This window comes from Pseudomonas sp. PDNC002, from assembly GCF_016919445.1.
Lineage (GTDB): Bacteria > Pseudomonadota > Gammaproteobacteria > Pseudomonadales > Pseudomonadaceae > Pseudomonas.
The window spans coordinates 4612607-4724979 of sequence record NZ_CP070356.1 but is presented as its reverse complement, the minus strand read 5'-3'; the positions used below and the strand labels follow the sequence as shown (position 1 = coordinate 4724979).

The following is a 112373-nucleotide window of genomic DNA, read 5'->3' as shown; positions in this document are numbered from 1 at the left end:
AGCGCATGGCCGGCGTCTACCGTCGTTTCCGCCGGGCCCTGGATCGCTTCGCCGGCTGCTGCTACCTGCTGTTCGGCGCACGGATGCTGGCGACGCGCTGATACCGCCGTTCTGCTACACCCTAGGAAGCGAACCGGGACGCGAGGCGGGCAATCATGCGCAAAGTCGTCGCGACACTACTGCTGGGGATTGCGCTGCTGATCGTGGCGCTCTACCTGATGAGCGTGTTTCACCTTGCCCTGGCCGACGCCCTGGGCGTCATCGGCCTGCTCGGCGTTGCCGCCGCCATTGCGGCCTTCTGGCCCGAGCGCAAGGTCAAGCCGCGTTGCGAGGTACGCGAAGCCTGGCTGACCTCGACGTCACCATCGTTCGGCGACGACAACCAGTTGTGGGAGTACCGGCTCGGCGCGCACCTGGCCAACCTGAGCGACCAGACCGACAGCCTTGTGAGCGTTGGTGTGGAGGTCAGCAAGGGCGGGGAGTCGCTGGGCAGTGGCGTGCTGGTCAGTGGCGCGCGCGCGATCGATCGCGCCAGCGGCCATGTCCTGCCATTCCCGCTGGCGCCGCATTCAGTCGTGGTGGCGGAGGGCGTCGGCAACCTCAGCATGGGTGTGTCGCGCATGCTGGCCTTGGCTCGGGACGCTTCCACGCCCTGGGAATGCCGCTTCACCTTCACGTTCGCCAAGGCCACCCCGGCGCAGCTCACGCTGACCACGGAGCGGCCACACTGGTCCAAGCCCTAGAGCGCCGCCAGAAAATTCGAACTGCTGGCGCTGCTGGCACGTCCTATTTCCTGAGCGCCACAGTCATTCGGCACGCACCGCCCGCCCGGCTGTGGCACCGCCAAGCGGCGAGGGTGCGCTCGCCGGACAGGGAGAATCTGCGATGGTCACTCACTACAAGGTCAAGGGCCACCTGGCGTGCGGTCACCCAGGCAAGAACCTGGCGACCACCACCGAGCTCAATCGGGTGAAATGCCGCAACTGCCGCAACACCGAGGTCTACAAGGAAGCCCGCCGTACCGCCCGCAATGCCGCCCGCCGGGCCCAGCGCAAGGCGCGCGCGGAAGTCGTGCACAACGATTGGCGCAGCCATTGGGAGAAACGTCTGGCCGCCATGCCGGGCACCCAGCGCCTGCCGCGGGGTTTCCACGATCAGGCGTTCGTCGGCGCGGCCTGAACAGGGGATGACGCGGGGCGCAGCGGCTGCGAGCCGGCCGCGGGCGTCCGCGTCATCGGCAACCGTTCATATCCCGAGTAATCCGCTCGGGAAAGTCGTGCTAGGATTTGCCCCCGGCCCCGAATCCTCCGGTGGCGTTGGCATCGGGCTGACGCCGCCACCCCACACAGAAGGACCCAAGCAATGGCTCAAGTCACCCTCAAGGGCAATCCGGTTTCCGTCGATGGCAAGCTGCCGCAGAAAGGCGAGCAGGCTCCGGCCCTGTCGCTGGTCGCCGGCAACCTGTCCGACGTCACCCTGGAAACCTACGCCGGCAAGCGCAAGGTGCTGAACATCTTCCCCAGCGTCGACACCCCGACCTGCGCCACCTCCGTGCGCAAGTTCAACGCCGAGGCGAGCAAGCTGGCCAACACCGTGGTGCTGTGCATCTCCGCTGACCTGCCGTTCGCCCAGGCGCGCTTCTGCGGCGCCGAAGGCCTGGAGAACGTCGTGAACCTGTCCACCCTGCGTGGCCGCGAGTTCCTCGGCAACTATGGCGTGGCCATCGCCGACGGCCCGCTGGCCGGCCTGGCCGCCCGCGCTGTGGTGGTCCTGGACGAGCAGAACAAGGTGCTGCACAGCGAGCTGGTTGGCGAGATCGCCGACGAGCCGAACTACGCTGCCGCCATCGCCGCCCTGGCCTGATGACGCTGCTGCTTTCATGAGAAAGCCGGGCCGACCCGCCAGGGTCGGTCCGTCAGGTCGGGAACCCTTCCGGCCAATCCGGGTCGCAATGCCCCGGTAATTCGTAACTCCCGGTAAATCAAAGGTAAATAGCGGGTAAAGAGACTTTGCCTGCGGCCTTGCTGTGCTTATCGTTCAGCGTCGCTATTCTCACTTCTTTTCGCCATGACGAAGACCATGACCCCAAGCAACGGAAAGCCCTCGAAACTCCGCACCCTGCGCCCCTGGTTGTTCACCGCGCTCATTTTCGCCGCCGTGGTGGGCCTGATCATGTGGCTGCATTCGACGTCGTCCGGTGCGCCGGCGGCCCAGGGTGGCGGGCGTGGCGGGCGACCCAGTCCAGGGCAGATGGCGCAGGGGCAGGGCACCGCGATCACGGTCAGCGTGGCCCCGGCGGTTCGCGGCGATCTGCCGGTGCACTACCACGCGCTCGGCACGGTGACGGCCTACAACACGGTCAACGTCCGCGCACGGGTCAGCGGCCAGTTGATCAAGGTGCCGTTCCAGGAAGGCCAGGAAGTGAAGGCCGGCGACGTGCTCGCGGTGATCGATCCGCGTCCGTTCCAGGCGGCGCTGGACCAGGCCCAGGGCACCCTGCAGCAGAACCAGGCGCAACTGAAGAACGCGCAGATCGATCTCGCCCGCTACAAGGGCCTGTACGCCGAGGACTCCATCGCCAAGCAGACCCTGGATACCCAGGAAGCCCAGGTGCGCCAGTACGAGGGCACCCTGAAGACCAACCAGGGCCAGGTCAGCGACGCCAAGCTCAACCTCGAATTCACTCAGGTGCGCGCACCCATCTCGGGTCGCGTCGGCCTGCGCCAGGTGGACGTGGGCAATCTGGTGACTTCCGGCGACACCACGCCGCTGGTGGTGATTACCCAGGTCAAGCCGATCTCCGTGGTGTTCAGTCTGCCGCAGCAGCAGCTCGGCACCATCGCCCGCGAGCTGTACAGCGGCAAACCGGTGCCGGTGGAGGCGCTGGACCGCAATCAGAACCGGACCCTGGCCACCGGCGTGCTGAAGACCCTGGACAACCAGATCGACACCACCACCGGCACGGTCAAACTCAAGGCTGGCTTCGAGAACGACGATCACGCGCTGTTCCCCAACCAGTTCGTCAACGTGCGCCTGCTCGCCGAAACCCTGCAGGGCGTGCTGACCATCCCGGCCAACGCCGTGCAGCGCGGCAACGATGGCACCTATGTCTATCTGGTCGGCGAGGAGAACAAGGCCAAGCGCCAGTTGGTCACCCTGGGCACCAGCGAGAGCGAGCGGGTGGTGGTCAGCGAGGGCCTGAAAGAGGGCGATCGCGTCGTCGTCCAGGGCACCGATCGACTGCGCGACGGTACGCGCATGAACATCGTTGCTTCCGACGAGAAGGCCCAGGAGGCCGCGGACGCGCAAGGTGAAAAGAGTACCGCCAAGCCGTTCGGCTCGGCCGATGCCGTTCAGAGCGGCCCGGTCCAGGACAGCGGTAAGAGCGAATGAACCCGTCCCGCCTGTTCATCCTGCGGCCGGTCGCCACCACGCTCCTGATGGTGGCGATCCTGCTGTCGGGGATCATCGCCTACCGCTTCCTGCCGATCTCGGCGCTGCCGGAAGTGGACTACCCGACCATCCAGGTGGTGACGCTGTATCCCGGTGCCAGCCCGGACATCATGACCTCCTCGGTCACCGCGCCGCTGGAGAACCAGCTGGGGCAGATTCCCGGCCTGAACGAGATGTCCTCGACCAGCTCCGGTGGCGCCTCGGTGATCACCCTGCAGTTCAGCCTGGACATCAACCTCGATGTGGCCGAGCAGGAAGTCCAGGCAGCGATCAACACTGCACAGAGCCTGTTGCCCAAGGACCTGCCGAACCAGCCGGTGTACAGCAAGGTGAACCCGGCGGACGCGCCGATCCTGACGCTGGCGGTGATGTCGCCGGACATGCCGCTGCCGCAGATCCAGGACCTCGTCGATACCCGTCTTGCGCAGAAGATCTCGCAGATTTCCGGCGTCGGCCTGGTCAGCATCAGCGGCGGCCAGCGCCCCGCGGTGCGCATCCGCGCCAACCCGGCCGCGCTCGCCGCGGCCGGCCTGAGCCTGCAGGACCTGCAGACCACCGTCACCAACAACAACCTCAATGGTCCCAAGGGCAGCTTCGACGGCCCCACGCGCTCCTCGACGCTGGACGCCAACGACCAGCTCAAGTCCGCTGATGCGTACCGCGACCTGATCATCGCCTACAAGAACGGCTCGCCGCTGCGCGTGCGTGACGTGGCCAGCGTGGACGACGACGCCGAGAACGTGCGCCTCGCCGCCTGGGCCAACGCCTCGCCGGCGGTGGTGCTGAACATCCAGCGCCAACCGGGCGCCAACGTCATCGAGGTGGTGGACAGCATCAAGAAGATGCTCCCGCAACTGCAGGCGACCCTGCCCGGCAGCCTCGAAGTGACGGTGCTCACCGACCGCACCACGACCATCCGCGCCTCGGTGGCGGACGTGCAGTTCGAGCTGTTCCTCGCCGTCTGCCTGGTGGTGATGGTCACCTTCCTGTTCCTGCGCAACATCTCCGCGACGCTGATTCCCAGCTTCGCCGTGCCACTGTCGCTGATCGGCACCTTCGGCGTGATGTATCTCGCCGGCTTCTCGATCAACAACCTGACGCTGATGGCGCTGACCATCGCCACTGGCTTCGTGGTGGACGACGCCATCGTCATGGTGGAGAACATCGCGCGCTACCTGGAAAAGGGCGATTCGCCGCTGGAAGCCGCACTGAAGGGCTCGAAACAGATCGGTTTCACCATCATCTCGCTGACCTTTTCGCTGATCGCCGTGCTGATTCCGCTGCTGTTCATGGGCGACGTGGCCGGCCGGCTGTTCCGCGAATTCGCCATCACCCTGGCGGTGGCGATCCTGATTTCCGGCTTCGTCTCCCTGACCCTCACGCCGATGCTCAGCGCCAAGCTGCTGCGCCATGTCAATCCGGAGGACGAAGGGCGCTTCGCTCGCGCCGCGGGGCGCTTCATCGACCGCATGATCGAGCGCTATGCCGCTGCCCTGCGCGTGGTCCTGCGGCACCAGCCGCTGACCCTGCTGGTGGCCATCGGTACCCTGGTGCTCACCGCGCTGCTCTACATGTTCATGCCCAAGGGCTTCTTCCCGATCCAGGACACCGGGGTGATCCAGGGCATCGCCGAAGCGCCGCAGTCGATCTCCTTCCAGGCCATGGCCGGCCGCCAGCAGGAACTCGCCAAGGTGGTGCTGAAGGACCCGGCGGTGGAAAGCCTGTCCTCCTTCATCGGTGTCGACGGTACCAACGCCACGCTCAACACCGGGCGCCTGCTGATCAACCTCAAGCCCCACGCGGACCGCGATGTCACGGCGACGGAGGTGATCCATCGCCTGCAGCCGGAACTGGACAAGATCGCCGGCATCCGGCTGTACATGCAGCCGGTGCAGGACCTGACCATCGAAGACCGCGTGGCCCGTACCCAGTACCAGTTCACCCTGCAGGACGCCGATCCCGAGGTGCTCGCCGACTGGGTGCCACGCCTGGTCGACCGTCTGCAGGAGCTGCCGGAACTCGCCGACGTGGCCACCGACTGGCAGGACAAGGGACTGCAGGCCTACCTCTCCATCGACCGCGACACCGCCTCGCGCCTGGGCGTGAGCCTGTCGAACATCGACAGCGTGCTCTACAACGCCTTCGGCCAGCGGCTGATCTCCACCATCTTCACCCAGGCCACGCAGTACCGCGTGGTGCTGGAAGTGGCGCCGGAATTCCAGATCGGCCCGCAGTCGCTGGAGAACCTTTACGTGCCGGCCAGCGATGGCACCCAGGTGCGCCTGTCGAGCCTGGCGAAAGTGGAGGAGCGCCACACCCTGCTGGCGGTCAACCATATCTCCCAGTTCCCGGCGGCGACCATCTCCTTCAACCTCGCCAAGGGTGTCGCCCTGGGCGAGGCGGTGCAGGCGATCCGTGATGTCGAGACGCAGATGGACATGCCGGTGAGCCTGCAAGGCAGCTTCCGCGGCGCCGCCCAGGCGTTCGAAGCCTCGCTGTCGAACACCCTGCTGCTGGTGCTGGCGTCCATCGTCACCATGTACATCGTGCTGGGCATCCTCTACGAAAGCTTCATCCACCCGGTGACCATCCTTTCCACGCTGCCTTCGGCGGGCGTGGGTGCGCTGCTGGCGCTGATGCTCTCCGGGCAGGAGATCGGCATCGTGGCGATCATTGGCATCATCCTGCTGATCGGCATCGTGAAGAAGAACGCGATCATGATGATCGACTTCGCCCTCGACGCCGAACGCAACGAGGGCAAGCCGCCCCATGAGGCGATCTACCAGGCGTGCCTGCTGCGCTTCCGGCCGATCCTGATGACCACCATGGCGGCGCTGCTTGGCGCGCTGCCGCTGATGCTCGCCGGTGGCGCCGGCGCCGAGCTGCGCCAGCCGCTGGGTATCACCATGGTCGGCGGCCTGTTGGTCAGCCAGTTGCTGACGCTGTTCACCACGCCGGTGATCTACCTGTACTTCGATCGTCTCGCCGCGCGCTGGGCCGCCTGGCGTGGTCGTCATGGCCTCGACGTGAACAGCATCGACCCGGCGGAGCGTGGCTGATGGGCGGCCTGTCGCGGCTGTTCATCCTGCGCCCGGTCGCCACCTGCCTGCTGACCCTGGCGTTGATGCTGGCCGGTGCGCTGTCGTTCGGCCTGTTGCCGGTGGCGCCGCTGCCCAACGTCGACTTCCCGACCATCATGGTGCAGGCCTCGCTGCCTGGTGCCAGCCCGGAAACCATGGCGTCCACCGTGGCAACGCCACTGGAACGCTCGCTCGGGCGCATCGCCGGGGTCACCGACATGACCTCCAGCAGCTCCCTGGGCAACACCACCATCATCGTGCAGTTCGATCTCTCCAAGGACATCGACGGAGCCGCGCGCGAGGTGCAGTCGGCGATCAACTCGGCGATGAGCCTGCTGCCCACCGGCATGCCGAACAACCCGACGTACCGCAAGGCGAACCCGTCGGACATGCCGATCATGATCCTCACCCTGACCTCGGACACCTACACCCGCGGGCAGATGTACGACCTGGCCTCGACCATCGTCTCGCCGAAGCTGGCACAGGTGAAAGGAGTGGGGCAGGTGAGCATCGGTGGTTCGTCGCTGCCGGCGGTGCGGGTCGACGTCAATCCGGACCAGCTCAGCCATTACGGTATCTCCCTGGACAACGTGCGCACCACCATTGCCAACACCAACGCCGACGGGCCCAAGGGCGCGCTGGAGTTCGGTGAGCGGCACTGGCAGGTGGATGCCAATGACCAGTTGCGCAAGGCCAGCGAGTACGCGCCGCTGATCGTTCATTACAACGCCGACACCGGCGCTGCCGTGCGGCTGAAGGACGTCGCCACGGTCACCGATTCGGTGGAAGACGTGCGCAACGCCGGTTTCTCCGATGACCTGCCGGCGGTGCTGCTGATCATCACCCGCCAGCCCGGCGCCAACATCATCGAAGCCACCGATGCGATCCACGAGCAGTTGCCGATCATCCAGGACGTGCTCGGTCCCCAGGTGAAGTTGTCGGTGATGGATGACCGCAGTCCGTCGATCCGCTCTTCGCTCGAGGAGGCGGAGCTGACGCTGGTCATCTCCGTGGTGCTGGTGATCCTGGTGGTCTACCTGTTCCTGCGCAATGGCCGCGCCACGCTGATCCCCAGCCTGGCGGTACCGGTATCGCTGGTGGGTACTTTCGCGGTCATGTACCTGTGCGGGTTCTCGCTGAACAACCTGTCGCTGATGGCGCTGATCATCGCCACCGGCTTCGTCGTGGACGATGCCATCGTGGTCGTGGAGAACATCGCCCGGCGCATCGAAGAGGGCGATCCGCCGATCCAGGCCGCCATTCGCGGCGCGCGCGAGGTGAGCTTCACCGTGTTGTCGATGACCCTGTCGCTGGTGGCGGTGTTCATCCCGTTGCTGCTGATGGGCGGCATCACCGGGCGGCTGTTCCGTGAGTTCTCGGTGACCCTGGCAGCGGCCATCCTGGTCTCGCTGGTGGTCTCCCTGACCCTCACGCCGATGCTCTGCGCGCGCCTGCTCAAGCCGGTCGAGCGTGGCCCGAAGAAGGCTTCGGTGGAGCGCCAGAGCAACCGCTATTTCGTCGCCTTCATGCAGCGCTACCGCGCCAGCCTGAGCTGGGCGCTGGAGCACTCGCGGCTGATGGTGATGATCATGCTCGGCTGCATCGCGCTGAACCTCTACCTGTTCGTCGTGGTGCCCAAGGGCTTCCTGCCGCAGCAGGACTCCGGGCGCCTGCGCGGCTTCGCGGTGGCCGACCAGAGCATCTCGTTCCAGGCGCTGGACCGGAAGATGGCGGAGTTCCGCCGGATACTTTCGGAAGATCCGGGCGTGGAAAACGTGGTGGGCTTCGTTGGTGGCGGCAAATGGCAGTCGAGCAACACGGGCTCTTTCTTCGTCACCCTCAAGGACATCACCGAGCGTGATTCCGCCGAGGCCATCGTCAATCGCCTGCGCAAGAAGCTCGCGCAGATCCCCGGCGCCAACCTCTACCTGGTGGCGGGGCAGGACGTGCGCATCGGCGGCCGCGAAAGCAACGCGGCCTACCAGTTCACCCTGCGCAGCGACGACCTGACCCTGCTGCGCGAGTGGGCGCCGAAAGTGGAAGCGGTGCTGAACAAGCTGCCGCAACTGGTGGACGTCAACAGCGACGCCCAGGACAAGGGCGTGCAGAGCCAGTTGGTGATCGACCGTGACCGCGCGGCCAGCCTGGGGGTGAACGTCGCTGAAGTGGACGCGGTGCTGAACAACTCCTACGGCCAGCGCCAGGTCTCGACCATCTTCAACCCGCTGAACCAGTACCACGTGGTGATGGAAGTGGCGCAACCCTTCCAGGAGTCGCCGGAAGAGCTGCGCCAGGTCTACGTGATCAACAGCGAGGGGCAGCGGATTCCGCTGTCCGCCTTCACCCATATCGAACCGAGCCGTGCGCCACTGACGGTCAATCACCAGGGTCAGTTCGCCGCCACCACCTTCTCCTTCAACCTGGCGCCCGGCGCGCTGATCGGTCCGGCCCGCGATGCGGTGATGGCGGCGCTGGAGCCGCTGCACCTGCCCATGGAAATCCAGGCGACGTTCGAGGGCAGCGCCGGCGCGGTGCAGGACACGCAGAACGACATGCCCTGGCTGATCCTGCTGGCGCTGGTCTCGGTGTACATCGTGCTGGGCATCCTCTACGAGAGCTACGTGCACCCGCTGACGATTCTCTCCACGCTGCCCTCCGCCGGCGTTGGCGCGCTGCTGACGTTGATGCTCTTCCGTACCGAACTGTCGCTGATCGCGCTGATCGGGGTGATCCTGCTGATCGGTATCGTGAAGAAGAACGCCATCATGATGATCGACTTCGCCCTCGACGCCGAGCGCACGCTGGGCCTGTCGCCGCGCGAGGCGATTCTCGAAGCCTGCATGAAGCGCTTCCGGCCGATCATGATGACCACCCTGGCCGCCATCCTCGGCGCGCTGCCGCTTATCTTCGGCATCGGCGGTGACGCCGCGCTGCGTCGCCCGCTGGGCATGACCATCGTCGGCGGCCTGATCGGCAGCCAGTTGCTGACCCTGTACACCACCCCCGTCGTCTACCTCTACCTCGACCGCCTGCGCCATTGGGTCAACAAGAAGCGCGGCGTGCGCACCGACGGCGCCCTGGAGACACCCGTATGATCCGCTCCCGTTCCTTCCTTCCCCTGGTGCTGGCCCTGGCCGTGGCCGGCTGCGCCATCGGGCCGGACTACCAGCGCCCCGAGCTGACGGTGCCCGCCAGCTTCAAGGAGGGCGAAGGCTGGCAACTGGCCAAGCCCCAGGACGGTTTCAGCCATGGCGCCTGGTGGACGCTGTACGGTGACGCGACCCTGAACGACCTGCAGACCCGCCTGGTCGCGGCCAACCAGACCCTGGCGCAGTCCCTCGCGTCCTACCGCCAGGCCCAGGCACTGACCAAGGGCTCACGCTCGTCGTTCTTCCCGACCATCAGCGCCGATGTCGGCAAGACCCGCTCCGGCCAGGGCACGGGTAGTGGCGGCAGTGTACGCCTGCCCGATGGCTCCACCGTCAGCAGCGGTGGCGGCAGCAGTTCGATCAGCAACAGCTATTCGGCCAGCCTTGGCGTGAGCTGGGAGCTGGACCTGTGGGGCAAGCTGCGTCGCCAGCTGGAAGCCGACACGGCAAGCATGGACGCCAGCGCCGCGGACCTTGCCGCCTCGCGCCTGTCGCTGCAATCGGAGCTGACCCAGAACTACCTGCAGCTGCGGGTCATGGACCAGCAGATCAAGCTGCTCAACGACACCGTCGTCGCTTACCAGCGCTCGCTCAAGCTCACCGAGAACCAGTACAACGCCGGTATCGTCACCAAGGCCGACGTCGCCCAGGCGCGTACCCAGCTGAAAAGCACCGAGGCCCAGGCCATCGATCTGAAGTACCAGCGCGCCCAGCTGGAACACGCCATCGCGGTGCTGGTTGGCGTGCCGCCGGCGCAGTTCTCGCTGGCCGCAGTGGAGGCTGTGCCGAGCCTGCCGGACGTGCCGGCACTGCTGCCGTCGGAATTGCTCCAGCGTCGACCTGACGTGGCCTCCGCCGAGCGCAAGGTGATCGCCGCCAACGCGCAGATCGGCGTCGCCAAGGCCGCCTGGTTCCCTGACCTGACGCTGACGGCGGCCGGCGGTTATCGCAGCGGCAGTTTCCAGAACTGGATCGAGACACCCAATCGCTACTGGTCCATCGGCCCGCAATTCGCCATGACCCTGTTCGATGGCGGCCTGATCGCGTCGCAGGTGGAGCAGGCCGAGGCCAGCTATGACCAGACCGTGGCCAGCTACCGGCAGACCGTGCTGGACAGCTTCCGCGAGGTCGAGGACTACATGGTCCAGCTCAAGGTCCTGCAGGAAGAGAGCGGTGTGCAGCAGGAAGCGCTGGACTCCGCGCGCGAGGCGCTGCGCCTGACCACCAACCAGTACAAGGCCGGCACCATCGACTACAGCGACGTGGTCACCAGCCAGACCACCGCGCTGTCCAACGAGCGCACGCTGCTGACCCTGATGGGCAGCCGCTTGACCGCCAGTGTGCAGTTGATCGCCGCCCTGGGTGGCGGCTGGGATGCGGCGAAGATCGCCGAGGAAGGCCAGGCGAAGCGCGACTGACCTGGCGTCAGTCGTCGATCAGCGCGCTCAGTGGAACCCTGAAGCGGCTTTCGCCATCGACCGAGAGAAGGCCGCGAGGCTTTCGGGTGGAAATCACCGCCACGCTGCCGATGCGCTCCAGCACCTCGCAGGCGATCCGTCCCAGCGCGGGCAACTGGGCGCTGTCCGCGCCCGGCTCGAGCAGCGAGCGGCGCTTGAGGAAGCGCCAATCGCGGCCGCCGGCATCGATCAGGCGGCACTCCGCCCAGCCGGCGAAGCATTCTTCGGTATAGCGGATGATCTCGACCTGGATGCTTGGCATTCCATTCTCGCGTGCAGATGAAAAAGAGGGTCAACCTTCGAAGCGGCGGGCGGTGATATAGCTGCGCTGCCAGTACTCATCGTCCAGCGAATCCTTGCGGATGCGTTCGCCGGTGCGGGGGGCATGGATGAACTGGCCATGGCCGATGTACAGGCCCACATGGCTGGTGCGGCCGCGGCCATTGCGGTTGAAGAACACGGCATCGCCGGGCTTGAGCTGGTCGCGGCGGATTCGCGTGGCCTCGTCGCTCTGGATCATTTCGCCGGTGGTGCGCGGCAGCTCCATGTCCGCCTGGGTGCGGAACAGGTAGACCAGCAGGCCGCTGCAATCGAAGCCGCCAGCGACCGAGGAACCGCCCCGGCGGTAGGGAATGCCGATCAGCTCGAGGGCGCGGGCGATCACGCGAGAAAACCGGTTGCCGTGGCTGTTCTCGACTTTGTGCGTCCGGGGGCTCGTGTCGGGCTGGGGCACCTGAAGATTGCTGTAGCGAATGACCCGGAAGCCACCTTCCTTGTGCAGGCTGGCGGCTGTCTGCTGGTAGGCCGGCGAGGATTTGATTTCGTTGGCCTGGCACACCGGGATGGCGAGCGCGAGCAGCAAGGGCAATGTGTAGGGAGGGAACGGACGCATCTTCTTCCAGTATTGCTGATATAGGTGCGGAAAAAGGGCGCCATGATAGTGAGCAGGCTGGCGTGCCGAACCCGGGGCGTGACTACTTGTTGTGTGGGAAATTTCCTCTTCTACAAGTTTGTGTGGGTTTGATGTGACTTCGGCGACGCCTCAGCCGCTAAAGCGCCGTGCGGTGGTGTAGCTACGCTGCCAGTAGCTGTTGTCCAGCGAGTCGATACGGATGGTCTTGCCGGTACTGGGCGCATGGATGAAACGGTTGTCGCCGATGTACAGCCCTACGTGGCTGGTGCCGCCTTCGCCGTTGTGATTGAAGAACACCGCGTCGCCCGGCCGCAGCTCGTCGCGGCTCACTTCGTTGTGGCGTTGGGCGATCATCGAGGCGGTGGTGCGCGGCAGTTTTCGGTTGGCGATGCTGCGGTACAGGTAGACGAGCAGGCCGCTGCAATCGAATCCGGTTTCTTCCGTCTCACCGCCCCAGCGATAGGGCGTGCCGATCAGTTCCTGTGCGCGGTTGACGATGCGCGAGGTATCCACCGGGCTGAAGTTCCTGTGGTCGCCGCGCCGCAATGAAGCGAGCCGCGACATGTTCGGGTATTCCGCTTGCGCCAGTGGCCGCAGGGCACGAGACATGGCCGGCGCACGCCTGGGTTCGAGGCTCTGCGCACCCCGCAGGGGCGGGTGGTCGGCGGGCAGGAAGCTACGGTCGATGGATGCCGTCTCGAGTCGGCGCCAGTCTGGGGCATCGAAATCGTCGGCCAGGACGAAAGGCGCAACCAGGGTGCAGAACATGGATAGGCAGAACCAGCGGAAGAAGCGCACGTCGAGTCACCTCGGGGTGAACGTTTGGGACGGGCGCTATCCTAGGAATTGAGCTGTAGGCGATATGTAGGAAGATTCCACTCGGTGTGAAGGCTAATTCCACTGTTGACAGCCGGTCAGTGGGCGAAGAGTTGGCTGATGTCCTTGAAGGCCTTGAACTCCAGGGCGTTGCCGCAAGGATCGAAAAGGAACAGCGTGGCCTGCTCGCCGACCTGGCCCTGGAACCGCACATGGGGTTCGATGACGAACCGGGTGCCTTGCTCACTCAATCGTTGCGCCAGCCGCTCCCAGTCCTCCCACGGCAGGACGACGCCGAAGTGCGGCACCGGTACGTCATGGCCATCCACCGCATTGGTATGCGCCGCTTCCTGGCTGGCGGTGCGCGGGTGTTCGTGGATCACCAACTGGTGACCGAAGAAGTCGAAGTCCACCCATTGCGCGCTGCTGCGGCCTTCGCTGAGGCCGAGGACTTCGCCGTAGAAGCGCCGGGCAAGCGGCAGGTCGTAGACCGGAATGGCAAGGTGGAAGGGCGAAATAGCCATGTGTTTCTCCTCGGGGCTCAGGCGGGTGCGGCGAGCAGGCGGGTGATGGTGGCCTTCGCCTCATGCATCTGGCCTTCGCGCGCAAGGCGGGTGAACGCGAGTAGCGCGCGCTCGTGCTCGGCGAAATCGTCGAGGATGTCGCGGTCATCGTCATCACCTTGCTCGGCGAGGCTGTCGTAGCGCTCGACGTACGGCTCTACCAGGTCTTCCAGCTTCCGCAGGGTCTGTGTCCAGTCGAGTCCCCGCCAGTCATTGGCGCGCTGGCGACCCTGGGCGGCGGCGTGGGCCGTGTCGCCCAGCGGCAGGCCATGGCGCTGCAGCAGCCGTGCCATGCGCAGGCTGGTCTGACGCTCCAGCCGCGCCAGCAGGAGCATCGAGGACGCCCCCTCGGGCAACTGCTCGGCCAGGCCGAGAAAGAAGTTTTCGCCGCGGACTTCGCCCAGGTAGGCGGCTTGCAGTTCACTGGCTTGTCGATGCATGCGTCGGTCCCCCTTGCTGACTGCGAGCAGCCTAGACGATGTCGCCGGGGCATCGAACCCGCCATGTCGTGTCTGGAGCAGAACGGGTCGCTCAGCGTTCGAAGCCGTACTCACGTTCGACGCGGCTGATGCGCACGCGAAACGCGCTGTACCAGTCGCTGCGGCCCGCCTGTTGGGCGATGCGGTGCTCGGCCTGCAGTTTCCAGCGCAGGATGGCGGCCTCGTCGCGCCAGTAGGACACGGTGATGCCCAGGCCGTCGTCGCCGCGGGCGGACTCGACGCCCAGGTAGCCGTCCTGTTGCGCCGCGAGCTCCAGCATGCGAGTGGCGGTCTGGCCGTAACCCTCGTCTAGTTCGGTGCGGTAGGACGTGAAGGTGACGGCGTAGTAGGGCGGCTTCGGTGTGCTGGCGATCATGCTGGACTCCCGACCGAGGCGGTGGCGTGCTGGAACGCGGCGCAGAGGAAGGCCTCGGCCAGTGGCACGGCGATCCCTGCCAGCGCCTTGCGTTCGGGTTGGAACAGGGTGGCGACGAAGAATGGATGATCAGTGGCTTCCAGCGCGCGAATGCTGCCGTCTTCGCCATGGGCGCAGGCACGCAGAGAGTCGCCGAACAGTTGCTGCTGGAACTCCGGGTTCACCCCGTAGCTGCAGCGGTAGCCCTCGCGAATCGTCGCACCACCGTAGATGCTTTCCAGCCGGGAGCCGGACGCCAGGCGGATGGTCTCGCTGACTTCCACCAGCGAACAGGGCAGGGCGTGGATGACCTGGCGCGTGGAGTCCATGTCCAGTTCGCCGTGGGCCGCGTCGCGCCAGCCGTGTACGTTGCGGGCACGCTCCAGCAGCGCGTGCTGGAAGCCGGCACAGGTTCCCAGGTAGGGCACCTCGTTTTCCCGGGCATGGGTGATGGCGCGCAAGGCGCCTTCGGTGTCGAGGTAGGGGCTGCCGGGAATGCACCAGAAGCCTGCGTACTGCTCCAGCGGCAGACCGGCGGCCAGGCGCTGTGTGTCGAGCCAGTCGACCCTCAATGTGCCGGAATGCGGCAGCAGCGATTGCTGCAGGGCCAGGGGAATCGCCCAGTGGGCGGTGACGCGGCTGTCGCGGTCGCCGATCAAGCCGATACGCAGCGCTTTCCGTCGTTTTGCCATGTTCCGTTCCCCTTCGACGTTGCCCAGTGGCGGGCCGATGGAAGGGAATTTATAGTTGCGCAGGTGCAATCGAAATGGGCGGTTGTGCAACCTTGGAGTGCGTCGATGCAATACCGTCTTGAGTACACGGATCTTGCCCTGGTGCTGGCGCTGGTGCGCGGAGGCAGTCTCGCCCGCGCCGCGGAATTGCTGGAGGTAGACGTCTCCACGGTGTTCCGCGCGGTACGCCGGCTGGAGAAGGCTCTGGGCACCGCCCTGTTCGAGAAGGGCCGTCATGGCTACCTTGCCACCGCTACCGCGCAACAGCTGGCGACCCAGGCCGAGCTGGCGGAGCAGGCGCTGGAGGCGGCGCGGCTGGGACTGGAACAGGGTCACGACGTGCTCAGCGGCACCGTGCGCCTGACCTGCTCGGATACCGTGCTGCAAGGTCTGCTGCTGCCGGCGCTGGCGCGCTTCATGAAGCGCTATCCGGCGCTGAACCTCGAGCTGACGACCTCCAACGCCTTCGCCAACCTCAGCCGCCGCGATGCCGACATCGCCCTGCGCCTGACCAGCACGCCACCGGAGCATCTGGTCGGGCGCAACCTGGGCGAAGTGCATTATGTCCTGTGTGCCCACCACGACTATCTGGCCGAGCAGGGCGAGCGGCCCTGGCAGGAGCTGAGCTGGATCGCCCCGGATGATTTCCTGCCCGATCACTCCAGCGTCGCCTGGCGCCGCCAGGCATTTCCGGCGGTGCAGCCGGCCTATCGCTGCAACAGCATGCTGTCGGTACTGGATCTGTGCCGCGCCGGACTCGGTCTTGCGGCGTTGCCGGCGTTCCTGCTGCGGCCTGGCGATGGATTGCAGGTGCTGGAACCGGAGCTGCCCGGTTGCAGCACCCACCTCTGGCTGCTGACCCGTCCGGACTGCCGTGCGTTGCGCGCGGTGGTCACGCTGTTCGAGGAGCTGGCCGGGGCAATCCGGCGTTCGGCCTGATCGGCCCGAAACGAAAGACCCCGCACGCAGGCGGGGTCTCTTGTCTTACCAGTGGCGGTAATGGCCGGGCGGACCGTAATACGCCGGGCCGTAATAACGCGGCGGACCGTAGTAGCGCGGTCCCGGCACCACCACGACCGGGCGGTACACCGGTTGATACACCGGTTGATACACCGGCTGGTAGACCGGCACCGGCTGGTAGTAGACCGGCGGTGCCGGTGGGTAATAGGCCACCGGGGGCGGCGGAGCGTAGTAAGGGGCCGGCGCGGGTTGCGACCCGGCGACCACTGCACCCCCGACCACGGCGCCAACCACTGCGCCGATCGCGGCAGCATCGGTATTGCTATTGGCGGCCGCTTGTCCGGCAAGGACCAGGCAGCCGCAAAGCAGGGCGAACTGGGGGATACGGCGAAGCATGATGCACCTCCTGAGGAACCCGGAGAGGATCCCGGTATCTATGAGACATCCGCCTTTCGCGAATCGTAACGCTGCCGGTGTAAAGGTTGTGTAAATGGCGCTGTACGGCTCTGCGACGGACATTGCACGCATCAGGTTGCAATACATCCGCGCCCCGCAATGGCTTCCGGGCTGTTAAGGTGGCGCCTTCGCGCTTTTCGTAAACCAGGGAGACTTCCATGCCCTTCAATCCCCGATCCTTGAACCGCACCTTGCTGTCGATTCTCGCTGTCGCCGCGCTGGCCGGTTGCAGTTCGAAGGATTCGTCGTCCGATGCCGCTCCGCCGGCTGCGAACAACCCGCCGGCGCTGTCCGGTACCTGCAACGCCAAGGCGGTGCAGTCCATCGTCGGCAAGGTCGTCAATCCGACCCTCACCGAAGAGGCCCGCCGCGACGCCGGCGCCAGCGTGGCGCGGGTGCTTACCCCACACCAGCCGGTGACCATGGAGTACAACTCGCAGCGCCTGAACATCGACGTCGACGACAGCCAGGTGATCCGCCAGGTCTCCTGCGGCTGATCGCAGCGCCCATGAAAAAGCCCCGCAATCGCGGGGCTTTTTTCGTTGGCTCCAGGCTCAGTCCGCCTTGGATGGCTTTTCGTTTTCTTCCAGGGCTTTGCTCGACTGCTCGACGCATTCTTCGTAGTTCCCCGCGTCGCGTGCCTTCTGGGCCTTGTCGAGGTAACGCTGGATTTCGTTGACCTTGTCGCCCGTGGCGTCCTTGCTGGCGTCGGACAGCTGGCCGCGCAGCTCGTTGAGGTTGGCATCGCACAGCTTGCTGTCGGCGAAGGCGGGAATGGCGACTACTGCGGCGAGCAGGAGGATGTACTTGTTCATCCTTGGAACTCCGATGTGGGTGGAGTCGTGAACTTATGAGCAGCGCGGCCTCGATCTCAACGAGGCAATGCGGGTGCTGTCGGTCGCGTGCAAAGCCTGTGACTTCGTTCAGGCTCCGGCTGGCCCATGAAAAAGCCCCGCGCAGGCGGGGCTCTTTCGCTCGATGGCGCAATCAGCGATTGGCTGGCTTGTGGATCACCCGCAATGCCTGGGTGGTCTGGTTGACGCACTCCTCATAATTGCCGGCTTTCCTGGCCGCCTCGGCCTTGGCGATGTACTCGTGGACCACGTTGACCTTCACGCCGGTGGCGTTCTGGCTGGCGGTCTTCATGAAGTCGTTGAGTTGCTGCAGGTTGCCGTCGCACAGCGAACTGTCGGCGAAGGCCGGCACGGAAAACGCAACGGCCAGCAGCAGGGCGTACTTTTTCATTGGGGTTCTCCTCGATTTCGAAGCAGGTCGACATTACGTTAGCTTGCTAAGTAACGACCAGGATTTCCCCCGCAAATTCATTTCATTTCTGACCTCGATCAGGAACCCGGCCATCTACCGCCTCGTTCGTCAGCAGGCGCTGAAGCGTCGGTCCAGCTGGTGGTTGCGGAAGTGCTCGATCACGAAGTCGACGAATGCCCGCGTCTTGCCCGGCAGCAGCTTCTGCGCGGCGTAATAGAGAGCGGTGTCGCCCGCATCCACGTACCAGTCCGGCAACACGCGCACCAGGCGCCCATCGTCGAGGTAGGGCACGGCGTGCTGCATGCTGACCAGGGTGACGCCCAGGCCCATCAACGCCGCCACGCATGCCGCTTCCGGGTCGCTGAAGGTCATGCGTTCCTTCAGCGCGATGGGGGCCTGTGTCTGTTGGCGATTGGTCAGCGGCCAGGGGCGCACGCGGCCGGTCTGCGGCGAGCGGATGCGGATGCCGTCGTGGCTGGGCAGATCGGTGGGGTAGCGGATCGGCGGGCGGCCGGCGAGGTAGCTCGGTGCCGCCAGCAACACCAGGTGCGCCGGGCACAGCTTGCGCGCCACCACGCCCGGTGGCAGCTCGAAGCCGCCGCCGATGGCGGCGTCGAAGCCCTCGGCGATGAGGTCGACCTGGCGGTTGTCGAAGTGCCAGTCCGGGCGGATCGCCGGGTAGCGGCCAAGGAAATCGCCCAGCAGCGGGAGTATGTAATCGCGACCGAACACCAGCCCCATGCTGACCTTCAGCGCGCCGCTGGGCTGGCCATCGGTGCTCGCCAGATTGGCGATGGCGCTCTGCAGGCTGGCCAGGCCGCCGCTGGCTTCATCGAGAAATCGCTCGCCGGATTCGGTCAGGGTGAGACTGCGGGTACTACGCTGGAACAGCCGCACACCGAGGTTGTTTTCCAGGCGCGCGACATTCTTGCTGACGGCGGCAGGCGTCAATGCCAGGCGCCGTGCGGCGGCAGCAAAGCTGCCAGCCTCGGCGCTGCGTACGAAGCATTCGATACTGATCAGGCTTTCCATGACGGGATTCCGGACATTCTGTATCGACTGAATATAGCGATTACTGGCTACCGAGTAATGAGTCGGAGGGGGAAACTGGCCCCGTCGAACTGATTTCCCACTAATTCCCGGAGACATGAAATGACCACCACGCAAGCCACCACCCAACCTCTCGCCGGCAAAGTCGCTTTCGTACAAGGCGGTGCCCGCGGTATCGGCGCCGCCATTGTGCAGCGCCTGGCCCGCGAAGGCGCCGCTGTAGCCTTCACCTACGTCAGCTCGGCGCAGAAGGCCGAAGACCTCGCCGCCAGCATCGAAGCCGCCGGCGGCCGTGCCCTGGCGCTGAAGGCCGATAGCGGCGACGCCGCCTCGGTGCAGCAGGCCATCGATATCGCCGCCGAGCGCCTGGGTGGGATCGACATCCTGGTGAACAACGCCGGTGTGCTGGCCATCGCCCCGGTGGAGGAATTCAGCCTGGAAGACCTCGACCGTACCCTGGCCGTCAACGTGCGCAGCGTCTTCGTCGCCAGCCAGGCCGCCGCGCGGCACATGGGGCAGGGTGGGCGCATCATCACCATCGGCAGCACCAACGCCGACCGCATGCCCTTTGGTGGCGGCGCGGTGTACGCCATGAGCAAGTCGGCCATCGTCGGCCTGACCAAGGGCCTCGCCCGTGACCTCGGCCCGCGCGGTATTACCGTGAACAACGTGCAGCCCGGCCCGGTGGACACCGACATGAACCCTGCTGACAGCGACTTCGCTGCATCCCTGATGGAGCTGATGGCGGTAGGTCGCTATGGCCGTGCCGAGGAAATCGCCGCCTTCGTCGCCTATCTGGCGGGCCCGGAAGCCAGCTATATCACCGGCGCCAGCCTGACCATCGACGGCGGCTTCGGGGCCTGATGGCAGGCCGCGATCGGATTCAGGTCCGGTCGCGGCTCTGGATGTTCCAGTGCCCGGAGGTGCTGGCGAGCTTTTCCGAAAGCATCTCCACCTGTTCATAGAGACGCAGGGTCAGCCAGTAGAAGCCCTGCTTCTCGAACGAGTCCGTCAGGTTCTGCGGGCGCGGTGGCAGGTTGTCCAGGCCCTGGCAGGCCTGCACCAGCTTGCTGGTACGGCTGAACTTCAAGGCATGGGCCGATTGCAGCAGGAGCCGGCTGATCATCTGCCGGTGCTCGTCGAGGCTGGCCGGCACCGGCTCGATTTCCCCCGCCTGGGCGGCGAACTGGCGCGAGGCGATCAGCGATTCCAGGGTGCCCATGATCGCGCGGTGGATGCGCTGGATGATCTCCAGGTCGCGGAGCGGCAGCGCCGTCTCCTTCGATACCGGGCCGAGATGGGCGCGGGACGCCACCAGGCGGTGATCCAGCTCTTCCAGTTGGCGGGCGAAGTGATCGGCGCCGAAATCATGGTTCGACGACAACTGCCCATACATGCGCGCGCACGCCCGCAGGTTGTCCGAGAGCAGGTAGCGCCAGACATAGACCGCGCGCAGCGGGTAGATCTGCGAGAACAGCAGCGCCACGGCAACGCCGATCAGTACGTTGGCCGAACGCCACAAACCTTCGGTGAAGCCGGTCTCGCCGGGGCCGGCGACGATGCACATGGTGATCCCCGCCAGGAGTGCCACGTAGCCCGGACGGCGGATCGCATAGAAGGCCGACGCGGCGCCCAGTATCGACATCAGCAGGTAGGCGAGGGTCAGCGAGCGCGTGCGGTCGTACACCGCGATCACGCACAGCCCCAGCGCCGCGCCGGCCAGCGTACCCATCACCCGCTCGTAGGATTTACCGCGAATGGTGCCCTGGTGCACCAGCCCGCCCATCACCACCAGCACCGTCACCGAGGCCCAGAGGCCGTGGGGCAGCTTCAGCGCGCTGGTCAGCAGCATCGAGACGAGCAGGGCGAGGCCGACGCGGACACAGTGAATCCAGGCGGCGTAGCGATAGCGTGTGTAGGGATTGGCCAGGCGGCGGAAGGGCAGGGTGAAGATCGACGGTTGCTTCGCCAAGGGACGCGGCTCCTGTGCAGGCGGTGGCGATGCTGCAAGGTTAGCCTGTCGGGGCCTGCCGGTGCGACGGTGGTTCGATTTCCATCTCACTGGGGACCGATGAAGAAGTAATCGCGCTGACCGATCCGAAATTGCTGTAGGACGTTTAGCGGAGGTTGCGGCACTGTTTCGCTTTCCAGTACGGCGACCGGCTCTCCCGGTCCTTTCAGGAAGGCCGTCAACTGTTCACGGGTCTGCAGGGCCGGAAGACGGCTGCGACTATAGAACACCGAAGCGCCGGCCAGGCGCTCGCTGGGCTGGAACAGCGCCACCTGCCGCCCGGCCTGCTGATGCTGGCGAATCTGATCGGTCAGCGGCAGGAAGGATTCCTGCCGGTCGGCGCGCGGCTCGATCCACAGTGCGTAGCCCAGATAGCTGCAGGGCAACAGCAGCGCAACGCACAGCACCGCGCGCCATGCCCATCGTTCGCTGCCAGCGTGACGCGCCTGCCAGCTACGCCACAGCTCGTTCGCATACTCGGCGGCGATCACCGCCGCCGCCGGCGCGAGGGACATCAGATAGACCATGCGCTTGCTGGAGGCCAGGGTGAGCAGGGCGAACTGCGCCAGAAGCCAGAGGTAGAAGAACAGCAGGTAGCGGTCCTGCGCCAGGCGTTTGCGGAACCGCCAGAGGCCCAGGTAGAGCAGCAGGTTCCAGGGCAGGAAGGCTTGTGGCAGGCGGACCAGATAGTAGTAGAAGGGCTCGAAGTGCCCTGCCTCGCTGAATGACCCGTTGAAGCGCCCGACGCTGTTGGCCCAGAGGATTTCCTGCAACGCGGCCGTGCCGCCGTCGCGGTACAGGAACAGCAGCCAGACAAGCAGTGGAACCAGGCCCGGCAGGGTCCAGAGCAGGGGGCGGAACCAGGTGGAGAGTTGTAGGCGGCGTTGCGCCACGCTGTCCCACAGCAGGCAGGCGAAGATCACCACTCCCGGCAATGCCAGGCCGAGCACGCCCTTGCTCAGGGTGGCGATTGCGATGCCGGCAGCGAATGCCAACCAGTGCGACAGCGCGCCCGGCGGAGCCAGCCAGGCTCGCAGAAAGGACAGCAGTGCCAGCGTCACGCCGAAGGACAGCAGGGCGTCTTCGCCCACCTGCCGGGCGTTGCTCCAGAAGCTCGCCAGGGTCAGCAGCATGAACGCGGCCAACAGCGCCAGCGCAGCCGGCCGGCCAATGCGCCGCAACGTCATGTACAGCAGGAGGACGCAGCACAGGCCGGCGAGCGCCGAGGCCAGGCGTACAGCCAGCGTGGTCGGTCCGAAGAGGCGGATGGCGGCGACGTCCAACCACAGGCTCAGCGGTGGTTTTTCCAGAAACGCCATGCCGTTCAGGCGCGGGGTCACCCAATCATGGTCGAGGTGCATCTCCATGGCGATGCCCGCCACCCGGGGCTCGGTGGAGCCCTGCAACTGGTGGTTACCCAGTGCGCCGAAGAACAACAGGCTGCCGAGCAAGAGCAGCACGACGAAGTGACGTTGCAAGCGCATGGTGGGTCCGGTGTCGTCCTGCTTTGCCTGCATGTATAGACGACATTGCGTTAACGCGAAATTAACGTTCGGGGTGCTTCACTCCTGCGACTTCAGCCGGTCCCCCAGGAGCGTCGTCATGTCCATCAGCCAGCATCGACCCACCGCTTCATCGCCGCGAAAGCATCGGCTGCGTACCCTGCTCCTGATCCTCGCTCTCCTGATCGCGGTGGTCGCCTGCCTGGTGGGCTTCATGGTGCTGGTGCCGCCGTCGCAATACACGCCGCTGCCTGACCAGCCGACCTCTCAGGTCACGCTGATGGCGCTGGGCGACCAGGGCAGCGGGGACCTGCGGCAATGGCGGGTTTCCCAGGCCATGGAGCAGGTGGCGGAGAACGAGGGTGGCCTGAACATGGTGCTGCTGCTCGGCGACAACTTCTACGGCAAGGCGCTGCAGGGCATCAGGGATCCGGCCTGGCAGCTCAAGTTCGAGCGCGTCTATCACGGGCGCTGGTTGGGGCATGTGCCGTTCTATGCGGTACTCGGCAATCATGACTACCCGGATTCCGCCGCCGTCGAACTGGACTATGGCCGACGGGGCGCGGGTTCGGGTCGCTGGCAGATGCCGGCGCCCTACTATGTGCGCGATTTCGGTGACGTCGGCGGGCGTCCGTTGTTGCGCGCGGTCTTCCTCGACTCTTCCGAGGACTCCGCCGGCCGCTTGCGCCAGGCGGATTTCCTGCAGGCGGCCTTCGCCCGACCAGGCCCCGCGCCGGTATGGCGGATGGTAGTGGCGCATCATGCGATTCGTAGCGGCGGCGGCAGGCACGGCGATGACCTGAAACGGCTGGCGCAACTGCTGCCGGCCATGCAGCGCAGTGGCGTGGATATCTACCTGTCGGGCCATGAGCACAACCAGGAAGTGATCGTCCGCCCCGGCGAGCCGGCCTGGCTGGTTTCCGGCGGCGGTGGCCAGACGCTCGACGAGCTCAACGCCGGGGTGGCGGAGCAGGGGACGCTGTTCGCCGCGGAGCAGCACGGATTCGCCCGGCTGGCCTTTACGTCCGGCGGGCTGCAAGTGGCCTACTACGACGACAAGGGCGCGGTGGAGCAGCGATTTTCCTGGGCGCGCAGTTGCTCGGGAACGGCCCAGGCCTGTCTGCAACGGGATGGGATGCTGCAGGCAGCGACGAACATCGCCACTGGCCGGTAGTTGCGCCGCCGGGGTTTTCGCTAGAATCCGGAATTTTGCGTGCTCCGCCGCTGTGTGCCCACAGCCCGCGTGCGGCGCAGCCTTAGAGAGTTCCGATGCTTGTAGGTAGTTACGATCCCGCCCTGGTGCTGATTTCGCTCTGCGTTGCCATGTTGGCGTCCTATACGGCGCTGGACCTCGCCGGACGCATCGCTACCACCCGTGGCTGGCCGGTGCTGCTGTGGATCGCGGGTGGCGGGGTGGCGATGGGCATCGGCGTGTGGTCGATGCACTTCATTGGCATGCTTGCCTTCAGCCTGCCGATTCCGCTGGGCTATGACCTCACCCTGACGCTGCTGTCGCTGGCCATCGCCGTGCTCAGCTCGGGTTTCGCCCTGGCGTTGGTCAGCCAGGACCGCTTGCCCCTCTGGCAACTGGTCTGCGGTGCGCTGGCCATGGGCGCCGGGATCAGCTGCATGCACTACCTGGGCATGTACGCGATGCTCATGCAGCCGGGCATCGACTACGACCCGACACTGTTCGGGCTCTCCCTGCTGATTGCCGTGGCGGCTTCCGGCGCCGCACTGTGGATCGCCTTCCAGCTGCGGCAGAACGCCCCATACGTACGCCTGGCTCGCGCCGGTGCGGCACTGGTGATGGGGGTCGCCATCGTCGGCATGCACTACACGGGCATGGCCGCCGCGCGCTTCCCCGATGGCAGCTTCTGTGGTGCTTCCCCCAGTGGGCTGAACAGCGACTGGCTGGCGCTGCTGATCATCATCGTCACCCTGGCGATCATCGGCATCGCATTGCTCACTTCGGTACTCGATGCACGCCTGGAGTCGCGCACGGCGCAGCTCACCTCGTCGCTGGCCCAGGCCAACCAGGAACTGACCCAGCTCGCCCTGCACGACAACCTCACGCGCCTGCCCAACCGCATCCTGCTGGAAGATCGTATCGAGCAGCAGATCGGCAAGGTGCAGCGCAACGGCGGGCATTTCGCGTTGATGTTCCTTGACCTGGATGGCTTCAAACCGGTCAACGATGCCTTCGGCCACCATGTCGGCGACCTGCTGCTCAAGGAAGTCGCCCGCCGCCTGTGCGACAACCTGCGTAGCGAAGACACCGTGGCGCGCATTGGCGGCGATGAGTTCGTCGTGCTGGTCGAGCTGGCCGCCGCGGAAGACGCGGTCACTGTCGCCAGCCAGCAGATCAACCTGCTGGCCCAGCCGTTCCAGGTGGCCGGACAGGAACTGCGGATCGCCGCCAGCATAGGCATCGTCCTTTATCCGGGCGACGGCGCCACCCAGCAGGAATTGCTGCGCAACGCCGATGCGGCCATGTACCACGCCAAGGGCAACGGCAAGAACGGCTACAGCTTCTTCGAGCAGTCGATGAACACCAATGCGCGCAACCACCTGCAACTGCTGCACGACCTGCGCGCGGCGCTGGATCGGCGCGAATTCGTGCTGCACTACCAGCCCAAGTTCGCCGCCAGCGGCGAGGCCATCGGCGCCGAAGCGCTGTTGCGTTGGCAGCATCCGCAGCGCGGCCTGCTGATGCCGGACACCTTCATCGCCTTGGCCGAGCGCACCGGGCTGATCATCCCCATCGGCGACTGGGTGCTGGATGAAGCCTGCCGGCAGATGCGCCTGTGGTACCTGCAGGGGCATGAGAGCTGGCGGGTAGCGGTGAACCTGTCGGCGTTGCAGTTCTGCCATGCCGGCCTGGTGGGCTTGGTGGCCGAGACGCTGGAGCGCCACCAGTTGCCGGCACGCTGCCTGACCCTGGAGATCACCGAGACCACCGCCATGCGCGACGCCGACTCCAGCCTGGAAATCCTCGGCAAGCTGTCGGACATGGGCGTGGATTTGTCCATCGACGACTTCGGCACGGGCTATTCCAGCCTGCTGTACCTCAAGCGCCTGCCGGCCAATGAACTGAAGATCGACCGCGGTTTCGTCCGTGACCTGGAGCAGGACAGCGACGACGCCGCTATCGTTTCCGCCATCGTCGCCCTAGGCCAGGCACTCGATCTGCGCATCGTCGCCGAGGGCGTCGAAACAGCCGGCCAGCAGAACTTCCTGACCCGCCTGGGCTGCGACTCGCTGCAGGGCTTCCTGCTTGGCAAGCCGGCGCCGGCGGAACAGTTTCTCGAGCGCCTTTCTACTCCTGCGTGACGTCGGCCAGCTGGGCGCAGAGCGCGCGCAGCTGCTCGCACAGGCTGCGCCCGGCGCTGCCCAGTTCGGGACGGGCATAGAGCGCGAGCTCCAGCCCTTCGATGGGCGAGAACCCCTGATCCGCCGTCAACACGCGATGGCCTGCATGGCAACCGCGTAGCGGCAGCAGGCTGACGCCCATGCCCGCCGCCACGGCCGCCGACAGACTGGCCAGGCTGGCGCTGCTGTAGCTGATGCGCCAGCGCCGGCCGCTGGCTTCCAGGGCGTGGATCATCTCCTGGCGATACAGCGCTCCCAACGGGAACACCACCAGTGGCAGCGGGTCTCGAGCGGCCGCCGGGCTCAGCGCGCTGTCCAGCCAGGCCAGAGGTTCCGGCCAGTGCGCCAGGCAATCGCTGTCGGCGCCCCATTGCTTGACCAGCGCCAGGTCCAGCTCGCCGCTGCGGTACTGGCGCAGCAGCTCCTGGCTGAGCCCGCTGGAGACTTCCAGGCGCAGCCTTGGGCGCTCGGCGCTGAAGGCCGCCAGCAGGGGCATCATCCGTTCGCCAGCGAAGTCTTCCGGCATGCCCAGGCGCAGCACCCCCTCGCTGTGCTCGCTGCTCAGCGCCTCGCGCGCCTCCGAACCCAGTTCGAGGATGCGCCGTGCGTAGCCCAGCAGTTGTTCGCCCTGTTCGGTGGGCAGCACCTGGCGCTGGCTGCGATCCAGCAGGCGGCAGTCCAGGCTCTGCTCCAGACGGAGGATCTGCTGGCTGACGGTGGACTGGGTGAGGTGCAGCAATTCGGCGGCGCGGGTGAAGTTGCCCGCGTCCACCACCATTACGAAGCTGCGCAGCAGGTTGGGATCAAGCATTCAGGTTTCCACTGAAAGTCATGTTTCTATTTAATTTCAGCATAGAACATCCCTTCGTCATACTGCTGCTGCTCATTTGATTGAGCCTGAGTTGAGGCACGACAGCCATCACGGGGGAGCGCCAATGGACATGTCGACTATCCAGACCGAGGACGTGCACAGCCGTGCCGCCGCAGACGCACTGTTGGTTGCCGCCAGCGAAGGCCGCGAAGCCGAGGTCGCATCGCTGCTCAAGCGCGGCGTGCCCGTGGACGTGATCGATGGGCAGGGGAATACGCCGCTGCTGCTGGCCACTGCCCACAACCGCGTTGCCGTGGCGCGCCAACTGGTTGCCGCCGGTGCCAACGTCAACCGGCAGAACCGCATCCACGACAGCGCCTACCTGCTGGCGGGGGCGTCCGGACGCCTGGACATCCTCCAGCTGACCCTGGCCCACGGCGCCGACCTGCGCAGCACCAACCGCTATGGCGGCACGGCGCTGATCCCGGCCTGCGAGCGCGGCCATGTGGAGGTGGTACAGACGCTGCTCGACGCCGGGGTCGATCCCGATCATGTCAACAAGCTGGGCTGGACCGGGCTGCTCGAAGCCATCCTGCTCAGCGACGGCGGCCCGCGTCACCAGGCCATCGTGAAACAACTCATAGAAGCCGGGGCGAACCTGAACCTGGCCGACAACGACGGCATCACGCCGCTGCAACACGCCCGCCAGCGCAACCAGACCACCATTGCCAGGATGCTGGAAGCCGCCGGCGCGCATTGATCTACTGGAAACTGCCATGTCACACGAAGTCTTCATGCGCGAGGCCCTGCAACTGGCCCGCGACAATATCGAGGCCGGCGGCCGCCCATTCGGCGCCGTGCTGGTCAAGGATGGCCGGGTGATCGCCCGTGCCGCCAACTCCATCCACGTGGATTTCGATCCCACCGCCCACGCCGAGCTGCTGGCGATCCGCCGCGCCTCGGCGGTGCTGGGCCTGTCGCGCCTGGACGGCTGCGTGATCTACGCCAGCGGCCATCCGTGCCCGATGTGCCTGGCGGCCATGCACCTGTGCGGCGTGGAGGGCGCGTATTTCGCCTATTCCAATGACGACGGCGAGCCGTTCGGGCTGTCCACCGCCGCCGTCTACCAGCAGATGACCCAGCCGCCGCAGTGGCAGGCGTTGCCGCTGCGTGCGCTGCGCCCCAGTGGTGAGGACGGGCTGTACAACCATTGGCAGGAGCACCGCTCGTGAGCCGTGGCATGACCATGCCGGCAGAGCAGAGCAGTAGCCACGCCGGCTGGATCGGCTTGCTGGTGATCGTCGCATTGGGCATCAACCTGCGGCCCATTCTCACCTCCATCGGCCCGCTGCTGGCCGACATCCGCGACGCCACCGGCCTTGGATTCCAAGGCCTGTCGATGCTGACGGTGCTGCCCGTGCTGTGCATGGGCCTGTTCGCCCTGGCGTTGCCCTGGGTCGGCCCGCGCCTGGGCGAGAGCCGGGGCATGGTGTTCGGCCTGCTGGCCATTGGCACCGCGTGTTTCTGGCGGTTGCTGCTGGACAGCGGTTTCGCCCTGATCGCCAGCGCGGTCCTGGCCGGCATCGGCGTGGCGGTGATCCAGGCATTCGTGCCGGGGGTGATCAAACGCTGGTTCCCGCACAAGGTGCCGTCCGCCATGGGCCTGTACTCGGCGTCGCTGATGGCCGGGGGTGGCAGCGCGGCGGTGCTGGCGCCGGTGGTGTCGGAGCACTTCCATCGCTGGCAGGACGGCCTGGGTGCCTGGCTGCTGCTGGCCATCGTCGGCCTGCTGCTGTGGGCCCTGGCCCGCCCGCGCGAGACGCCGGTAACGGCACCGAAGCAGCAAAAGGCCCAGCACTACTTCGGCAGCCGCCGGGCCTGGCTGCTGGCGCTGTACTTCGGTCTTATCAATGGCGGTTACACCAGCATGGTCGCCTGGCTGCCGGTGTATTACCGCCAACTGGGCTGGACCGCCCAGGCCAGCGGCCAGTTGATCGGCCTGATGACCATCTTCCAGGTGATCGCCGCGCTGAGCATTCCACTGCTGATCCGCCGTTCGCTGGATCGCCGTGGCTGGCTATGCCTGTGCTTGTTGATCCAGCTTGCCGGCTTCGTCGGGCTGATCTCGGCGCCGCTGCACCTGCCGGGCATCTGGGTGGCGCTGATCGGCTACGGCCTGGGCGCCTGCTTCGCCCTGAGCCTGACGCTGACCCTCGACCACCTCGCCGACGCCGGTGCCGCCGGGCGCCTGGCGGCCTTCGTGCAGGGCATCGGCTTCATCGTCACCGGCATCGTGCCTTACGTCACCGGTTGGCTGCGCGATAGCACTGGCAGCTTCCAGGCGTCGTGGATTCTGCTGGCGGTATCGGTGGTGTTGATGCTGGGAGTGACGCTGCGCTTCGCGCCGAAGGGGTACGCGCGGGCGATGGCGCGCTAGCGGAAACCGGTGTTTGCAGACACCTATCGCGGACGAAATCCGGTCCGTGCTCCGGTCAGCCCTCACCCTAACCCTCTCCCAGGGGGAGAGGGGACCGTTCGGTGCAGGATGAATCTCTGATGTCAGCCCGGCACGGACTGCTCCCTCTCCCTTCGGGAGAGGGCTGGGGTGAGGGGAATTCAGTGGCACAGAGTGACCGAAGAAGACAGTTGCTCCCACGCCGGTCTGAAACATCGGTGGGAACGGACTCCGTCCGCGATCGTTTTCAGGCAGGGGAGAGAGCTAGACCGACGTCGCGATATAGATGCGGTAGGTGATGATCGACAGCATGCTCAGCACCCCGATCCACATCAGCACGACGCCTATACCGCGCTCGCGGATGGTGAAGCCGATCCCCAGCATGAACATGCCGAAAACGAGAATCCCGAGGGTGATGAAGAGGGACGTTGGGTCCAGGGGAATGAAATGGGCGGTGGCGTCCATGGCGAGTCCTTGTCTGAAGTATCCGATAGATAAATCTTAGGCCAGGGCAGGGCCAAACTTTTTTGATCCCTGGCAAGCTGGACCGGATCATAGCGACATGGGGCGTCCGGCCCAAGGTCGAACTCGCATCTGGCGTTGTCTTCTGCTGTTCAGGGCAGGTTAGGGACATAAAAAAGCCCTACGGTCCGGAGCTTGAAACCGTAGGGCTAGAAGGTCGAGAAATTCTCGACCGGGGGAGGATCGATCAGGCCGCCGGCGTCGGCTGCCAGCCGCCGCCAAGGGCCTTGTAGATCGCCACGATGCCGCGGTACACGTCGACTTCCGCCAGGGCCTGGGCGTCCTCGGCGGCCAACTGTTCGCGCTCGGCGTCCAGCAGGTTGAGGAAGTCCACGGTGCCTTCGCGGTATTGCAGGCCGGCCTGCTGTGCGGCATTGCGGCTGGCTTCGGACTGGCGCACCAGCGACACCAGGCGCTGCTGGCGCTTGCCGTAGTCGCTGAAGGCGTTGGACGACTCTTCCAGGGCCAGCAGGACCTGCTGCTCGTAGGTCGCCAGGGCGCCATCGGCGTCGGCCTTGGAGGCGCGCAGGCGGGCCCGCACGCTGCCCAGGTCGAAGGCCGCCCAGGTGATGCTCGGGGCTACGCCCCAGGCGCTGGCGGCGGACGAGCCGATCTGCGAACCACGGCCGGCGGTGTAGCCGAGGAAGCCGCCGAGGCTGACTTTCGGGAACAGATCGGCGGTGGCCACGCCCACATCCGCGGTGGCGGCAGCCAGGCGGCGTTCGGCGGAAGCCACGTCCGGACGGCGACGCAGCAGCTCACCCGGATCGCCGATGGGCAGGGCCTTGGCGATGGCGGGGAGTTTCTTCGGCGACAGGTCCACGGAGAGCGCATCCGGGCGCTGGCCGAGGAGGGTGGCGATGCGGTTGCGCTGGCGCACTTCCTCAGCCTGCAATTGCGGCACGCTGGCTTCGGTGGCGGCCAGGCGCGCTTCGGCGCGCTGTACGTCCAGTTCGTTGCCGACACCGGCGTCGCGCAGCTGGATGGTCAGGTCGCGGGATTCGCGCTGGTTCTCCAGGTTGCTCTTGGCGATGCTTTCGCGCAGTTGCGCTCCGCGTAGCTGCCCGTAGGCATCGGCCAGTTCGGCGATCAGGCTGACCTGCAGCTGCTGCAGGTCGGCCACGGTCGCTTCGCTCAGCGCGTCGCTGGATTCCAATTGGCGGCGCACACGGCCGAACAGGTCGACTTCCCAGATCATGTCCAGGCCCAGGTCGTAGCGCTCCTGGTTGACCCGGTCCTCGGTCTGGCCGGGCACCTGGCCCTTGCCGACCTGGCCTTCGGCGCGGCTGGTGACCGTGGGGAAACGGTCATTCGCCACGTCGTCGCGAATCGCCCGCGAAGCCAACACGCGGGCATAGGCCACGCGCAGCTCGCGGTTTTCCTTGAGGGACTGGTCGACCAACTGGGTCAGCACCGGATCGTCGAACTGCTTCCACCAGGCGTCTTCGTAACGGCCGCGGTCGTAGTTCTTCGCCTGGGCATTGCTGTCCAGCTGGGCCGGCGCGGTGTCCGGCTTCTGGTAGTCGGGGCCGACCATGCACGCGCTGAGGGCCAGCGCGAGCAGGGAGGGGACGAACAGTTTCACGGCACTCTTGCTCACAGCATTGATGGTCATGACGCTCATGCCTGATGGGCCTCGTTATGGTTCGTGTGGCTCAGGGCAGCACGCGCCTGCTTCTTCGCTTCACGGGCTTCCATGAAGCGGCGGATCAGCACATAGAAGACCGGGGTCAGCAGCAGGCCGAAGAAGGTCACGCCGAGCATCCCGGAGAACACCGCGACACCCATGGCATGGCGCATTTCGGCGCCGGCGCCGGACGACAGCACCAGGGGCACCACGCCCATGATGAAGGCGATGGAGGTCATCAGGATCGGCCGCAGACGCAGGCGGCAGGCTTCCAGTACCGCGCTCAGGCGGTCCATGCCTTCGTCCTGTTTGTCCTTGGCGAACTCGACGATCAGGATCGCGTTCTTGCACGCCAGGCCCACCAGTACGATCAGGCCGATCTGGGTGAAGATGTTGTTGTCGCCACCGGACAGGATCACGCCTGCGATGGCCGACAGCAGGGTCATCGGCACGATCAGGATCACCGCCAGCGGCAGGCCCCAGCTCTCGTACAGCGCGGCCAGCACCAGGAAGGCGAGCAGCACGCAGAGCGGGAACACGTAGATCGCGGAGTTGCCGGCGAGGATCTGCTGGTAGGTCAGCTCGGTCCATTCGTAGGTCATGCCATTGGGCAGCTCCTGCTTGAGCAGGCGCTCGATGGCGGCCTCGGCCTGGCCGGAGCTGTAGCCCGGTGCGGCGGCGCCGTTGATCTCGGCGGTGATGAAGCCGTTGTAGTGCATCACGCGGTCGGGACCGGAGGTATCGCTGATCTTGATGAAGGTGGCCAGCGGGACCATCTCACCCTGGTTGTTGCGCACCTTCAGCTGGCCGATCTGCTCGGGTTCGAGACGGAACTGCTGCTCGCCCTGGACGTTCACCTGGTAGGTGCGGCCGAAGCGGTTGAAGTCGTTCGCGTACAGCGAGCCCAGGTAGACCTGCAGGGTGTCGAAGATGTCGCTGATCGCCACGCCGTGGGTCTTGGCCTTCTCGCGGTCGATGGCAGCGTCTACCTGCGGCACGTTCACCTGGTAGCTGGTGAACACCGACATGGGGTTCAGCTCCGGCAGCGCGCGGGCCTTATTGAGGATGTTCTGGGTCTGTGCGTAGAGCTCCTCGTAACCGGCGTTGCCACGGTCCTCGATCTGCAGGCGGAAGCCACCGATGGTGCCCAGCCCCTGTACCGGCGGCGGCGGGAAGATCGCGATGTAGGCGTCCTGGATATCCGCGAACTGCTTGTTCAGCTCGGCGGCGATCTCGTTGGCCGACATGCCCGGGCCCTTACGCTCGCTGAAATCCTTCAGCGGGGTGAAGACGATGCCGCTGTTGGGGCTGTTGGTGAAGCCGTTGATCGACAGGCCGGGGAACGACACGGTGTGCTCGATGCCCGGGTGCTTGCCGGCAATTTCCGACATGCGCTTGATCACCGCTTCGGTGCGGTCCAGCGTGGCGGCGTCGGGCAGTTGCGCGAAGGCCACCAGGTACTGCTTGTCCTGTTGCGGCACGAAGCCGGTCGGGGTGCTGGAGAAGCCCAGGTAGGTCAGGCCGATCAGGCCCGCATACAGCAGCAGCGCGATGGAGCTGCCGCGCAGTACGCGGGTGACGGTGCCGACGTAGCCATGGCTGGCGCGGTCGAAGAAGCGGTTGAACGGACGGAACAGCCAGCCGCCCAGCAGCTTGTCGAGCAGCACCGAGAAGCGGTCCTTCGGCTCGTGGTGCCCCTTGAGCAGCACGGCGGATAGCGCCGGCGACAGGGTCAGCGAGTTGAACGCGGAGATCACCGTGGAAATCGCGATGGTCAAGGCGAACTGCCGGTAGAACTGCCCGGTGAGGCCGGAGATGAACGCGGTCGGGATGAACACGGCGCACAGCACCAGCGCGGTGGCGATGATCGGTCCGGTCACTTCCTTCATGGCGCGCTTGGTCGCCTCTACGGGAGTGAGCCCCAGCCCGATGTTCCGCTCGACGTTCTCCACCACCACGATGGCGTCGTCCACCACGATGCCGATGGCTAGTACCAAGCCGAACAGCGATAGCGCGTTGAGCGAGAAACCGAAGAAGTGCATCACCGCGAAGGTGCCGATCAGCGATACCGGCACGGCGGCCAGCGGGATGATCGAGGCGCGCCAGGTCTGCAGGAACAGCACGACTACCAGCACCACCAGGATCAGCGCTTCGAACAGGGTGTGCACCACCGCTTCGATGGAGCCGCGAACGAAGATGGTCGGGTCATAGACGATGGAGTAATCCACGCCCTGCGGGAAATCCTTCTTCAGCTCGGCCATCTTCTCGCGTACCAGGTTGGAGATGGCGATGGCGTTGGAGCCGGGACGCTGGAAGATCGGGATGGCGACCGCCGGCTGGTTGTCCAGCAGCGAACGCAGGGCGTACTGGCTGGAGCCGAGTTCGACGCGGGCGATGTCCTTCAGGCGGGTGATCTCGCCGTCCGGGCCGCTGCGGATGATGATGTTCTCGAACTCTTCCTCGGTGACCAGACGGCCCTGGGTGTTGATCGACAGCTGGAAGCTGGTGTCGCTCGGCGCGGGCGGGGCGCCCAGCGCCCCGGCGGCAACCTGGCGGTTCTGCTCGCGGATCGCGGCGACCACGTCGGTGGCGGTCAGGTTGCGCGAGGCGACCTTATTCGGGTCGAGCCACACGCGCAGCGAGTAGTCGCCCATGCCGAACAGCTGCACGTCGCCCACACCGTCCAGGCGCGCCAGCTCGTCCTTGATGTTGAGGATGGCGTAGTTGGACAGGTAGAGCATGTCGTAGCGGTTATCCGGCGAGGTCAGGTGCACGACCATGGTCAGGTCGGGCGAGGCCTTGTCGACGGTGATGCCGATGCGGGTGACTTCCTCGGGCAGCTTGGGCTGCGTGCGGGTCACACGGTTCTGCACCTGCACCTGCGCGTTGTCCAGGTCGGTGCCCAGGGCGAAGGTGATGGTCAGGGTCATCTTGCCGTCGGCGGTGGACTGCGAGGACATGTAGAGCATGTTCTCGACGCCGGTGATGGCTTGTTCCAGCGGCGCGGCGACGGTCTCGCCGATCACCTTGGGGTTGGCGCCGGGGAAGTTGGCGCGCACGACCACGGTGGGCGGAACGACCTCGGGGTATTCGCTGATCGGTAGCTGGAACAGCGAGATGGCCCCGCCGATCAGGATGATCAGCGAAAGCACGGCGGCGAAGATCGGCCGCTGGATGAAGAATTGCGAAAAGTTCATGGCTGGTTCCTGTCGCGAACGCTGCGGTTCGCCAAACCCGGGACAAAGGTCACCCAAGGCCCTGGTGGGACAGGGCCTGGTACATCAATCGTTTAAGACAGGGGGGCGATCAAATCAGAGAGCGGTCAGCCGCGCGGTTCGCCCGGCTTGGCCGATTTCTCGGCGACCTTCGGTGCCTCGATGCTTTCCAGTGCGCGGCGCTGGCTGTCGAGTTTGGCGAGGGTCGACTGGCTGGCCATCTCGACACCCTGGGCATCGACCTGGGCGCCCGGGCGAACCCGCTGCAGGCCGTTGACCACGATGCGGTCGCCCTTCACCAGGCCGGTGCGGACGATGCGCAGGCCTTCCAGTTTCGGGCCCAGCTCGATGCCGCGGTACTGCGCCTTGCTGTCCTTGTCGACCACCAGCACGAACTTCTTGCCGAGGTCGGTGCCGACCGCTTCATCCTTGATCAGCGCGGCGGGGTAGGTGCCGCTGCCGACCAGCTTGATGCGGGCGTACAGGCCGGGGGTGAACTGGTTGGCGTCGTTGTCGAACACCGCGCGACCGCGGATGGTGCCGGTCTTCGGGTTGACCTGGTTGTCGAGGAAGTCCAGGCGGCCCTGGTGGGGGAAGCCGTCCTCGCCGGTCAGTCCCAGGTACACCGGGCTGGTGCCACGGGCATCCGGGCCGCCCTTGCGGGCGAGGTCGACGTACTTGAGGTAGACGCGCTCGTCGGCGTCGAAGTAGGCGTAGACCTTGTCGGTGGAGACCAGGGTGGTGAGCACGCTCTGGCCGCTGTTCACCAGGTTGCCGGCGGTCACTTCGGCGCGGGAAACGCGGCCGTCGATGGGGGCGGTGATCTGGGTGAACGACAGGTTCAGGCGGGCGTTGTCCAGTTCCGCCTGGGTCGCGGCGACCACGGCTTTCGCCTCGGTGGCGGCGGCGGTGCGGGCGTCGGCGAGTTCCGCGGAAATGGCGTTGGTGGCGCGCAGGCGGTCGCCGCGGGAGGCTTCGTTGACGGTACGGGTCTGGTTGGCGCGAGCCTGTTGCAGCTGGGCTTCCAGGCGGTGGACCTCGGCCTGGAACGGCCGCGGGTCGATCTGGAACAGCAGGTCGCCTTTCTTCACCAGGGCGCCTTCGCGGAAGGCGACGCGGTCGATGTAGCCGGAGACGCGCGGACGCAGTTCGACGGATTCCGGAGCCTCCAGGCGGCCGGTGAATTCGTCCCATTCATTGATCGGCTGTTCGATGACATCCGCGACGCTGACCTTGGGCGCGGCCATGTTCTGTGCTGCGTCCTGGCCCTTGCCGCAGGCGCTGAGGACCAGCACGGCGGCTAACGCCAACGGAATACGCAAGGTGTTCAGATTTCGCTCCATGGAAAGACTCCGGCGTTCTAATTGGTTTATGGATTTCTAATGGAGCGGAGTCTGCGTGCGCGGGGGCTCTGGAACTAATCGAACGAGAGAATTTTGATTATCACGTGGAGTGATAAAAGCCTTTGCACTATGCGTATGAATAGATACAAGAGCGCGCAGGAATAGATGGAAGGAGGGGCGCGGGGATTGCCCGAACAGTGCAGGTTCCCCCTGTTGGACGGGCGGGGCGCCTGGGGCCATGCCTGCGCGCGGCCCGAGAAGAACCCCTCTCCCTAACCCTCTCCCGCAAGCGGGAGAGGGGACCGTTCGGCACAGGATGAAACTGCGGCGTCAGTCGGCATAGACGGCTCCCTCTCCCTTCGGAGCGGGGCGCGCAGCCAGGGCTGGGGAGGGGGAGTCGCCCCGGCGCCGATGCATGGTCGCGGGGAGATATCGACGTAGGGCTTGCCCGGCAGTGCGTAGGGCGCATAACGCCCTCGGCGTTATCCGCCATGGCGGATAACCCGTTCCCGGTTATGCGCCCTACAGGTGGGGAATGGGAGGGGGTTGCGTCAGAGACTGTCCGGATCACCCACGAACATGGTGATCCGCGAACGCAGCCAGCGCTCGGCCGGGTCCTGGTCCTGGGCGCCGCGCCAGACCATCGACAGCTCGGCCAGGCGCGTGGGGAAGGGCGGCTCCTCGGCGCGCAGGCCGCCGGCGGCGGTCAGCGCCAGGGCCACGTACTCGGGCACGGTAGCGATGATGTCGGTACCGGCCAGCAACTGGGCCAGGCCAACGAACTGCGGCACGGCCAGCACCACCTGGCGCTTGCGGTCCATCTCGGCGAGGGTCTGGTCGACGAAACCGTCCAGGTCGCCCGCATAGGACACCAGCGCGTGCGGGCGCGCGCAGTAATCATCGAGGGTCAGCGCGCCGGGAATCGAATCGGCCCGCAGGATCTTCCAGGTACTGCGGCGCAGGGTCTTGCGCTTGGCGTTGGCCGGCAGCTCGTCGGTGTAGCTCACGCCCACGGAGATTTCCCCGGACGACAGCAATTGCGGCATCAGCAGATAGTTGGCCCGGCGCACTACCAGGGTGATGCCCGGTGCTTCCGAGCGCAGGCGGCGCAGCAGCGGCGGCAGCAGGCCGAATTCCACGTCATCGGACAGGCCGATGCGGAACACCGCCTTGCTGGTGGCCGGGTCGAAGTCGGCGGCGCGGCTCAGGGCGGTGGAGATGGAGTCCAGTGCCGGCGAGAGGTGGCCGAAGATTTCCTGGGCCCGCGCGGTAGGCTCCATGCTGCGCCCGGTGCGTACGAACAGCGGATCGTCGAACAGGCCGCGCAGACGCGCCAGGGCCGCACTGATCGCTGGCTGGCCAAGGAACAGCTTCTCGGCGGCGCGGGTCACGCTGCGTTCATGCATCAGCGTTTCGAAAACGATCAACAGGTTGAGATCAACCTTGCGAAGGTCGTTGCGGTTCATGGGGACTCCCTGGCGATGGGGGAAAAGTGAGGCCGACCGTGCCTTGAGTCAAGTCTGTCAGATAAGTCCTTGATCAATTTCTACTTTTTTAAAGAGAATCACGCCCCGGATGTGTGGTCTGACTCTGTAAGGGGCGGACGTCCACGCTCGGTCGCGCAGACCCGCCGCAGAGCCTCCGGGCCGCGCCGGACAAGCATTTCACCGCGTGCCGAATCATCGCCGTTTATGTCCATTATCAATGGCGAACGGTGGCGTCACCCGGAAAGCCCGGATAGAGTCCGTGGCTATGAAGCACTACAAAGGCGAGGTATGTGATGTCCCGCATGATCCGTTTCCACCAGTTCGGTGACGCCTCGGTCCTGAAGATCGAGGAAATGCCGACCCCGCAACCGGGGCCGGGTGAAGTACTGATCCGTACCCAGGCACTGGGCGTCAGTTGGCGCGACGTGCTCTGGCGGCAGAACCTCGCCCCGGATCAGGCCAAGTTGCCAGCGGGCATCGGCTATGAATTGTCCGGCATCGTCGAAGCCGTGGGCGAGGGTGTGGAAGACCTCGAGCCCGGTGTGGCGGTGGCCAGCTTCCCGGCGAACTCGCCGAACCAGTATCCGGCCTGGGGTGACCACGTCATCCTGCCGCGCACCTCGCTGACCCGTTATCCGGATGTCCTGACCCCGGTCGAGGCAGCGGTGCACTACACCGGCCTGATGTACTCCTATTTCGCCCTGGTGGAGCTTGCCCAGATCAAGCCCGGCCAGCGTGTGTTGATCACCGAGGCGGGCCATTGCCTGGCTCCGCAAGCGGTGCAGTTGGCCAAGGCGCTGGGCGCCCAGGTGATCGCTACCACCAGCCACGAGGAAACCCGCGAGTTTCTGAAGGGCCTGGGGGCGGACAAGGTTATCTACACCGAGGAACAGGACCTGGTACTGGAAGTCGAGCGCTTCACCAAGGGTGAAGGCGTCGAGATCGTCCTCGACCAGTGCGCCGGCCCGCAGATGAAACTGCTGGGTGACGTGGCCGCTCCGCGCGGCAAGCTGATCCTGTACGGCATCAACGGCGGCAACGACGCAGCCTTCCCGGCCTGCGCGGCGTTCAAGAAGCACCTGCAGTTCTTCCGTCACTGCGTGCTGGACTTCACCGGGCAACCGGAGATCGGCCTGACCCGCAACGACGAAGCCGTGCAACGGGCGCTGACTGCGATCAACCAGATGACCGCCGATCAGCTGCTCAAGCCGAGCATTGACCGGGTGTTCGATTTCGCCCAGTACCTGGACGCCAACACCTACATGGAAACCTGCCCGGGCGGCGGCCGTGTAGTGATCAAGATGCCGGAGTGATCCAGCATCCGTGAGGCGAGAAAGCCACTCTTCGGAGTGGCTTTTTTGTGCGCACGATATTTCCCTGTAGGAGCGAGCTTGCTCGCGAACCCTCGTTTCAGTGCGGTGCGGCCAGAAGCCGATCGCGGACGGAGTCCGCTCCTACGTTCCGTGCAGCTCTTGTAGGAGCGGACCCTGTCCGCGATCACTCGCCGCCAGCACCGCAAACATCCGGTCACACCCTGCGCAGTATCAGGCAAGCCTCAAGAGAACCAGGCAAACCGCTCGGCGCCTTCCTGGCGTATCGTCGCGGCGCAGGCCGGCGCTTGCGCCTAGGCTGAATCCATTGCGTGACGAAGCGGCAGTGCTTCGCCCCATTCCATCACCCGTAAAAGAGGTGAAACTCCTGATGATTACCGTGAACCTGAACGGCAAGGACCATGAACTCGACGCTCCGGGCGAAATGCCGCTGCTCTGGGCCATCCGTGACGTCGCCGGCCTGACCGGCACCAAATACGGCTGCGGCATGGCGTTGTGCGGCGCCTGCACCGTGCATATCGATGGCCAGCCGACGCGCTCCTGCGTCACCCCGCTGGCGGCGGTGGCCGGCAAGAAGATCACCACCATTGAGGCGGTGGCCGAACAGGCCGCCGGCAAGGCGGTGCAGGACGCCTGGCGCAAGCTCGACGTGGTGCAGTGCGGCTACTGCCAATCCGGGCAGATCATGTCGGCCACCGCGCTGCTGGCTTCGAACAAGGCGCCCAGCGATGCCGACATCGATGCAGCGATGAGCGGCAACATCTGCCGCTGCGCCACCTATGCGCGGATCCGCGCGGCGATCCATGACGCCGCCCAGACCCTGGCCTGATAGAGGCTGTTTACGATCTGCTGCGCGTCGGCCGTTGGGCGTTGGAAGTCGCCCTCAGATGCTCATTTACAGCTCGTAAACTCCGCTCTTCGGGCGCCTTCCGCCTACAACGGCTCTAGCTCGCGAGACCGTAAACAGTCTCTGAGGACCGACACCATGCTCGAACCCCGTATCGACCCGCAGCCGGCCGAGGCCGGCAGCATCCTCAACGTCAGTCGCCGCAGCTTCCTGCGGGGCGCCGGCGGCCTGGCGCTGGGCATCTACTTCGCGCCGCTGCTGGGCAAGCTGGGCGATGCCCAGGCGGCCAATGATTTCGAACCCAACGCCTTCGTGCGCATCGCTCCCGATGGCACTGTCACCGTGATCGCCAAGCATGTGGAAATGGGCCAGGGCAGTTACACCGGCCTCGCCACCCTGGTGGCCGAGGAGCTGGACGCCGACTGGAGCCACGTAGAGGTCGAGGGCGCACCGGCCGACGCCAAGCGCTACGCCAACCTGGCCTTCGGCAACCTGCAGGGCACTGGCGGCAGCAACGCCATGGCCAATTCCTTCGAGCAGATGCGCAAGGCCGGCGCCAGCGCCCGCGCCATGCTGGTGGGCGCGGCGGCGGAGCAGTGGAAGGTGCCGGCAGCCGAGATCGAAGTGCACGACGGCGTCGTTACCCATCCGGCTTCCGGACGCAAGGCCGGCTTCGGCGAACTGGCCGAGGCGGCGGCGAAACAGCCGGTGCCGGCGGACGTGAAGCTCAAGGACCCGAAGGACTTCAAACTGATCGGCCAGGTGCAGCTGCCGCGCAAGGACAGCCCGTCCAAGACCGACGGCACCGCGCAATTCACCCAGGACGTGCACCTGCCGGACATGCTGGTGGCCGTGGTCGCCCACCCGCCGCGCTTCGGCGGTGTTCCGGCCAAGGTCGACGCGAGCAAGGCCAAGGCGGTGCCCGGCGTGGTTGATGTCGTGCAGTTCCCCGGCAGCGATCGGCGTTTCGCCGGCGTCGCGGTGCTGGCGAAGAACACCTGGGCCGCGCGCCAGGGCCGCGATGCATTGCAGGTCGAGTGGGACGAGAGCAAGGCCTTCAAGATGGGCAGCAAGGAAATCTTCGCCCAGTACCGCGATATGGCCAGCAAGCCGGGCCTGGTGGCGCGCAACGACGGTGATGTCGCCAAGGCGCTGGAGAAACCGGCGCACCTGATCGAAGCCGAGTATCAATTTCCCTATCTCGCACATGCCGCCATGGAGCCGCTGAACTGCGTGGTGTTCCTCAAGGAGGACGGCTGCCAGATCTGGAACGGCGAGCAATGGCAGACCGGCGACCAGATGTCCGTGGCGCAGTTGTTGGGCATGCAGCCCGAGCAGGTCACCATCACCCAGCTGTATGCCGGCGGCAGCTTCGGTCGCCGCGCCAACCCGCACTCGGACTACGTGCTGGAAGCGGCTGCGATCGCCAAGGCGGCGCGCGAGCAGGGCGTGAAGGTACCGATCAAGATGGTCTGGACCCGCGAGGATGACACCCGCGCCGGCTACTACCGCCCGGCCTTCCTGCACCGCGCACGGCTGGCGGTGGATGCCCAGGGCAACCTGGTGGGCTGGGAGCAGCGGCTGGTGGGGCAGTCCTTCATCGTTGGCACGCCGTTCGAGAAGTTCATGGTCAAGGATGGCGTCGACAAGATTGCCGTCGAAGGTGCCGCCGACCTGCCGTACGCCGTGCCCAACCTGCGCGTCGAGCAGGCGCTGGCGGACAACGTCACGGTGCCGACCCAGTGGTGGCGCTCGGTGGGCCATACCCACACGGCGTTCTCCACCGAAACGCTGATCGACGAAGCGGCCATCGCCGCCAAGCAGGACCCGTACGAGTTCCGCCGCAAGCTGCTGGAGAAGCACCCGCGTCATCGCGGCGCGCTGGAGCTGGTGGCGCAGCGGGCCAACTGGCTGGCGCCGCTGGAGAAGGGCAAGGAAGGCGAGCAGCGTGGCCGCGGCATCGCCGTGCATGAGTCGTTCGGCAGCTTCGTCGCCCAGGTCGTTGAAGTGACCTACAAGGCGGACAAGAGCTTCAAGGTGGACCGTGTGGTCTGCGCGGTGGATTGCGGCCTGGCGATCAATCCGGACGTGATCAAGGCACAGATGGAAGGCGGCATCGGCTTTGCGCTGTCCGCGGCGCTGCACAGCGCCATCACGCTCACCGACGGCAAGGTCGACCAGTCCAACTTCCACGACTTCCAGGTGTTGCGGATCAACGAGATGCCGGTGGTGGAGGTGCACATCGTGCCGTCCGCCGAGCCGCCGACCGGCGTAGGCGAGCCGGGTGTGCCGCCGTTGGCGCCGGCGCTGGCCAATGCGCTGTTCGCGGCGACTGGCAAGCGCATCCGCACCTTGCCGATCGGCAATCAGTTGCAGGCGTGAGTCAGGGGAGTGGAGATGAAGCGCTTGCCCCGCACTGGCGGGGCAAGCGTTTTCAGGCGTCGTGCAGCGTCTAAGCTACAAGAGCCTGGCGTTCGTTTTCCTGGCAGATCAGCTCGCGCAGCACCCGGCGCTCTTCCGGCGGGGTGGCGGCACGGAGCAGGGCGAGACTGCCTTCATCGTCGGTGACGGCGATTTCGGTCTCGAAGTGTAGTTGCACCTCGTCCAGGGTGATGTAGGTAATGCGATACGCCGCGTCTAGGCTGTGCATGGTCGCAGTCTCGATGTGGGAGGGGCGCAGGCCCGATGGATGCATCGTCGCGCCGCGCAGGCAAGGGCGGAAGTGAAACACCGTGATGATGATCATCACGATTGGCGATGGTGCCGGCGAGATTTTCCGGCATCTGTCACGCAGGACGGGTATCCTGCGCGGGAATGCCCAGACCGGGCACTTTGTTCATCGAATTGGAGCAGTGACATGAGCCGCGACAAGCAGCTTTTCCCGGAAGACGAAATCGGCGATGCCCTGTGGGCCCTGCAGGAAGACGGCGAGGACCTCTCCCTCGAGCATGAGGTGGAGTTCGCGGTGATCTTCCCGGACGAGCAGTCCGCCCTGGACTTCGCCATCATGCTGCTGCAGAACGGGCAGAAGGTGGCGTACTCCGAGTACGACGGCAACGACAAGCTGCCCTGGCAGGTCCTGGCCTACCCGGTGATGGAGCTCTCCCACGAGCACATCAGCGGCTACGCCGCGCTGCTGTCCGAGCACTCCGCCGACCTGGGCGGCCAGCTGGACGGCTGGTCGGCGCTCTGATCGGCTGATGCTTCATGAAAACGGCGCCTTCGGGCGCCGTTTTTCTTTGGGCGTTTGAGTGTTCGTAGCGATGGCTCCCTCTCCCTAACCCTCTCCCTGAAGGGAGAGGGGACTAGTTGGTGCAGGATGACGCTTCAATATCAGGCAGCATGGACGGCTCCCTCTCCCTTCAGGGAGAGGGCGGGGGAGAGGGTGAGTCTTGAGTTAAAGTCTCCCCTGGAAAAATGAGGCCCGCGTGAGGCGGGTCTTTTCAGAAGCGCGGGACGCTCACTCCGGCAACGGCGCATTGCGCGCCACCTGGCGCAGCGCCTGCTCGTAGTAGTCGGAGCTCTGCGCCCCGGAGATCAACTGGCGGCCGTTGAGGATCACCGCCGGCACCGCACGGATGCCGTGGCTGGTGTAGAAGTCTTCCTCGGCCACCACCTCGTCGCCATAGGCGTCGCTGTCTAGGATCTCACGGGCGCGCACGGCGTCCAGGCCGACGCTCACGGCTACTTCCAGCAGCACTTCCGGGTCGCTCGGGTCGCGGCCTTCGCCGAAGTAGGCATGCAGCAGCGCCTGTTTCAGCGCCACGTCGCGGTGTGATTCCGCCGCCCAGTGCAACAGGCGATGGGCATCGAAGGTGTTGTAGATGCGATCGCGCTTTTTCAGGTCGAAGTGCACGCCGACGTCCTCGCCCATGGAGCGCAGGTGCTCCTGGTTGCGGGCGATATCTTCGGCGCTGCTGCCGTACTTGCGTTGCAGGTGCTCCACCAGGTCCTCGCCTTCGGCCGGCATGTCGGCGTTGAGCTCGAAGGGCTTGATGCGCAGTTCCACGGTCAGTTCGCCATCCACCCGGCGGATGGCGGCCAGCAGGCCGTTCAGGCCGATGGCGCACCAGGGGCAGACCACGTCGGAGACGAAATCAATGGTGATGGCATCGCTCATGGGGGCGATCTCCGGCAAATGTGCGAGCCCCAAGCATGGACCCTGAACCGCATTTCGATCCAGTAATCCAGGGGCAGCAGGAGTCATGATCTAACTGTATTTCGAGATTGGTCACATAACCATTTGATTTATATCGAATTTGATCTATTGAGAAATCACTTCAAGCCAGCGGCTATCGTTGGAGCGAAGAGTACCTCCTCAGCCCGCGTAATCCGGGTGTTTCACGGCGCCACCCCCAGGCGAGGAATGAATTCTGATGTGAAGTCTTTTATCAAATTAGTTATGTAACCTATTGATAAGTAATAGGGTCGACGTCCGTGTCGCGAAGCGTGTCAGAAATCCACGGTCATCGAGACCTTCAGGGTGCGCGGGTCGCCCTGGGTCAGGTAGCCGCCGATGGTGGAGGCCCAGTAGGCCTTGTTGGCGACGTTCTCCAGGTTGGCGCGCAGGGTCACGTCGCGCTCGTCCACCTTGAAGGCGTAGCGGGCGCCGAGGTCGACGCGGGTCCAGGCCGGGATGCTCAGGTCGTTGGCGGCGTCCAGGTACTGGCCGCCGGTGCGCAGCATGCGCCCGTTGAGGGCGGCGCCCTGGATGCCGGGGATATCCCAGTCGGCGCCCAGGTTGTACTGGAAGGTCGGCACGCCCACGGCGCGGTTGCCGTCGGTCTTACCGCCGGCGGTGTTCTTCAGTTCGGTGTCGATCCAGGTGCCGCCTGCCAGCAGGCGCAGGCCGTCCACCGGCTCGCCGAAGACGTTCAGCTCGATGCCGCGGTTCTCCTGCTCGCCGTCGACGCTGAAGATCTTCGAGTCCGGGTCGGTGGTGCTGAAGGGCTGCTCGATGCGGTAGAAGGCCAGGTTGCCGCCGTAGCTGCCGAAGTCCAGCTTGGCGCCCACTTCCACCTGCTTGGAGCGGTTCGGCGCGAAGACTTCGCCGAAGTTCGCCGCGCTGCTGGGCGCGGTCGGGCCGGCGGCCAGGCCTTCGATGCGGTTGGCGTAGAGCGACAGGTACTCGGTGGGCTTCACCACCAGGCCATAGACCGGCGTGGTGATGGATTCGTCGTAGGTGGCGGTGCGCTTGCCGACGTAGTTCCAGCCGTCGGTGCCGATGCTTTGCCGGCGTACGCCCACGGTCAGCAGCACGCGGTCGTCGAGGAAGCCCAGGGTATCGGCGGCGGCCACGCTCTTGTTCAGCGTCTTGCCGACGATGCCGGGGTCGCTGTAGTCGCCGCCGGTGAGGGTTGGCGCGGGCTTGGGCGTTTGCACCGGGTTGTAGATGTCGGTGGGGTAGCGCTTGGTGGTCATGGTGTAGGCGCTGCGCTGCTCGGCCCAGATGCCGGCGACGCTGAGGTTCATCTGGTGGCTGACCGGGCCGGTGGCGAAGTGGCCGTTCAGGCCGGCCATGGCGCTCTTGTTGTCCTCGTCGTGGGTGGCATCCATCATGCCGCCGCCTGCGGCGCCGTTGTTGTCGCTGAGCGTCAGGGCGGAGTAGGCGCCGTTTTCGCGGGTGTGCTTGGCGCCACCGGAGAGGTAGGCGGTCCAGCTGTCATTGAGGTCGTACTCGGCGCGGAACATGCCGAAGGTGTCTTCCAGCTGGGAATAGCTCCAGGACTGTCCGTAGTTGTGGTCGGCGTCCGGGGCGTGGGGAATGCTGCTGACGCCGGTGCCGACGTAGACCACCGGGCGACCCTGGTTGATGCGCTGCTTCTGGTAGCCGAAGTCGGTCATCAGGCGCAGGCGTTCGCCACGGTAGTCGAGGTTGACGGTGGCCAGCTTGTAGCGCTGGTTCTCGTCGTCGACGCCGGTCTCGCCCTCGCGCTGGGCCAGGTTGACCCGCGCGCCGAAGCGATTGTCCTCGCCGAAGCGCTGGCCGAGGTCGAGGTGCTCGCCGATCTGGTTGTCGCTGCCATAGCCCAGGGTCACGCTGCGGGTCGGTACGTCTTCGGCGCGCTTGGTCTGCAGGTTGACCGCGCCACCGATGCCGGTGCCGTTGGGTGTCACGCCGTTGATGAAGGCGTTGGGGCCCTTGAACAACTCGACCCGTTCCAGCGACTCGGTGCCGATGATCTGCCGCGGGGTGACGCCGTACAGGCCGTTGAGCGAGACGTCGTCGGTGCTCAGCGGCAGGCCGCGGATGACGAAGATCTGCGAGAAGTTGCCGTAGCCGTTGCCCTGGCGTACCGAGGCATCGTTGAGCAGCACGTCGCCGACGGTCTGCGCCTGCTGATCCTGGATGGTCCTGGCGGTGTAGCTGGCGAAGCTGAAGGGCACGTCCTGGATGTCCTGGTTGCCCAGCATTCCCAGCTGAGCGCCACGGGCGACCTGGCCGCCGGCATAGGCGGGCGGCAGTTCGCCGCGCTGCTGCACGGCACCGCTGACGGTGGTGGCGTCCATTTCCAGGGCGCCGCTGTCATCCGGCGCCGCTTCCACGCCGTAACCGCTGCTCTTGCGCACCAGGCGGTAGCCGCTGCCTTCGAGCAGGTGCTCAAGTCCCTGCTCGGGCGCGTAGTTGCCTTTCAATCCAGCGCTTTGCTGGCGATTCAGCGCCTGTGCCTCGAATGCCAGCGGCACGCCGGCCTGTGCGGCGAACCGGGCCAGCACCTCGCCCAGCGGGCCGGGGGAGATGTCGTACTGGCGCTGTTCGCGGCTGGCTTCGGCCGCCAGGGTGGGCAGCACAACGCCGCCAGTCAGGGCCAGGCCGACGGCCAGGGCGAGGGAATGCGGGCGGAGGCGGGAGCGGAGGAGCATGGAGTGTTCCTGTCGGCGAATAGAGGGTGTCTTCCTCTTCACCGGGCGAGATCGGAAAAGGTGTCAGGGGTGGGCGAAAATTTTCAGAGGGTGTTTTTTTGTAGGAGCGAGGGGGCGCCTAGCTCTTGCTTGTGAACAGATTCTCCGGCCGCGCTGGCGTTGGGTGGTTCGCGAGCAATGACTGGGCGTCCCCCTCGCTCCTGCAGGTGGCCGGATGTTTTGGAGTGGTGGCATGCCCTCACCCCAGCCATCTCCCAGCGGGAGAGGGAGCGGATCGTGCCGGCTGGCACAGTGGCTTTCATCCTGCACCGAACGGCCCCCTCTCCCTGAGGGAGAGGGCTGGGGTGAGGGGGAAGCTGTGGGCGTAGGAATATCAGGAAGCACCCTTTGCTCCCGGCTCACGCCGGCTCCACGGTCACCCAATACCGCGTCAGCCGCCGTAGTTTGACCGGCAGCATGTCCGCCAGCAGCACAAGGCCGGCATCGCTGTCGCCCACGGGAATCGCGCCGGTCACGCGCAGGTTGGCCAGGCGCGGGTCGCAGCGCAGGAAGCCGCTGCGATAGCGGCCAAGTTCCTCCAGCAGAGTATCCAGGCGCATACCCTGGGCCAGCAGCATGCCGTTCTCCCAGGCGCTGGCGTTGGCGTCCGCGGTTTGCAGGGACTGGAAGCCCTGCACCCCGTACACCAGTTGCTGACCGGCAGTGACCACCTGGCTCGCGGCTCCCGGCAATTCGACGCTGACTTCCTTGTCCAGCACCGCGACCCGGCAGGCGTCGCCCAGATCACGCAGGCTGAAGCGCGCAGTTGGCGTGCGCAACAGGCCATGACGGCTGTCGACGAGGAAGGGACGCGGATCGGGGAGGGCGTCGACGAGGATTTCGCCTTCTACCAGGCTGAGGCGGCGTTCGCGGGCGTTGAAAGCCACGTTCACCGCGCTGCCGGTATTCAGCGTGATCTGGCTGCCGTCCGGTAGACGCAGGTGCTTGCGCTCGCCCACGGCGGTGCGCAGGTCGGCATTCCACTCCGCCCAGGGCATCTGCCGGGCCACCAGCCAGGCAGCGGGCGCCACGGCCATCAGCACGCCCAGGCGGTTGAGCATCTGCCGGCGGCTCAGGCCCGTGCGTTGCAGGCTTTGCCGGCCGAGCCCCGGTGGCAGCTGGCGCAGGCCGAGCAGGGCTTCGGCGCGGCGCCAGGCTTCGGCGTGCTGGGCGCTGCGCGCGCGCCATTGTTCGATGGCTTGCAGGTCGGCGCTGCTGGCCGGGTGTTCGTTGAGGCGCACCAGCCAGTCGGCGGCTTCGCCGAGAATGCCCGGGTCCAGCGGTTGTTCGCGCATCAGGCGACGCTCAGGCAGGCGACGAAACCGGCACGCATATAGCGCTTCACGCTGGCCAGGGAGATGCCCAGGCGCTCGGCGATCACCGGGTAGGTCAGGCCATCCAGTTGTGACAGCAGGAAGGCCTCGCGGGTTAGCGTCGGCAATTCGCTCAGGGCGGCGTCGATACGCTCCAGCGCCTCGATGATCAGCTCGCGGGTTTCCGGGCCGGGCACCAGCTCTTCGGGCAGCGCGGCGACGCTTTCCAGGTAGGCGCGCTCGATCTCCTGGCGCCGCCAGCGATCCACCAGCAGGCCCTTGGCAATGTGGGTCAGGAGGGCGCGGGGGCGCTCGCCGAGGTCTTCCAACGGGCGCCGCAGCAGGCGCAGGAAGGTGTCATGGGCGAGATCGGCGGCATCCCAGGCGTTGCCCAGCTTTCCGCGCAGCCACTGCTGGAGCCAGCCGTTGTGCTCGTTATAGAGAGTGTGCAGGTGCTGTGGGGAGGGGGTTTCGACGAGAGCCACGGTGCGTGCGTCAGATTTTCATTTGAGAATGCCTATCATTTTAGGGTTTTCCCGCCGTGCAGCGCAATGCCGGAGCGACGCAGCCGGTCGGACTGCGGCACCAGCGCTCTCGCCGTACTGGAATTGCCACGAAGACGCGCTACCTTGAGCCTGTTGCGCGCAGAATTTTCTGATGCCGCACTTCCTCCCGCCGTCCCGCGCAGGCAACGGACCCGCAGCAGCAAGCCCGGCAGTCAACCAGCAGAAACGGAGCACACCATGGCTCGCAATACGCCCATCGAGCTTTACCGCAATATCGGCATCGTCGCCCACGTGGACGCCGGCAAGACCACCACGACCGAGCGCATCCTTTTTTATACCGGTGTGAATCACAAGATGGGCGAGGTGCACGACGGCGCGGCGACCATGGACTGGATGGTGCAGGAACAGGAGCGCGGCATCACCATCACCTCGGCGGCCACCACGGCGTTCTGGCAGGGCTCGACCAAGCAGTACGACCACAAGTACCGCTTCAACATCATCGACACCCCCGGCCACGTCGACTTCACCATCGAGGTGGAGCGCTCCCTGCGCGTGCTCGATGGCGCGGTGGTGGTGTTCAGCGGCGCCGACGGCGTCGAGCCGCAGTCCGAGACGGTCTGGCGCCAGGCCAACAAGTACCACGTGCCACGCCTGGCCTACGTCAACAAGATGGACCGCCAGGGCGCCGACTTCCTCCGTGTGGTCGCGCAGATCAAGCAGCGCCTGGGCCACACGCCGGTACCGATCCAGCTCGCTATCGGCTCGGAGGAAAACTTCGCCGGGCAGATCGACCTGGTGAAGATGAAGGCCATCGTCTGGAACGACGCCGACCAGGGCACCAGCTACACCGAGGAGCCGATCCCCGCCGAACTGCAGGCGCTGGCGGACGAATGGCGCGCGCACATGATCGAGGCCGCTGCCGAAGCCAACGACGAGCTGATGAACAAGTACCTCGAAGGCGAGGAACTGAGCATCGCGGAAATCAAGGCCGGCCTGCGCCAGCGCACCCTGGCCAACGAGATCGTCCCGGCGGTGCTGGGTTCCTCGTTCAAGAACAAGGGCGTGCCGCTGGTGCTCGACGCCGTCATCGACTACTTGCCGGCGCCCTCGGAAATCCCCGCGATCAACGGCACCGACCCGGACGACGAAGAGAAGCACCTGGAGCGCCACGCCGACGACAGCGAGCCGTTCTCCGCGCTGGCCTTCAAAATCGCTACCGATCCCTTCGTCGGCACCCTGACCTTCGCCCGCGTCTATTCCGGCGTGCTCAGCAGCGGCGATGCCGTGCTCAACTCGGTGAAGACCAAGAAGGAGCGCGTCGGCCGGATGGTGCAGATGCACGCCAACCAGCGCGAGGAGATCAAGGAAGTGCGCGCCGGCGACATCGCCGCGCTGATCGGCATGAAGGACGTCACCACCGGCGACACTCTGTGTTCCATCGACAAGCCGATCATCCTCGAGCGCATGGACTTCCCCGACCCGGTGATCTCCGTGGCCGTGGAACCCAAGACCAAGGCCGACCAGGAGAAGATGGGCATCGCCCTGTCCAAGCTGGCCCAGGAAGACCCCTCGTTCCGCGTCAAGACCGACGAGGAGACCGGGCAGACCATCATCTCCGGCATGGGCGAGCTGCACCTGGACATCATCGTCGACCGCATGCGCCGCGAGTTCAACGTCGAGGCCAACATCGGCAAGCCGCAGGTGGCCTACCGCGAGGCGATCCGCAGGAAGTGCGAGATCGAAGGCAAGTTCGTCCGCCAGTCCGGCGGCCGTGGTCAGTTCGGCCATTGCTGGATTCGCTTCGAGCCGGGCGACGAGGGCAAAGACGGCCTGGAGTTCGTCAACGAGGTTGTCGGCGGGGTGATCCCGCGCGAATTCATCCCGGCGATCCAGAAGGGCATCGAGGAACAGATGCAGAACGGCGTACTTGCCGGCTACCCGCTGATCGGCCTGAAGGCATCCGTGTTTGACGGTTCCTACCACGACGTCGACTCCAGCGAGATGGCGTTCAAGATCGCCGCCTCCATGGCCACCAAGCAGCTCTCGCAGAAGGGCGGCGCGGTGCTGCTGGAACCGGTGATGAAGGTCGAGGTGGTGACGCCGGAGGACTACATGGGCGACGTGATGGGCGACCTGAACCGCCGGCGCGGGCTGATCCAGGGCATGGAGGATACGCCGGCGGGCAAGGTGATCCGCGCCGAGGTGCCGCTGGGCGAGATGTTCGGCTACGCCACCGACGTGCGCTCGATGTCCCAGGGGCGCGCGAGCTACTCGATGGAGTTCACCAAGTACGCCGAGGCGCCGGCGAATATTGCCGAGGCGATTATCAAGAAGTCCCACGGCTGACTTCCCCGCAACGAACAACGGCGCCTCCGGGCGCCGTTTTCTTTTGCTTTTTGTAGGAGCGAGGGGGACGCCCAGTCCTTGCTCGCGAACCGCTCAGCTCCGAAGCTCCCGGAAGCTTTCGTAGCGCGCATGACGCGCCAGCGTTATCCGCCGGAAATGGCGGATAACCTGTTCCAGGTTATGCGCCCTACGGTGCTGTCTTCTCCGGGAAAGTTGGTGCCGGCACATCCCCTCACCCCAGCCCTCTCCCGAGGGGAGAGGGAGCTGGCCGTGCCGGCGGATGCCAAGGTTTCAGCCTGCACAGAACGGTCCCCTCTCCCGCGTGCGGGAGAGGGTTAGGGTGAGGGGCTCTTGATCTCGTAGGAGCGGACCAAGCCCACGATCCGCCGGCAAGGCCGGCGGCCTATCACTCCGCCAACGGCAACCCGAAACAGAACATCGCCCCGCACGGCTCGACGTTCTCCGCCCAGATATCCCCGCGATGCCGCGAGACGATGCTCTGGCACAGCGCCAGGCCGATCCCGTTGCCGCTCACCTTGGACGTGAAGAACCCGTCGAACAGCTTTTCCTTGGCGCCTGCATCGATGCCACGGCCCTGGTCGAGCACGCACAGCCGCGCGCTGTCGCCCTCGCGAGAAGTGCGGATGCGCAGCAGGCGGCGGTCCTCGGGGAGGTTGAGCATTTCCTCGATGGCGTTGAAGGCGAGGTTGAGGATCACCTGGCCGACCAGCACCTTCTCGCAGCTCACCCACAGCGGCTCATCGCAGCGCTCCAGTTCCACGCGCACGTTGCTCGGCTGGGCCTTGAGGCTGATGAAGTAGAGCGTTTCGCCTAACAGTTCGTTGAGGTCGATGCGCTGCTCGGCCTGCTCCAGCTTCACCACGTACTCGCGCACGCTCTTGATGATCAGCGAGGCGTGCTCGATCTGCCGCACGGCGCTGTCCAGGCCCCAGGCGGCGGAGGCTTCAGCCTTCTGCTCGCGGTCCAGGCGGATCAGCGCGCCCTCGATGAAGTTGCGCGTGGCCGCCAGCGGCTGGCTGAGCTCGTGGGCGATGGCCAGGGCCATCTCGCCCATGGCGTTGTAGCGCGCCAGGTATTCCAGCTTCTGGTCGCTCTGGCGTTGCGCCTGGGCGGCACGGACCTGTTCGGTGACGTCGCGGAACAGCAGCAGGTGGCCGACCAGGTCGTCCTCAATCTCGATGTAGCGGCAGGTCGCGTGGTGCCAGCGCCATTCGCCGTCCAGGCGCTGCAACTGGTAGCTGACGGAGTAGGGCTCGCGGCTCGGCGGCTGCATCGCCAGGTGGTGTTCCAGGCGCGGGCGCGTGGCGCTGTCGCAGCGGCCGAGGAAGTTGTGCGCCATCCAGTCGTCCTGAGTGCCGCCCAGCAAGGGCAGGGCGGATTCGCTGAGGAAGCGCAGGTTGCCGTCCGCATCGAGCACCGCCACGCCTTCGGCGAGGTCCTGCATGAAGGCCTTCAGACGGCTCTCGAAACGCTGCAGGTCGCGCTCGACCTGCTTCTCCTTCGAGATGTCGCGGAACTGCACCATCAGCACGTCGCGCTCCTGCAGGCGCACGCGGGTGGCGACGGCCTCGGAGAGGATTTCCACACCCTGCTTGGAGCGGTAGCACCACTCGATGGTGCGCTGGCCGGTGCGCGCAGCGCCTTCCAGCCAGCGCAGGCCGACCGAGCGGCGGTACTGCGGGGCCTTGGCGGTCATGTCCGGCGCCTTGAGCGGCACCAGCTCTTCCAGGGTGAAACCGAGCACGGCCAGTGCGGCGTTGTTGGCCCAGAGGATTTCCTTGGTCTGCGCGTCGTGAAGGATCACGCACAGCGGCATGGCCTGGAGCAGGGCGAGGAAGTCGTCGGGCTTGGGCTGGAACATCGAAGCTCGCTCTCGATTGCAGGGACGGGTAAGCAGTGGCGCCTTTATACCGCGCAGCGTAGCGCGAAGGGACTGCGGAGTAACCCGGCGCCGACTAGGGGATTCCTTTAGGCATGGGGCTGCACGCCCCAATAGTTGGGCGCACATGGCGGTTCATACACTGGCCCCAACGACGACCGGCCCGCATCGAACGGGCCGATGGCCTACACGACCTGTTCCAGGTTTCGCCGAGCGCAGTTCAGGCAAGGCGGAGGCACGTGAGGAAGCGCATTTTGCATGTGCAAATGAGCATTCCGAGCGTGCCTCCAACGCAGCATGAACCAGCGCAGGCAGACCTGGGGCGGGTCGATAAGAACAATCGGAGACAATGCCATGCTGCGTGCCGCCCTCGCCGAACCGCTCGATGCGGACGGTCGTGCCCTCGAATTCCAGCGCGTGCTCGATGAAGTCCGCCAGCGCCGCGATGAATTCGACACCCGTTCCCACGTTCCCCGCGACATGATCGAACGCTTCCGCGATGTCGGCATCTACCGCGCCGCGACCCCGCGCTGCTTCGGCGGCGACGCACTGCCGCCGGCGCAGTTCCTGAAACTGGTCGAACGTATCGCCGAAGCCGACGGCTCCGCCGGCTGGGTGGCCAGCTTCGGCAGCGCCAGCACCTACCTCACCGCACTGCCGCGCCACACCCTCGCCGAACTCTATGCCGACGGCCCGGACCTGGTGTTCGCCGGCGGCCTGTTCCCGATCCAGCCGGCCACCCAGGTCGAAGGCGGCTGGCGCGTCAGTGGTACCTGGAAATTCGCCAGCGGCTGCAAAGGCGCCGACGTGCTCGGCGTCGGCATCGGCATCGGTGGCCCGGGCGGCAAGCCGCGCACCGCGCTGCTGCGCGCCAAGGACGTGGAGATCGTCGAGAACTGGAATGTGGTCGGCCTCAAGGGCACCGGCAGTCACGACCTGAAGCTGGACAACGCCTTCGTTGCGGATGACTGGACTTTCATTCGCGGCGGCGAATCGAACATCGACGAGCCGCTGTACCGCTACCCGACCATCGCCTACGCCGCCCAGGTGCTGGCGGTGGTCAACCTCGGCCTGGCCCGCGCGGCGCTGGACGAGATCACCCGCATGGCGTCTTCCAGCGGCGTGACCGGTGCGCCCAAGCTCGGCGACCGCGCCTATGTGCGCATCGAGATCGGCAAGGCCGAGGCTGAGCTGCAGGCCGCGCGCGGCTTCTTCTACGACGCCACCGAGACCGTCTGGGATTCCATCCTCGCCGGCAACGCCGTCAGCCCCGAGCAGGTCAGCCAGCTGCGCCTGGCCGCCGTGCACGTATCCCGCGCCGGCGCCGATGTGGTGCGCCGCGCCTACAGCCTGGCCGGCACCACGGCGATCTACCTGAACCACCCGCTGCAGCGCTACCTGCGCGACGCCATGGTGGTGACCCAGCACGCCTTCTTGAGCGATGGCATGTACGACGGCGCCGGTGCGGTGCTGCTCGATGTGCCGCCGTTCCCCGGATACATCTGATTCAAACCCATAAAAACAAGGACTCGAAGCATGACCCGTCCGACCACCGAACCCTTGCGCGTACTGTTCTGCATCGGCATCGCCCAGCCGTTCTTCGACCTGCCCACCGGTGAAGGCATCACCGTGTGGAAAGGCTTCTCGCAGATGATGGGCGACCTCGGCGCGCTGCCGGGCATGAACGTGCTCGGCGTGCTGGATGACGACCGCCTGATGGTCGGCCCGTCCACCACCTCGCCCTGGACCGTCTACATCATGGCCGACGTGGATTGCCACCAGACTGTGATCGACGCCTGCAACCTGTTCCGCACCACCCCGGTGGGCGAGTACAGCCTGTGGAAGTACGCCAAGGTCGAGGCACGCATCGGCCGCCCGCTGACCATCCCCGAAGCCGCGCGGACCTGAGCCATGAGCAGCCTGAGCATGGCCGAGCTGAACCGCCGCCTGGAGGTCCTCGAAGGGGAAAGCCAGGTGCGTCGGTTGATGGCCCGCTACATGGACCTCTGCGACGTGCCGCGCGCGCCGGTGGCGATCATCGAGCTGGCCGAGCTGTTCAGCGAGGACGCGGTATGGGAAGGCATCGGCACGACCACCGCACAGACCTTCGGCCATCACCAGGGCCGCGAGGCGATCGCCGCGTTCGTCTTCGGCTACCTGCCGCCGTCGCCGCACTTCTCGGTGAACCTGCATTTCCTCACCAGCGAGTCGATCCGCGTCGACGGCCGCACCGCGCGCGGGCAATGGATCATGCAGCAGCTCTCGACCTATGCCGAGGGCCACACTGAGCTGTTCGGCACCCGGCTGGACATCGATTTCCGCGAGATCGACGGACGCTGGCAGATCAGTCATTTCCGTACCCAGCGCCTCTCGCAACGCGCGCTGGGCGGTGCAGGGGAGGGCCGTCCATGAGCACCTTCGTCAGCGAATTCATTCTCGGCGGCGACGGCAAGCGCGTCGCGGTCAAGGACAGCATCGACATTGCCGGCTACCCGACCCGTTGCGGCACCCGCGCGCTGGCCGACGCCGCGCCGGCCACGCGCAATGCCTTCGTGGTTGACGCCGTGCTGAATGCCGGCTGGCAGATCGTCGGCAAGACCAATCTTCACGAACTGGCCTTCGGCGTCACCGGCATCAACGACTGGACCGGCACGCCGATCAACCCGATGGCGCCGGACCGCGTACCCGGCGGTTCCTCCAGCGGCTCCGCGTCCGCCGTGGCAGCCGGCTTGGCAGATATCGCGCTGGGCACCGATACCGGTGGTTCAGTGCGCGTGCCGGCGGCTTGCTGCGGTATCGCCGGGCTGAAGCCGACTTTCGGTCGCGTCAGCCGCGACGGCGTACACCCGGCGCAGAGCAGCCTGGATTGCGTCGGCCCGTTCGCCGCCAACATGGCCGACCTGATCGCCGCCATGCAGGTCATCTGCCCCGGCTTCGGCGAGGTGCAGCTGCCGGGCGAGGGCGCTCGCGTGGCCTTTCTCGAAGTGCCGTCCGCGCCGCACATCCAGGCCTGCCTGGGCGCCGCTGCCGACCGCGCCGGCTGGCGTCGTAGCCACCTGTTCCTCGGCGAGTTCGAGGCGGCCTTCCAGGCCGGATTGGTGGTGATCAATCACGAGAACTGGGCCGCCTATGCGGCGCTGACCGGCAAGGGCCTGATCGGCGCCGATGTCGAGCAGCGCCTGCTGCTGGCCAGCCGCACCACCGACGCCGAGCGCGCCGAGGCGGAGAAGGTGCGTGAGCACTTCACCCGCGCCATCGACGCCGCGCTGGAGGACTTCGAAGTTCTGCTGCTGCCGACCATGCCCGACCTGCCGCCGCTGCTCAGCGATGCGCGTAACGGCAAATCGGTGGCCGGCATGACGCCCCTGGTACGGCCTTTCAACCTCAGCGGACACCCGGCGCTTACGGTGCCGGTGGACCTGGATTGCGGCGGGCTGAAAGTCGGCCTGCAGATCGTCGGCCGCAAGGGCGACGACGAACGCGTATGCGCCTTCGGTGCGCAACTCGAACACAGCCTGGCCGCCACGCGGCCTGCGCAAAAACATAAGAAATCGGCATGAGGAGATGGGCATGAGCGCTCACGAATACCGGCTGATCGCCCGGTCGCGCAGCGTCGAAGAGCTGGTCGGCGACGACCGCGTCGATGTTTCGCTGTACAACGACCCGCAGCTGTTCGAAGCGGAGATGGACAAGATCTTCTACCGCACCTGGGTGTGGGTCGCCCACGAAAGCGAAGTGCGCAACGCCGGTGACTTCAAGACCACCAGCGTCGGCCGCCGCCCGGTGATCGTGGTACGCGACAAGAAGGGCAACATCAACGTCCTGGAAAACCGCTGCCGCCACCGTGGCGCCACCGTCTGCGAGAAGCACAAGGGCAACGCCACCGGCTTCACCTGCCCGTACCACAGCTGGTCCTACGCGCTGGACGGCAAGCTGCGTGCGCTGCCGTACCCGGACGGCTACGAGGACATCCTCGACAAGTCCGAGCTGCCGCTGACCAGCCTGCGCGTGGAAAGCTACGCGGGCATGGTGTTCGCCACCTACAACGACGACATCGAGCCGCTGGAGGACTTCCTCGGCGGGGCCAAGCACTGGATGGACCTGTTCATGAAGCAGGGCGCCGGCTACCCGATCAAGACCCAGGGCGAACACAAGTTCACCTTCCGCGGCAACTGGAAGATCCAGCTGGAAAACACCACCGACGGCTATCACTTCCCCATCGTGCACAAGTCGTTCATGTCCTCGGTGGACGAAGAGACCGAAGAGATGCTCTCGTTCATGAGCGACGAGCAGGCGGTCACCCACGCTCTGGGCAACGGTCACAGCGTGATGGTGATGGTTCCCGAGCACGTCGACCTCGACCATGACGACGGCACCGAGCAACTGCAGGAGCGCTTCGCCCACGTCACCGAGGAACTGTCGAAAACCATGGAGCCTGCACAGGTGCGCCGCATCGTCCGCTCGCTGCATGGCGCCGGCTTCAACCTCAACCTGTTCCCCAACGTGGCCATGTCCATGTCGTTCTTCCGCGTGCTGCGGCCGATCTCCGTCACCGAGACCGAGATTCGCCACGTCGCCCTCGGTATGGACGGCGGCCCGGAAATCGCCAACCGCGAGCGCATGCGCATCCACGAGCACTTCCAGGGCCCGTTCGGCTTCGGCAGCCCGGATGACGCCGAGGCCTGGGACCGCGTGCAGCGTGGCTCCTACGCCGGCGTCGACGCGCCGATCCTGGTCAACCGCGGCCTGAACCGCGAAGTGGTCGCCGAGAACGGCGACAAGGTCTCCCACGCCACCGACGAAGGCGGCATGCGCGAGGCGTACCAGATGTGGAAAAGGATGATGAGCCAATGAGCAACGACACCCTGAACGGCTTCTCCGGCCCGCTGGCCAAGGCCATCGAATTCGTCTGGCGCGAAGCCGAGCTGCTCGACCGCAAGGACTATGGGCAGTGGTCGCAGTTGTGGAGCGAGGACGGCATCTACGTGGTGCCGATCGACGCCGAAGGCGATGACTTCGCCGCCAGCCTGAACTACGTCTTCGACGACGCGCGAATGCGCGCCCTGCGCATCGAGCGCCTCACCGGCGGCCATTCGCCCTCGGCGGTGGACGCGGCGAAGACCGTGCGCACCGTCTCGCGTTTCACCCTGGTGGAAGCGGCGGGCGATGTGGTCGAGGTGAACTCGGCGCAGGTGCTCTACGCCTACAAGCGCGGCGTGGCGACGCCGTTCATTGCCGACCTGAACCACCGCATCCGCTTCACCGACGGCCAGGCCCGCCTGGAGCGCAAGGTGATCCGCCTGATCAACGCCGAAGACGCGCTCAACGCGCTCGGCTTCCTGCTCTGAGGGCCGCGCCATGCAACGAGTTGCCCTGGTAACCGGCGCCGCACGCGGGCTGGGCGAAGTCATCGCCCGCCGCCTGCACGCCGCCGGCCTGCGCGTGGCGCTGGCCGACCTCAACGAGGACGCGGTGCAGCGCCTGGCCGATGAACTCGACCCGGAGGGCCGCACGGCCCTCGGTTTGAAATTGGACGCGCGCGAGAAAGCCGATTTTGAACGTGCTCGCGATGTGCTCGCCGAGCGCTGGGGCGGAACCGACATTCTGGTGAACAACGCCGGGATGTCGAAGGTCGCCGCGCTGATGGACATCAGCCCGGAGGACTTCGACGCCTCCATGGCGGTGAACCTGCGCGGCACTTTCGTCGCTTGCCAGGTGTTCGGTACGCACTTCGCGGCGCGCGGGTTCGGCCGCATCGTCAACATTGCCTCGCTGGCCGGGCAGAACGGCGGCACCGCCACCGGCGGCCACTACGCCGCGGCCAAGGGTGGCGTGGCGACCCTGACCAAGGTGTTCGCCCGCGAGCTTTCGGCGCAGGGCGTGACCGTCAACGCCATCTCGCCGGGGCCGCTGGATTTGCCGGTGGTCTACGAGAGCGTGGCGCCCGAACGCCTGGAACAGATCCTCAAGACCATCCCCGCCGGCCGCCTGGGCGACCCGACCTTCATCGCCGACAGCGTGCTGCTGCTGTGTGCGGAGAATGCCGGGTCGGTGACCGGGGCTTGCTGGGATATCAATGGGGGGTTGTTCATGCGTTGAGGGTCTGGGCTGGGCAGACGGCGGATGGCGCTGCGCGTTATCCGCTCTGCGCCCGGGCTGACTTTGGGTGATGGGTATCAAGAGCCCCCTCACCCTAGCCCTCTCCCAAGGGGAGAGGGGACCGTTCGGAGCAGGATGAAACCGTGTCGTCAGCCGGCACGTTCGGCTCCCTCTCCCTCTGGGAGAGGGCTGGGGTGAGGGCAATCCCCTTGCGCCGAAGTCGAACCATTCGGAGACAGGACAAATTCCTCGCTCCCCACAAGAACCGATAAACCCGTCCGCTCGTGAAAAAGAGGCCGGAAAGGGGCCACAGAGCCCGCAATCAACGCCTTGCAGGTAACGCCATGATGAAGGTCAGAATCGAAAGGATCGTCGAGGAAGCGCAGGACATCCGTTCCCTGCGTCTCGTACGTTGTGATGGCCAGCCGTTCGACGCCTACGAGCCGGGCGCCCACGTCGACGTCACCGGACCCACCGGGGTGACGCGCCAGTATTCGCTGTGCAGCCCGCCGGACGACCGCACCGCCTACCTCGTGGCGGTGAAGAAGGAGGGCGCGTCCCGTGGCGGCTCCAGTGCCCTGCACGACGTACAGGAAGGCGCGGAGCTGGACATCGGCGCGCCGCGCAACCTGTTCCGCCTGGCAGCGGAAGCCCGCGAGCACGTGCTGTTCGCCGCTGGCATCGGTGTCACGCCGCTGCTGAGCATGGCCTACCGCCTGAACGCCAAGGGCGAGCCGTATCGCCTGCATTACTTCGCCCGATCCGCCGAGCACGCGGCTTTCGTCGAGCTGCTGGCCAGCGAGGCCTTTGTCGGCAAGGTCGAGCTGCATTACGGCGTCGAGCCGGCTGATCTGGACAGCGTGCTGGGCGATTGCCTGGAACGCGCACTGCAGCACGCCCACGTCTACACCTGCGGCCCGGCGCCGTTCATGAACAAAGTGGTGGAGATCGCCGCGCGCAGCCGCCCGGAAGACGCCATCCACCTGGAGCACTTCCAGGCCGACCCGGCCGCCAACACGGCGCCGGCCGGCTCCTTCGAAGTGGAACTGGCCAGCTCCGGCGTGGTGCTCCATGTGCCGGCGGACTCGACGCTGGTGGACGTGCTGCAGGCCCACGGCTGCGACATCGACACCGAGTGCCGCGAGGGTATCTGCGGCACCTGCATCGTCGAGGTGCTGGAAGGCGAGCCGGAGCACCGCGACAACTGCCTGTCGAACAAGGAGAAGGCCTCCAACAAGCAGATCTGCGCCTGCGTTTCGCGGGCCAGGTCGGCGCGGTTGGTGCTGGACCTTTAGTCCGGATCGCTCTTCGGCACTCAGGCGGGCTTTGCGTAGGAGCGGACTCCGTCCGCGATAGGTTCCTCCTCGCGCCGGAAATCATCGCGGACAGAGTCCGCTCCTACGAGATGCCTCTGCGCTTGGGCCATCTCTCACCCCAGCCCTCTCCCAAGGGGAGAGGGGACCGTTAGGTGCAGGATGAAACGTCAGCGTCAGCCGGCTCGGGCTGCCCCCTCTCCCTGAGGGAGAGGGCTGGGATGAGGGGGATGCATTGGTACGGACTCCCCAGGAGAAGACAGTTGCTCCTACGGGATAAGGTCGGCGCGCGCTGGCAGGGCTGGCAATTCGTCTGGCAGACAGCGACACTCCCGCGCCGTCGGCGCTTGCTAGCCTCCGGCCATAGTCCTTCGTTTGGAGTTCCCCATGCCTGCGCTGATCGCGCGCCTGACGCTCGGCTGCCTGCTGCCGGTCGCCATCCTGCTCGGCCTCGGCGCCATGCCGGGGCTCGGTTACGTCTGGGATTTCGCCAACGCTGCCGGGTTGCTCGGGGCATGTCTGCTAGGGCTGCTCTTTGTCATCGGCGGCCGTCCGCAGCCGCGTCCTCTCTACGAGGGGAAATTCTTCCTGCGCTTGCACCGTGATCTCGGGTTTGCGGCGGTGGCGCTGCTGCTGATCCACATCGTCGTGCTGCTGGTCGACGAGCCGCTGCTGATCGAAGACCTGCTGCCATCCGCGCCTGGCTACATGCTGGCCGGATTGGGTTCGGCCTTGTTGATGTTGGTCCTGGCGATTTCCAGCCTGAACCGCGTCCGTCCTCGCTGGAGCAATAGCGCTTCCATGTTCCGCCGCTGGCACTACGGCGGCAGTCTTTTCGCTCTGTTGCTGATGGCGGTGCACGTGCTTGGCGCGGGCTACTACAGCGGCGGAATCTGGAAAGGCGCATTGCTGGTGGCGCTGATGCTGGCAGCGGCCATCTGGCCGCGCCTGCCCAAACCGGCCAACGGCATCAGCGGGCGCAAGCGGAACACGGCGCAGCGCGCCACCTGGCTCGCGCTGGCGGCCAGCGGCGTGATCATCGGGATGTCAGCGTTCTACAGCCTGCTGGCAAACGTGGAGCTGCCGCTGTGAAGCGCATCTGGATCGGTCTTTCCGTCACCGCGGTCGTGGCACTGGCGGCAGGGGCGTGGTTCGCCCATGAACACTGGCAACGTGCCCGGCCGCTGATGCCACTGGCATTTCCCCATGAGCCGCACGCCTCGGTGAACTGCATCACCTGTCACCACGACTACAAGGACCAGTCGCCTTCGGTCTCCGGCAACCGTACCTGCATCCTCTGCCACAAGCAGAGCCCGGCGCTGGCCGTGCGCATCGAGGCGGATTTCCATCAGCTGTGCCAGAGCTGTCACCTCGAACGCTTGCAGGCCTTCCACGCCAGCGGACCAGTGCGCAGCTGCCAGACGTGCCACCGCGACACAACGGCAGTCCCGAACCTGTAGGAGCGGACCTTGTCCGCGAATCTTTCAGGGCGCAGAGGGAGCTCCCGGCGTTCGTGATTCGTCGGATGGCATGAGGGAAAACCTGAAGCTTCGGCATCGGTTGCAGGCGCGCTTCGCGGACAAGGTCCGCTCCTACAAAAGGAAGCCCGGCGTGATGCCGGGCTTTCTTTCAGCTGCGATACAGCACCTGCCACCACGACTACAAGGTTCAGTCCCCTTCGGTCTCCGGCAACCGCACTTGCATCCTCTGCCACAAGCAGAGTCCGGCGCTGGCCGTGCGCATCGAGGCGGATTTCCATCAGATGTGCCAGAGCTGTCACCTCGAACGCTTGCAGGCCTTCCACGCCAGCGGACCAGTGCGCAGCTGCCAGACGTGCCACCGCGACACAACGGCAGTCCCGAACCTGTAGGAGCGGACCTTGTCCGCGAATCTTTCAGGGCGCAGAGGGGTCTCCCGGCGTTCGCGATTCGTCGGGTGGCATGAAGGGAAACCTGATGCTTCGATGCAGGCTGCCAGGGCGCTTCGCGGACAAGGTCCGCTCCTACAAAAGAAAGCCCGGTGTGATGCCGGGCTTTTCTTCAGCTGCGATACAGCACCGGCCGCCGCAGGTGCACATAGCTGTATCCCTCGCGCGCCAGGGCGATGCGCTGCGGGTCGAGCTCGGCCACGAGCAGTTCCTCGCTGTGTTTGGCTTTGGTCATCACCTGGCCATCCGGCGCAACGATGCTGCTCAGCCCGCAGTACTCGATCTCGCCTTCGCTGCCGACATAGTTGGCGTAGGCGAGGAACACCTGGTTCTCATAAGCGCGCGTCGGCACCAGTACCTGCGCGACGAATTCGTAGGGGCGCATGTTGGCGGTGGGCACCAGCACCAGGTCGGCACCAGCCAGCGCCAGGGTGCGCACGGCTTCGGGGAACTCCACGTCGAAGCAGATCAGCAGGCCGATCTTCCAGCCGTCCAGTTCGAAGATCGCCGGCGGCTCGTCGGAGGCGCTGAACTGGCTGCGGTCGAGGTCGCCGTAGAGGTGGGTCTTGCGGTAGTTGGCGCGGCGTTCGCCCTGGGGGGCGATCAACTGCACGCTGTTGAAGATGGCGCCGTTGGCGTCACGTTCGGGGTAGCCGTAGAGGATGCCAAGCTTGTGCTCGCGGGCGATCTCGGCGATGCGCAGGGCGGAGCGGCCGTCGCAGCTTTCCGCCAGTTCCGCGACACGTTTCGCGCCGATGTTGTAGCCGGACAGGAACATCTCCGGCAGCACCAGCAGGTCCGCACCGTTCTGCGCCGCCTGCCGGGCAGCCTGCTCCAGACGCTGCAGGTTGCCGGCGACGTCTTCGGGGCCGGGCGGGCACTGGTAGAGGGCGAGGTACATGGTGTTCTCCTTCGAAATGCGCAAGGCCGAGACCAGGCAGTTTGCACCTGAACCCGGCCCTGCGCGAGCCGCTCTTCACTGAGTGGAATGAATCAGTCCGGCAGCGCCATCGGGCCCAGTTCGGCGAAGCGATCGCCAGGGCCGGGGTTCTCCGGATGGGTGGCGCCGCCGAAGTGCTTCATGATGCCCCACACGGCGTTCAGCGAGGTCTGCACCGCGCCTTCCACCCAGGCCGGGGTCCAGGATACGTCGTCACCGGCGATGAAGATGCCGCGCTGCTCGGCGGGCATGTCGTCCTGCATGAAGTGCGCGTACATGCGCTGGTTGTAGCGGTAGTGGCCCGGCAGCGCGCCCTTGAAGGCGCCGAGGAAGTGCGGGTCGGCCTCCCAGGACACGGTGATCGGATTGCCGATGATGTGCCCGGCGATATCGACCTTCGGGTAGACCTTCTTCAGCGCGTCCAGGGCCAGCTGCACGCGCTTTTCCACCGGGTGTGGGAGCATCTTCATGGCGTCGCTCATCCAGGAGTAGGACAGACAGATCACCCCCGGCTTGTCGTCGCCGTTGTCGAACAGGTAGGTGCCGCGGGTCAGGCGGTCGGTGAGGGTCATGCTCATCACGTCGCGGCCGGTCTGCGGGTCCTTGTCCTTCCAGAACGGCCGGTCGACCATCACGAAGGTCTTTGAGGATTGCATGTAGCGTGTGCGGTCGAGGGCCATCCACATCTTCTGCGAGAACAGCGCTTCCTCGCATTCGATCTGGGTGGTCAGCAGCCAGGTCTGGCAGGTCGCCAGGACGGCCGCGTAGTGGCGGGTATCGCCCCAGTAATCGGTGACGGCGAAGGTGCCGTCGGTGGCGCGGGCGATCTTCTTCACGCCCGGACGCGGCGCGCCGTTGTGCAGCGAGGCCAGGGAAGTGCCGGCCGGCCAGTGCGCGCAGTTTTCCGGCACGTGGTTCCAGATGCCGCGCGGCACCTGCTCGACGCCGCCCACGACCAGGTGCTGGTGGTCGTCGCAGTTGGTCATCACCACGCGGAAGATTTCCAGCATGGAGTTGGGGAAGTCCGAGTCCCAGCCGCCGGTGCCGAAGCCCACCTGGCCGAAGATTTCGCGGTGCTGGAAGGACAGCCGGGAGAAGGCCTTGGAGCTGGCGACGAAGTCGTAGAAGGTGCGGTCGTCCCACTTGGGCACCAGCTCGTCCCACAGGGCCTTGAGCTTGACCGTGTCGCGCTCGCGGATGGCGTCCTGGATCTCGGAGAAGCGCGCGCCGTCTTCCAGCGCGTCGGCCCAGGCCTGGGCGACTTCACGGAAGATTTCCGGCAGGTCGTCGATCTTCTCGGCGTAGTGGCTGGTGCCTTCCAGGTCGACCACGGTGCTGCCCGAGGCCGGGGTCAGCGGGTTGGGGAAAGGTCTGGTTTCCAGGCCGAGCTTGTCGACGTAGTGGTAGAAGGCGGTGCTGGACACCGGGAAGCGCATGCCGCCCAGCTCGGCGATGATGCCGTCGGCGCCTTCGAAGGTCTCGGAGCGCAGGCGACCACCCATTTTCGAGGCCTCGTAGACCACCGGTTTGAGGCCCATCTTCATCAATTCGTAGGCCGCCACCAGCCCGGAAATGCCGGCGCCGACGATGGCCACTTCCTGGCCGTGTTTGTCGGCCGGGATGCTGCCCAGGCCGGCGGGGTGCTCGATCCAGTCGTCGAAGGCGAAGGGGAAGTCCGGGCCGAAAATGGTGACCGGTTTCTTGCCGGGGGTGTGGGGATGGCGGTTCTTGTGCATTGGAATCTCCCGGTTAACTGAGCACGCCGGTTTGTTTCAACCAGCTTGGCAAGGCATTGCGGAGCCCGCAGAGGCCAGTCGATGAGTGGCGCGCGGGCAAAGAAATGGCGAGCTGGTGGGCTCGCCTTGGCGATCACTATTGCAAAGCTCGTCGTTGAAATGAATCCGACAATCTGCAAGATTGGCGGGAGCTTTCAGGCAGATTGATCAATCCAATGAGCAATATGACGAAAAACGCCGATGCGGCCTTGTTGAACCTGCTGCGCGCCAACGCCCGCGAGTCGATTTCCGAGCTGGCGCGCAAGCTCGGGGTGTCCCGCTCCACGGTGCAGAGTCGCATCGAGCGGCTGGAGCAGCAGGGCATCATCAGCGGCTATTCGATCAAGGTGTCGGACAGCTACGCCCAGTCGCTGGTGCGCGCCCACGTGCTGGTGACGGCGCTGCCCAAGCTCTCGCACCAGGTGGTGCAGGCGCTGGAGAAGATCGCCGAGGTGAAGACCCTGCATTCGGTGAGCGGCAACTTCGACATGATCGTGATCGTCGAAGCGCTGTCGATCCGCGACCTCGACGCCGTGCTGGACCGCATCGGCGCGCTGGACGGAGTGGAGCGGACGATGTCGTCGATCATCCTGTCTACACGGATCGATCGCTGACCGCTTGCGCCTGCACGACTGGCCTGGCGATTGGCACCATTGGTCTGCCGGTATTGCCGGGAATTGGCTATTCGACAGCGGCCCAAGCGGCGCTAACGTATCTCCATTCCCGCACTTCGGCGGGCCCCACTGGAGATCACCATGAGTGCACGTATCGAATGGGCCAAGGCTTCCCCCGACGCTTACAGGGCCATGATCGGCCTGGAGCAGGCGCTGGCCAAATCCGGACTGGAAAACTCGCTACTGGAACTGGTGCGCCTGCGCGCCTCGCAGATCAACGGCTGTGCCTACTGCGTGAACATGCATGCCAATGACGCGCGCAAGGCCGGCGAGACCGAGGCGCGCCTGCAGACCCTGAGTGTCTGGCACGAGACCCGCTTCTTCACCGAGCGTGAGCGCGCGGCCCTGGCCTGGGTGGAAAGCCTCACCCTGCTGGCTGAGAAGCATGCGCCGCAGGACCAGTTCGATGCCCTGCGCGAGCATTTCAGCGATGCCGAGATCGCCAACCTGACTCTGGCGATCGCCACCATCAATGCCTGGAACCGCTTTGGTGTGGGGATGGCCATGGTGCCCTGAGCGGGCGCGGATGGAAGAGGGCGCCGAAGGGCGCCTTTTTCGTTGGTGGGGAAATGTCTGGTGGCGACAGTAGCCAGCGCGCTGGCCGGATGCGATGAACAACGCATTCAGGCCTGGGCGAAGCTTTTGTAGGAGCGGATCTTATCCGCGACGTGCATGAGGAAGATCGCGGATAAGATCCGCTCCTACAAAGAGCCGGGCTCGCCGGCCTTGCTCAGCGCTTGTGGAGAATCACCGCCGCGCGCAGCTTGCTGCGGCCGAAACGACTCATCTGCTCGAACTCCGCGTGGCTAACCGGGATGTGCTGGCAATCCAGCGGCTCGCGGTGCTGGCTGTGGTCGACGTCGGGGTCGTGGAGATAGACGAAGTCTTCATCGCAGTCAGTGACCACCACCCAATGCGGAGCCTTGGAACGGGTCAGCCGATAGCTGCTGATCAGTACCAGCGGCTGGCCGCCGGCCTCGAGCGCGCTGTCGATGTCCAACTGGTTGAGCAGCAGTTGCTCCACGTCGCTCCGCGCCAGTTCGGCGGCGAAGTCTTCGTGGACCAGGCGCATGACCTCGCGCTTCTCCTCACTGCGCACGCCATCGAGGAACAGCGGGCCGTCCTCCGACAATTGCAGCTGCACGCGGAACCCCCGTCGGTGCGCTGCCAGCGCCAGGCCTTGCGGGCTGCAACCGCCGTGGCCGGCGGTCATGTAGATGGTGGTCGCCTCGCGCCACAGACGCAGTTCCTCGCGGCGCTCCAGACGTCGCTTGGGCTCCAGCGCACCCATGGCCATCAGCAGGGCTGATGGCCCACAGGTGAACTCGGTGGTCTGCCGGTAATAGGGCACGTGGCGGTGGGTGCGCTCGTTGATCTGGCGGATGCGCTTCTCGAAGCGCAGTGCTTCGCTATGGTCTTCGTAGTAGTCGCGTACCTTGGCGAAGGGGCGATAGCCGTTGCGCTCGTAGAGGGCGATGGCGCCGCGATTGTCCGGGCGCACTTCCAGGCGCAGGTAGGCGCAGTCGTTCTCCAGCGCCTCGTCCTCGGCGCGGTCCAGCAGCTTCTGGCCCAGGCCGATGCCGCGGGCGCGCTCGTCAACGGCAATGGAGTACAGGCGTGCCAGCGACGTGCCCTGGTGGAACAGCACCAGCGCGTAGCCCAGCAACTGGTCGTCGGACTCGGCGACGGTGAGGGAGGCATGGGCGCGGGTGATCATCCACTGGAAGTTGCGGCGGGACAGGCGGTCGTGTTCGAAACAGCGATTTTCCATCTCGACCAGGGCGTTCAGGTCGTCGGACGTGGCGGCGCGAAATTGCAGCTTCATAGAGTAAGGATTCGTTAATCTGCCAGGAGCACTTTGGCGGGGGACGGGCCGCGAACGGGGAGTCCATCGCGCGGTCGAAGAAGCAGTGATCCGCAACCAGTATTGTCCCGGGAACACCGCGCGGCAAGCGCGCTGCCCGTCTTCGGAGGTGTCGTGAGCAAGCTGTTCATCATCGTGGAACGCAAGGAAGACTGGGCTTCGTACTATCCCAGTGACGATGTGGTCACCGCCCAGGAGTACCTGGAGATGCCCATCGACGACGACAACGGCAAGCGTGTGCAGGTGATCAACCTGTGCCGCAACTACAAGTACCTGGGCCACGGTTACTACTGCTCGTTGCTGGCCGAGGCGCGCGGGCACAAGGTCATCCCGTCGGTGCGCAGCATCAGCGAACTGGCTAAGAAGTCCCTCTACAGCCTGGCCCTGGAAGACCTCGAAAAGACTCTCGACAAGGCGCTGTCCGACCATCCCTACGGCAGCACCGATGGCTTCACCCTGACCCTGTACTTCGGCCGCACCGACATCGAGCCGCTGCAGGACCTGGCGCGCCAGCTGTTCGAGGCGTTGCCGTGCCCGATGCTGCTGGTGGAGTTCCGCAAGAACCGTGGTTGGCACATCGAGGGGGTAAAGCCGGGCAACATCCACAAGCTGCGGGAGGACCAGGAGGAGCACTTCGCCAACGCGCTGGATGGCTTCAGCCGGCAGATCTGGCGCAAGCCGCGCTCGCGCAAGCAGTACCGCTACGATCTGGCGATCCTCCACGATCCGGAGGAAGCCTTTCCGCCCTCCGACGCGAAGGCGCTGAAGAATTTCATCCGCATCGGCAAGAGCCTGGGCATCGATGTCGACCTGATCGAGAAGAAGGACTACTCGCGCCTGGCCGAGTACGACGCGCTGCTGATCCGCGAAACCACCAGCGTCAGCGATCACACCTACCGCTTCGCCAAGAAGGCCGAGAGCGAGGGCATGGTGGTGATGGACGACCCGGTGTCGATCCTGCGCTGTACCAACAAGGTCTACCTGGCTGATTTGCTGCGCAGTCACAAGCTGGGTATGCCGGCCACCGAGATTCTCTACAAGGACAATCCACAGGAGCTGGAGAAAGTCGGCGAGCGGCTGGGCTTTCCACTGGTGTTGAAGATTCCCGATGGGAGCTTTTCCCGTGGCGTGATCAAGGTGACGAACCAGGAGGAGCTGCTCACGGCCAGTGCCGAGTTGTTCGAGCGCTCGGTGCTGCTGCTGGCCCAGGAGTTCTTCTATACCGAGTACGACTGGCGTATCGGCGTGCTCAACCAGAAGCCGATCTTCGCCTGCCAGTACTTCATGTCCAAGGGCCACTGGCAGATCTACGACCACAGCCCCGACGCCCAGGAAGTGAGCGGCGATTTCCGTACCATGGCCGTCCACGAGGCGCCACGCAAGGTCGTGGAACTGGCGGTGAAGACGGCCAATCTGATCGGCGACGGACTCTATGGCGTAGACCTGAAACAGTCGGGTGATCGAGTGGTGGTGATCGAGGTGAACGACAACCCGAACATCGACTGCGGCGTCGAGGATGTGTACCTGGGCGACGACCTGTACAAACTGGTGCTCGAGGAGTTCGTGAGGCGCCTCGAAGTCAAGCGGAGAGGGCGGGGATGGTGAGACCGATTCGTCATTGACCTTATAGGAAAACGGTCGATGTGCTGCGTCAAGATATTGCTAGCTTTACAAACTGGAGCGCCAAACAACTGTTTTTTAACGTTTTTCAAAATAATGGCGCCAAGGAAGGGAGCATGCTCGAGGCAGCCACGAATCTTCGTCGCCTGCTGGTGGTCGATCCATGCGATGACTGCCGAAGGCTTTTACCCGGACTACGGGCAGCAGGGTGGGAGGTAGACAGTTGCGAGCTGGATGGTGCCAGCGACCGCAGCTGTGACGTCGGCCTGCTGCGCTTGCAACCCCGGCATCTCGAACGCCGGGAGTCCGTCAAGGAACTCATCAGCCGCAGCGGCACGGAGTGGATAGCCGTGCTCAGCCCCGAAGTCTTGCCCTTGCATGAGGTGGGCGACTTCGTCAGTGAATGGTTCTTCGATTTCCATACCTTGCCGTTCGACGTGGCGCGGGTGCAGGTCACCCTCGGTCGCGCCTTCGGCATGGCGCGCCTGCGCGGGCGTGGCAGTGTGCACAGCGACGAGCACCAGCACGAACTGCTCGGCGAAAGCCGCGACGTGCGTGAGCTGCGCAAGTTGCTGGCGAAGTTCGCGCCCACCGAATCGCCGGTACTGATCCGTGGCGAGAGCGGTACCGGCAAGGAACTGGTGGCGCGCACGTTGCACCGCCAGTCGCGCCGTGCGATCCGGCCGTTCGTGGCGATCAACTGCGGGGCGATTCCGGAAAACCTGATCCAGTCCGAACTCTTCGGCCACGAGAAGGGCGCTTTCACCGGTGCACACCAGCGCAAAATCGGTCGCTTCGAGCAGGCCAACGGCGGCACGCTGTTTCTCGACGAAGTGGGCGACCTGCCGCTGGAGCTGCAGGCCAATCTGCTGCGCGTGCTGCAGGAGAAGCAGATCGAGCGGGTCGGCGGCAGCCAGCCCATCGATGTCGATGTGCGAGTGATCGCGGCGACCCACGTGGACCTGGAGTCGGCGATCCGCGCCGGGCGGTTCCGCGAGGATCTCTATTACCGGCTGAACGTGCTGCAGGTCTCCACCTCGCCGCTACGCGAGCGCAACGGCGACCTGGCATTGCTGGCCAACCATTTCTCGCACCTCTACAGCGTCGAGACCGGACGCCGGCCGCGGCGCTTCTCCGATGATGCGCTGGCGGCGATGGCGGAGCATGCCTGGCCCGGCAATGTGCGCGAGCTGGCCAACCGGGTGCGGCGTGGCCTGGTCCTGGCGGAGGGGCGACAGATCGAGGCCCGCGACCTGGGCCTGGAGCGAGAGAAGGGCCGGCCGGCGCACCAGCCGCTGGTGACCCTGGAAGAGTACAAGCTGGGTGCCGAGCGCCAGGCGATGTGCGATGCCCTGGCCCGGCACGGTGACAATCTCAGCGTGGCGGCGCGGATGCTGGGCATTTCGCGGCCGACCTTCTATCGCTTGTTGCACAAGCATCAGTTGCGCTAGGGCGGGGAAGCCGGTCGGGGCGGGGACGGACGTGGATCCGTTACCCGCCTTGATACGGTTGCGCGTTCAGCGGTCCTCTGCGTTGGAGTTCACGGACAGGCCTGCGAGCAGCCACGGTTTTGCGTTGGCGCGCGATGAGAAGCCATGAAACGACAAAGGCCCCGAAAGGGGCCTTTGTTTTGATCCAACCGAAGCGTCAGAAGTAGTACGGGAATTTCACGCTGAAGCTGAAATCCGGCGCGTCCGGCGAGATGCCGATGGACAGGTTCGGCACGATGGTCAGGTTGGGGCTCCAGGCGTAGGTGAGACCCCAGTTGAAGTAGGCCGCGTTGGCATCGCTGCCGGTGACGCTGGTCCAGTCGCCACCGTCGGCCTTGACCTTGCTCTTCTTGGCGATCAGGTCGGAGAAGGAGAACGACATGCTGGTCTTCTCGTTGAGGGCGAATGCCACGCCCGCACCGATCTGGAACCAGTCGCCGAGGTCGACCTTGCCGCCTTGCTTCACACCCTGGGTCGGGCTGATGTCGTCGAAGGATTCCTCGAAGTTGTAGGTGTAGGAGAAGCTGCCGAACAGCACGGCCGGGTCCACGGTCTTGACCAGCGAGATGCCGGGGGTGACCGACCAGACGCCGTTGCCGGTAGGCAATTCCTCGGGCACGTTGAGGTTGTCGTTGTTCTTCGAGCGTTTGAGCTTGATGCCGTATGGCTCCTGCCCGGTGGGCGCTTTCACGCGCACGCTGACTACCGCATCCGGACGTGACTCGGTTTCGTCCATGAACTTGTAGGCGATGCCGAAGTTGACGTCGCCGAGGGTCGGATCACGCCTGACTGTCTCGTCGGTGGACTGCGCCGTGGAGTTGCCGGCGCCGGCCGATTCGTAGGTGCTTTCGCGGTAGACGACAGGGGCGTTGATATCGAACTGCCAACGGTTGTTCCAGTTGTAGCGACCGGTCAGGTCCAGGGTCCAGTTGTCGGCGTTGATGTTATCCACGCCGATGTTGCCCAGGAAGATCGTGTCCAGCGCGAGGAAGCCGTTGAGGATCAGTTGCTTGGTGTCGTAGTGGGTGTACGTCAGGCCTGTCTCGACGCTGAAGGTGCCGTTGCCGAAGAATCCGCTGGCTTCGTCGTAGAGGTTCTCCACGCTTTTGGGCGGACTGGCGTCATCCTTGAGCGATTCGCCATAGGAGCTGCCGCTGGAGGCAACGGTGGTGCCTGTTCCGGGCGGTGTTGGCTTTCCTGTCGGGGTGACCAGACGCTTGGGCTGGGCAGGCGTGGCGGGTGCCTCTTCCACCTGCCTGACCCGTTGCTCCAGAACCATCAGGGCCTTTTGCTGCGCCTCATAGCGCTGCTTGAGTTCGATCAGTTCCTGTTTCAGGGTCTCCACCTCGGCTTCCGTCGCGGCTGCGGCGAAAGTCGAGGGGAGTAAAGCGGATACACAGATAGCGGTGTGGAACCGTAGCGATCGGTGCATGGCGCGCTGTCCTTGACTTATAGGTTGGACTTCACAGTCGCACTTGAGCGTAGATCACATTCCCATGGTGCGCAGACCCTTGAGTTGGTCGAGGTTGCAGTCCAATGCTCCGGTCGACGGAAGGTTGTTGCGCAGGACTACGTTCAATTGCGCGACGTTGTTGACGGCGTTGCTGCCGCCTACCATCTGCGCGGCCTGGAGAAGGCCGCCGGCGGCCAGTTGCTGCATGCTGCTGCCTTGGCCATTGGCATTGATCGCGAGTTGGATGCCGCCGTTGCCGGGGGTCACGCTGACGGTGCCGGCGCCATTGCTGGCGGTGACCGGCGAGCCGTTGAGCGGAGTGCCGTCCTGGGCTACGTGCGGCGCCTGGTTGGCTTCCCTCACGTCGATGTTGACGTTGTTGGAAGCGGTGTTGTAGTCGCCCGCGGAGCGGACGCTCTGCGTAACGCCCTGGGTCTGGTTGAGGCCGGCGCCGCCACTGACGGTGCCGGTGCCCGCCGCCGGCGTTGCGCCGCCGTTGCCCGACTCATTGATGGTGGAAACGTAGAACTGCGGTTTGATGGTGGATTCCTGGACCTGCATGCTGACCTTGGCGCCGATGTTGTCGCCCACGGCGTTTTTCCAGGTACTGCTCATGACGATACCGAAGCTGATGACCCGGCCAGGCATCACGTATCTACCGCGAAGTTGGGCCAGCTCCTGATCCTTCAGCTCGATCGGCTTGAAGACACTCTCCGCCTGGACCGGCAGGCAGGCCATGAGGCAGGTGGCGGCAAGCAGCGGGATCACTTTCATTGTTTTTCTCCCCGGAAGGATTCCTGCCTTCCGTTCTTGAGCGGTCAGAGGAAGTCACTCTGGATAAAGCCGAACTCCATGAGTTCCGCGTCCTTGACCGGGCGGAAGGCATCCAGTCGGTCCCTGGCGGTCAACGGGTCCGGTGGGCTCATCAGGGCGTTGGCCTGTTCGTAGCCCGGACCGATGACGGCGAAGATGATGCCGTTCCAGCCTTTGAGAAAATCTTCCTGGGTGAAGCGCTTGTGGCCCAGCACCGGGTCGCCGATGTAGACGTGGCCTTTATAGGCACGCTGCATCACCACGAAGTGCTTGTAGCCGCGAATGTCCATTAGCACTATCACCGGGATCGTAAGCTTCTCCAGAGAGGCCGGCGGGATGCGATACCCGCGTGCGCGCATGCCGATGGCTTCCAGGTAGGTCTTCATGTCCAGCATGGAGAATCCCTGGGTGCGCACCAGATCCGGGTCGGCCCGGACCAGCATTCCCTTGATCACGAAGTCCTCGTCCACATCCAGCGCGTAGGCCTGGCGCAGGATCGTCGCCAGCGCGGCGGCGCCGCAGCTGAAGTCGGTCTTCTGCTGTACCAGGTTGCTGAACCTGCGCTCGCGGATGCTCTCGACGTGCTTGTAGGCCATGGTTCCGCCGGGAAGGATGGCGAAAGGAAGCTGCGCGGCCTGGGTCGTGAGCGACAGAAGTGCGAGCAGAAGCAGGGCGGACGTACGCATGATCGTGACGCCTGGGGGTCGGCTCAGGAGAAAGGAGGCTCCGTTGCCGGAGCCTCCAGGTACTACGCTGTGTCGCTTACAGGCAGGATTTGCAACCTGCGGCGATGGACAGCGAGTTGCTTTGCTGGTTGCCGATACCGGCCGCGACGTTCGCTCCAACGTTACCCGACACGTTGTTCAGCGAGTTGGTCAGGCTGGCGTCGTTTTTGACCGGATCCTTCCAGCCAGTGGGGACCAGCACCTGATAGGTAGCCTGGCCTTTGAGGTCAACCGTACCGGCTTCGACGAAGAAGAGCGGATCCTTGTCTTCTTTGCTGCCGCCGCTGTTACGGCTGTCATGGCCGCCACGACCGCTTTCGTCCACGACGTAGCCAACGCCAGCACCTTTGTAGGTACCGTGGGCTTTGAACTCAGACTTGAGGGTTTCCTTCTCGTAGGTCAGGAAGGCGATGTTGCCCACGGTGTTGCCCGTGGAGGTCTGAGTGGCGCCGCTGTAGGAGTCGGCGGTGGCACCGCCGGACACGGCGGCGGCCATGTCGTTTTTCTGTTGGTTGTAGTTGCCGGCGGTCACGTTGATGCCGATGTTCCCGGAGGCACCGTTGGCCGAGTTGCTGAGTGTTGCCTTGTTGGTGGTGGAGAAGTTCCAGGCCTGGTTATCCGTATTGGTCTGGGTAACGTCGGTCGACGCGTGGGCATAGCCGAAGATGAATTTCTCATCGGCGGTGGCCAGGGCGGCGGCGTTGGCTTGTTGGTTCATGTCACCGGCGGCCACGTTGACACCCACGTTACCGGATGCGCTCCCCAGCGATCCGTCAACGGTTGCGGTGTTTTTCGTGCCCAGGTTGGCTACCGTGTTGTCACTGCTTTCCTGGGTATCTTCGACCTCGGCGCTGGCGCCTGCCTCGATCCGCGGGTCCTTATAGGGATCGTACGGAGGCTTGGGTTGATGTTGTTCATGGCCATGACCGTTGTCATGCCCATGGCCATGGCCGTTGTTGTTACGGTTATCCGCTTGCACCGCTACAGCCATGATCGCTGCGACAGCGAATACCAGGGGCTTCAGAGCCATTGTGGGTTTCATGGTGTATCTCCTTTGCTTTGTCTGGCGTGTTTAGTGTTATAGGAGTTGGCTTGGGTCAATCCGCGACCCGGATTGTCAGGGTGTTGGCAATGCGATTGCCCACCCCGGCGCTCTGGCTCACCTGGACGACACCCCGGCTGCCGGCAAAGGCCTGGTCGCTGGTAACGACCTGCCGGCTACCCGTGGTGGAATCCGCTGAGCCTGAGTTCACTGGCAGCGCGACGTTCTGCTGGGAAAGCACGCTGTCGTCGACGCTCTGCGGAGCCGCGCTGACGCTGATCCGCATGGCGTTCACTTGCTGGTTGGCGGCCCCGGCGGCCTGGTTCACGCCCAGTGCGCCGTTACCGTTGGAGAAGGCGTTGCCGTTGATGCTGGCGGACGCGGCCTGGTTGGGGTCGACGAAGGCGTTGACCGTCTGCCGAAACTGCGTGGTTGCCTGGGCGCCGGTACCGATGGCGATGGCCCGGCCGTTGCTTTGTTGCTGCTGGTCGCCGGCCGCCTGGTTCACGCTCGCCACGCCGTTGTAATTGCGCCCGGCGTTGTCGATGGAGGCGTTGTTGATCGTCGAGGGATCGGCGGAGAAGGCGGAGACGGAGCAGAGCAGGAGGGGAAGTGCGAGCAGGCGAGCGTTCATCTCAGCGATCTCCCGTCAGCATGCGCAGGGGCGAGAGGCCCTGCTGGACCGTGCGGTTCACCGAGTTGGAGATGCCGGCGCCGCCGCCAGCTGCGCCGGCGCCCATGGTGTTGCCGTTCAGCGACTGGTTGGTGCCGTTGTCCATGCCGACCAGCGTGCCGCCCGGCAGGATGTGTCGTTCAAGGCTGGAGCCGCTGGTGACGCGGGCGAAGTCGCTGTCGTTCAGTTCGGCGTTATCGGTCTGGCGCACCACCTGTTCGGAGATGTTCGGGTTGACCGTGATGGGATTGGGGTCGGGAATGTCGGTTGGCCGGGTGGCGACACGCGGCTGTACCTGGCGTTGCAGGACGATGGTGCCGTCGCCGGCGAGGGCGGCGGGGCACAACGGTACGCTGGCCGCGCCGCAAGCGAGCGTGACGAGAATGCCGACGATCCGTGAGTCGATGTTCCCCATGATGGCGGTTCCTTCTTGGTGCGCTGAGCCCTAACCAGCGGTACCAAGGTGGAGCAGTTGCCGTGCCGCTTTTGGATTGCGTCGATAAATCAACGAGTTGGCGAAAGCCCCTACGAGCCATGAGCGAGCAAGTGTCTCGCGGGCGATACATCGATGGGGCTGGAATCCGCTCCGCAGGCCCTAGCACGGGGCTTGAATCACGGATGAGCCAGAACGTGTTTCGCGGCTGATACACAACTTTGGGATAGGTGGGGTGGGGCGCAGCCCGCTTGCGTTTGGGGCCTGTCGGGGTGTTTCGGCGATGTAACAGCGCGCGCCTCTCCGGCATTTTTTTGGTACGAAAGTACGTTTTATTTTTCAATGAATTAGACAATTTTCGCCGGATCACGAACCTGCCCGGCGCAGGGCTGTCTGCTTCACCCGAGCAACAGGGAAACGCTTCTGCGACGCGTGTTCTGCCAATGCCTCGGCTGTTGGACAGGACGTGCGAGAAATTTTCGTGACATCCGTAGCAATGTGCGCCCAATGCATTAGCATGCCGACGCCGTTGCTGCGCTCACGCGCCAGGGCCTGTCGGCCACGCCGTGCGACGGCTACAACCATTAGAAACGAGCGAGCATGCGTGCCTCGCGGGGGAATGCAGTATGGATTCTTGGAGCGCCTTCCAGGCCTTCATTCTTGGCGTGGTCGAGGGGCTCACAGAGTTCCTGCCCATCTCCAGCACCGGCCACCAGATCATCGTGGCGGACCTCATCGGCTTTGGCGGCGAGCGCGCCGAGGCCTTCAACATCATCATCCAATTGGCGGCGATCCTCGCCGTAGTCTGGGAGTTTCGCCGCAAGATCCTGGAAATCGTCTGCGGCCTGCCGACCCAGCGCAAGGCGCAGCGCTTCACCGTCAACCTGCTGATCGCGTTCTTTCCGGCGGTCGTGCTGGGCGTCGCCTTCGCCGACTATATCCATCACTACCTGTTCAACCCGGTCACCGTCGCGGTGGCGCTGGTGGTCGGTGGCGTGATCATGCTCTGGGCTGAGCGGCGTCAGCACGTCATCCGCGCCGAGACGGTCGACGACATGACCTGGAAGGACGCCCTGAAGGTCGGCTGCGCCCAGTGCCTGGCGCTGATTCCGGGGACCTCGCGGTCCGGCGCCACCATCATCGGCGGCCTGCTGTTCGGCTTGTCGCGCAAGGCGGCGACCGAGTTTTCCTTCTTCCTGGCGATGCCGACCATGGTGGGCGCCGCGCTCTACTCGGGCTACAAGTATCGCGATGTGTTCCAGCCCTCGGACCTTCCCGTGTTCGCCGTCGGCTTTGTCACCTCGTTCATTTTCGCCATGATCGCTGTACGCGGGCTGCTGAAATTCATCGCCAATCACAGCTACGCCGCGTTCGCCTGGTACCGTATCGCTTTCGGCCTGCTGATCCTGGCGACCTGGCAGTTCAGTCTGATCGACTGGAGCAGTGCAAAACCCTGAGTCTGTAGTCATGGAAAAGAACGGCATCATCAGCCGCTGGGACGATGAGAAAGGCTTCGGCTTCATCAGTCCGCAGTCCGGCGGCAAGGAAGTCTTCCTGCATATCTCCGCGTTCCGCGGCGACCGGCGCCCGCTCAGTGGCGACCAGGTTCGCTACGTCGAGGGTACCGACAAGGACGGCCGTCCGCGCGCCGAGCATGCGCGGCTCGGCGCGCTGGCCATCGACACCCCGGCGATTCGCCGCAAGCCTGCGGCGGCCGCCACGCGGGAGCGCGTGCGCAGCGGCCGGGAAGTGGCGTTCCCGTCGGCGCCGCGCCGCGCGGTGGGGCGTGCGCTGCTGTGGCTGATCGTCCTGCTGGCGCTGCCCGTCATCGGCATGGCGCTGTGGCTCAAGGACGGCTACTTCGTCTGGTTCCTGCTGCTCTATCCGGTTTTCAGCGTCCTGGCGTTCCTCGCCTACTGGCGCGACAAGCGCAGCGCCGAACGCAATGACTGGCGCACGCCCGAACAGAGCCTGCACCTGCTGGAGCTGCTGGGTGGCTGGCCGGGGGCGTTCCTGGCCCAGCAAGTGTTCCGCCACAAGACCCGCAAGGTTTCGTTCCAGTTGGTGTTCTGGGCCATCGTCCTGCTGCACCAGCTGTTCTGGATCGACTGGCTCAGCGGCGGCCGGCTGCTGGGCTGGATCGGCGCGCTGATGGGCCTGGGCGGCAATCCCGCCTGAGGCCCGTCACACCGGCCAGTCGTCCCTGGAAAAACCTTCCTCGAGATAATCGAGCAGTGCCCGTACCGCCGGCAGGATGCCGCGCCGGTGCGGGTACACCGCCTGCAGGTAGGCCTCCGGTTCGCTCCAGCCGGGCAGCACGCGCACCAGCCGGCCATCTTCCAACTCTTGTGTGCAGTAGTGCAGCGGCAGCAGGGTCACCCCCAGCCCGGCCAGCGCCACATTCTTGCGCAGGTTGAAATCCTCCACCGCCAACCTCGCCTCGAGGGCGATCTCGCGAATCTCGTCGTCGGGCCCGATCAGCTTCATGTGCACCTTGCGATCACTCTCGATGGCGCCGAGGACGGGCAGGGCGGCCAGGTCTTCCGGAGCACGCGGCTTGCGCCCCTTGAGCAGCGCCGGAGCGGCCACCAGCGCGGTCTTCGCCCGGCGCAGGCGCCGCGAAATCAGTGACAGGTCTTCGTCCCCTGGCGCGCGCACCCGCAGCGCCACATCGATGCTTTCATTGAGCAGATCGACACGGCGGTTGGTCAGCAGCAACTCCAGGTTCACCAGCGGATAGGCGGCCAGGAAGCCCGGGAGCATCTCGTTGAGCGAGGTTTCCGCCAGCGCCACCGGGCAGGACAAGCGCACCCGTCCGCGTGGTTCGGCGCTGAGCTGGGCGGCGACCTCGTCTGCCATCTCGGCTTCCACCAGCATGGCCTGGCAATGTCGGTAATAGCGCTCGCCCAAGTCGGTCAGGGCCAGCTTGCGGGTGGTGCGTTGCAGCAGGCGCACGTTGAGTCGCGCCTCCAGCTCCGCCACCCGCCGCGACAGGCGTGACTTCGGCAACCCCAACAAGCGCCCGGCAGCGGCGAAGCCGCCGGCCTCCACCACCTTGGCGAAGTAGAAGAGATCGTTGAGGTCCTGCATGGTATTGTCCTACTGATGAGACGAATCATTGCATTTTTGCTGACTTATCGATGATTGGCTACATGCGTAGTCTTGCCTCCAACGACGCATTCTTCCGCCGTGACACTTGGCCAACCCGTTTGGCCCACGCTATCTGGAGAGCAAACATGAAACTGCTGCACATCGATTCGAGCATCCTGGGCGATAACTCCGCTTCCCGTCAGCTGAGCGCCGAGGTGGTCGCCGCCTGGGTTGCCGCCGAGCCGGGCGTACAGGTCACCTACCGCGACCTGGCCGCCGACGCCATCCGCCACCTGTCCTCCGCCAGCCTGGTCGCCGCCGGCACCCCGGCCGAACTGCGCGATGCCGCGCAGAAGCACGAAGCCGCCCTCGGCGAGCAGAGCATCGAGGAGTTCCTGGCCGCCGACGCCATCGTCATCGGTGCGCCGATGTACAACTTCTCCGTGCCCAGCCAGCTCAAGGCATGGATCGACCGCATCGCCGTCGCCGGCAAGACCTTCCGCTACACCGAGAGCGGCCCTGAAGGTTTGGCTGTCGGCAAGAAAGTGATCATCGTCTCCACCGCCGGCGGCATCCACGCTGGCCAGCCGACCGGTGTCGCCCACGAGAACTACCTGCAACTGGTGCTGAACTTCCTCGGCATCACCGACATCGAGTTCGTCCGCGCCGAAGGCCTGGCCTACGGTGACGAGCCGCGCCGCAACGCCATTGCCAGCGCGCAGGCCAACATCGCCAGCCAGTTCGCCGCTGCCTGATCGATTGCCGCTCCGGAGAAAGCCCCGCCTTGCGGGGCTTTTTCATTGCCCTGGCGTTGCCATCCGTCCGCTACCTCGAGCCCGGTAAAACTGGCGCGTACTATGCAGAGATTCACTCCTGGCGGCGCCGCGCGGTTCTCGCATCCCCCGACAAGCCTCGTGGCGCCTGATCTGGATACATTTCGAGGCGAACTGCACCATGGCGAGGCGCCTGCTCTGGATTGTGCTGCTCGTTACCTTCAGTACCGCGGGCTGGGCGTCGCCCGGCTGGAACGTGGGTTTCCATCGCCTGCAGGTGAGCGATCCGCTGGACCAGCAACCGATGAAGGCCATCGCCTTCTACCCGACGCGCGCGGCCGAACATCCGCTGCACCTGGGCAACTTCATCCTCGACGTCGCCTACGAAGGCAAGACCGCGAACGGGCGCTTCCCGCTGCTGGTGATGTCCCACGGCAACTACGGCACGCCGCTGGCCCACCGCGACCTGATCGAAGCATTGGTGCGCAAGGGCTTCGTCGTGGTGACGCTGTTGCACCCAGGCGACAACCTGCATGACCACAGCCGCCTCGGCGCCCTGAGCAATCTCTACGGGCGTCCGCTGCAGGTCTCCGAGACCATCAACGCGGCGCTGCTCGATCCCGAAGTGGCCAGCATCGTCGACCCACGCAAGGTCGGCGTGATCGGCTATTCGGCAGGCGGGGAGACCGCACTGATCCTCGCCGGCGCGCAGCCGCGCCTGGAGCGCCTGATCAAATATTGCCAGCAGCGCCCGGACGATAGCGACGCCTGCAGCGAGCAGGGCACCGTGCGGGCGGATCGCCGCGACCTGGTGCCGATGGCCGATCCACGCGTCGGTGCCTTGCTGCTGCTTGCGCCGCTGAGCCTGATGTACGGCACCCACGAACTGGAAGACGTGCAGGTGCCCGTGTTGCTCTACACCGGCAACGACGACCACATCCTCGACTGGAAGAAGAACGCCGGCGCCCTGGCGCGCAAGCTGCCGCAGCAGCCGGACCTGCGGATACTCGATGGCGCGGGGCACTTCGTGTTCATGGCGCCGTGCTCCGAGGAAGAGAAGGAGGCCACGCCGGACCTGTGCAAGGACTCCCAGGGCCTCGACCGCCAAGCCATTCACCGTGACCTCGCGGCCTCGGCGGCGGAGTTCTTCGACGTCAGCCTCGGCGGCGCGACGATGCAGACCTCGGGGCGCTAGGCCCTACCATCAAACCCGGTAGGAGCGGACCTTGTCCGCGAAGGGCGGACAACGTCCGCCTCCAATCGCCCCGTCGCCCCTAGAACCCCACCAACTGCCCGACGACCTGCGCCTGCGGATCATCGCTGCGGCTCACCAGCGCGTAGTTGTAGCCACCCTGGCTCCAGTAACGCGCCAGCAGGTCCCCATCGGTCCGCTGTCCCTGTGGCAGCATCTCGTGGCGCGGACCCGGCGGGCGGATGAAGAACGTCAGCCGGCGGCCCTGTCCATCTTCGTAGATCACCAGCGCCGCCGCCCCCTGTTCGGTGGCTAGCAGGCGCGCACCCACGGTCTTCAGCCCGACCTGTTCCAGTGCCGGCGGCGGCGTGGCGTCCTTCAGGTAGCGTGCCAGCCAGCCGTGCAGATCACCGCCATCGCGCAGGTCCAGCCCGCTCTGGCTGGCATCGGCGAACAACCGGTAAGCCTGTACCGCGTCCTGCATCGGCACCATGCCGCGCATCATGGCGTCGCCGCGCATCTGCCAGCCGCCCATGCCGCCGACGCCCAGCGCCACCAGCAGTGCCGCCGCCGTGGCCAGCCGGGTACGCCGGCGTTGCTGGAGCTGACGGCGAATCCGCGCCGGGTCCAACTGCTCTGGCAGCGCTCCGCGCACCTGCCCGGCAAAGGCCGCGCGCAGTTGCTGGGCATCCTGTCGCCAGCCTTCCACGCGGCGGGTATCGTCCGGGTGAGTGGCTAGCCAGGCTTCCACCCACTGGCGGCGCGACGGGTCCAGCTGGTCGTCGAGGTAGGCGTGCAGATCCTGTTCCTGGGGAGTGCCGTCGGGAATGCGTTCGTTCATTTCAGTACCCGCAAAGAAGGTGTCGCCGCCTGTCCTTCGCTCAGCGCACGCAGCGCCGTGCGGGCGCGCGACAGGCGGGACATGACGGTGCCCATGGGAATATTCAGTGCCTCGGCCACCTCGCGGTAGCTCAGGCCTTCGACGCTCACCAGCGTCAGCAGCGCACGCTGCTCGGCCGGCAGGCGCTCGAAGGCCTCCAGGGTCGAGCGTGCGCTGACGATGTCCTCGGGGGATGCGCTGACCGCGCTGTCTGCGCCGAACAAGCTGAGGATTCGCGCGTAGCGCCGCGCGCGGCGCTGCCCGTCGATGAAGTGCCGGTAGAGAATCGAGAACAGCCAGGCGCGCAGGTCGCCGTCGTCGCGGCGGCCGGTCCAGGCCGACAGCGCTTTCTCCAGCGTGGCCTGCACCAGGTCGTCGGCGCTGCTCGTGCTGCGTGTCAGCGACAGGGCGAAGCGCCGCAGTCGGGGCAGCAGCTCGCGCAATGAGTGGTCGTCCAGTGAATGCATCGGTGCGCCAGGAATGGGTGGGTTCGAGCGAGAAAGACGAACTTTGCGGCGATCTATTCCTTCCACACGAAAAAATAAATCTTTCGCCAGTGGCGGGAATAACCCCGCGCACGGTGCGTCATACCGGCTCAACGCATTCAGCCTAAGCCTGAGGAGCTGGAAATGACAGAAACACCCACACCCAACGTGCCCCTGCGCCTGGCCGCCATCGGCGCCGTGGTACTCGGCGTGGCCGCCGTCTTCGCCTACGTCGCCGGCTGGCTCGACCCGCAGCGCCTCACCCCGGGCAAGGTCATCAATACGCTGGAGCACAACGGCGGCGTCTACCCCGGCTACCGGCGCAACCACGCCAAGGGACTGTGTGTGATCGGCCACTTCGACAGCAACGGCGGGCTGGCCGATCTGTCACGCGCCAGCCTGTTCTCCGTCGGCCGCGTGCCGGTGGTGGGGCGTCTCGCCATCCCTGGTGGCAATCCCAAGGCCAGCGACGGCGCCGCGCCGATCCGCAGTCTCGCTTTGCGCTTCCTGCCGGCGGACGGACAGGAGTGGCGCACCGGCATGAACGCCATGCCGGTCTTCGTCGTGCGCGACGTCGCCAGCTTCTTCGCCCTGCAACAGGCCACCGCGCCACAACCGGGCACGGGCAAGTCCGACCCGGAAAAGGCCGGCACCTTCTTCAAGGCCCACCCGGAAACCCAGCCGTTCCTGCAATGGGTGAAATCCTCCACGCCTTCGTCCAGCTATGCCAACAGCGCCTACTACGGCCTCAACGCCTTCTACCTGGTGAACAAGGACGGCAAGGAACAGCCCGTGCGCTGGTCCGTACAGCCCGAGGCCCCGGTCGAGCCGATGGCCGCCGACAAGCGCGGCGACGCCGACTTCCTCGCCGACGAACTGGCTCAGCGCATCGCCGCCGGCCCGCTGCGTTGGCGCCTGCAATTCACCCTGGGCGAACCCGGCGACAGCACCAGCGACGCCACCCAGGCCTGGCCCGCCAGCCGCCGCACGGTGGACGCCGGCGAGCTGGTGATCGAACGCCTGCAACCAGAAATCGGCGGTGACTGCCGCGACGTCAACTACGACCCGCTGATCCTCCCCGACGGCATCCGCGCCTCCGACGACCCGCTGCTCAGCGCGCGCTCGGCCGCCTACTCGGAATCTTTCAACCGTCGCACCCGTGAGCAGGCGCAGGAGACCCACTGATGAAACCGATCTACTTCCCGCTCGCCCTGCGCGTGCTGCACTGGCTCATGGCGGTGCTGGTACTCGCCATGCTGCTGATCGGCCTGGGCATGGTCGCCAGCGTCTCCCCGCGCCACGCCGCGCTGGTCGCCATCCACAAACCCCTGGGTGCCGCACTGCTGGTGCTTGTGCTGTTGCGCATCGTCGTCCGCCTGACTCACCGAATTCCCGCGCTGCCCAGCGACATGCCCGGCTGGCAACGTAGCGCCGCGCACCTCTCGCACCTTGTGCTCTACGGCCTGCTGCTGGCCCAGCCGCTGGTGGGCTGGACCATGCAATCGGCCGGTGGCTACCCGGTCGTGCTGTGGGGTGGATTCGAACTGCCTGCGCTAGTCTCGCCGTCGGTGCAACTCCACGCCATCCTGCGCAGCGCCCACAGCGTCATTGCCTATGCCTTGCTGGCGACCATCCTCCTGCACCTCGCCGCCGCACTGTTCCATGGGGTCATCCGTCGCGACGAAGTTCTACCCAGCATGACCGGCGCGCCGATGCCGCGTGCTTCTTCTCGTGGAGATCGACCATGAAAGCGCTGGCCATCGCCTTGGCTTGCTTCTCCTTTTCCTGCGCGGCTCTCGCCGCGCAGGACGCACCACCTGCGCAGGATTACCACTTCGGGCAAAAGCTCGATATCAAGCGCGTGGTACAGGCACCGGACCTGGACTTCTGCGGGATTCGGGAGGTGGAGATGACTTATGAGGACAGTGCCGGAAAGTTGCATACGCTGCGGTACCCGGTGTGGGGGCAGGGGTGCGGGAATGAGAACTGAAGGAAGCCAATAAGACAGGTGGGCGCGCGCTATCCCTGCATGCCCACTTCTTGTCTGATCGACGTCAGAACACGCCCGGCAAGTCGCTAGCCGGAGCTTCGGTTCCTGACCAGCTTATGGATCGCGAGAGAAATGATCGGTACGCCCAGCGCATGTGAAGTCTCGATATCGGCGCCGTCCGCATTTCCCTGGAGCCATCTGCATCATGCCTTGCTGGCCTCATCATGAGGTGTCGTCATCTGTGGACGCAGGGCTATCCGCATCTTGCGTCCAGTTTCCACAAACGGCGTCACGATCAGGCTCCACAGTGACGAATACTTCGCATCGTCATGCTCCCCGGCGCCGAACTGGATCGGCTCCGGCGTGCGCTGGGTGACGTAGAGCGTGCCGAACATCCAGTCCCACAGCGACAGGTTGATGCCGAAGTTCCTGTTGAAGTGGCGGGGCGCGTCGCTGTGGTGGATCTGGTGCTGGGCGGGGCTGTTCACCACGTGCTCGATCACCGGCCCGAACGACAGCCAGACATGGCTGTGGCGCAGGTTCGTGGCCAGCACGTTGAACAGCAGGATCAGGTAGGTCACGCCGAACAGCGTATAGGCGCTGACCTGCCCGCCACAGACGTACCAGAAGATACCGGCGTAGGCGCCGAGCAGCGCGGTCCCGGCCAGGTTCGCCGCCAGCTTCTCCACGAAGTGCACGCGGCTCGCCGTGATCGGCGTCAGCACCGCCGCCGAGTGATGCACCTTGTGGAACGCCCACAGCCAGCGCGAGTGGAAGGCGCGGTGCACCCAGTAGTTCTTGAAGTCACTGACGAGGAATACTCCCAGGCCGTAGAGTAGCGACAGGCCCAGGTTCTCGCCCACCTGCGGCCGTGCGCCCCACAGATTGGTGAAGAAGGCGATGTAATCGCCCGAACGCAGGATGTACGGATCGACCAGCCCGACGATGGGCACCAGCAACGCCACATTGAGGATGCCGCGCACCAGGTAGTAGCGGTAATCCAGCAGCGCCGAGCGATGGAAATTCACCCGCGCGCCGCCGATGAACTGCCAGAACGATGCCGACTGCGTCAGCCCGCGATGCTGGCGGAAGCGGAACAGGACATAGGCGATAGCGTAGGAGCACAGCAGGAACACCACGCCCACGCGGCCGCTCAGGTCGAAGAGGCTGGAGAGTTGGCCGACCACGGGGTCCACTACCAGGGCGGATACCCGGCTATGCGGATGCGAGAACTCGATCATGCTGGCTCAAGTGCGGGGGGGGCCTCGAATACCGGGGGCTGGGACTGCTGGGCGCCTGCGCTTTAGCTCAACCTGCAGCGCGGTACAGGCTGGCGTTAGCATGAGACGTGTCGGCTGCTGCTGTCAAAGCCGAGGGCGGGGGAGACTGCAGACGAATGCGGCGGAGAATCCACGGGCTCCGATGGTGACGGGATCGCTCTATTTCTTGGCAGAAACCGCGTTCTGATTCACAGGCGTGTGCTCGGGGAGCGAGAAGGGACTGTGTTATTTTTCCGTGCCGCTGGGCATCTATCACAGGGATGAGAGTCGATGGTGCGCTTGATACTGAAGGTGGTCGTGGTGTTCTTGCTCAAGGTCGGCGTGTCGCAAGCTGACTACATGGATTATCACTTCAAGATGCATTGCGATGCTGCAAGCAATCGGGCAGAAGTGGTTCCCTATGCGATTTATAACGAAGATGTGTTCAGTACTTCTCCGCAAGATTGTGCTTTCGCTAATGGACGGATAGTCCGCGCGAAAATGGGGCTGGGCGCAGCCTATCCCTATGGTGCCGGTGGTGCGGATCCATCGAAGTGGCTCAGTGTATGGGTGGACAAGGCGAAAGTGTTCAGCCGAATTCCTTTTAGATGTGACGAGGAAGGTTCGTGCAGTCTTCGTGTCATCGTTACTGCCGAAGGAGTTGAGACGTGCACGAAAGCGGCATCCGATGTTGAGTCGTCGAGCAAGTCTGAAGCCCCCTGCGAGTTCACGCCGAACAAGGCGCTTATCAAAGCGAAAGATGTAATCGAGTACCCGGCTGGGAAAGACCGGCGACGACCTGTAGAGGGGGCTCTGGTAACACTCTTCGCGCGCGATAAAAATTTCTGCAGTCAGTTTTCCTTACGCTCTTCGAGTAGGAAGCTTGGCGATAATTTCGACTCCCCTGCCGGACTGCCTGCTGGGGCGCAACCTATCGCTGAAGAATCTTCTTTTTCCTACGAGTACATGGGTGAATATAAAAAATACAGTTTTGATATCGATAACGACGGCACGAAAGAATCGGTAATCGGACTGCATTCGCGAATGCATTATCGGGATGGCGATATTTACTTCGTCTATGCGGATAGGGAGGTTCCCGATCCGCCGGAAGCAGAGATGGGGGTTACGGGTAGCGAAGTCATCTTCGCGAAATCAGCGACGCAAATTATTCCGCACCGCTGGTATGACCTCGCTGGGACAGCTGAGAGAGAGTTGGCAGACAAGAATGACGATGGCCGTGCTTATAAGGTGAAAAGTACCTCGGCGCCTTGGTGGGATAGCGATGACAAGCCAATCTTTACTTTTCGCTACTGGCACCTCTGGCCGTTCCGCTATAAGGACTCGACGTATTTCATGGCCTGGTCAACGGAAAGCAATAAGCGGCACTGGGTTACTGTGCTTCGACCTGAACCGAATGGTCGGGTAGCAGAAATGTGTGTGCTCCAAGTGGTCCAGGCAAGGTATTGATGGACCATATTTGATTGCTGCAATCCTTCCTCATGGCCCCGTCACCCCTGTGAAAGCGACAGGGGACAGGTTTGGCGGCGTGAATCCAACATAAGGAATAAGCACGGTAACGCTTCGTAAGACGGTGGCGCATCAATGCGTCTACGACTGTTTGCTATGGCGGGCCGTGCAGGGGGACCTTCGGGTCTGCCGGTTCGCCAACCTTGCGCGGTTCTGCCATCCACCCGTTTGGCGCCGGCCATGGCGGCTTCTTCAACATAGGCGCTGTTCCATGGGCGACGTCTACATCCCCACCGTATTCCACCGCTACAACCGTCCTCTGTGCGGCGTCCTCATCGACAACCAGCCCTGATTGGTTGCCCGCGAGGGGGGGCATCTGATCCGCGAGCGGGTCTTTTTCGTCTGGATGATGATCTCTTTCGCGAAGCGCACTTGGTGACGGGTGGTGGCGAGGAGGTCGTGCTGCTGGTGAATGACTTTGGCGTCTTCCATGTTTTGCACCGGTGCCGATGGGTGAGGTGCCTCGGTTGATGCGGGAGGAAAGGCGGGGAGAGGGTGGCGACGAGAATGACTCGGGATCTAGAGCGCGCTACTTCGCGAGCAAGCTCGCGATTACAGAGTCGTATGTGCGGCCAAGGAGCGTTTGGCGCTGGGCGTTGCCCTCTCCCCAGCCCTCTCCCTGAAGGGAGAGGGGGTATTCGAGTGGGGCGTGTCAGCTGCGCTCTTCCGGCACTTCGGTATCAGGGGAAAAGCCAGGGTTGCGCTTCACTCTGATCCAGTCCCCTCGGTGAGTCACCTCAGAAAATGTAATCCGTGGTCAGGAAGTTGGAGTCGCGATCGCGGATGATCCGGCTGATTAGTTCCTTGTTGGCGTCGGTGAAGCGCGTGGCGACCAGGGTGCGGATGGAGAAGGTGCGCAGGGCGTCGTGGACAGAGAGGGTGCCTTCTGCGGAGTTCTTGCGGCCGTTGAAGGGATAGCTGTCCGGGCCGCGCTGGCACTGGGCGTTGATGTTGATGCGGCCGACCTGATTGACGAAGGCGTCTACCAGCGGGCCGACCTTTTCCGGGTCGTTGCCGAACAGGCTGAGCTGCTGGCCGTAGTCGGATTGCAGGACGTAGTCGATCACTTCGTCCAACTCGCGGTAGGGCACCACGGGGACCAGCGGGCCGAACTGTTCTTCGTTGTAGATGCGCATGTCGGCGCGCACCGGGCTTAGTAGGGCGGGGTAGAAGAAGCTTTCGCGGCTCTCGCCGCCGCCTTCGTTGATGACCTTGGCGCCCTTGGCCAGGGCGTCCTGCAGCAGGTCGTTCAGGTAGTCGACCTTGCCCGGCTCGGGCAGCGGCGTCAGTGCCACGCCCGGCTCCCAGGGCATGCCGGGTTTGAGTTCGGCGAGCTTGGCGCTGAACTTGTCGAGGAAACTCTCCAGCACGTCTTCGTGGACGAAGAGGATCTTCAGCGCGGTGCAGCGCTGGCCGTTGAAGGAGAGGGCACCGGTAATGGCTTCACTGACGGCGTTATCGAGGTCGACACTGGGCAGGACTATGCCGGGGTTCTTGGCGTCGAGTCCGAGGGCGGCGCGCAGGCGGTGCGGGCGTGGGTGGAGTTTCTTCAGGTCGGCAGCGCCGGAGTGGGTGCCGATGAAGGCGAAGACGTCGACTTTGCCGCTGGCCATGAGCGCGCTGACGGTCTCGCGGCCGCGTCCGTAAATGACGTTGATCACCCCCGGCGGGAAGCTGTCGCGGAAGGCTTCGAGCAGCGGGCGAATCAATAGCACGCCGAACTTGGCGGGCTTGAAGACCACGGTGTTGCCCATGATCAGCGCCGGGATCAGGGTGGTAAAGGTCTCGTTCAGCGGGTAGTTGTACGGGCCCATGCACAGCGCTACGCCCAACGGCACGCGGCGGATCTGCCCCAGAGTTCCCTGTTCCAGTTCGAAGCGGCTGGAGCGGCGGTCCAGCGCCTTGAGCGCCTCGATGGTGTCGACGATGTAGTCGCAGGTGCGGTCGAACTCCTTCTCCGAGTCCTTGAGGTTCTTGCCGATCTCCCACATGAGCAGCTTGACCACGGCGGTGCGCTGCTCGCGCATGCGGACGAGAAAGCGCTCGATGTGGGCGATACGCTCGGCCACGCGCAGGTTGGGCCATTCGCCCTGGCCGTTGTTGTAAGCGGCCACGGCGGCGTCCAGCGCGGCGAGGGCGGCGTCGGCGTCGAGCAGCGGCGTGCTGCCGAGGATGACCTGTTCGTCGCCCTCGTTGGTGGCGAGGAAGATCGGGCTGCGCACCGGCGCAAGCGGGCCGTCCCAGCGGCGCAGCTCACCGTTGACCAGGTACTCGCGTTGTTCGACCGGCGCGTCGGGGCGCCAGGTGTCGGGGATGTCGGTGAGGCGGGGGAACAGATGGTCGAGCGAGTGGTTCTCTGGCATGACTCATCCCTCGGGGGAAGGTGGGCGACTGGTCTGTTTTACATCGTAGCGGTATTCAGATAAATCGATTCAGCTTTGAGAGTACAGGGCGCGCCTATGTAGGGCGAATAACCGCTTGCGGTTATCCGCCGTCGGGCTCGGTGCACAGGGTTTGGCGGATAACGCGTGCCGCGTTATGCGCCCTACGGATCAGGGGGTGTCGCTTTCAAGAGCACCCTCACCCTAACCCTCTCCCGGAGGGAGAGGGGACTGGCCGGTGCAGGATGAAACATTTGCGTCAGCCGGCACGATTTGCTCCCTCTCCCTGAGGGAGAGGGTTGGGGTGAGGGGGAGTCGCCGGCACAGACTCACCGATCGGTGCGATACCCCTCGATCAATGCCTCAGACGAACAACGACAGCAGCAGAATGAACCCCAGTCCAACCACCGAGAGGATCGTCTCCATCGCCGTCCAGGTCTTGAAGGTCTCCATCACGCTCATGTTGAAGTACTGCTTCACCAGCCAGAACCCGGCGTCGTTGACGTGGGAGAGGATCAGCGAGCCGGCGCCGGTGGCGAGCACCAGCAGTTCGCGATTCACGCCGGGGATCAGGTCGATCACTGGCACCACGATGCCCGCGCCGGTAATGGTGGCGACGGTGGCGGAGCCGGTGGCGATGCGGATCACCGCGGCGACCAGCCAGGCCAGGAGGATCGGCGAAATCTGTGCGTGCACCGCCATGTGGCCGATCACGTCGCCCACGCCGCTGGCCACCAGCATCTGTTTGAAGCCGCCGCCAGCGCCGATGATCATCACGATGGCAGCAGTGGGCGCGAGGCTCTGGTCGAGCAGCTTGAGGATCTTCTTCGAGTCGAAGCCGCGGGCGTGGCCAAAGGTGTAGAGCGACAGCAGCAGGGCCAGCAGCAGGGCGGTGATCGGGTGGCCGATCATGTCCAGCCAGGCGCGTACCACGTGGCCATCGGCGAGCATGACGTCGGCGAAGGTCTTCAGCAGCATCAGGAACACCGGCAGCAGCACGGTGAACAGGGTGGCGCCGAAGCTGGGCAGGTTGCTGGTGTCCGGCTCGTGGGCAATCTGCGCCACCAGCTCTTCATTCGGCTGGCCGGGAATCATCTTCGAGATCCAGGCGCCGAAGATCGGACCGGCAATGGCGGCGGTAGGCAGGGCGACCAGCAGGCCGTAGAAGATGGTCTTGCCGATGTCCGCGCCGAACACGCCGATGGCCAGCAGCGGGCCCGGGTGTGGCGGCACCAGGCCGTGCACGGCGGAGAGGCCGGCGAGCAGCGGGATGCCGATCTTGATCAGCGAAACACCGCTGCGCCGGGCGACGATGAACACCAGCGGCACTAGCAGGATGAAGCCGATCTCGAAGAACAGCGGGATGCCGACCAGGAAGGCGGCGAACATCATCGCCCAGTGCACGCGCTGCTTGCCGAAGGCCTGGATCAGCGTGCGGGCGATCTGATCGGCGCCGCCGGACTCGGCCATCATCTTGCCGAGCATGGTGCCCAGCGCAAGGATGATGCCGACGAAGCCGAGCACGCCGCCGAAGCCGTCCTGGAAGGATTTGACGATGGTCGCCACGGGCATGCCGGAGGTCAGGCCGAGGAAGCCGGCGGCGATGATCAGGGCGACGAAGGGATGGATCTTGAAACGGGTGATCAGCAGGATCAGGCCGATGATGGTGACCACCGCGTCCAGCAGCAGATAGGTCTCGTGGGACATGCCGAGCATGGGGCTCTCCTGTTGTTGTCGTTGTGTGCCGGAGCGGCTTTAGGTTGAGATAGCGCTATCTTGAGCGGGCAGGCGCTATCGAGGTCAGTCGCTGGAATGCTGTCGCCACCACAGGTGCGCGGCTTCGGCCAGGTCGTCGACCGGGCGCGTGGCATCCAGGTGCAGGGTCAGCGGTTCGCTCAGTGGCGGTTCGAGGGCGGCGAACTGGCTGTCGATCAGGCTGGCCGGCATGAAGTGACCGGGGCGGGTGGCGACGCGCTCGGCGGCGGCGTCACGGGTCAGCTCCAAAAACACCACGCCCAGGCCGGGCACCGCGCGGCGCAGGCGTTCGCGGTAGATGAGCTTGAGCGCGGAGCAGGTGAGCACCGGACGCTGGCCGGCGGCGATGGCCTTTTGCAGTTCGGCGGCGAGGGTATCGAGCCAACCGGCGCGGTCTTCATCGGTGAGCGGAATGCCGGCGCTCATCTTCTCGATGTTGGCGGCGGGGTGGAAGGAGTCGCCTTCGATGGCGAACGCGCCGTTGCGCAGGCAAAGCGCCTCGCCGACGCTGGATTTGCCGCATCCGGAGACGCCCATGATGAGAACGGCATCGATGGAGGTGGTCATGGAAAGCCCCATTACTGAGACAGCGCTATCTTTGTTGGGCGCAACGAAAAGCATCGGCTGCCTCCGTATTCTTGTCATTCTAGTCGGTCTGTCTCGGCGGTTTCGGCGGTGCTCTGATGACGAGCAAGGGACCGGCGGGCGAGGGCCAGCGGAGCTGGTCTCAGGCAATTGCCCTGGTCGCAAGACAGCGCTACCTTAGTGCCTCGATTTTTATTTGGCAATATGCCCGATGACCGTCAAGAAGAATGACAAGAAGAACGACAAAAGCTCCCGAACGACCGGCCGACCGACACTGGATGAAGTAGCGCGCCGCGCCGGAGTAAGCCCGATCACCGCTTCGCGGGCCCTGCGCGGGGTGAGCACGGTGGCCGAGGAGCTGGCGGAAAAGGTCCGACAGGCGGCCAGCGAACTGGGCTACGTCGCCAACCCCGCCGCCCGCGCGCTGGCTTCCAAGCAGAGCCACAACATCGTGGTGTTGGTGCCGTCGCTGGCGAACCAGTTGTTCATCGAAACCCTCGAAGCCATTCACGCGGTGATGCACCCACGCGGCCTCGAAGTGCTGATCGGCAACTACCACTACTCCCGTGACGAAGAAGAGAACCTGCTGCGCAACTACCTCTCCTATCAGCCGCGCGGGTTGCTGCTGACCGGCTTCGATCGCACGGAAAGCGCACGACGGATGATCGAGGCGAGCGGCGTGCCGAGCGTCTACATGATGGACCTCGACCCTGGCGCCGGGCTGCATTGCGTGGGCTTCTCGCAGATTCGTGCGGGGGAGGCGGCGGCCAAGCATCTGCTCAAGAGCGGCCGCAAACGCCTGGCCTACATCGGCGCGCAGCTGGACCAGCGCACGCTGCTGCGCGGCGAGGGTTATCGCCGCGCGCTGCAGCAGGCTGGCTGCTACGACCCTGCGCTGGAAATCCTCACGCCGCGTCCCTCTTCGGTGGGCCTTGGCGGCGAGCTGTTTCGCCAGTTGCTGGCCAGCCAGCCGCAGGTCGAGGGCATCTTCTTCGGCAACGACGACCTGGCGCACGGTGCGCTGCTGGAAGCCATGCGCCACGGCATCCGCATCCCCGAGCAGGTGGCGGTGCTGGGCTTCAACGACCTGCCCAGCTCGGAATTCATGGTGCCGCGCCTGTCCAGCATTCGCACACCACGCAAGGCTATTGGCACCCATGCTGCGGAGCGACTGCTCGACCTGATCAACGACAAGCCGGTGAGCGAACCGGTGATGGACCTGGGGTTCGAGTTGATGGTGCGGGAGAGCAGTTGAGGTTGCCTTGAGGAGAGCGCCCTACAGGCGCTTTTCGCGGACAAGGTCCGCTCCTACAGGTCGGCCTCGTCGCCGATGACTTTTCGTAGGAGCGGACCTTGTCCGCGAAGAGTCGGTGCTCGCTCCGGTGGTGCCAGATACCCCCTGCAAATCCGTCGCGCATAAAAAAGCCCGCTGGAGCGGCGGGCTGAATGCGGAGGCAAAACAGTTCGGCGGGCAAGCCGCCGGAGCAATCACTCAATACGCATCGCTCATCCCATCGGTGATGGTGATGCCCTGCTTGCGCATTTCCTGGATCAAGCCGGCACGGGTGCCGGGCAGGTTCATCAGGGCCTGGTAGCGCGTGGCCTTCACTTCCTCGGCGGTGTACGGCTTGAACTCGGCGGGCATGCTGTCGCCAGCCATGCCTTCCTTGCGCAGCAGCCAGTTGAGCAGGTCGGCCAGTTGCGCGTCGTTCAGCGCGGACTGCGACATGCCCGGCACGCGCACGAGGAATTGCCGGCCCCCATCCACCTTCAGGAAGTTGCCGACGAAGCCGTGCAGGCGCGGCGTGTCGTTGGCCTTGCTGCCGCTGCCTTCGGTGAGGTGGCAGCCGGCGCACTGCAACTGGTAGTTGGTGGCGGGGGTGTAGCTGAGCTGGGAGATCGGCTTCTGCTCCGCCTCGTTGCCGGGCGCCGGGCGCTGGTGCGGATCGGGGATCGCGCGGGCCTGGGCAATGGGGGCGACCAGGCTGCAGAGCAGGGCGCCGACAACGAGACTACGCATGGGACTTCTCCGGACTCAGACCGCGACGCCGCGGATAATGGTGACGGTGCAGTTGTAGATGCGCGATTCCGCGCCCAGGCACCAGTTGACGTCGTTGTTGTTGAACGGACGGTACAGCGGTTCCTCGCTCTCGTTGCGGGTACAGGCGCACTGGGAGCAGCTGTGCTTACCGCAGCAGTCGTTGTAGGAAATGATGTAGTCCTTGCCGTCTGCCGGGTTGCGGCAGGTGCCGATCCAGGTCACCTGGGAAGCATCGGTGCCGGGCGGGCAGGAGGTGGTGGTGCCGCCGCAGCAGGTGCAGAGGAAGCCGTCGATGGAGCAGTAGCGCCAGTAGTCGCAGCTGTTCGGATCACCCGGGTCGCCGGCCTTCGGCGCCTCGGCGGCGAGCGCCTTGGAGGTGCGGTCGATCGGCAGGATGATCGGCAGCGCCGCGCCGGCCACCAGCAGCGAGCCGAAGCGGCCCAGCAGCTTGCGCCGCGAGGTGACGTTGGCCACCTGGCGGGAGGAGCGCTCGAACAGGTTGTCGAGGAATTTCATTCTTGTTCTCTCCGTGATCAGTGGCTGTGGCCGTGGCTGGCGTCGTGGGTGTGCACGCCGTTGTGGCTGTGGCCATTCATGTACTGCTGCAGGGTGGCGCTGCCCAGGTGCTCGACCTCGAACAGGCTGTCCAGGTGCTCGCGGGAGTTCACCAGGCCCTTGGCGCGCAGTACGCCCTTGCTGTCGATCAGCGCGGCGTAGGGCAGCTTGCCGATCTGGTAGGTCATGCCGACTTCCGGGCCGACCACGTAGGCGGCTTTTTCCAGGCCGTGCTCGGCGATCAGCGCCTGCTGGGCGGCCATGTCGCCGTCGCTGACGTAGATCACTTCCAGCTCGCCGGCCTTGTCCTTGGCGATGGATTTGATCGCCGGCAGCAACGATTTGCAGATCGGGCAGGTCGGCGAGAGGAAGAACAGCAGCTGGCCGCGCTCGCCTTCATAACCGAAGTTGACCGGGCGACCGTGGCGGTCGGCGGCGGTGACTTTCGGCGCGGGCTCGTTGACGGCCACGCCCTTGTCGACCATCAGCGCGCCGGCCGGAGCGATGCGGCCATGCAGGACGCCGATCTGGCGCACCAGCGCCATCACGGTGAAGGCGAGGGCGATGAGCAGCACCCAGAGAAGAATGTTGGAAACGATCAGGCCTTCCATTTGTTCACCTTCCGATGAGTTTGAGCAGACGGGGATGGTTCGCCAGCAGGCTGTCCGCCGCGGCATACAGGAGCAGGGTGACGGCGCTGGCCGCGAGGATCACGAAGGCGTCGAACACGCCCAGCTCGCGAGCCTGTGGAGCGCTGGCGGCCAGCAGGGCGAGCGCCGCGATGATTGCGTTGCGCAGCAGCAGGACCGGGCGCAGCGGTTGCATCTGGCCGGGGCCGGAGCAACCGCAGTCGATATCACGACGACCGCGCCAGAGGTTGATGCCGATAGCACCGGCATAGAACAGGATCAGCGCCGTGGCGGCCAGGGCCGCCACATGACGGCTCGCCGGCACCAGCAGGGCGAAGGCGATGACGCCCTCGACCACCGGCAGCACGCGGGCCACCGGGCCGACCAGCGAGGCCGGCAGCAGGCCGTAGTCTTCGACCTGGCGGGCGAAGCGCATCGGCGCGCGCAGCTTGTGGCTGGCGGCGCTGGCGAGCAGCACCGCAACGGCCACCGCACTGGCGATGATCAGGATCGGATCGGAAAACATATCCGTACCTCTCAGGGATGACTTGCTAAAAAGGCTTAGTGGCTCAGGACCAGGATCGGCGTCTTGGCGATCTTGTCCATGCTGCCGTTGTACTTGCCGGTCTTCAGGTCGAAGATCTGCAGGCCGCCTTCGATGTCGGTGCCCAGCAGCAGCGGCTTGTCGTCGGTGGTGGCGTGCAGGCTCCACACCGGCTTGGGTGCTTCCAGGGTGGCGATCTTCTTCTGGGTCTTCAGGTCGTAGACCCAGATGAACGGGCTCGGGTCTTCCCATTTGCCGGCGCTGTGCTCTTCATGCATCAGCACGTACATGCGGTTCAGCTTGGGCGCTACGGCCATCAGCTGCCAGCCGCCGGTGCCCCAGCCTTTCTTGCGCTCTTCGTCGGTGGTCAGCGACCAGCTCGGCAGCATCTTCGGCTTGTCGCCGGAGACGTCCACTGGCTTGACCATGCCGTCGGTGGTCACGAAGAAGTAGGTCTCGCCCACGGCCAGGCCGCGTTCGTTGAGCTTCTCTTTGTTCGGATCGAAGAAGGGAGTCTGGCTGCGGCCGACTTCCTTGCCGTCGTCGCCGATCCTGGTGATCTGCAACTGGCCGTCACCGCACAGCGAGGCGAAGCTGCGCTTGCCCACCGGGTAGTTGAGCACGCAGCCGCTGATGGCGATTTCGCTGGCAACCTTTTTCTCTTGCGTGTCGACCACGGTGATCGAGGTGGACGGGGTGAAGTTGTAGACGTAGACGAAGCGGTCGTCGGAGCTCGCGCCCAGGGCGTACTTCTGGGTCAGGATCGAGGCGCGCTTGGCCGGGATTTCCACTTCCCACTTCGGACGCAGGTTCGAGGTGTCCCAGGCGGTCAGCACGTCGGTGCGCACGCCGCGGGTGCCGCGGGAGTAGAAGGTGTCGGCGGAGTACAGGGTCTTGGCGTCATGGCTCAGGGTGGACGGAGCGACGAAGCCGGTGCTGACCATGCCGAGCATCTTCTTCTGCTCGGGGTCGACCACGGTGACGCGGCCGGCGATGAAGTTCTCGAACTCCACGTCGACGATGTACGCACGGTGCGGCGAGGGCGGGAACGGCAAGACGGTCTCACCGATGCTCTCGGTCGGCAGCTCGGCGTGGGCTGCGCTCATCGCGAGGCAGGTGCCCAGCGCGAGGACCGATGGAGCGAGGAACCTGGCGACGCTCATTGGGTTACTCCCTATTCTTGTGTTGGCGGGCTTTTCGTGGCTTGTCCGCCAGCCACGGGGAGTGGATGACGGACGGAAGATTGAGGAGAGTCTGCCTGTGTCGGGGTGTACCGGACTTGTTGTCCGTGCCATTTCCTTGTCTGGGGGTGACAGGGTGTCGCAGGGAGAAAGTGCAGACGGCCATCGTACCTGGAGAGGGGAATTCCGCCGAACGGTACGAACCTGAATCAAGGCTTGGTCAGGTTTTGGTGCAAAAAAGCTGCATCGTGCCCCGAAAATCCGCACAATGCACATTTGAGCTATCTTGAAACGCCGTTACACCCATCGGAAGTGTGCATTGTGAACAGTTCACAATGTTCGTCATGCTCAAAATTTCCGCGTCGTTCCTGATTGGCTTTTCCGGCCCGCTATTTGCGTTGGCCGGGAGTCCTCAACCAATCCTCGCGGAATGCCCCCCGATGAAAAAAGCCTCGATGAGTTCCCCCAGTGAGTTCCCCCTGAGCGCGACGCCCAGGGAAGGGCGCAAAGGCCTGCTGCCCATCGCCATGGTGCTGTTCAGCTTCACCTTCTTCACCGGCACCATGTTCGCCGGCGGCAAGATCGGCATGGCCTTCGACTTCGTCGACATGCTCTGGGTCGCCTTCATCGGCAACGTGCTGCTCGCCATCTACGCCGCCGCCCTGGGCCTGATCGCCTCGCGCAGTGGCCTGAACACCGTGCTGATGGGGCGCTTCTGCTTCGGCGAGCGCGGCAGCAAGCTGTCCGACTTCCTCCTCGGCTTCGCCGAACTGGGCTGGTACGCCTGGGGCACCGCCACCGTGGCCATCGTGCTGGTGAAGATGCTGAGCCTGCCCGAGTGGCTGAATATTCCGCTGATGGTGGTGTTCGGCCTGCTGTTCTCGATCACCGCGATCATCGGCTTCAAGGGGCTGGACATCATGTCCCGCGTATCGGTGCCGCTGATGTTCATCCTGCTGGTGGCCTCGATGGTCATCGCCACCAACTACGCCGGCGGCTGGAGCGGCCTGCTGGCGAAGGAGCCGAGCCAGACGCTGACCTTCTCCGCCGCCGTGACCATGGTCTTCGGCACCTTCGCCAGCGGCGCGACCCAGGCCACCAACTGGACGCGCATGGCCCGCAGCGGGCGCATCGCGGTGATCGCCAGCGTGGTCGCCTTCCTCATCGGCAACGGCCTGATGATCGTCGCCGGCGCCTGGTGCGCGATCGTCTACCAGAACGCCGACATCGTCGAAGTGATGGTGCTGCAGGGCCTGTCCTTCGCCGCGGTGATCATGCTCTGCCTGAACCTGTGGACCATCCAGGGTCCGACCATCTACAACGTCTCCGCCGCCGCCTGCCACCTGGTGCGCAGCGAGCGCCGCCGCACCATGACCCTGCTGGCCGCCGGTATCGGCATCATCCTGGCCATCGGCGGCATGTACGAGTGGCTGATCCCGTTCCTGGTGCTGCTGGGCTCGATCATCCCGCCGCTGGGCGGCGTGATCATGGCGGACTACTGGTACCGCAACCGCGGTGAATACCCGGCGCTGGTGGGCACCCACATCCCGGCGTTCAACGTCTCCGGCCTGGTGTCCTACGCCGTCGGTGCGGGCCTGGCCTACGCCTCGCCGTGGATCGCACCGCTGGTGGGCATCGCCGCCTCGGCCATCTGCTACATCGTCCTCACCGAAGTCACCCGCGCCCGCGCGCCGGTGGCCGAGCCGCGCGCTTGAGCCTGAGCGTCGAGGAAATCCTCCGTTTGCCGGGGCTGGAAAGCCTCGCGCTGCGGGCCGGCGCGCGCAATGTGCATCGCAGCGTGCGCTGGTCCTATGTGGCGGAGAACGTCGGCATCGCCGACTGGGTGATGGGCGGTGAGCTGGTGTTCGTCACCGGCATCAACCACACCCGTGACGAAGCCAACCTACTGCAGCTGGTGTGCGAAGGCGTCGCCAGCGGCATCGCCGGCATCGTCATCCTTACCGGCGACGAGTTCATCCAGCGCATTCCCGAGTCCGTGGTGCTGCTGGCCGAGGCCGAAGGGCTTCCGCTGATCGAGCAGCCCTATGCTTTGAAGATGGTCATCGTGACCCACCTGATCGGCACGGCGCTGGTACAGTTGACCCAGGTGAAGACGTCGCGCCGGGACATCCTCGGCCAGTTGCTGAGCGGCGATTTCCCCAGCCTGGAGATTGTCCGTCGCCGTGCGCAACACCTGGAGTTGCCGCTGGAAGCCCCGCGCCGTTTGGTGGCGCTGCGGCTATCCGGCGTCGACAGACTATTCCAGCAGCACGAACCGGAAGAGGCCGAGCGCGCACTGCAGCTAACCCGCCAGCGACTGCTCGACCATCTGGAAAGCTGGCAGCAGGAGCGCCCCGAGCGCCTGCCGGTGGTGATCCAGGGCGATCTGTTCGTCCTGCTGCTGGCTGATGCCGAACGCGCCGAACTGCACGCCCTGGCCGCCGAGCTGCAACAGGAGCTGGCTCCGCTGCGTGCCTACCTCGGGTTATCTGCCCGCGCCGATTCCTGCGCGGAATATCCCCGCGCGCTGCTCGAAGCCCGCCAGGCGCTGGATGTCGCCGAAGGCATGCAGGCGCCGGGCGGCGTCTGCGACTACCGTGAGCTGGGCGTGCTGCGCCTGCTGCGGGCGATCCCCGATCGCGCGGTGATCGAGCAGTTCATGAAGGACACCCTCGGCCCGCTCAACGATGCGGGCCGCAAACAGCCGCACTTGCTGATCGAGACGCTCGACGCGCTGGTCCAGGAAGGCGGCAACGCGCTCAAGGCGGCACAGCGCCTGGGCATCCATCGCAATACCCTGAACCAGCGGATTGCGCGCATCGAGGCCCTCAGCGGCCAGTCCCTGGACGACGCGCAATTCCGCCTGAATACCTCCGTGGCGCTGCTCATCTGGCGCATGTCCAGCGCGCCGCGCCACGAATAGCCTGAAGAGGACCTTTGATCCCATGAAAATCATCAACGCCTCCCTGCGCAAGCAGACCGGCCTGTTCACCATCCGCTGCGAAGGCGACGTCATCGCCGAAGTCGTCCAGCAGGCCGGCACCATCGCCGCCAGCGGCGACGACATCGACGCCCATGGCAACCTGGCCATTGCCCCGCTGGTGGAGCCGCACATTCACCTCGACGCCACCCTGACCGCCGGCGAGCCGGAATGGAACATGAGCGGCACGCTGTTCGAGGGCATCGAGCGCTGGGCTCAGCGCAAGGAAACCATCACCCACGAAGACACCAAGTCCCGCGCCCACACCACCATCCGCATGCTGGCCGCCCATGGCATCCAGCACGTGCGCACCCACGTCGACGTGACCGATCCGACCCTGGCGGCGCTCAAGGCCATGGTGGAAGTCCGCGAAGAGGCGCGGCACCTGGTGGACCTGCAGATCGTCGCTTTCCCGCAGGAAGGCATCGAGTCCTACGAGGGCGGCCGGGAGTTGATGGAAGAGGCGATCCGCCTCGGCGCGGACGTGGTCGGCGGCATCCCGCACTTCGAGAACACCCGCGAGCAGGGCGTCAGCTCGATCAAGTTCCTGATGGACCTGGCCGAGCGCACCGGTTGCCTGGTGGACGTGCATTGCGACGAAACCGACGACCCGAACTCGCGCTTCCTCGAAGTGCTCGCCGAGGAAGCCCGCGTGCGCGGCATGGGCGGCCGCGTCACCGCCAGCCACACCACGGCCATGGGTTCCTACGACAACGCCTACTGCTCCAAGTTGTTCCGCCTGCTCAAGCGCTCGGGCATCAACTTCGTCTCCTGCCCGACCGAGAGCATCCACCTGCAGGGCCGCTTCGACACCTTCCCGAAACGCCGCGGCGTGACCCGCGTGGCCGAGATCGACCGCGCCGGCATGAACGTCTGCTTCGGCCAGGATTCGATCAAGGACCCGTGGTACCCGCTGGGCAACGGCAACATCCTGCGCGTGCTGGATGCCGGCCTGCACATCTGCCACATGATGGGCTTCGACGACCTGCAGCGCGCGCTGGACCTGGTCACCGACAACAGCGCCCGCGCGCTGAACCTGGGTGCGCGCTACGGTATCGCCGCTGGCCGTCCGGCGAACATGCTGGTGCTCGGCGTGGACAGCGATTACGAAGCGGTGCGCCAGCAGACCAAGGCGCTGTACTCGATCCGCAATGGCCGCGTGCTGATGAAACGCGAGCCGGAGCAGGTGGCGCTGGTCGAGGGCTGATCCAGCGACGGATCAGCGCTCAGGTGCCTCCCTGTAGGAGCGGAGCTTCTCCGCGACCGCCTAGTACAAGAGCATCGCGGAGAAGCTCCGCTCCTACGGGGTGAGGCCCCGCCTGTGTTTGTGCCGTTGGGGTGCTGATGCCAGGCGGGGCGCAGGTTGTCCTGAGCAGATCAGCCCAGGTCTTCTCCCAGTGCAGCAGCTCTTCCATGGCTGGCGCCGGATTAACGATCAGGTGTCTCCCTGTAGGAGCGGAGCTTCTCCGCGACCGCTTAGCGCAAGAGCATCGCGGAGAAGCTCCGCTCCTACAGGGTGAGGCCTCGCCTGTGTTTGTACCGTTGGGGTGCTGATGTCAGGCGCGGCGGGGGCTGTCCTAGGCAGATCAGCCTAGGTCTTCTCCCAGTGCAGCAGCTCTTCCATGGCTGGCGCCGGATTAACGCTCAGGTGTCTCCCTGTAGGAGCGGAGCTTCTCCGCGACCGCTTCGCACAAGAGCATCGCGGAGAAGCTCCGCTCCTACGGGGTGAGGCCCCGCCTGTGTTTGTACCGTTGGGGCGCTGATGTCAGGCGCGGCGCGGGCTGTCCTGGGCAGATCAGCCCAGGTCTTCTTCCAGTGCCAGCAGCTCTTCCACGCGCTGGCGCCGGATTAACGATCAGGTGTCTCCCTGTAGGAGCGGAGCTTCTCCGCGACCGCTTCGCACAAGAGCATCGCGGAGAAGCTCCGCTCCTACAGGGTGAGGCCCCGCCTGTGTTTGTACCGTTGGGGCGCTGATGTCAGGCGCGGCGCGGGCTGTCCTGCGCAGATCAGCCCAGGTCTTCTTCCAGTGCCAGCAGCTCTTCCACGCGCTGGCGGCGGCGGATGAGTTTCGCTTCGGCGCCTTCCAGCAGCACTTCGGCGATCAGCGGACGGCTGTTGTAGTTGGACGACATGGACGCGCCATACGCGCCGGTATCTTCGATCAGCAGCAGGTCGCCAACCTGGGCGCGCGGCAGGGCGCGGGGGATGACCACGCCGCCATCGCCCTGGGTGAACACGTCACCGGACTCGCACAGCGGGCCGGCCACCACGGTGTCGATCACCTCGCGGCTGGCCACATCGCCGGCCAGCACGCGGATGCCGTGGTAGCTGCCATACATGGACGGGCGCATCAGCTCGTTGAAGCCGGCGTCCACCAGCACGAAGTGATTGCGGCCGGCGTCCTTGGTGGCGCGTACTTCGCTGAGCAGGCAGCCGGACTGGGCGACCAGGTAGCGGCCCGGCTCGATCTCCAGGTGCAGCTTGTGGCCGACCACGGCTTCGGCGGCCTTGCGCGCCTTGTCCCACAGCTGGAAGTAATGCGCGGTGTCCACTTCCGGGTCGCCGGCGCGGTAGGGGATGGACAGACCGCCGCCGGCGGAGATGCCAGACAGGTCGTGGCCGGCGTCCTTCACCTGCTGGACCAGGCCGAGCATGGCTTCGCCGACCTGGGCCAGGTGACCGTAGTCGACGCCCGAGCCGATGTGCATGTGCAGGCCGACCAGGCGCAGGCCGCGTTCGCGGATCACGTCCAGGGCGGCGCGCAGGTCGCTGTGCCAGATGCCGTGCTTGGAATGCTCACCGCCGGTATTGGTCTTGTTGCTGTGGCCGTGGCCGAAACCGGGGTTGATGCGCAGCCACACCGGGTGGCCGGGGGCGACTTCGCCCAGCTGGCGGAGCATGTCGATGGAACCGGCGTTCACCGGGATGCCGTGCTCGACCACGGTTTCCAGGGTGGTGCGGTCCAGCAGGTCGGCGGTGAATACGATCTCGGATTCATCCTCGCGGCACGAATAGCCGGCGGCCAGGGCGCGCAGCAGTTCGCCCTGGGACACGGCGTCGACCTTCACGCCCTGTTCGCGCATCAGGCGCAGGATGTGCAGGTTGGAGCAGGCCTTCTGGGCGAAGCGGATGATGTCGAAGCTCTTCAGGCGCTCGATCTGGCCGCGGATGGTGGCGGCGTCGTAGATCCACAGCGGGGTGCCGAATTGCAGGGCAAGCTGTTCGGCGCGGGGCAGGGCGAGGAAAGTCATGAATGGGCTCCGAAGATAGATGGCGCTAGTCTACCGGGCCTTTGTCTGGCTGAATAATGCCGCTTGTTATTCGATCAATTCATTTTTGATATAGGGTGCAGCCCACGCCGGCTTCGCGCAGGCGCTGTACCAGCACGCCAGCTTCCGCCTGAAGTGCTGCGACGAAGCGCTCGCGCAGCGGCGTGGCCGGGCGGTACAGCGGCTTCGCCACGCTCACCTGGAACGGCAGCGAGAACGCCAGCGGCCGCAACTGGATGCCCTGGCCCTGGAACATCAGGGCGGTGATCGGGTTGACCACGGCAAGGCCCAATCCGGCGCGGACCATGCTGCACACCGAGACGGCGCTATGGGTTTCCACCTGCATCTGCCGCTGCACCCCAGCGTCGAGGAACACCGCGTCGATCAGGTGCCGGTAGCGGTCGCTGGTGGCGAGGCTGACGAAAGGCTGGCCGGCGAAATCCGCCGCTTCCAGACGCTCACGCTGCAGCAGCGGATGGCCGTCCGGGAGGATGCACACCTCGTCCACCGCCAGCAGCGGCTGCAATTCGGTACCGCGCGGCGCGTCGTCGTTTTCGATCAGGCCGATGTCGTGGTGTTGGGCGCTGAGCGCCTCTTCCAGATGCGGCGACTCCAGCGCCGCCACTTCCAGGCTGATGGCCGGGTTTTCTCGGCTGAAGCGCTTGCAGGCCTCCGGAAGCAGCGCCTGGGAAAGCGCCGGCAGGCACCCGATGGAGAACTTGCCCTCGGCGAACTGCCCCAGGCTGCCGGCGAAGGCGACGATACGGTCCAGCCCGGTGAAGGAACGCTCTACTTCCTCGAACAGCATCAACGCCCGCGCCGTCGGCGCCAGTCGCCCGCGCTCGCGCAGGAACAGCTCGAAACCGACCAGTTGCTCGAGCCGAGCCAGTTCGCGGCTGACGGTGGGCTGGCTGGTATGCAGGAACGCCGCCGCGCGGGTGACGCTGCCGGTAGTCATGACCGCGCGGAAGACTTCGATGTGGCGGAGGGTGATCATGCTCGGGGCCGGAGAAAGGAATGGCGGCAGCGTAAGGCGTCCGCGCGGTCTCGGCAAATCGGCCGGGGTTGTGTAGTGTCGGGCCGTCATTGAAAGGAGCGGCAAGGCTGATGGAAGGCGAACAATCCGTGCCCGGCGAACCCGGGTTCGTCCGGTTGGCGTGCTGGGTGTTGGCGGGCGCAGCGCTGGCCCTGGCCCTTGGCGCGGCGGGAATGGCACTGGTGATGTTTCTGGCGCTGGGTAGCGATATCGGGGCATTAAGCGACTATGGCCGGTTCCACGCCATCTTCGATCCTGCCGTCCTGTGCAGCGCGTTGTTCGCGCTGGGGCACATCTTCTGGCTGATGCTCCGCAGCCGTCGCGCCCGAGTGGTGCTGGTGTTGCTCTACACGCCGCTGGCGCTGCTCGTCTGGGTAGGTTTCACCGGGCCGTACCTGTTCTCGCTGTCGGTGGCCGAGTTGGTCATCTACCTGCTGGGAGGGTGAACGGGCGTTCTACGATGGGGTTCCGAGCAAGTTCGCTCCTACCGAGGGGCTTACTCCAACCGGCGTGCGTAGGAGCGGACTTCGTCCGCGATGTCTTGCCGGTCGCTCCATTGATAATTCTGGTGCACTGCTCAACCGATCGCGGACGGAGTCCGCTCCTACGCAATATTCAGACAGCGGGAGCGAGCTTGCACGCGTATCGCCTGACGCGGATCAAGCCGGAGCTGATGGGTATCGCTTCGCTCCACGCCATCTTACGAAACTGCATTCCTGTGAGATTGGTTTCGCAGGCTCAATGGAAATCCCGACTCCGCACATCCAGCCCTTCCAGCAATCCGCTCAGGTCCGTCAGCCGCCCGGCGATCACATGGCGCACGCCGTCCTTGGCTTCCAGGGTGCCGTCCACCTGCATCAGGCGGGCGCTGAGGAAGGGGCGACGCTGGTGTTCGGCGAGGTCGCGCCAGACGATCACGTTGATCATGCCGAACTCGTCTTCGAGGGTGACGAAGGTGACGCCGCTGGCGGTGCCTGGGCGCTGGCGGCCGACCACCAGGCCGGCGACGCGCACCGGGCGGTCGGCTTCCAGTTTCAGCAGTTCCCGTGAGCTGCGGCAGCGGCGGGCCTTGAGGGCGCCGCGCAGCAGGGTCATGGGGTGCGGGCCGAGGGTGGTGCCCAGGGTCGCGTAGTCGGTGAGCAGGTCTTCGCCCTGGCTGGGTAGCGGCAGGCTGACGGGCGCTTCCTCGGTGACTTGCCCGGCGAACAGTGGCAGCTGCGGCTCGACCCCGGCAATCGCCCAGCGCGCCTTGTGCCGGTGGCCAGCGAGGCCGCGCAGGGCTCCGGTGTCGGCCAGTTGTTCGCGGGCGCGGCCGTCGAGATGGGCGCGCAGGCAGAGGTCGGCGACATCGGCGAAGGGGCGTTGCTCGCGGGCCTGGGCAATGGCATCGGCGACTTCATCGCGCAGCCCTCGCACCATGCGCAGGCCAAGGCGGATCGCCGGCTGGCGTTCGGCGATGGGCTCCAGGGTGCAGTCCCAGTGGCTGTGGCGCACGTCCACCGGGCGGATTTCCAGACCGTGGCGGCGGGCGTCCTGCAGCAACTGGTCGGGGCTGTAGAAGCCCATCGGCCAGCTGTTGATCAGGGCGCAGGTGAAGGCTGCCGGTTCGTGGCATTTCAGCCAGCAGCTGGCGTAGGTGAGCAGGGCGAAGCTGGCGGCGTGGGACTCGGGGAAGCCGTAGCTGCCGAAGCCCTTGATCTGCTCGAAGATGCGGTCGATGTATTCCTGGGTGTAATCCTTCGCCAGCATGCGCTCCGAGAGAAGCTTGCGATGCGGCTCTAGCCCCCCGTGGCGTTTCCAGGCAGCCATCGAGCGGCGCAACTGGTCGGCTTCGCCCGGTGTGTATTCGGCGGCGATGATCGCCAGCTGCATCACCTGTTCCTGGAACAGCGGCACGCCCAGGGTGCGTTCGAAAACCTCCTCCAGTTCCTTGGAGGGATAGACGACCGGTTCCTCCTTGTTCCGCCGACGCAGGTAGGGATGGACCATGTCGCCCTGGATAGGGCCAGGACGGACGATGGCGACTTGAATGACCAGGTCGTAGAACTTCTTGGGGCGCAGTCGCGGCAGCATGGCCATCTGCGCACGGGATTCGATCTGGAACACGCCCACGGTGTCGGCGCGACTGATCATGGCGTAGGTCTCCTTGCACTCCTGCGGCAGCGTGGCGAGGGTCCACTGCTTGCCGCGATAGTCGGCGATCAGGTCGAAGCAGCGGCGCAGGGCACTGAGCATGCCGAGGGCGAGCACGTCGACCTTGAGCAGGCCGACGGCGTCGAGGTCGTCCTTGTCCCACTGGATCAGGGTGCGCTCGGGCATCGCGGCGTTTTCCACTGGCACCAGGGTTTCCAGCGGCTGCTGGGAAATCACGAAGCCGCCGGGGTGCTGCGACAGGTGCCGGGGGAAGCCGACCAACTGGCCGGTCAGCGCCAGGACTCGGCGCAGTATCGGGCTCTCCGGATCGAAGCCGGCCTCCACCAGACGCTCGGGAGCCGGCGCTTCGCGGCTCCAGGCGCCGCAGCAGTCGGTCAGCGCGCCGACCTGATCCGGCGGCAGCCCCAGCGCCTTGGCCACGTCGCGCACGGCGCCGGCGCCGCGGTAGGTGCTGGCCACGGCGGTGAGCGCGGCGCGGGTACGCCCGTAGCGGCGGAACACGTACTGGATGACTTCCTCGCGGCGGTCGTGCTCGAAGTCGACGTCGATGTCAGGCGGCTCGTTGCGCTCGCGGGAGATGAAGCGTTCGAACAGCAGGTGTACGTGCTCGCGGGTCGGGTCCAGTTCGGTGATGCCGAGGGCGAAGCAGACCACCGAGTTGGCGGCCGAGCCGCGTCCCTGGCAGAGAATGCTCTGGCTGCGGGCAAAGGCGACGATGTCGTAGACCGTGAGGAAGTAGCTGTCGTACTTAAGCTCGGCGATCAGCGCGAGCTCATCCTCGACACGCTGGCGGACGGCGGCGTCGGCACCGTCTTTCCAGCGGCGCAGGATGCCTTCCTCGGTCTTCTCCCGCAGCCAGGTGGTGGGTGTGTGGCCTTCGGGTACCAGTTCGCGCGGGTATTGGTAATCCAGGTGATCGAGGTCGAAAGTACAGCGCTCCGCAATCCGCACCGTCTCCGCCAGCAACTCGGCCGGATAGATCGCCGCCAGCGCCTCCTTCGGCCGCAGGTGCCGCTCGCCATTGGGATAGAGGTACTGGCCGGCCTCATGCACCGGCAGGTGCTGGCGGATGGCGGTCATGCAGTCCTGCAGGGCGCGGCGGCCACGGACGTGCATGTGTACGTCGCCGCAGGCCACGGCGGGGATTTCCAGGCGGGTGGCCTGTTCGCGCAGGCGATGCAGTTTGCCGGCGTCGTCCGGGCCCTTGTGCAACTCGACGCCCAGCCACAGGCGCTCGGGGAAGCGTTCGCGCAGCCAGAGGCCGTCGTCGTCCTGATTGTCTCGCGGCAGCCAGATCGCCAGCAGGTGGTCGAGGTTGTCGTCGAAGTCCGCGCGCACCAGACGGTAGCTGCCTTTCTCGGCGCGACGCCGGGCGTGGGTGAGCAGGCGGCAGAGGTTCTCGTAGCCAGTGAGGTTCTCGGCCAGCAGCACCAGCTTCGGGCCTTGTTCGATGCTCAGCTCGCTGCCGGTGATCAGAGGAATTTGGGTTTCCTTCGATGCCTGCCAGGCGCGGACGATGCCGGCGAGGCTGCATTCGTCGGTGATCGCCAGGGCACGGTAGCCCAGCTTCTTCGCTCGCTCGAACAGCTCGGCCGCGCTGGAGGCGCCGCGCTGGAAGCTGAAGTTGGACAGGCAGTGCAATTCGGCGTAGCCGATGCCTTCGCCCGGCGCGCTCATGCGAACCAGCCGTGCAGCAGCAACGGGCCGTCGTTGCCCACCGGGCGGAACACCCAGGCGTGCTGGCCGCTGCGGGTGCGTACCTGGTAGTAGTCGCGGCGAATGTCTTCGCCATCCCACCAGCCGGATTCGATGCGCTCCGGACCGGCCAGCAGGGTTGGGGCGAACTCGCGCAATGGCTGGGGTTCGGCCAGTAGCCAGCCAGGGCGCGGGACGTCGGTGATGGGCAGGCGTGGGGTGGATTGATCCTGCCAGGCGCGCTCCGGGCGATGCTCGGCGCGGCCGCCGAGGCCATGCACGGCGTCGTCGCCCAGCCGCGCACGCAGGCGTTCGCGCAGCTGTTCCCAGGGTTGGGATTGCTGCGGGCGGTCGTCGAATAGTTCGCGGTGCTGCGGCACGAAGGGCGGCAAATCGTCGGCGATAAGTCGCACGCTGTGTACCGGGGCGCGCAGTTGCAGTTGTTCCAGGCGGCCGCGAGCCAATTCGAAGAGCATCGCCGCCTCGCGCTCGGCGCTGAGCAGGCCCACCGGCATCGGCGTATCCGGGCCGTCGTGGTATTCCAGATGAAGGACGAAGCGCTGCACACCGCTGTCGCGCCCGGCGAGGAAGGCGCCGAGGTCGGCGGTCAGGCGGCGCAGCGGGAAGAGCAGGGCCTGGGTGGATTCCACGTCGAAGTTCAGCTCGATGCGCGACTCGAAGCTGTCCGGCGGCCGGTAGAACTCCAGGGCCAGCGGGCGCTGGCCGAGCAGGGTGTCGACCTGCCGCAGCACCTGCGGCGGGAAGCGCCGGGCCAGGCTCTCGCGCGGCAGGGCGAGCAGCTGCTGCAGGCTGCGCAGGCCCATGCGGCCCAGCGAGGTGGCGGCGTCGCGCTCCAGGCCCAGGCGCTCCAGGGGCATCCTGCCCAGGTACTGGCGCAACTGCTGGTTGTCGTGGATCGCCAGGCCGTCGTGGCCGTTGGCGAGGATGCGCGCGGCGGTCGGGTTGGGCGCGGCGGTGATGCGGTGGCGGAAGCCCAGTGCGTTCAACTCCTCGCGCAGACGCGCCTCGAAGCGCGGCCAAGGGCCGAAGAGTTGCAGGCTGGACTGCACCTCCAGCAGCAGCGCACGCGGGTAGTGCTGGCTGACCTGCGAGCTGAAACCATAGGCCCAGGCGGCCAGCAGGTCCTGGTAGCGCTCCACCTCGTGCAGGTCATAGTCGGCGGTGGCGAAGTCGCGGCTCAGGGCCTGGGCGGCGGTGAGCGACTGGCCGGGCTTGAGCCCCAGCGCCCGCGCCGCCGGGTTCACCGCTTGCAGCACGCGGCGCTGCGTCGGCCCGGCGAGCAGCGCCAGGGCGGCGTCCGGCTCGGGACGGCTGCGCAGCACGCCGTCCATTGCCAGTTGCGGCAGGAGAATGCAGGCCCAGAGCATGACGACCTCAGTGCCAGGGCAGCGGGATGGGCCGCGCCGGCGCCAGCCCGCCACGGCACTTGAGTACGCGCAGTTGTGCCGGGGTGGCGTCCAACGCCAGGCGCAGGGCGGCGGGCGAGGGGTTGAGCGCTTCGCGCTGCGAGCGGTAGGCGATGGCCAGGGTCTGCCCGGTTTCGGCGGCCACCTGCAGGCGGCGCAGGGCGCGGTCATCGGCCTGCTGCGGCCAGCACAGCACGGCGCCGCAACTGCCCGAGCGCAGGCATTGTTCGGCGGCCCAGAGCGCATCGCGGCCTTCGGCGCGGACGATGGCCAGTTGATCGAGCATCACGCCGGCCGCCTGCCAGGCGGCCGGGTAGGGCACGTGGGGCGGGGCGACCAGCACGATGCGCTCGCCGGCTGCACTGAGTCGCGCGAGGGTTGGCCAGACCAACTGAAGCTCGCCGATGCCTTCCTGGGCCAGGAGGATTTCGCTGAGGGCGGCTTCCGGCCAGCCACCGGTGGGCAGGGCCTGGTCCAGCACGGCGTGGCCGGTGGGTTGCTGGCTGGGTGGCAGGCCCTGGGGCTGGCCTTTCCAGACCTGGCGCTGGTGGAACAGGGTGTCGAGCGCGACCACGCTACCCATCACGGCCTCCCGGCCGGCGAGCGGCGACGGTCATGCGTCCGGCGGGAGGGCCGGGGGAGGAAGATGGATGGGAGTTGCATGGGATTGCTCGGAAATAACTGTATGTATATACAGTTTATCTCGTGAGATGGTGCCGTCAATGGCGGTTGGTCTGGTGGTGGTTTGGTGTGCGGGGTGAGACCGGTAGAAGCAACTGCCACTGTCGGCAAGTCTGTGCCAGTACATCCCCCTCACCCCAGCCCTCTCCCCAGGGAGAGGGAGCCGTCCGTGCCGGCTGACGCCGAAGCTTCATCCTGCGCCGAACAGTCCCCTCTCTCGCCTGCGGGAGAGGGCTAGGGTGAGGGCTTTTGATCTTGCAGGAGGGGCTTTTTCCACGATGCTTAAGTTTGGGGGGCTGCGTCGCTTCGATATGCACGAACTGCTTGTTTCGCCCCACCCAAAGAGGGCAAAGGTCTTGCCCTGGACATCCGGTTTTTCGTTTAGCAGGAGCAACTGTCTTTCCGAGGAAGTCCGTGCCGATGCTTCTCCCTCACCCCAGCCCTCTCCCCGAGGGAGAGGGGGCCGTTCGTACCAATTGATGCCGAAAATTCATCCTGCACCAAACGGTCCTCTCTCCCACGGGGAGAAGGAGCCATCCGTGCCAGCTGACACAATGGTTTCACCCTGCTCAGAACAGTCCCCTCTCCCGCTTGCGGGAGAGGGTTAGGGTGAGGGGCTTTTGACCTTGTAGGAGCGGAGCTTCTCCGCGATTCTCCGGCAGGGCCGGCATCAGGCGGGGGGCGCGAGCAAGCTCGCTCCTACAGGGACGCTCGGAGCACTCTTCGCAGAACCGAAGGGACACCTAGTCCTTACTCGCGAACCGCGCGGCACAAGGCCTACAAAAGGCCGGAAAATTCGCGCGAAGGGTTACAGCAACAGAAACCCCTGCGGCTCCTTCGAACGCGGCGGATCGGCAACGAGTTTCAGCCGCTCCGGCTTCCACCACCCCGGCAACAACCGCCGCACCGCCGGCTGGTTGAATCGATCATCGAGCAGATAGATCACCCCCGAATCCGTGGGCGTGCGGATCACCCGACCGGCCGCCTGGACGACCTTCTGCAGGCCGGGGAACAGGTAGGTGTAGTCGTAGCCATCGCCGAACATGCCCTGCATGCGTTGCTTGATCTCCTCGTTGACCTCGTTCACCTGCGGCAGACCCAGGGTGGCGATGAAGGCGCCGATCAGGCGGTCGCCCGGCAGGTCGATGCCTTCACCGAACGCGCCGCCGAGCACGGCGAAACCGATACCCTGCGAGTGCGGGGTGAAGCGGTCGAGGAAGGCCTGGCGCTCGAGCTCGTTCATGCTGCGCGACTGCACCCAGCGTGGAATGTCCGGGTGCTCGGCGGCGAAGCGTTCCAGCGCCTGCTGCAGGTAGGCGTAGCTGCTGAAGAAGGCCAGGTAGTTGCCGGGGCGGGCGCAGAACTGCCGGGCCATCAGCGTGCTGATCGGCGACAGGCTGGCCTCGCGGTGCTGGTAGCGGGTGGACAGGTTGCTCAGCGCGTGGACTTCCAGCTGCTCCGCGCGGAAGGGCGATTCCACTTCGCGCCAGGTGGTGTCTTCCGGCAGGCCGAGCAGGTCGGCGTAGTAGTTGGCCGGGTTCAGCGTGGCGGAGAACAGCGTGGTGCTGTGGGCCGCCTCGAAGCGCGGTTCGAGGAAGGGCGCCGGCACCACGTTGCGCAGGCACAGGGTGGAGAGTGTGCGCTGGCCGCTGCCGTCGTGGCGGGTGATGTCGAACAGCGAGTGCGGCCCGTAGGCTTCGGCCAGCCGGCAGAACAGCATGGCATCGAGGTAGAAGCGCAGCAGTTCGGCCTCGTTGCCAGTGGGCTGGTCGGTGAGGTGGTCGGTGATGGCGCTGACGGCTTTCTGCAGCGCGGCGATGAACAGGTCCGGCACCGTGGGGTAGATCTGGTAGTCGACCTCCTGGTCGCGGTGCATCTGGTTCCAGTGCCGGCCGACGCGTTCCAGCACGCTTTTCAGCCCGGCCGGGGCGACCTTGCGCAGGGCGTTGAACTCGGACTGGTCCAGCTCGGCGCTGTACATGCCGCGGCCGCGCTCGATGAGGTTGTGCGCCTCGTCCACCAGCAGGGTGACCTTCCAGTCGTTGAGCACGGTAAGGCCGTAGAGCAGGGCGCTCATGTCGAAGTAGTAGTTGTAGTCGCCCACCACCACGTCGGCCCAGCGGCATAGTTCCTGGCTCAGGTAGTAGGGGCAGACCTGGTGCTGCAGCGCCACGTCGCGCAGTGCTTCCTGGGTCAGCCAGCGCTGCTTGAGCGCGGCCTCGCGGGCGGCGGGCAGGCGGTCGTAGAAACCCTTGGCCAGCGGACAGGAGTCGCCGTGGCAGGACTTGTCCGGGTGCTCGCAGGCCTTGTCGCGGGCGACGTGCTCCAGCACCCGCAGCGGCTGCGCGGCGTCCTGCTGGCGCAGGATCGCCAGGGCGTCTAGGGCCAGGCGCCGGCCGGGAGTCTTGGCGGTGAGGAAGAACAAGCGGTCCAGCTTCTGCCCGGGGAATGCCTTGAGCTGCGGGAACAGCGTGCCGAGGGTCTTGCCAATGCCAGTGGTGGCCTGGGCCATCAGCGTCTGGCCGTCGCGGGCGGCGCGGTACACCGATTCGGCGAGCATGCGCTGGCCCTGGCGGAAGTCCGCGTAGGGGAAGCGCAGCGCCTCCAGGCCCTGGTCGCGTTCGACGCGATGGGCGCTTTCCTGCTCGGCCCATTTCACGAAGCGGCTGCACTGCAGCTCGAAGAAGGTCCGCAGGTCATCGGCGGCGAAGCGCTCGCGGAATACCGTTTCCTTCTGGGTGATGACGTTGAAGTAGACGACGGCGAGATCGATGGCGTCGATCTCCAGTGTCTGGCAGAGCAGCCAGCCGTATACCTTCACCTGAGCCCAGTGCAGCAGTCGGTGGTTCTGCGGGATGCGTGCGACGTCCCCGCGGTGGGTCTTGATCTCTTCCAGCAGGTTGGCGTCGGGGTCGTAGCCATCGGCGCGGCCGCTGACCACCAGCCCTGGATACTCCCCGCGCAGCGGCAGCTCGGCGATATAGCCAAGGCCCCGACGCGAGACCACCGTGGCGTGCCCGGCCATGCCTTCCTGGGCGGTGGGCGCGGGGGTGAAGCGCAGGTCGAGGTCACCTTCCTTGGCGGTGAATTCGCACAGCGCGCGCACGGCGACGGCGTAGCTCATTGGCTTTCGTCCGCCTCGCC

101 protein-coding genes (2 of these 101 running past the window's edge) are annotated in these 112373 nt (G+C 65.5%); 48 read left to right on the top strand and 53 right to left on the bottom strand.

Annotation, left to right across the window (positions count from 1 at the left end):
* The 8 genes from JVX91_RS21310 to JVX91_RS21275 all read left to right on the top strand — a co-directional run.
* Positions 1-101, top strand: the end of a protein-coding gene (locus tag JVX91_RS21310; RefSeq protein ID WP_205340065.1) for a LysE family transporter. Its footprint begins 541 nt before the window's first position; only the last 101 of its 642 coding nucleotides appear in the window; its start codon lies beyond the left edge, outside the window; its stop codon occupies positions 99-101.
* A 54-nt stretch (positions 102-155) separates the two neighbouring features.
* On the top strand, positions 156-743 hold the full coding sequence (locus JVX91_RS21305; RefSeq protein ID WP_205336131.1) for a hypothetical protein: 588 nt from the start codon (positions 156-158) through the stop codon (positions 741-743).
* Positions 744-885: 142 nt separating this feature from the next.
* Positions 886-1179, top strand: coding sequence for a hypothetical protein (locus JVX91_RS21300; protein WP_205336130.1), 294 nt, complete (start codon positions 886-888; stop codon positions 1177-1179).
* Positions 1180-1362: 183 nt separating this feature from the next.
* Positions 1363-1863: a thiol peroxidase gene (gene tpx / locus JVX91_RS21295; RefSeq protein WP_205336129.1), complete on the top strand. Its 501-nt coding sequence runs from the start codon at positions 1363-1365 to the stop codon at positions 1861-1863.
* Between the two features lie 216 nt (positions 1864-2079).
* Positions 2080-3393 carry an MdtA/MuxA family multidrug efflux RND transporter periplasmic adaptor subunit gene (locus JVX91_RS21290; RefSeq protein ID WP_205336128.1) on the top strand — a complete coding sequence of 438 codons (1314 nt, stop codon included), beginning with the start codon at positions 2080-2082 and terminating at the stop codon, positions 3391-3393.
* The gene (locus JVX91_RS21285; protein ID WP_205336127.1) at positions 3390-6512 is read left to right on the top strand and encodes an MdtB/MuxB family multidrug efflux RND transporter permease subunit; all 3123 of its coding nucleotides are present in this window, start codon (positions 3390-3392) and stop codon (positions 6510-6512) included. Before JVX91_RS21290 ends, JVX91_RS21285 begins: the two co-directional genes overlap by 4 nt.
* The gene (locus tag JVX91_RS21280; protein WP_205336126.1) at positions 6512-9628 is read left to right on the top strand and encodes a multidrug efflux RND transporter permease subunit; all 3117 of its coding nucleotides are present in this window, start codon (positions 6512-6514) and stop codon (positions 9626-9628) included. The genes JVX91_RS21285 and JVX91_RS21280 overlap by 1 nt, the downstream gene beginning before the upstream one ends.
* Complete coding sequence (locus tag JVX91_RS21275; protein ID WP_205336125.1) at positions 9625-11100, top strand: efflux transporter outer membrane subunit; 1476 nt, start codon at positions 9625-9627, stop codon at positions 11098-11100. Before JVX91_RS21280 ends, JVX91_RS21275 begins: the two co-directional genes overlap by 4 nt.
* 7 nt (positions 11101-11107) lie before the next feature.
* Here the strand turns inward: JVX91_RS21275 and JVX91_RS21270 are convergent, their stop codons facing one another.
* The 7 genes from JVX91_RS21270 to JVX91_RS21240 all read right to left on the bottom strand — a co-directional run bounded on the left by JVX91_RS21270 (position 11108) and on the right by JVX91_RS21240 (position 15017).
* Positions 11108-11401, bottom strand: coding sequence for a hypothetical protein (locus JVX91_RS21270; RefSeq protein ID WP_205336124.1), 294 nt, complete (start codon positions 11399-11401; stop codon positions 11108-11110).
* A gap of 30 nt (positions 11402-11431) precedes the next feature.
* Positions 11432-12031, bottom strand: a complete 600-nt coding sequence (locus JVX91_RS21265; protein WP_205336123.1) for a C40 family peptidase — start codon at positions 12029-12031, stop codon at positions 11432-11434.
* Positions 12032-12181: 150 nt separating this feature from the next.
* Positions 12182-12850, bottom strand: coding sequence for a C40 family peptidase (locus JVX91_RS21260; protein ID WP_240201638.1), 669 nt, complete (start codon positions 12848-12850; stop codon positions 12182-12184).
* Between the two features lie 116 nt (positions 12851-12966).
* On the bottom strand, positions 12967-13392 hold the full coding sequence (locus JVX91_RS21255; protein ID WP_205336122.1) for a VOC family protein: 426 nt from the start codon (positions 13390-13392) through the stop codon (positions 12967-12969).
* Between the two features lie 17 nt (positions 13393-13409).
* A complete protein-coding gene (locus tag JVX91_RS21250; RefSeq protein ID WP_205336121.1) occupies positions 13410-13871 on the bottom strand; it encodes a hypothetical protein in 462 nt (153 codons plus the stop codon).
* Positions 13872-13962: 91 nt separating this feature from the next.
* Positions 13963-14286, bottom strand: a complete 324-nt coding sequence (locus JVX91_RS21245) for an antibiotic biosynthesis monooxygenase (RefSeq protein WP_205336120.1) — start codon at positions 14284-14286, stop codon at positions 13963-13965.
* Positions 14283-15017 carry a gamma-glutamyl-gamma-aminobutyrate hydrolase family protein gene (locus tag JVX91_RS21240; RefSeq protein WP_205336119.1) on the bottom strand — a complete coding sequence of 245 codons (735 nt, stop codon included), beginning with the start codon at positions 15015-15017 and terminating at the stop codon, positions 14283-14285. Before JVX91_RS21240 ends, JVX91_RS21245 begins: the two co-directional genes overlap by 4 nt.
* Positions 15018-15101: 84 nt before the next feature.
* Between JVX91_RS21240 and JVX91_RS21235 the strand changes: the two genes are divergently transcribed.
* Positions 15102-15995, top strand: a complete 894-nt coding sequence (locus JVX91_RS21235) for a LysR family transcriptional regulator (protein WP_240201637.1) — start codon at positions 15102-15104, stop codon at positions 15993-15995.
* A gap of 45 nt (positions 15996-16040) precedes the next feature.
* On the opposite strand, the gene JVX91_RS21230 is transcribed toward JVX91_RS21235, so the two are convergent.
* Complete coding sequence (locus tag JVX91_RS21230; RefSeq protein WP_205336117.1) at positions 16041-16412, bottom strand: hypothetical protein; 372 nt, start codon at positions 16410-16412, stop codon at positions 16041-16043.
* A gap of 218 nt (positions 16413-16630) precedes the next feature.
* Here JVX91_RS21230 and JVX91_RS21225 point away from each other — a divergent pair, with 218 nt between their 5' ends.
* On the top strand, positions 16631-16969 hold the full coding sequence (locus JVX91_RS21225) for an I78 family peptidase inhibitor (RefSeq protein ID WP_205336116.1): 339 nt from the start codon (positions 16631-16633) through the stop codon (positions 16967-16969).
* A gap of 57 nt (positions 16970-17026) precedes the next feature.
* Here the strand turns inward: JVX91_RS21225 and JVX91_RS21220 are convergent, their stop codons facing one another.
* From JVX91_RS21220 to JVX91_RS21210, 3 genes are all read right to left on the bottom strand, one after another.
* Entirely contained in the window at positions 17027-17287 is a 261-nt protein-coding gene (locus JVX91_RS21220; RefSeq protein WP_205336115.1) for a hypothetical protein, read from the bottom strand.
* Between the two features lie 172 nt (positions 17288-17459).
* A complete protein-coding gene (locus JVX91_RS21215) occupies positions 17460-17717 on the bottom strand; it encodes a hypothetical protein (protein ID WP_205336114.1) in 258 nt (85 codons plus the stop codon).
* Positions 17718-17846: 129 nt separating this feature from the next.
* Positions 17847-18770: a LysR family transcriptional regulator gene (locus JVX91_RS21210; protein WP_205336113.1), complete on the bottom strand. Its 924-nt coding sequence runs from the start codon at positions 18768-18770 to the stop codon at positions 17847-17849.
* 120 nt (positions 18771-18890) lie between these two features.
* On the opposite strand from JVX91_RS21210, the gene JVX91_RS21205 reads away from it, so the two are divergent.
* Positions 18891-19652 (top strand): 3-oxoacyl-ACP reductase family protein, encoded by a 762-nt coding sequence (locus tag JVX91_RS21205; protein WP_205336112.1) that lies wholly within the window; start codon positions 18891-18893, stop codon positions 19650-19652.
* Between the two features lie 19 nt (positions 19653-19671).
* Here the strand turns inward: JVX91_RS21205 and JVX91_RS21200 are convergent, their stop codons facing one another.
* Together JVX91_RS21200 and JVX91_RS21195 are read right to left on the bottom strand one after the other, a co-directional pair.
* Complete coding sequence (locus JVX91_RS21200) at positions 19672-20760, bottom strand: FUSC family protein (RefSeq protein WP_205336111.1); 1089 nt, start codon at positions 20758-20760, stop codon at positions 19672-19674.
* A gap of 86 nt (positions 20761-20846) precedes the next feature.
* Complete coding sequence (locus JVX91_RS21195) at positions 20847-22283, bottom strand: phospholipid carrier-dependent glycosyltransferase (protein ID WP_205336110.1); 1437 nt, start codon at positions 22281-22283, stop codon at positions 20847-20849.
* Between the two features lie 118 nt (positions 22284-22401).
* Here JVX91_RS21195 and JVX91_RS21190 point away from each other — a divergent pair, with 118 nt between their 5' ends.
* Both JVX91_RS21190 and JVX91_RS21185 read left to right on the top strand, forming a co-directional pair.
* Complete coding sequence (locus JVX91_RS21190; protein WP_240201636.1) at positions 22402-23475, top strand: metallophosphoesterase; 1074 nt, start codon at positions 22402-22404, stop codon at positions 23473-23475.
* 95 nt (positions 23476-23570) lie between these two features.
* Positions 23571-25634 (top strand): EAL domain-containing protein, encoded by a 2064-nt coding sequence (locus JVX91_RS21185; protein WP_205336109.1) that lies wholly within the window; start codon positions 23571-23573, stop codon positions 25632-25634.
* Here the strand turns inward: JVX91_RS21185 and JVX91_RS21180 are convergent.
* A complete protein-coding gene (locus JVX91_RS21180; protein ID WP_205336108.1) occupies positions 25621-26484 on the bottom strand; it encodes a LysR substrate-binding domain-containing protein in 864 nt (287 codons plus the stop codon). The genes JVX91_RS21185 and JVX91_RS21180 overlap by 14 nt on opposite strands.
* Before the next feature lie 124 nt (positions 26485-26608).
* Here JVX91_RS21180 and JVX91_RS21175 point away from each other — a divergent pair, with 124 nt between their 5' ends.
* From JVX91_RS21175 to JVX91_RS21165, 3 genes are read left to right on the top strand one after another with little or no spacing between them, the layout of a single operon-like run.
* On the top strand, positions 26609-27244 hold the full coding sequence (locus JVX91_RS21175; RefSeq protein WP_205336107.1) for an ankyrin repeat domain-containing protein: 636 nt from the start codon (positions 26609-26611) through the stop codon (positions 27242-27244).
* A 16-nt stretch (positions 27245-27260) separates the two neighbouring features.
* A complete protein-coding gene (locus JVX91_RS21170) occupies positions 27261-27716 on the top strand; it encodes a nucleoside deaminase (protein WP_205336106.1) in 456 nt (151 codons plus the stop codon).
* Between the two features lie 8 nt (positions 27717-27724).
* On the top strand, positions 27725-28921 hold the full coding sequence (locus JVX91_RS21165) for a CynX/NimT family MFS transporter (RefSeq protein WP_240201785.1): 1197 nt from the start codon (positions 27725-27727) through the stop codon (positions 28919-28921).
* A gap of 282 nt (positions 28922-29203) precedes the next feature.
* Here JVX91_RS21165 and JVX91_RS21160 read toward each other — a convergent pair whose 3' ends face one another.
* The 5 genes from JVX91_RS21160 to JVX91_RS21140 all read right to left on the bottom strand — a co-directional run bounded on the left by JVX91_RS21160 (position 29204) and on the right by JVX91_RS21140 (position 37112).
* Complete coding sequence (locus tag JVX91_RS21160) at positions 29204-29404, bottom strand: hypothetical protein (RefSeq protein ID WP_205336104.1); 201 nt, start codon at positions 29402-29404, stop codon at positions 29204-29206.
* A gap of 244 nt (positions 29405-29648) precedes the next feature.
* Positions 29649-31076, bottom strand: a complete 1428-nt coding sequence (locus JVX91_RS21155; RefSeq protein WP_205336103.1) for a TolC family protein — start codon at positions 31074-31076, stop codon at positions 29649-29651.
* 5 nt (positions 31077-31081) lie between these two features.
* Entirely contained in the window at positions 31082-34285 is a 3204-nt protein-coding gene (locus tag JVX91_RS21150; RefSeq protein ID WP_205336102.1) for an efflux RND transporter permease subunit, read from the bottom strand.
* Between the two features lie 125 nt (positions 34286-34410).
* On the bottom strand, positions 34411-35646 hold the full coding sequence (gene mexE / locus JVX91_RS21145; protein WP_205336101.1) for a multidrug efflux RND transporter periplasmic adaptor subunit MexE: 1236 nt from the start codon (positions 35644-35646) through the stop codon (positions 34411-34413).
* Positions 35647-36197: 551 nt separating this feature from the next.
* Positions 36198-37112 (bottom strand): LysR family transcriptional regulator, encoded by a 915-nt coding sequence (locus JVX91_RS21140; RefSeq protein WP_017517481.1) that lies wholly within the window; start codon positions 37110-37112, stop codon positions 36198-36200.
* Positions 37113-37426: 314 nt separating this feature from the next.
* Between JVX91_RS21140 and JVX91_RS21135 the strand changes: the two genes are divergently transcribed.
* From JVX91_RS21135 to JVX91_RS21125, 3 genes are all read left to right on the top strand, one after another.
* Positions 37427-38446: a zinc-dependent alcohol dehydrogenase family protein gene (locus JVX91_RS21135; RefSeq protein ID WP_205336100.1), complete on the top strand. Its 1020-nt coding sequence runs from the start codon at positions 37427-37429 to the stop codon at positions 38444-38446.
* Positions 38447-38834: 388 nt separating this feature from the next.
* A complete protein-coding gene (locus JVX91_RS21130; protein ID WP_205336099.1) occupies positions 38835-39293 on the top strand; it encodes a (2Fe-2S)-binding protein in 459 nt (152 codons plus the stop codon).
* A 156-nt stretch (positions 39294-39449) separates the two neighbouring features.
* Complete coding sequence (locus JVX91_RS21125) at positions 39450-41693, top strand: xanthine dehydrogenase family protein molybdopterin-binding subunit (RefSeq protein WP_205336098.1); 2244 nt, start codon at positions 39450-39452, stop codon at positions 41691-41693.
* Between the two features lie 70 nt (positions 41694-41763).
* Here JVX91_RS21125 and ptrC read toward each other — a convergent pair whose 3' ends face one another.
* Positions 41764-41961, bottom strand: a complete 198-nt coding sequence (ptrC, locus tag JVX91_RS21120) for a type III secretion system co-regulatory protein PtrC (RefSeq protein ID WP_205336097.1) — start codon at positions 41959-41961, stop codon at positions 41764-41766.
* Positions 41962-42168: 207 nt separating this feature from the next.
* On the opposite strand from ptrC, the gene JVX91_RS21115 reads away from it, so the two are divergent.
* Positions 42169-42504 (top strand): ribonuclease E inhibitor RraB, encoded by a 336-nt coding sequence (locus tag JVX91_RS21115; RefSeq protein WP_205336096.1) that lies wholly within the window; start codon positions 42169-42171, stop codon positions 42502-42504.
* A 267-nt stretch (positions 42505-42771) separates the two neighbouring features.
* Here JVX91_RS21115 and JVX91_RS21110 read toward each other — a convergent pair whose 3' ends face one another.
* The 4 genes from JVX91_RS21110 to JVX91_RS21095 all read right to left on the bottom strand — a co-directional run bounded on the left by JVX91_RS21110 (position 42772) and on the right by JVX91_RS21095 (position 48012).
* On the bottom strand, positions 42772-43431 hold the full coding sequence (locus JVX91_RS21110; protein ID WP_205336095.1) for a DsbA family oxidoreductase: 660 nt from the start codon (positions 43429-43431) through the stop codon (positions 42772-42774).
* Between the two features lie 332 nt (positions 43432-43763).
* Complete coding sequence (locus JVX91_RS21105) at positions 43764-46175, bottom strand: TonB-dependent receptor (protein ID WP_205336094.1); 2412 nt, start codon at positions 46173-46175, stop codon at positions 43764-43766.
* Positions 46176-46573: 398 nt separating this feature from the next.
* Positions 46574-47509, bottom strand: coding sequence for a FecR family protein (locus JVX91_RS21100; protein ID WP_205336093.1), 936 nt, complete (start codon positions 47507-47509; stop codon positions 46574-46576).
* Positions 47509-48012: a sigma-70 family RNA polymerase sigma factor gene (locus JVX91_RS21095; protein WP_205336092.1), complete on the bottom strand. Its 504-nt coding sequence runs from the start codon at positions 48010-48012 to the stop codon at positions 47509-47511. Before JVX91_RS21095 ends, JVX91_RS21100 begins: the two co-directional genes overlap by 1 nt.
* Before the next feature lie 258 nt (positions 48013-48270).
* Between JVX91_RS21095 and fusA the strand changes: the two genes are divergently transcribed.
* Positions 48271-50379 (top strand): elongation factor G, encoded by a 2109-nt coding sequence (gene fusA / locus JVX91_RS21090; protein ID WP_054910149.1) that lies wholly within the window; start codon positions 48271-48273, stop codon positions 50377-50379.
* Positions 50380-50785: 406 nt separating this feature from the next.
* Here the strand turns inward: fusA and JVX91_RS21085 are convergent, their stop codons facing one another.
* A complete protein-coding gene (locus JVX91_RS21085; protein ID WP_205336091.1) occupies positions 50786-52261 on the bottom strand; it encodes a PAS domain S-box protein in 1476 nt (491 codons plus the stop codon).
* Positions 52262-52633: 372 nt separating this feature from the next.
* On the opposite strand from JVX91_RS21085, the gene JVX91_RS21080 reads away from it, so the two are divergent.
* The 10 genes from JVX91_RS21080 to JVX91_RS21035 all read left to right on the top strand — a co-directional run bounded on the left by JVX91_RS21080 (position 52634) and on the right by JVX91_RS21035 (position 61151).
* Positions 52634-53785 (top strand): acyl-CoA dehydrogenase family protein, encoded by a 1152-nt coding sequence (locus JVX91_RS21080; protein ID WP_205336090.1) that lies wholly within the window; start codon positions 52634-52636, stop codon positions 53783-53785.
* 30 nt (positions 53786-53815) lie between these two features.
* Positions 53816-54187, top strand: coding sequence for a hypothetical protein (locus tag JVX91_RS21075; protein WP_045207771.1), 372 nt, complete (start codon positions 53816-53818; stop codon positions 54185-54187).
* 18 nt (positions 54188-54205) lie between these two features.
* Complete coding sequence (locus JVX91_RS21070; RefSeq protein ID WP_205340062.1) at positions 54206-54691, top strand: nuclear transport factor 2 family protein; 486 nt, start codon at positions 54206-54208, stop codon at positions 54689-54691.
* Positions 54688-55839, top strand: coding sequence for an amidase (locus tag JVX91_RS21065; protein WP_205336089.1), 1152 nt, complete (start codon positions 54688-54690; stop codon positions 55837-55839). The genes JVX91_RS21070 and JVX91_RS21065 overlap by 4 nt, the downstream gene beginning before the upstream one ends.
* A 10-nt stretch (positions 55840-55849) precedes the next feature.
* A complete protein-coding gene (locus JVX91_RS21060; RefSeq protein ID WP_054910153.1) occupies positions 55850-57133 on the top strand; it encodes an aromatic ring-hydroxylating dioxygenase subunit alpha in 1284 nt (427 codons plus the stop codon).
* Positions 57130-57627: an aromatic-ring-hydroxylating dioxygenase subunit beta gene (locus tag JVX91_RS21055; RefSeq protein WP_205336088.1), complete on the top strand. Its 498-nt coding sequence runs from the start codon at positions 57130-57132 to the stop codon at positions 57625-57627. Before JVX91_RS21060 ends, JVX91_RS21055 begins: the two co-directional genes overlap by 4 nt.
* Before the next feature lie 10 nt (positions 57628-57637).
* A complete protein-coding gene (locus tag JVX91_RS21050) occupies positions 57638-58378 on the top strand; it encodes an SDR family oxidoreductase (protein ID WP_205336087.1) in 741 nt (246 codons plus the stop codon).
* A gap of 344 nt (positions 58379-58722) precedes the next feature.
* On the top strand, positions 58723-59673 hold the full coding sequence (locus JVX91_RS21045) for a PDR/VanB family oxidoreductase (protein WP_205336086.1): 951 nt from the start codon (positions 58723-58725) through the stop codon (positions 59671-59673).
* Positions 59674-60078: 405 nt separating this feature from the next.
* Complete coding sequence (locus JVX91_RS21040) at positions 60079-60783, top strand: ferric reductase-like transmembrane domain-containing protein (protein WP_205336085.1); 705 nt, start codon at positions 60079-60081, stop codon at positions 60781-60783.
* The gene (locus JVX91_RS21035) at positions 60780-61151 is read left to right on the top strand and encodes a cytochrome c3 family protein (RefSeq protein WP_205336084.1); all 372 of its coding nucleotides are present in this window, start codon (positions 60780-60782) and stop codon (positions 61149-61151) included. Before JVX91_RS21040 ends, JVX91_RS21035 begins: the two co-directional genes overlap by 4 nt.
* Positions 61152-61730: 579 nt before the next feature.
* Here the strand turns inward: JVX91_RS21035 and JVX91_RS21030 are convergent.
* Both JVX91_RS21030 and JVX91_RS21025 read right to left on the bottom strand, forming a co-directional pair.
* Positions 61731-62519, bottom strand: coding sequence for a carbon-nitrogen hydrolase family protein (locus JVX91_RS21030; RefSeq protein WP_205336083.1), 789 nt, complete (start codon positions 62517-62519; stop codon positions 61731-61733).
* 92 nt (positions 62520-62611) lie between these two features.
* Positions 62612-64294, bottom strand: a complete 1683-nt coding sequence (locus tag JVX91_RS21025) for an NAD(P)/FAD-dependent oxidoreductase (protein WP_205336082.1) — start codon at positions 64292-64294, stop codon at positions 62612-62614.
* A gap of 224 nt (positions 64295-64518) precedes the next feature.
* Between JVX91_RS21025 and JVX91_RS21020 the strand changes: the two genes are divergently transcribed.
* Together JVX91_RS21020 and JVX91_RS21015 are read left to right on the top strand one after the other, a co-directional pair.
* Positions 64519-64947 (top strand): Lrp/AsnC family transcriptional regulator, encoded by a 429-nt coding sequence (locus JVX91_RS21020; RefSeq protein ID WP_088417584.1) that lies wholly within the window; start codon positions 64519-64521, stop codon positions 64945-64947.
* A gap of 141 nt (positions 64948-65088) precedes the next feature.
* Positions 65089-65523, top strand: a complete 435-nt coding sequence (locus JVX91_RS21015) for a carboxymuconolactone decarboxylase family protein (protein WP_205336081.1) — start codon at positions 65089-65091, stop codon at positions 65521-65523.
* Positions 65524-65737: 214 nt separating this feature from the next.
* On the opposite strand, the gene JVX91_RS21010 is transcribed toward JVX91_RS21015, so the two are convergent.
* Entirely contained in the window at positions 65738-66832 is a 1095-nt protein-coding gene (locus JVX91_RS21010) for a GNAT family N-acetyltransferase/peptidase C39 family protein (protein ID WP_205336080.1), read from the bottom strand.
* A 153-nt stretch (positions 66833-66985) separates the two neighbouring features.
* On the opposite strand from JVX91_RS21010, the gene JVX91_RS21005 reads away from it, so the two are divergent.
* Positions 66986-68476: a RimK family protein gene (locus tag JVX91_RS21005; protein WP_205336079.1), complete on the top strand. Its 1491-nt coding sequence runs from the start codon at positions 66986-66988 to the stop codon at positions 68474-68476.
* A gap of 131 nt (positions 68477-68607) precedes the next feature.
* Positions 68608-69942, top strand: coding sequence for a sigma-54 dependent transcriptional regulator (locus JVX91_RS21000; RefSeq protein WP_205336078.1), 1335 nt, complete (start codon positions 68608-68610; stop codon positions 69940-69942).
* Between the two features lie 196 nt (positions 69943-70138).
* Here JVX91_RS21000 and JVX91_RS20995 read toward each other — a convergent pair whose 3' ends face one another.
* From JVX91_RS20995 to JVX91_RS20970, 6 genes are all read right to left on the bottom strand, one after another.
* Complete coding sequence (locus JVX91_RS20995; RefSeq protein WP_205336077.1) at positions 70139-71413, bottom strand: hypothetical protein; 1275 nt, start codon at positions 71411-71413, stop codon at positions 70139-70141.
* Positions 71414-71467: 54 nt separating this feature from the next.
* Positions 71468-72208: a hypothetical protein gene (locus JVX91_RS20990; protein WP_205336076.1), complete on the bottom strand. Its 741-nt coding sequence runs from the start codon at positions 72206-72208 to the stop codon at positions 71468-71470.
* A 44-nt stretch (positions 72209-72252) separates the two neighbouring features.
* A complete protein-coding gene (locus JVX91_RS20985) occupies positions 72253-72933 on the bottom strand; it encodes a C39 family peptidase (RefSeq protein WP_205336075.1) in 681 nt (226 codons plus the stop codon).
* A gap of 76 nt (positions 72934-73009) precedes the next feature.
* On the bottom strand, positions 73010-74014 hold the full coding sequence (locus tag JVX91_RS20980) for a heme utilization protein (protein WP_205336074.1): 1005 nt from the start codon (positions 74012-74014) through the stop codon (positions 73010-73012).
* Between the two features lie 55 nt (positions 74015-74069).
* The gene (locus tag JVX91_RS20975; protein ID WP_205336073.1) at positions 74070-74648 is read right to left on the bottom strand and encodes an adhesin; all 579 of its coding nucleotides are present in this window, start codon (positions 74646-74648) and stop codon (positions 74070-74072) included.
* Position 74649: 1 nt separating this feature from the next.
* Positions 74650-75102, bottom strand: a complete 453-nt coding sequence (locus JVX91_RS20970; protein ID WP_205336072.1) for a hypothetical protein — start codon at positions 75100-75102, stop codon at positions 74650-74652.
* Between the two features lie 644 nt (positions 75103-75746).
* On the opposite strand from JVX91_RS20970, the gene JVX91_RS20965 reads away from it, so the two are divergent.
* Positions 75747-76577, top strand: coding sequence for an undecaprenyl-diphosphate phosphatase (locus JVX91_RS20965; protein WP_205336071.1), 831 nt, complete (start codon positions 75747-75749; stop codon positions 76575-76577).
* A 10-nt stretch (positions 76578-76587) separates the two neighbouring features.
* Complete coding sequence (locus tag JVX91_RS20960) at positions 76588-77298, top strand: DUF1294 domain-containing protein (RefSeq protein WP_205336070.1); 711 nt, start codon at positions 76588-76590, stop codon at positions 77296-77298.
* A gap of 6 nt (positions 77299-77304) precedes the next feature.
* On the opposite strand, the gene JVX91_RS20955 is transcribed toward JVX91_RS20960, so the two are convergent.
* A complete protein-coding gene (locus JVX91_RS20955; RefSeq protein ID WP_205336069.1) occupies positions 77305-78210 on the bottom strand; it encodes a LysR substrate-binding domain-containing protein in 906 nt (301 codons plus the stop codon).
* Between the two features lie 146 nt (positions 78211-78356).
* Between JVX91_RS20955 and JVX91_RS20950 the strand changes: the two genes are divergently transcribed.
* Both JVX91_RS20950 and JVX91_RS20945 read left to right on the top strand, forming a co-directional pair.
* Positions 78357-78965: an FMN-dependent NADH-azoreductase gene (locus JVX91_RS20950; protein ID WP_205336068.1), complete on the top strand. Its 609-nt coding sequence runs from the start codon at positions 78357-78359 to the stop codon at positions 78963-78965.
* Between the two features lie 199 nt (positions 78966-79164).
* Entirely contained in the window at positions 79165-80178 is a 1014-nt protein-coding gene (locus JVX91_RS20945; protein WP_205336067.1) for a dienelactone hydrolase family protein, read from the top strand.
* A 79-nt stretch (positions 80179-80257) separates the two neighbouring features.
* Here JVX91_RS20945 and JVX91_RS20940 read toward each other — a convergent pair whose 3' ends face one another.
* A complete protein-coding gene (locus JVX91_RS20940; RefSeq protein WP_205336066.1) occupies positions 80258-81016 on the bottom strand; it encodes an anti-sigma factor in 759 nt (252 codons plus the stop codon).
* A complete protein-coding gene (locus tag JVX91_RS20935; RefSeq protein WP_205336065.1) occupies positions 81013-81522 on the bottom strand; it encodes a sigma-70 family RNA polymerase sigma factor in 510 nt (169 codons plus the stop codon). Before JVX91_RS20935 ends, JVX91_RS20940 begins: the two co-directional genes overlap by 4 nt.
* A 162-nt stretch (positions 81523-81684) precedes the next feature.
* Between JVX91_RS20935 and JVX91_RS20930 the strand changes: the two genes are divergently transcribed.
* From JVX91_RS20930 to JVX91_RS20920, 3 genes are read left to right on the top strand one after another with little or no spacing between them, the layout of a single operon-like run.
* Positions 81685-82725, top strand: a complete 1041-nt coding sequence (locus JVX91_RS20930) for a catalase family peroxidase (RefSeq protein ID WP_205336064.1) — start codon at positions 81685-81687, stop codon at positions 82723-82725.
* Positions 82725-83288 carry a cytochrome b gene (locus JVX91_RS20925; RefSeq protein ID WP_205336063.1) on the top strand — a complete coding sequence of 188 codons (564 nt, stop codon included), beginning with the start codon at positions 82725-82727 and terminating at the stop codon, positions 83286-83288. The genes JVX91_RS20930 and JVX91_RS20925 overlap by 1 nt, the downstream gene beginning before the upstream one ends.
* Positions 83285-83530 carry a DUF2790 domain-containing protein gene (locus JVX91_RS20920; RefSeq protein WP_205336062.1) on the top strand — a complete coding sequence of 82 codons (246 nt, stop codon included), beginning with the start codon at positions 83285-83287 and terminating at the stop codon, positions 83528-83530. The genes JVX91_RS20925 and JVX91_RS20920 overlap by 4 nt, the downstream gene beginning before the upstream one ends.
* Before the next feature lie 203 nt (positions 83531-83733).
* On the opposite strand, the gene JVX91_RS20915 is transcribed toward JVX91_RS20920, so the two are convergent.
* On the bottom strand, positions 83734-84771 hold the full coding sequence (locus tag JVX91_RS20915) for a sterol desaturase family protein (RefSeq protein ID WP_205336061.1): 1038 nt from the start codon (positions 84769-84771) through the stop codon (positions 83734-83736).
* A gap of 309 nt (positions 84772-85080) precedes the next feature.
* Here JVX91_RS20915 and JVX91_RS20910 point away from each other — a divergent pair, with 309 nt between their 5' ends.
* Positions 85081-86256, top strand: a complete 1176-nt coding sequence (locus JVX91_RS20910; RefSeq protein WP_205336060.1) for a hypothetical protein — start codon at positions 85081-85083, stop codon at positions 86254-86256.
* Between the two features lie 797 nt (positions 86257-87053).
* On the opposite strand, the gene JVX91_RS20905 is transcribed toward JVX91_RS20910, so the two are convergent.
* The 3 genes from JVX91_RS20905 to JVX91_RS20895 all read right to left on the bottom strand — a co-directional run bounded on the left by JVX91_RS20905 (position 87054) and on the right by JVX91_RS20895 (position 91019).
* Positions 87054-88679, bottom strand: a complete 1626-nt coding sequence (locus JVX91_RS20905) for an NADP-dependent glyceraldehyde-3-phosphate dehydrogenase (protein WP_205336059.1) — start codon at positions 88677-88679, stop codon at positions 87054-87056.
* A 381-nt stretch (positions 88680-89060) separates the two neighbouring features.
* Positions 89061-90413, bottom strand: a complete 1353-nt coding sequence (locus JVX91_RS20900; protein WP_205336058.1) for a GntP family permease — start codon at positions 90411-90413, stop codon at positions 89061-89063.
* Positions 90414-90497: 84 nt separating this feature from the next.
* Entirely contained in the window at positions 90498-91019 is a 522-nt protein-coding gene (locus JVX91_RS20895; RefSeq protein ID WP_205336057.1) for a gluconokinase, read from the bottom strand.
* Between the two features lie 229 nt (positions 91020-91248).
* Here JVX91_RS20895 and JVX91_RS20890 point away from each other — a divergent pair, with 229 nt between their 5' ends.
* Entirely contained in the window at positions 91249-92292 is a 1044-nt protein-coding gene (locus JVX91_RS20890) for a LacI family DNA-binding transcriptional regulator (RefSeq protein WP_054910259.1), read from the top strand.
* A gap of 237 nt (positions 92293-92529) precedes the next feature.
* Here JVX91_RS20890 and JVX91_RS20885 read toward each other — a convergent pair whose 3' ends face one another.
* The 5 genes from JVX91_RS20885 to JVX91_RS20865 are packed head-to-tail and all read right to left on the bottom strand — an operon-like array spanning position 92530 to position 95969.
* Positions 92530-93057 carry a cytochrome C gene (locus JVX91_RS20885; protein ID WP_205336056.1) on the bottom strand — a complete coding sequence of 176 codons (528 nt, stop codon included), beginning with the start codon at positions 93055-93057 and terminating at the stop codon, positions 92530-92532.
* A gap of 15 nt (positions 93058-93072) precedes the next feature.
* Positions 93073-93594, bottom strand: a complete 522-nt coding sequence (locus tag JVX91_RS20880; RefSeq protein WP_045217996.1) for a methylamine dehydrogenase light chain — start codon at positions 93592-93594, stop codon at positions 93073-93075.
* A 17-nt stretch (positions 93595-93611) separates the two neighbouring features.
* Positions 93612-94244, bottom strand: coding sequence for a methylamine dehydrogenase accessory protein MauD (gene mauD / locus JVX91_RS20875; RefSeq protein ID WP_054910258.1), 633 nt, complete (start codon positions 94242-94244; stop codon positions 93612-93614).
* A 4-nt stretch (positions 94245-94248) separates the two neighbouring features.
* A complete protein-coding gene (locus tag JVX91_RS20870) occupies positions 94249-94788 on the bottom strand; it encodes a MauE/DoxX family redox-associated membrane protein (protein ID WP_054910257.1) in 540 nt (179 codons plus the stop codon).
* A gap of 35 nt (positions 94789-94823) precedes the next feature.
* A complete protein-coding gene (locus tag JVX91_RS20865) occupies positions 94824-95969 on the bottom strand; it encodes an amine dehydrogenase large subunit (RefSeq protein ID WP_205336055.1) in 1146 nt (381 codons plus the stop codon).
* A 473-nt stretch (positions 95970-96442) separates the two neighbouring features.
* Between JVX91_RS20865 and codB the strand changes: the two genes are divergently transcribed.
* From codB to codA, 3 genes are read left to right on the top strand one after another with little or no spacing between them, the layout of a single operon-like run.
* Positions 96443-97702, top strand: coding sequence for a cytosine permease (gene codB / locus JVX91_RS20860; RefSeq protein ID WP_205336054.1), 1260 nt, complete (start codon positions 96443-96445; stop codon positions 97700-97702).
* A complete protein-coding gene (locus JVX91_RS20855) occupies positions 97699-98910 on the top strand; it encodes a PucR family transcriptional regulator (protein ID WP_205336053.1) in 1212 nt (403 codons plus the stop codon). The genes codB and JVX91_RS20855 overlap by 4 nt, the downstream gene beginning before the upstream one ends.
* A gap of 22 nt (positions 98911-98932) precedes the next feature.
* A complete protein-coding gene (codA, locus tag JVX91_RS20850; protein ID WP_205336052.1) occupies positions 98933-100174 on the top strand; it encodes a cytosine deaminase in 1242 nt (413 codons plus the stop codon).
* Positions 100175-100973: 799 nt separating this feature from the next.
* Here the strand turns inward: codA and lysA are convergent.
* Both lysA and JVX91_RS20840 read right to left on the bottom strand, forming a co-directional pair.
* Positions 100974-102218, bottom strand: coding sequence for a diaminopimelate decarboxylase (lysA, locus tag JVX91_RS20845; RefSeq protein ID WP_205336051.1), 1245 nt, complete (start codon positions 102216-102218; stop codon positions 100974-100976).
* 79 nt (positions 102219-102297) lie between these two features.
* The gene (locus JVX91_RS20840; protein WP_205336050.1) at positions 102298-103233 is read right to left on the bottom strand and encodes a LysR family transcriptional regulator; all 936 of its coding nucleotides are present in this window, start codon (positions 103231-103233) and stop codon (positions 102298-102300) included.
* Positions 103234-103343: 110 nt separating this feature from the next.
* On the opposite strand from JVX91_RS20840, the gene JVX91_RS20835 reads away from it, so the two are divergent.
* Positions 103344-103718: a hypothetical protein gene (locus JVX91_RS20835; RefSeq protein ID WP_205336049.1), complete on the top strand. Its 375-nt coding sequence runs from the start codon at positions 103344-103346 to the stop codon at positions 103716-103718.
* Positions 103719-104010: 292 nt separating this feature from the next.
* Here JVX91_RS20835 and JVX91_RS20830 read toward each other — a convergent pair whose 3' ends face one another.
* From JVX91_RS20830 to JVX91_RS20810, 5 genes are all read right to left on the bottom strand, one after another.
* Entirely contained in the window at positions 104011-107103 is a 3093-nt protein-coding gene (locus JVX91_RS20830) for an error-prone DNA polymerase (protein WP_205336048.1), read from the bottom strand.
* Positions 107100-108509, bottom strand: coding sequence for a DNA polymerase Y family protein (locus JVX91_RS20825; RefSeq protein WP_205336047.1), 1410 nt, complete (start codon positions 108507-108509; stop codon positions 107100-107102). Before JVX91_RS20825 ends, JVX91_RS20830 begins: the two co-directional genes overlap by 4 nt.
* A gap of 7 nt (positions 108510-108516) precedes the next feature.
* The gene (gene imuA, locus JVX91_RS20820; RefSeq protein WP_205336046.1) at positions 108517-109131 is read right to left on the bottom strand and encodes a translesion DNA synthesis-associated protein ImuA; all 615 of its coding nucleotides are present in this window, start codon (positions 109129-109131) and stop codon (positions 108517-108519) included.
* 906 nt (positions 109132-110037) lie between these two features.
* A complete protein-coding gene (locus JVX91_RS20815) occupies positions 110038-112353 on the bottom strand; it encodes an ATP-dependent DNA helicase (protein WP_205336045.1) in 2316 nt (771 codons plus the stop codon).
* Positions 112350-112373: the 3' end of a VRR-NUC domain-containing protein gene (locus JVX91_RS20810; RefSeq protein ID WP_205336044.1), read on the bottom strand. Its footprint extends 1626 nt past the window's final position; only the last 24 of its 1650 coding nucleotides appear in the window; its start codon lies beyond the right edge, outside the window; it ends in the stop codon at positions 112350-112352. Before JVX91_RS20810 ends, JVX91_RS20815 begins: the two co-directional genes overlap by 4 nt.

What these genes read in the sequence shown, in the direction of transcription:
- JVX91_RS21305 (WP_205336131.1), top strand. Translation starts at nt 156, where the DNA reads ATGCGCAAAGTCGTCGCGACACTACTGCTGGGGATTGCGCTGCTGATC.
- JVX91_RS21300 (WP_205336130.1), top strand. Translation starts at nt 886, where the DNA reads ATGGTCACTCACTACAAGGTCAAGGGCCACCTGGCGTGCGGTCACCCA.
- tpx (WP_205336129.1), top strand. Translation starts at nt 1,363, where the DNA reads ATGGCTCAAGTCACCCTCAAGGGCAATCCGGTTTCCGTCGATGGCAAG.
- JVX91_RS21290 (WP_205336128.1), top strand. Translation starts at nt 2,080, where the DNA reads ATGACCCCAAGCAACGGAAAGCCCTCGAAACTCCGCACCCTGCGCCCC.
- JVX91_RS21285 (WP_205336127.1), top strand. Translation starts at nt 3,390, where the DNA reads ATGAACCCGTCCCGCCTGTTCATCCTGCGGCCGGTCGCCACCACGCTC.
- JVX91_RS21280 (WP_205336126.1), top strand. Translation starts at nt 6,512, where the DNA reads ATGGGCGGCCTGTCGCGGCTGTTCATCCTGCGCCCGGTCGCCACCTGC.
- JVX91_RS21275 (WP_205336125.1), top strand. Translation starts at nt 9,625, where the DNA reads ATGATCCGCTCCCGTTCCTTCCTTCCCCTGGTGCTGGCCCTGGCCGTG.
- JVX91_RS21270 (WP_205336124.1), bottom strand. Translation starts at nt 11,401, where the DNA reads ATGCCAAGCATCCAGGTCGAGATCATCCGCTATACCGAAGAATGCTTC.
- JVX91_RS21265 (WP_205336123.1), bottom strand. Translation starts at nt 12,031, where the DNA reads ATGCGTCCGTTCCCTCCCTACACATTGCCCTTGCTGCTCGCGCTCGCC.
- JVX91_RS21255 (WP_205336122.1), bottom strand. Translation starts at nt 13,392, where the DNA reads ATGGCTATTTCGCCCTTCCACCTTGCCATTCCGGTCTACGACCTGCCG.
- JVX91_RS21250 (WP_205336121.1), bottom strand. Translation starts at nt 13,871, where the DNA reads ATGCATCGACAAGCCAGTGAACTGCAAGCCGCCTACCTGGGCGAAGTC.
- JVX91_RS21245 (WP_205336120.1), bottom strand. Translation starts at nt 14,286, where the DNA reads ATGATCGCCAGCACACCGAAGCCGCCCTACTACGCCGTCACCTTCACG.
- JVX91_RS21240 (WP_205336119.1), bottom strand. Translation starts at nt 15,017, where the DNA reads ATGGCAAAACGACGGAAAGCGCTGCGTATCGGCTTGATCGGCGACCGC.
- JVX91_RS21230 (WP_205336117.1), bottom strand. Translation starts at nt 16,412, where the DNA reads ATGCTTCGCCGTATCCCCCAGTTCGCCCTGCTTTGCGGCTGCCTGGTC.
- JVX91_RS21225 (WP_205336116.1), top strand. Translation starts at nt 16,631, where the DNA reads ATGCCCTTCAATCCCCGATCCTTGAACCGCACCTTGCTGTCGATTCTC.
- JVX91_RS21220 (WP_205336115.1), bottom strand. Translation starts at nt 17,287, where the DNA reads ATGAACAAGTACATCCTCCTGCTCGCCGCAGTAGTCGCCATTCCCGCC.
- JVX91_RS21215 (WP_205336114.1), bottom strand. Translation starts at nt 17,717, where the DNA reads ATGAAAAAGTACGCCCTGCTGCTGGCCGTTGCGTTTTCCGTGCCGGCC.
- JVX91_RS21210 (WP_205336113.1), bottom strand. Translation starts at nt 18,770, where the DNA reads ATGGAAAGCCTGATCAGTATCGAATGCTTCGTACGCAGCGCCGAGGCT.
- JVX91_RS21205 (WP_205336112.1), top strand. Translation starts at nt 18,891, where the DNA reads ATGACCACCACGCAAGCCACCACCCAACCTCTCGCCGGCAAAGTCGCT.
- JVX91_RS21195 (WP_205336110.1), bottom strand. Translation starts at nt 22,283, where the DNA reads ATGCGCTTGCAACGTCACTTCGTCGTGCTGCTCTTGCTCGGCAGCCTG.
- JVX91_RS21190 (WP_240201636.1), top strand. Translation starts at nt 22,402, where the DNA reads ATGTCCATCAGCCAGCATCGACCCACCGCTTCATCGCCGCGAAAGCAT.
- JVX91_RS21185 (WP_205336109.1), top strand. Translation starts at nt 23,571, where the DNA reads ATGCTTGTAGGTAGTTACGATCCCGCCCTGGTGCTGATTTCGCTCTGC.
- JVX91_RS21180 (WP_205336108.1), bottom strand. Translation starts at nt 26,484, where the DNA reads ATGCTTGATCCCAACCTGCTGCGCAGCTTCGTAATGGTGGTGGACGCG.
- JVX91_RS21175 (WP_205336107.1), top strand. Translation starts at nt 26,609, where the DNA reads ATGGACATGTCGACTATCCAGACCGAGGACGTGCACAGCCGTGCCGCC.
- JVX91_RS21170 (WP_205336106.1), top strand. Translation starts at nt 27,261, where the DNA reads ATGTCACACGAAGTCTTCATGCGCGAGGCCCTGCAACTGGCCCGCGAC.
- JVX91_RS21165 (WP_240201785.1), top strand. Translation starts at nt 27,725, where the DNA reads ATGACCATGCCGGCAGAGCAGAGCAGTAGCCACGCCGGCTGGATCGGC.
- JVX91_RS21160 (WP_205336104.1), bottom strand. Translation starts at nt 29,404, where the DNA reads ATGGACGCCACCGCCCATTTCATTCCCCTGGACCCAACGTCCCTCTTC.
- JVX91_RS21155 (WP_205336103.1), bottom strand. Translation starts at nt 31,076, where the DNA reads ATGACCATCAATGCTGTGAGCAAGAGTGCCGTGAAACTGTTCGTCCCC.
- JVX91_RS21150 (WP_205336102.1), bottom strand. Translation starts at nt 34,285, where the DNA reads ATGAACTTTTCGCAATTCTTCATCCAGCGGCCGATCTTCGCCGCCGTG.
- mexE (WP_205336101.1), bottom strand. Translation starts at nt 35,646, where the DNA reads ATGGAGCGAAATCTGAACACCTTGCGTATTCCGTTGGCGTTAGCCGCC.
- JVX91_RS21140 (WP_017517481.1), bottom strand. Translation starts at nt 37,112, where the DNA reads ATGAACCGCAACGACCTTCGCAAGGTTGATCTCAACCTGTTGATCGTT.
- JVX91_RS21135 (WP_205336100.1), top strand. Translation starts at nt 37,427, where the DNA reads ATGTCCCGCATGATCCGTTTCCACCAGTTCGGTGACGCCTCGGTCCTG.
- JVX91_RS21130 (WP_205336099.1), top strand. Translation starts at nt 38,835, where the DNA reads ATGATTACCGTGAACCTGAACGGCAAGGACCATGAACTCGACGCTCCG.
- JVX91_RS21125 (WP_205336098.1), top strand. Translation starts at nt 39,450, where the DNA reads ATGCTCGAACCCCGTATCGACCCGCAGCCGGCCGAGGCCGGCAGCATC.
- ptrC (WP_205336097.1), bottom strand. Translation starts at nt 41,961, where the DNA reads ATGCACAGCCTAGACGCGGCGTATCGCATTACCTACATCACCCTGGAC.
- JVX91_RS21115 (WP_205336096.1), top strand. Translation starts at nt 42,169, where the DNA reads ATGAGCCGCGACAAGCAGCTTTTCCCGGAAGACGAAATCGGCGATGCC.
- JVX91_RS21110 (WP_205336095.1), bottom strand. Translation starts at nt 43,431, where the DNA reads ATGAGCGATGCCATCACCATTGATTTCGTCTCCGACGTGGTCTGCCCC.
- JVX91_RS21105 (WP_205336094.1), bottom strand. Translation starts at nt 46,175, where the DNA reads ATGCTCCTCCGCTCCCGCCTCCGCCCGCATTCCCTCGCCCTGGCCGTC.
- JVX91_RS21100 (WP_205336093.1), bottom strand. Translation starts at nt 47,509, where the DNA reads ATGCGCGAACAACCGCTGGACCCGGGCATTCTCGGCGAAGCCGCCGAC.
- fusA (WP_054910149.1), top strand. Translation starts at nt 48,271, where the DNA reads ATGGCTCGCAATACGCCCATCGAGCTTTACCGCAATATCGGCATCGTC.
- JVX91_RS21085 (WP_205336091.1), bottom strand. Translation starts at nt 52,261, where the DNA reads ATGTTCCAGCCCAAGCCCGACGACTTCCTCGCCCTGCTCCAGGCCATG.
- JVX91_RS21080 (WP_205336090.1), top strand. Translation starts at nt 52,634, where the DNA reads ATGCTGCGTGCCGCCCTCGCCGAACCGCTCGATGCGGACGGTCGTGCC.
- JVX91_RS21075 (WP_045207771.1), top strand. Translation starts at nt 53,816, where the DNA reads ATGACCCGTCCGACCACCGAACCCTTGCGCGTACTGTTCTGCATCGGC.
- JVX91_RS21070 (WP_205340062.1), top strand. Translation starts at nt 54,206, where the DNA reads ATGGCCGAGCTGAACCGCCGCCTGGAGGTCCTCGAAGGGGAAAGCCAG.
- JVX91_RS21065 (WP_205336089.1), top strand. Translation starts at nt 54,688, where the DNA reads ATGAGCACCTTCGTCAGCGAATTCATTCTCGGCGGCGACGGCAAGCGC.
- JVX91_RS21060 (WP_054910153.1), top strand. Translation starts at nt 55,850, where the DNA reads ATGAGCGCTCACGAATACCGGCTGATCGCCCGGTCGCGCAGCGTCGAA.
- JVX91_RS21055 (WP_205336088.1), top strand. Translation starts at nt 57,130, where the DNA reads ATGAGCAACGACACCCTGAACGGCTTCTCCGGCCCGCTGGCCAAGGCC.
- JVX91_RS21050 (WP_205336087.1), top strand. Translation starts at nt 57,638, where the DNA reads ATGCAACGAGTTGCCCTGGTAACCGGCGCCGCACGCGGGCTGGGCGAA.
- JVX91_RS21045 (WP_205336086.1), top strand. Translation starts at nt 58,723, where the DNA reads ATGATGAAGGTCAGAATCGAAAGGATCGTCGAGGAAGCGCAGGACATC.
- JVX91_RS21040 (WP_205336085.1), top strand. Translation starts at nt 60,079, where the DNA reads ATGCCTGCGCTGATCGCGCGCCTGACGCTCGGCTGCCTGCTGCCGGTC.
- JVX91_RS21030 (WP_205336083.1), bottom strand. Translation starts at nt 62,519, where the DNA reads ATGTACCTCGCCCTCTACCAGTGCCCGCCCGGCCCCGAAGACGTCGCC.
- JVX91_RS21025 (WP_205336082.1), bottom strand. Translation starts at nt 64,294, where the DNA reads ATGCACAAGAACCGCCATCCCCACACCCCCGGCAAGAAACCGGTCACC.
- JVX91_RS21020 (WP_088417584.1), top strand. Translation starts at nt 64,519, where the DNA reads ATGACGAAAAACGCCGATGCGGCCTTGTTGAACCTGCTGCGCGCCAAC.
- JVX91_RS21015 (WP_205336081.1), top strand. Translation starts at nt 65,089, where the DNA reads ATGAGTGCACGTATCGAATGGGCCAAGGCTTCCCCCGACGCTTACAGG.
- JVX91_RS21010 (WP_205336080.1), bottom strand. Translation starts at nt 66,832, where the DNA reads ATGAAGCTGCAATTTCGCGCCGCCACGTCCGACGACCTGAACGCCCTG.
- JVX91_RS21000 (WP_205336078.1), top strand. Translation starts at nt 68,608, where the DNA reads ATGCTCGAGGCAGCCACGAATCTTCGTCGCCTGCTGGTGGTCGATCCA.
- JVX91_RS20995 (WP_205336077.1), bottom strand. Translation starts at nt 71,413, where the DNA reads ATGCACCGATCGCTACGGTTCCACACCGCTATCTGTGTATCCGCTTTA.
- JVX91_RS20990 (WP_205336076.1), bottom strand. Translation starts at nt 72,208, where the DNA reads ATGAAAGTGATCCCGCTGCTTGCCGCCACCTGCCTCATGGCCTGCCTG.
- JVX91_RS20985 (WP_205336075.1), bottom strand. Translation starts at nt 72,933, where the DNA reads ATGCGTACGTCCGCCCTGCTTCTGCTCGCACTTCTGTCGCTCACGACC.
- JVX91_RS20980 (WP_205336074.1), bottom strand. Translation starts at nt 74,014, where the DNA reads ATGAAACCCACAATGGCTCTGAAGCCCCTGGTATTCGCTGTCGCAGCG.
- JVX91_RS20975 (WP_205336073.1), bottom strand. Translation starts at nt 74,648, where the DNA reads ATGAACGCTCGCCTGCTCGCACTTCCCCTCCTGCTCTGCTCCGTCTCC.
- JVX91_RS20970 (WP_205336072.1), bottom strand. Translation starts at nt 75,102, where the DNA reads ATGGGGAACATCGACTCACGGATCGTCGGCATTCTCGTCACGCTCGCT.
- JVX91_RS20965 (WP_205336071.1), top strand. Translation starts at nt 75,747, where the DNA reads ATGGATTCTTGGAGCGCCTTCCAGGCCTTCATTCTTGGCGTGGTCGAG.
- JVX91_RS20960 (WP_205336070.1), top strand. Translation starts at nt 76,588, where the DNA reads ATGGAAAAGAACGGCATCATCAGCCGCTGGGACGATGAGAAAGGCTTC.
- JVX91_RS20955 (WP_205336069.1), bottom strand. Translation starts at nt 78,210, where the DNA reads ATGCAGGACCTCAACGATCTCTTCTACTTCGCCAAGGTGGTGGAGGCC.
- JVX91_RS20950 (WP_205336068.1), top strand. Translation starts at nt 78,357, where the DNA reads ATGAAACTGCTGCACATCGATTCGAGCATCCTGGGCGATAACTCCGCT.
- JVX91_RS20945 (WP_205336067.1), top strand. Translation starts at nt 79,165, where the DNA reads ATGGCGAGGCGCCTGCTCTGGATTGTGCTGCTCGTTACCTTCAGTACC.
- JVX91_RS20940 (WP_205336066.1), bottom strand. Translation starts at nt 81,016, where the DNA reads ATGAACGAACGCATTCCCGACGGCACTCCCCAGGAACAGGATCTGCAC.
- JVX91_RS20935 (WP_205336065.1), bottom strand. Translation starts at nt 81,522, where the DNA reads ATGCATTCACTGGACGACCACTCATTGCGCGAGCTGCTGCCCCGACTG.
- JVX91_RS20930 (WP_205336064.1), top strand. Translation starts at nt 81,685, where the DNA reads ATGACAGAAACACCCACACCCAACGTGCCCCTGCGCCTGGCCGCCATC.
- JVX91_RS20925 (WP_205336063.1), top strand. Translation starts at nt 82,725, where the DNA reads ATGAAACCGATCTACTTCCCGCTCGCCCTGCGCGTGCTGCACTGGCTC.
- JVX91_RS20920 (WP_205336062.1), top strand. Translation starts at nt 83,285, where the DNA reads ATGAAAGCGCTGGCCATCGCCTTGGCTTGCTTCTCCTTTTCCTGCGCG.
- JVX91_RS20915 (WP_205336061.1), bottom strand. Translation starts at nt 84,771, where the DNA reads ATGATCGAGTTCTCGCATCCGCATAGCCGGGTATCCGCCCTGGTAGTG.
- JVX91_RS20910 (WP_205336060.1), top strand. Translation starts at nt 85,081, where the DNA reads ATGGTGCGCTTGATACTGAAGGTGGTCGTGGTGTTCTTGCTCAAGGTC.
- JVX91_RS20905 (WP_205336059.1), bottom strand. Translation starts at nt 88,679, where the DNA reads ATGCCAGAGAACCACTCGCTCGACCATCTGTTCCCCCGCCTCACCGAC.
- JVX91_RS20900 (WP_205336058.1), bottom strand. Translation starts at nt 90,413, where the DNA reads ATGCTCGGCATGTCCCACGAGACCTATCTGCTGCTGGACGCGGTGGTC.
- JVX91_RS20895 (WP_205336057.1), bottom strand. Translation starts at nt 91,019, where the DNA reads ATGACCACCTCCATCGATGCCGTTCTCATCATGGGCGTCTCCGGATGC.
- JVX91_RS20890 (WP_054910259.1), top strand. Translation starts at nt 91,249, where the DNA reads ATGACCGTCAAGAAGAATGACAAGAAGAACGACAAAAGCTCCCGAACG.
- JVX91_RS20885 (WP_205336056.1), bottom strand. Translation starts at nt 93,057, where the DNA reads ATGCGTAGTCTCGTTGTCGGCGCCCTGCTCTGCAGCCTGGTCGCCCCC.
- JVX91_RS20880 (WP_045217996.1), bottom strand. Translation starts at nt 93,594, where the DNA reads ATGAAATTCCTCGACAACCTGTTCGAGCGCTCCTCCCGCCAGGTGGCC.
- mauD (WP_054910258.1), bottom strand. Translation starts at nt 94,244, where the DNA reads ATGGAAGGCCTGATCGTTTCCAACATTCTTCTCTGGGTGCTGCTCATC.
- JVX91_RS20870 (WP_054910257.1), bottom strand. Translation starts at nt 94,788, where the DNA reads ATGTTTTCCGATCCGATCCTGATCATCGCCAGTGCGGTGGCCGTTGCG.
- JVX91_RS20865 (WP_205336055.1), bottom strand. Translation starts at nt 95,969, where the DNA reads ATGAGCGTCGCCAGGTTCCTCGCTCCATCGGTCCTCGCGCTGGGCACC.
- codB (WP_205336054.1), top strand. Translation starts at nt 96,443, where the DNA reads ATGAGTTCCCCCAGTGAGTTCCCCCTGAGCGCGACGCCCAGGGAAGGG.
- codA (WP_205336052.1), top strand. Translation starts at nt 98,933, where the DNA reads ATGAAAATCATCAACGCCTCCCTGCGCAAGCAGACCGGCCTGTTCACC.
- lysA (WP_205336051.1), bottom strand. Translation starts at nt 102,218, where the DNA reads ATGACTTTCCTCGCCCTGCCCCGCGCCGAACAGCTTGCCCTGCAATTC.
- JVX91_RS20840 (WP_205336050.1), bottom strand. Translation starts at nt 103,233, where the DNA reads ATGATCACCCTCCGCCACATCGAAGTCTTCCGCGCGGTCATGACTACC.
- JVX91_RS20835 (WP_205336049.1), top strand. Translation starts at nt 103,344, where the DNA reads ATGGAAGGCGAACAATCCGTGCCCGGCGAACCCGGGTTCGTCCGGTTG.
- JVX91_RS20830 (WP_205336048.1), bottom strand. Translation starts at nt 107,103, where the DNA reads ATGAGCGCGCCGGGCGAAGGCATCGGCTACGCCGAATTGCACTGCCTG.
- JVX91_RS20825 (WP_205336047.1), bottom strand. Translation starts at nt 108,509, where the DNA reads ATGCTCTGGGCCTGCATTCTCCTGCCGCAACTGGCAATGGACGGCGTG.
- imuA (WP_205336046.1), bottom strand. Translation starts at nt 109,131, where the DNA reads ATGGGTAGCGTGGTCGCGCTCGACACCCTGTTCCACCAGCGCCAGGTC.
- JVX91_RS20815 (WP_205336045.1), bottom strand. Translation starts at nt 112,353, where the DNA reads ATGAGCTACGCCGTCGCCGTGCGCGCGCTGTGCGAATTCACCGCCAAG.